Source organism: Chryseobacterium paridis (assembly GCF_016595215.1).
Classification (GTDB): Bacteria; Bacteroidota; Bacteroidia; order Flavobacteriales; family Weeksellaceae; genus Chryseobacterium; species Chryseobacterium paridis.
Genome location: NZ_JAENHK010000010.1, coordinates 1,159,061 through 1,274,403, shown reverse-complemented (window position 1 = coordinate 1,274,403; position 115,343 = coordinate 1,159,061). Strand labels below are relative to the sequence as shown.

Annotated in this window: 111 protein-coding genes and 1 tRNA gene (2 of these 112 running past the window's edge); 72 read left to right on the top strand and 40 right to left on the bottom strand. The window is 34.0% G+C overall.

All coding sequences use genetic code 11. The features are described from left to right. Positions 1-1,888: the 3' portion of a phenylalanine--tRNA ligase subunit beta gene (gene pheT, locus JHL15_RS15290; RefSeq protein WP_200247102.1), read on the top strand. It extends 515 nt beyond the left edge of the window; the window shows 1,888 of its 2,403 coding nt (coding positions 516-2,403); its start codon lies off the left edge, out of view; it ends in the stop codon at positions 1,886-1,888. A 175-nt stretch (positions 1,889-2,063) separates the two neighbouring features. Next, positions 2,064-2,474, top strand: a complete 411-nt coding sequence (locus JHL15_RS15285; protein ID WP_200247100.1) for an META domain-containing protein — start codon at positions 2,064-2,066, stop codon at positions 2,472-2,474. A 50-nt stretch (positions 2,475-2,524) separates the two neighbouring features. On the opposite strand, the gene JHL15_RS15280 is transcribed toward JHL15_RS15285, so the two are convergent. The 7 genes from JHL15_RS15280 to JHL15_RS15250 all read right to left on the bottom strand — a co-directional run bounded on the left by JHL15_RS15280 (position 2,525) and on the right by JHL15_RS15250 (position 9,335). Then, a complete protein-coding gene (locus tag JHL15_RS15280; RefSeq protein WP_007845674.1) occupies positions 2,525-2,764 on the bottom strand; it encodes a hypothetical protein in 240 nt (79 codons plus the stop codon). Between the two features lie 36 nt (positions 2,765-2,800). Continuing rightward, positions 2,801-4,117 carry a hypothetical protein gene (locus tag JHL15_RS15275; protein ID WP_200247098.1) on the bottom strand — a complete coding sequence of 439 codons (1,317 nt, stop codon included), beginning with the start codon at positions 4,115-4,117 and terminating at the stop codon, positions 2,801-2,803. A gap of 27 nt (positions 4,118-4,144) precedes the next feature. Further along, on the bottom strand, positions 4,145-5,035 hold the full coding sequence (locus JHL15_RS15270; protein ID WP_200249184.1) for a 3-hydroxybutyryl-CoA dehydrogenase: 891 nt from the start codon (positions 5,033-5,035) through the stop codon (positions 4,145-4,147). Positions 5,036-5,055: 20 nt separating this feature from the next. Continuing rightward, positions 5,056-5,463: a hypothetical protein gene (locus tag JHL15_RS15265; protein WP_200247097.1), complete on the bottom strand. Its 408-nt coding sequence runs from the start codon at positions 5,461-5,463 to the stop codon at positions 5,056-5,058. 86 nt (positions 5,464-5,549) lie between these two features. Next, positions 5,550-6,428: a CGA/CIA family class A beta-lactamase gene (gene bla-A / locus JHL15_RS15260; protein ID WP_200247095.1), complete on the bottom strand. Its 879-nt coding sequence runs from the start codon at positions 6,426-6,428 to the stop codon at positions 5,550-5,552. A 63-nt stretch (positions 6,429-6,491) separates the two neighbouring features. Next, a complete protein-coding gene (locus tag JHL15_RS15255; RefSeq protein ID WP_200247094.1) occupies positions 6,492-8,222 on the bottom strand; it encodes a cellulase family glycosylhydrolase in 1,731 nt (576 codons plus the stop codon). Between the two features lie 150 nt (positions 8,223-8,372). Then, positions 8,373-9,335, bottom strand: a complete 963-nt coding sequence (locus tag JHL15_RS15250) for a Gfo/Idh/MocA family protein (RefSeq protein WP_200247092.1) — start codon at positions 9,333-9,335, stop codon at positions 8,373-8,375. A gap of 165 nt (positions 9,336-9,500) precedes the next feature. On the opposite strand from JHL15_RS15250, the gene JHL15_RS15245 reads away from it, so the two are divergent. The 9 genes from JHL15_RS15245 (at position 9,501) to JHL15_RS15210 (ending at position 15,423) form a co-directional block, all read left to right on the top strand. Next, on the top strand, positions 9,501-10,154 hold the full coding sequence (locus tag JHL15_RS15245) for a protein-L-isoaspartate(D-aspartate) O-methyltransferase (RefSeq protein ID WP_200247091.1): 654 nt from the start codon (positions 9,501-9,503) through the stop codon (positions 10,152-10,154). Between the two features lie 41 nt (positions 10,155-10,195). After that, entirely contained in the window at positions 10,196-10,549 is a 354-nt protein-coding gene (locus JHL15_RS15240; RefSeq protein WP_234047788.1) for a DUF1801 domain-containing protein, read from the top strand. A gap of 156 nt (positions 10,550-10,705) precedes the next feature. Further along, positions 10,706-11,683, top strand: coding sequence for a 2-hydroxyacid dehydrogenase (locus JHL15_RS15235; protein WP_200247088.1), 978 nt, complete (start codon positions 10,706-10,708; stop codon positions 11,681-11,683). A gap of 54 nt (positions 11,684-11,737) precedes the next feature. After that, entirely contained in the window at positions 11,738-12,031 is a 294-nt protein-coding gene (locus JHL15_RS15230) for a hypothetical protein (protein ID WP_200247086.1), read from the top strand. A 159-nt stretch (positions 12,032-12,190) separates the two neighbouring features. Further along, positions 12,191-12,382, top strand: coding sequence for a hypothetical protein (locus tag JHL15_RS21255; protein ID WP_234047787.1), 192 nt, complete (start codon positions 12,191-12,193; stop codon positions 12,380-12,382). Further along, entirely contained in the window at positions 12,358-12,621 is a 264-nt protein-coding gene (locus tag JHL15_RS21250; RefSeq protein ID WP_317193067.1) for a DUF559 domain-containing protein, read from the top strand. Before JHL15_RS21255 ends, JHL15_RS21250 begins: the two co-directional genes overlap by 25 nt. A gap of 123 nt (positions 12,622-12,744) precedes the next feature. Further along, on the top strand, positions 12,745-14,730 hold the full coding sequence (locus JHL15_RS15220; protein ID WP_200247084.1) for a urocanate hydratase: 1,986 nt from the start codon (positions 12,745-12,747) through the stop codon (positions 14,728-14,730). 74 nt (positions 14,731-14,804) lie between these two features. Beyond that, positions 14,805-14,969 carry a hypothetical protein gene (locus JHL15_RS15215; RefSeq protein ID WP_200247082.1) on the top strand — a complete coding sequence of 55 codons (165 nt, stop codon included), beginning with the start codon at positions 14,805-14,807 and terminating at the stop codon, positions 14,967-14,969. Between the two features lie 16 nt (positions 14,970-14,985). Further along, positions 14,986-15,423 (top strand): hypothetical protein, encoded by a 438-nt coding sequence (locus JHL15_RS15210; RefSeq protein ID WP_200247080.1) that lies wholly within the window; start codon positions 14,986-14,988, stop codon positions 15,421-15,423. Positions 15,424-15,536: 113 nt separating this feature from the next. Here the strand turns inward: JHL15_RS15210 and tpx (JHL15_RS15205) are convergent, their stop codons facing one another. Next, the gene (tpx, locus tag JHL15_RS15205) at positions 15,537-16,109 is read right to left on the bottom strand and encodes a thiol peroxidase (protein ID WP_200247078.1); all 573 of its coding nucleotides are present in this window, start codon (positions 16,107-16,109) and stop codon (positions 15,537-15,539) included. A gap of 169 nt (positions 16,110-16,278) precedes the next feature. On the opposite strand from tpx (JHL15_RS15205), the gene JHL15_RS15200 reads away from it, so the two are divergent. From JHL15_RS15200 to JHL15_RS15190, 3 genes are all read left to right on the top strand, one after another. Then, positions 16,279-17,907 carry an NADP-dependent glyceraldehyde-3-phosphate dehydrogenase gene (locus JHL15_RS15200; protein WP_200247076.1) on the top strand — a complete coding sequence of 543 codons (1,629 nt, stop codon included), beginning with the start codon at positions 16,279-16,281 and terminating at the stop codon, positions 17,905-17,907. 205 nt (positions 17,908-18,112) lie between these two features. After that, complete coding sequence (locus tag JHL15_RS15195; RefSeq protein WP_200247074.1) at positions 18,113-18,613, top strand: RNA polymerase sigma factor; 501 nt, start codon at positions 18,113-18,115, stop codon at positions 18,611-18,613. A 17-nt stretch (positions 18,614-18,630) separates the two neighbouring features. Beyond that, positions 18,631-19,224 carry a hypothetical protein gene (locus tag JHL15_RS15190; RefSeq protein WP_200247072.1) on the top strand — a complete coding sequence of 198 codons (594 nt, stop codon included), beginning with the start codon at positions 18,631-18,633 and terminating at the stop codon, positions 19,222-19,224. A 39-nt stretch (positions 19,225-19,263) separates the two neighbouring features. Here the strand turns inward: JHL15_RS15190 and JHL15_RS15185 are convergent, their stop codons facing one another. The 3 genes from JHL15_RS15185 to JHL15_RS15175 form a co-directional block, all read right to left on the bottom strand. Beyond that, a complete protein-coding gene (locus tag JHL15_RS15185) occupies positions 19,264-19,827 on the bottom strand; it encodes a DUF417 family protein (protein ID WP_200247070.1) in 564 nt (187 codons plus the stop codon). Between the two features lie 61 nt (positions 19,828-19,888). Continuing rightward, entirely contained in the window at positions 19,889-20,722 is an 834-nt protein-coding gene (locus JHL15_RS15180) for a helix-turn-helix domain-containing protein (protein WP_200247068.1), read from the bottom strand. Positions 20,723-20,728: 6 nt separating this feature from the next. Beyond that, positions 20,729-22,240: a S41 family peptidase gene (locus tag JHL15_RS15175; RefSeq protein ID WP_234047786.1), complete on the bottom strand. Its 1,512-nt coding sequence runs from the start codon at positions 22,238-22,240 to the stop codon at positions 20,729-20,731. Positions 22,241-22,407: 167 nt separating this feature from the next. On the opposite strand from JHL15_RS15175, the gene JHL15_RS15170 reads away from it, so the two are divergent. Next, a complete protein-coding gene (locus tag JHL15_RS15170) occupies positions 22,408-23,505 on the top strand; it encodes an MBL fold metallo-hydrolase (RefSeq protein WP_200247064.1) in 1,098 nt (365 codons plus the stop codon). Positions 23,506-23,507: 2 nt separating this feature from the next. On the opposite strand, the gene JHL15_RS15165 is transcribed toward JHL15_RS15170, so the two are convergent. Next, positions 23,508-23,753, bottom strand: a complete 246-nt coding sequence (locus JHL15_RS15165; RefSeq protein ID WP_234047785.1) for a GNAT family N-acetyltransferase — start codon at positions 23,751-23,753, stop codon at positions 23,508-23,510. Positions 23,754-24,376: 623 nt separating this feature from the next. Between JHL15_RS15165 and JHL15_RS15160 the strand changes: the two genes are divergently transcribed. The 3 genes from JHL15_RS15160 (at position 24,377) to JHL15_RS15150 (ending at position 27,494) form a co-directional block, all read left to right on the top strand. After that, the gene (locus JHL15_RS15160) at positions 24,377-25,282 is read left to right on the top strand and encodes a helix-turn-helix domain-containing protein (protein ID WP_200247060.1); all 906 of its coding nucleotides are present in this window, start codon (positions 24,377-24,379) and stop codon (positions 25,280-25,282) included. An 87-nt stretch (positions 25,283-25,369) separates the two neighbouring features. Next, positions 25,370-26,371, top strand: a complete 1,002-nt coding sequence (locus JHL15_RS15155) for an aldo/keto reductase (RefSeq protein WP_200247058.1) — start codon at positions 25,370-25,372, stop codon at positions 26,369-26,371. 133 nt (positions 26,372-26,504) lie between these two features. After that, positions 26,505-27,494, top strand: coding sequence for an MBL fold metallo-hydrolase (locus JHL15_RS15150; protein ID WP_200247056.1), 990 nt, complete (start codon positions 26,505-26,507; stop codon positions 27,492-27,494). Positions 27,495-27,677: 183 nt separating this feature from the next. On the opposite strand, the gene JHL15_RS15145 is transcribed toward JHL15_RS15150, so the two are convergent. The 7 genes from JHL15_RS15145 to JHL15_RS15115 form a co-directional block, all read right to left on the bottom strand. Continuing rightward, entirely contained in the window at positions 27,678-28,070 is a 393-nt protein-coding gene (locus JHL15_RS15145) for a DoxX family protein (protein ID WP_200247054.1), read from the bottom strand. Positions 28,071-28,129: 59 nt separating this feature from the next. Then, on the bottom strand, positions 28,130-28,909 hold the full coding sequence (locus JHL15_RS15140; RefSeq protein WP_200247052.1) for a DUF1223 domain-containing protein: 780 nt from the start codon (positions 28,907-28,909) through the stop codon (positions 28,130-28,132). 119 nt (positions 28,910-29,028) lie between these two features. Next, positions 29,029-29,796 carry a LytR/AlgR family response regulator transcription factor gene (locus JHL15_RS15135; protein ID WP_200247050.1) on the bottom strand — a complete coding sequence of 256 codons (768 nt, stop codon included), beginning with the start codon at positions 29,794-29,796 and terminating at the stop codon, positions 29,029-29,031. Next, positions 29,777-30,790 (bottom strand): sensor histidine kinase, encoded by a 1,014-nt coding sequence (locus JHL15_RS15130; RefSeq protein WP_200247047.1) that lies wholly within the window; start codon positions 30,788-30,790, stop codon positions 29,777-29,779. Before JHL15_RS15130 ends, JHL15_RS15135 begins: the two co-directional genes overlap by 20 nt. A 116-nt stretch (positions 30,791-30,906) precedes the next feature. Beyond that, positions 30,907-31,350: a hypothetical protein gene (locus tag JHL15_RS15125; protein ID WP_200247045.1), complete on the bottom strand. Its 444-nt coding sequence runs from the start codon at positions 31,348-31,350 to the stop codon at positions 30,907-30,909. Continuing rightward, complete coding sequence (locus JHL15_RS15120; protein WP_200247043.1) at positions 31,347-32,342, bottom strand: heme-binding domain-containing protein; 996 nt, start codon at positions 32,340-32,342, stop codon at positions 31,347-31,349. The genes JHL15_RS15125 and JHL15_RS15120 overlap by 4 nt, the downstream gene beginning before the upstream one ends. 165 nt (positions 32,343-32,507) lie before the next feature. Beyond that, positions 32,508-33,254 (bottom strand): SDR family oxidoreductase, encoded by a 747-nt coding sequence (locus tag JHL15_RS15115; RefSeq protein ID WP_234047784.1) that lies wholly within the window; start codon positions 33,252-33,254, stop codon positions 32,508-32,510. Between the two features lie 86 nt (positions 33,255-33,340). On the opposite strand from JHL15_RS15115, the gene JHL15_RS15110 reads away from it, so the two are divergent. Beyond that, a complete protein-coding gene (locus tag JHL15_RS15110; RefSeq protein ID WP_200247041.1) occupies positions 33,341-33,676 on the top strand; it encodes a winged helix-turn-helix transcriptional regulator in 336 nt (111 codons plus the stop codon). A 354-nt stretch (positions 33,677-34,030) separates the two neighbouring features. Here the strand turns inward: JHL15_RS15110 and JHL15_RS15105 are convergent, their stop codons facing one another. Beyond that, the gene (locus tag JHL15_RS15105; RefSeq protein ID WP_200247039.1) at positions 34,031-36,250 is read right to left on the bottom strand and encodes an NADP-dependent isocitrate dehydrogenase; all 2,220 of its coding nucleotides are present in this window, start codon (positions 36,248-36,250) and stop codon (positions 34,031-34,033) included. Between the two features lie 169 nt (positions 36,251-36,419). Here JHL15_RS15105 and tpx (JHL15_RS15100) point away from each other — a divergent pair, with 169 nt between their 5' ends. From tpx (JHL15_RS15100) to JHL15_RS14985, 24 genes are all read left to right on the top strand, one after another. Continuing rightward, positions 36,420-36,917 carry a thiol peroxidase gene (gene tpx, locus JHL15_RS15100; RefSeq protein ID WP_200247037.1) on the top strand — a complete coding sequence of 166 codons (498 nt, stop codon included), beginning with the start codon at positions 36,420-36,422 and terminating at the stop codon, positions 36,915-36,917. 93 nt (positions 36,918-37,010) lie between these two features. Next, positions 37,011-37,583, top strand: coding sequence for a Crp/Fnr family transcriptional regulator (locus tag JHL15_RS15095; RefSeq protein WP_200247035.1), 573 nt, complete (start codon positions 37,011-37,013; stop codon positions 37,581-37,583). Between the two features lie 66 nt (positions 37,584-37,649). Further along, positions 37,650-38,339, top strand: a complete 690-nt coding sequence (locus JHL15_RS15090; protein WP_200247032.1) for an alpha/beta hydrolase — start codon at positions 37,650-37,652, stop codon at positions 38,337-38,339. An 82-nt stretch (positions 38,340-38,421) separates the two neighbouring features. Beyond that, entirely contained in the window at positions 38,422-38,769 is a 348-nt protein-coding gene (locus tag JHL15_RS15085) for a VOC family protein (protein WP_200247030.1), read from the top strand. A gap of 8 nt (positions 38,770-38,777) precedes the next feature. Then, on the top strand, positions 38,778-39,182 hold the full coding sequence (locus JHL15_RS15080) for a glyoxalase superfamily protein (RefSeq protein WP_200247028.1): 405 nt from the start codon (positions 38,778-38,780) through the stop codon (positions 39,180-39,182). Positions 39,183-39,948: 766 nt separating this feature from the next. Then, positions 39,949-41,160, top strand: coding sequence for a DUF763 domain-containing protein (locus tag JHL15_RS15075; RefSeq protein ID WP_200247026.1), 1,212 nt, complete (start codon positions 39,949-39,951; stop codon positions 41,158-41,160). A gap of 251 nt (positions 41,161-41,411) precedes the next feature. After that, the gene (locus JHL15_RS15070; RefSeq protein WP_200247024.1) at positions 41,412-42,002 is read left to right on the top strand and encodes a Crp/Fnr family transcriptional regulator; all 591 of its coding nucleotides are present in this window, start codon (positions 41,412-41,414) and stop codon (positions 42,000-42,002) included. Between the two features lie 77 nt (positions 42,003-42,079). After that, on the top strand, positions 42,080-42,490 hold the full coding sequence (locus JHL15_RS15065) for a VOC family protein (protein WP_200247022.1): 411 nt from the start codon (positions 42,080-42,082) through the stop codon (positions 42,488-42,490). Positions 42,491-42,513: 23 nt separating this feature from the next. Next, positions 42,514-42,975, top strand: a complete 462-nt coding sequence (locus tag JHL15_RS15060) for a hypothetical protein (RefSeq protein WP_200247021.1) — start codon at positions 42,514-42,516, stop codon at positions 42,973-42,975. A gap of 54 nt (positions 42,976-43,029) precedes the next feature. Beyond that, on the top strand, positions 43,030-43,554 hold the full coding sequence (locus JHL15_RS15055) for a DinB family protein (protein WP_200247020.1): 525 nt from the start codon (positions 43,030-43,032) through the stop codon (positions 43,552-43,554). 3 nt (positions 43,555-43,557) lie between these two features. Next, a complete protein-coding gene (locus tag JHL15_RS15050) occupies positions 43,558-44,334 on the top strand; it encodes an alpha/beta fold hydrolase (protein ID WP_200247018.1) in 777 nt (258 codons plus the stop codon). A gap of 118 nt (positions 44,335-44,452) precedes the next feature. Further along, a complete protein-coding gene (locus JHL15_RS15045; protein ID WP_200247017.1) occupies positions 44,453-44,884 on the top strand; it encodes a VOC family protein in 432 nt (143 codons plus the stop codon). 78 nt (positions 44,885-44,962) lie between these two features. Further along, the gene (locus JHL15_RS15040) at positions 44,963-45,376 is read left to right on the top strand and encodes an SRPBCC family protein (protein WP_200247015.1); all 414 of its coding nucleotides are present in this window, start codon (positions 44,963-44,965) and stop codon (positions 45,374-45,376) included. 32 nt (positions 45,377-45,408) lie between these two features. After that, entirely contained in the window at positions 45,409-45,648 is a 240-nt protein-coding gene (locus tag JHL15_RS15035) for a helix-hairpin-helix domain-containing protein (RefSeq protein ID WP_234047783.1), read from the top strand. Positions 45,649-45,897: 249 nt separating this feature from the next. Further along, positions 45,898-46,755 (top strand): VOC family protein, encoded by an 858-nt coding sequence (locus tag JHL15_RS15030; protein ID WP_200247013.1) that lies wholly within the window; start codon positions 45,898-45,900, stop codon positions 46,753-46,755. A 47-nt stretch (positions 46,756-46,802) separates the two neighbouring features. Then, positions 46,803-47,636 carry an SDR family oxidoreductase gene (locus JHL15_RS15025; protein ID WP_200247011.1) on the top strand — a complete coding sequence of 278 codons (834 nt, stop codon included), beginning with the start codon at positions 46,803-46,805 and terminating at the stop codon, positions 47,634-47,636. Between the two features lie 50 nt (positions 47,637-47,686). After that, positions 47,687-48,115, top strand: a complete 429-nt coding sequence (locus JHL15_RS15020) for an SRPBCC family protein (protein ID WP_200247010.1) — start codon at positions 47,687-47,689, stop codon at positions 48,113-48,115. Between the two features lie 132 nt (positions 48,116-48,247). Next, positions 48,248-48,688 carry an SRPBCC family protein gene (locus tag JHL15_RS15015; RefSeq protein ID WP_200247009.1) on the top strand — a complete coding sequence of 147 codons (441 nt, stop codon included), beginning with the start codon at positions 48,248-48,250 and terminating at the stop codon, positions 48,686-48,688. Further along, positions 48,685-49,143 (top strand): DoxX family protein, encoded by a 459-nt coding sequence (locus JHL15_RS15010; RefSeq protein ID WP_200247008.1) that lies wholly within the window; start codon positions 48,685-48,687, stop codon positions 49,141-49,143. The genes JHL15_RS15015 and JHL15_RS15010 overlap by 4 nt, the downstream gene beginning before the upstream one ends. A 160-nt stretch (positions 49,144-49,303) precedes the next feature. Continuing rightward, positions 49,304-51,307, top strand: a complete 2,004-nt coding sequence (locus JHL15_RS15005; protein ID WP_200247007.1) for a S9 family peptidase — start codon at positions 49,304-49,306, stop codon at positions 51,305-51,307. Between the two features lie 603 nt (positions 51,308-51,910). Then, positions 51,911-52,465, top strand: coding sequence for an RNA polymerase sigma factor (locus JHL15_RS15000; protein WP_234047782.1), 555 nt, complete (start codon positions 51,911-51,913; stop codon positions 52,463-52,465). Positions 52,466-52,483: 18 nt separating this feature from the next. Further along, positions 52,484-52,825, top strand: a complete 342-nt coding sequence (locus JHL15_RS14995; RefSeq protein WP_172278808.1) for a hypothetical protein — start codon at positions 52,484-52,486, stop codon at positions 52,823-52,825. A gap of 91 nt (positions 52,826-52,916) precedes the next feature. Continuing rightward, positions 52,917-53,183, top strand: a complete 267-nt coding sequence (locus JHL15_RS14990; protein WP_200247005.1) for a hypothetical protein — start codon at positions 52,917-52,919, stop codon at positions 53,181-53,183. Between the two features lie 308 nt (positions 53,184-53,491). Next, complete coding sequence (locus tag JHL15_RS14985; RefSeq protein WP_200247004.1) at positions 53,492-54,139, top strand: DnaJ domain-containing protein; 648 nt, start codon at positions 53,492-53,494, stop codon at positions 54,137-54,139. 279 nt (positions 54,140-54,418) lie between these two features. Here JHL15_RS14985 and JHL15_RS14980 read toward each other — a convergent pair whose 3' ends face one another. Beyond that, positions 54,419-55,609: a DcaP family trimeric outer membrane transporter gene (locus JHL15_RS14980; RefSeq protein WP_200247002.1), complete on the bottom strand. Its 1,191-nt coding sequence runs from the start codon at positions 55,607-55,609 to the stop codon at positions 54,419-54,421. Positions 55,610-56,045: 436 nt separating this feature from the next. Here JHL15_RS14980 and gcvP point away from each other — a divergent pair, with 436 nt between their 5' ends. Beyond that, the gene (gcvP, locus tag JHL15_RS14975) at positions 56,046-58,904 is read left to right on the top strand and encodes an aminomethyl-transferring glycine dehydrogenase (protein WP_200247001.1); all 2,859 of its coding nucleotides are present in this window, start codon (positions 56,046-56,048) and stop codon (positions 58,902-58,904) included. 486 nt (positions 58,905-59,390) lie between these two features. Here gcvP and JHL15_RS14970 read toward each other — a convergent pair whose 3' ends face one another. Both JHL15_RS14970 and JHL15_RS14965 read right to left on the bottom strand, forming a co-directional pair. After that, on the bottom strand, positions 59,391-60,113 hold the full coding sequence (locus JHL15_RS14970; RefSeq protein ID WP_200246999.1) for an AAA family ATPase: 723 nt from the start codon (positions 60,111-60,113) through the stop codon (positions 59,391-59,393). A 90-nt stretch (positions 60,114-60,203) separates the two neighbouring features. Next, the gene (locus tag JHL15_RS14965; RefSeq protein WP_200246998.1) at positions 60,204-60,698 is read right to left on the bottom strand and encodes a MepB family protein; all 495 of its coding nucleotides are present in this window, start codon (positions 60,696-60,698) and stop codon (positions 60,204-60,206) included. A gap of 662 nt (positions 60,699-61,360) precedes the next feature. Here JHL15_RS14965 and JHL15_RS14960 point away from each other — a divergent pair. Beyond that, positions 61,361-61,696, top strand: coding sequence for a DMT family transporter (locus JHL15_RS14960; protein WP_200249181.1), 336 nt, complete (start codon positions 61,361-61,363; stop codon positions 61,694-61,696). Positions 61,697-62,188: 492 nt separating this feature from the next. Here JHL15_RS14960 and JHL15_RS14955 read toward each other — a convergent pair whose 3' ends face one another. The 4 genes from JHL15_RS14955 to JHL15_RS14940 all read right to left on the bottom strand — a co-directional run bounded on the left by JHL15_RS14955 (position 62,189) and on the right by JHL15_RS14940 (position 65,247). Next, entirely contained in the window at positions 62,189-62,800 is a 612-nt protein-coding gene (locus tag JHL15_RS14955; RefSeq protein ID WP_200246996.1) for a DapH/DapD/GlmU-related protein, read from the bottom strand. A 221-nt stretch (positions 62,801-63,021) separates the two neighbouring features. Continuing rightward, positions 63,022-63,681 carry a glycosyltransferase family 32 protein gene (locus tag JHL15_RS14950; RefSeq protein WP_200246995.1) on the bottom strand — a complete coding sequence of 220 codons (660 nt, stop codon included), beginning with the start codon at positions 63,679-63,681 and terminating at the stop codon, positions 63,022-63,024. Positions 63,682-63,837: 156 nt separating this feature from the next. Further along, complete coding sequence (locus JHL15_RS14945) at positions 63,838-64,815, bottom strand: DUF6268 family outer membrane beta-barrel protein (RefSeq protein ID WP_200246994.1); 978 nt, start codon at positions 64,813-64,815, stop codon at positions 63,838-63,840. Between the two features lie 3 nt (positions 64,816-64,818). Beyond that, positions 64,819-65,247, bottom strand: coding sequence for a hypothetical protein (locus tag JHL15_RS14940; RefSeq protein WP_200246993.1), 429 nt, complete (start codon positions 65,245-65,247; stop codon positions 64,819-64,821). 183 nt (positions 65,248-65,430) lie between these two features. Here JHL15_RS14940 and JHL15_RS14935 point away from each other — a divergent pair, with 183 nt between their 5' ends. Further along, positions 65,431-66,504 (top strand): sensor histidine kinase, encoded by a 1,074-nt coding sequence (locus tag JHL15_RS14935; RefSeq protein ID WP_200246992.1) that lies wholly within the window; start codon positions 65,431-65,433, stop codon positions 66,502-66,504. Further along, a complete protein-coding gene (locus tag JHL15_RS14930; protein WP_200246991.1) occupies positions 66,501-67,226 on the top strand; it encodes a LytR/AlgR family response regulator transcription factor in 726 nt (241 codons plus the stop codon). The genes JHL15_RS14935 and JHL15_RS14930 overlap by 4 nt, the downstream gene beginning before the upstream one ends. An 18-nt stretch (positions 67,227-67,244) precedes the next feature. Here the strand turns inward: JHL15_RS14930 and JHL15_RS14925 are convergent, their stop codons facing one another. Then, on the bottom strand, positions 67,245-67,871 hold the full coding sequence (locus JHL15_RS14925) for a class I SAM-dependent methyltransferase (RefSeq protein ID WP_200246990.1): 627 nt from the start codon (positions 67,869-67,871) through the stop codon (positions 67,245-67,247). A gap of 119 nt (positions 67,872-67,990) precedes the next feature. Next, on the bottom strand, positions 67,991-68,725 hold the full coding sequence (locus tag JHL15_RS14920) for a DNA-formamidopyrimidine glycosylase family protein (RefSeq protein WP_200246989.1): 735 nt from the start codon (positions 68,723-68,725) through the stop codon (positions 67,991-67,993). A 70-nt stretch (positions 68,726-68,795) separates the two neighbouring features. Between JHL15_RS14920 and JHL15_RS14915 the strand changes: the two genes are divergently transcribed. Next, on the top strand, positions 68,796-70,151 hold the full coding sequence (locus JHL15_RS14915) for a deoxyguanosinetriphosphate triphosphohydrolase (RefSeq protein ID WP_200249179.1): 1,356 nt from the start codon (positions 68,796-68,798) through the stop codon (positions 70,149-70,151). Positions 70,152-70,215: 64 nt separating this feature from the next. Then, the gene (locus JHL15_RS14910; protein ID WP_089026906.1) at positions 70,216-71,148 is read left to right on the top strand and encodes an SPFH domain-containing protein; all 933 of its coding nucleotides are present in this window, start codon (positions 70,216-70,218) and stop codon (positions 71,146-71,148) included. A 50-nt stretch (positions 71,149-71,198) separates the two neighbouring features. Here the strand turns inward: JHL15_RS14910 and JHL15_RS14905 are convergent, their stop codons facing one another. Continuing rightward, positions 71,199-71,546 (bottom strand): DUF4377 domain-containing protein, encoded by a 348-nt coding sequence (locus JHL15_RS14905; RefSeq protein ID WP_200246988.1) that lies wholly within the window; start codon positions 71,544-71,546, stop codon positions 71,199-71,201. 150 nt (positions 71,547-71,696) lie between these two features. On the opposite strand from JHL15_RS14905, the gene JHL15_RS14900 reads away from it, so the two are divergent. Further along, positions 71,697-73,718 carry a hypothetical protein gene (locus JHL15_RS14900; RefSeq protein ID WP_200246987.1) on the top strand — a complete coding sequence of 674 codons (2,022 nt, stop codon included), beginning with the start codon at positions 71,697-71,699 and terminating at the stop codon, positions 73,716-73,718. A 119-nt stretch (positions 73,719-73,837) separates the two neighbouring features. Here JHL15_RS14900 and JHL15_RS14895 read toward each other — a convergent pair whose 3' ends face one another. From JHL15_RS14895 to JHL15_RS14885, 3 genes are all read right to left on the bottom strand, one after another. Then, a complete protein-coding gene (locus JHL15_RS14895) occupies positions 73,838-74,173 on the bottom strand; it encodes a DUF962 domain-containing protein (protein WP_200246986.1) in 336 nt (111 codons plus the stop codon). A 332-nt stretch (positions 74,174-74,505) separates the two neighbouring features. Further along, positions 74,506-76,188: an APC family permease gene (locus JHL15_RS14890; RefSeq protein ID WP_200246985.1), complete on the bottom strand. Its 1,683-nt coding sequence runs from the start codon at positions 76,186-76,188 to the stop codon at positions 74,506-74,508. A 114-nt stretch (positions 76,189-76,302) separates the two neighbouring features. Next, a complete protein-coding gene (locus JHL15_RS14885) occupies positions 76,303-78,543 on the bottom strand; it encodes a CocE/NonD family hydrolase (protein ID WP_200246984.1) in 2,241 nt (746 codons plus the stop codon). A gap of 1,292 nt (positions 78,544-79,835) precedes the next feature. On the opposite strand from JHL15_RS14885, the gene JHL15_RS14880 reads away from it, so the two are divergent. The 3 genes from JHL15_RS14880 (at position 79,836) to JHL15_RS14870 (ending at position 84,770) form a co-directional block, all read left to right on the top strand. Continuing rightward, on the top strand, positions 79,836-82,799 hold the full coding sequence (locus JHL15_RS14880) for a tetratricopeptide repeat protein (protein ID WP_200246982.1): 2,964 nt from the start codon (positions 79,836-79,838) through the stop codon (positions 82,797-82,799). A 71-nt stretch (positions 82,800-82,870) separates the two neighbouring features. Beyond that, positions 82,871-84,637, top strand: a complete 1,767-nt coding sequence (locus JHL15_RS14875; protein ID WP_200246980.1) for a TonB-dependent receptor — start codon at positions 82,871-82,873, stop codon at positions 84,635-84,637. A 61-nt stretch (positions 84,638-84,698) separates the two neighbouring features. Beyond that, positions 84,699-84,770: transfer RNA gene (locus JHL15_RS14870), tRNA-Arg, on the top strand. A 68-nt stretch (positions 84,771-84,838) separates the two neighbouring features. Here the strand turns inward: JHL15_RS14870 and JHL15_RS14865 are convergent. Beyond that, entirely contained in the window at positions 84,839-85,069 is a 231-nt protein-coding gene (locus JHL15_RS14865) for a hypothetical protein (protein WP_200246978.1), read from the bottom strand. A 192-nt stretch (positions 85,070-85,261) separates the two neighbouring features. On the opposite strand from JHL15_RS14865, the gene JHL15_RS14860 reads away from it, so the two are divergent. Beyond that, entirely contained in the window at positions 85,262-87,061 is a 1,800-nt protein-coding gene (locus JHL15_RS14860; RefSeq protein WP_200246976.1) for a BamA/TamA family outer membrane protein, read from the top strand. Between the two features lie 79 nt (positions 87,062-87,140). Here the strand turns inward: JHL15_RS14860 and JHL15_RS14855 are convergent, their stop codons facing one another. Beyond that, positions 87,141-88,511, bottom strand: a complete 1,371-nt coding sequence (locus JHL15_RS14855) for a T9SS type A sorting domain-containing protein (RefSeq protein WP_200246973.1) — start codon at positions 88,509-88,511, stop codon at positions 87,141-87,143. Positions 88,512-89,229: 718 nt separating this feature from the next. Next, positions 89,230-90,258, bottom strand: coding sequence for an AraC family transcriptional regulator (locus JHL15_RS14850; RefSeq protein ID WP_200246971.1), 1,029 nt, complete (start codon positions 90,256-90,258; stop codon positions 89,230-89,232). A gap of 149 nt (positions 90,259-90,407) precedes the next feature. Between JHL15_RS14850 and JHL15_RS14845 the strand changes: the two genes are divergently transcribed. The 3 genes from JHL15_RS14845 (at position 90,408) to JHL15_RS14835 (ending at position 92,058) form a co-directional block, all read left to right on the top strand. Beyond that, on the top strand, positions 90,408-90,806 hold the full coding sequence (locus JHL15_RS14845) for a nuclear transport factor 2 family protein (protein ID WP_200246969.1): 399 nt from the start codon (positions 90,408-90,410) through the stop codon (positions 90,804-90,806). 86 nt (positions 90,807-90,892) lie between these two features. Then, positions 90,893-91,297: a nuclear transport factor 2 family protein gene (locus JHL15_RS14840; RefSeq protein ID WP_200246967.1), complete on the top strand. Its 405-nt coding sequence runs from the start codon at positions 90,893-90,895 to the stop codon at positions 91,295-91,297. A gap of 179 nt (positions 91,298-91,476) precedes the next feature. Then, positions 91,477-92,058, top strand: coding sequence for a hypothetical protein (locus JHL15_RS14835; protein ID WP_200246965.1), 582 nt, complete (start codon positions 91,477-91,479; stop codon positions 92,056-92,058). A 95-nt stretch (positions 92,059-92,153) separates the two neighbouring features. Here JHL15_RS14835 and JHL15_RS14830 read toward each other — a convergent pair whose 3' ends face one another. Beyond that, on the bottom strand, positions 92,154-92,513 hold the full coding sequence (locus JHL15_RS14830; RefSeq protein WP_200246963.1) for a prevent-host-death protein: 360 nt from the start codon (positions 92,511-92,513) through the stop codon (positions 92,154-92,156). A gap of 379 nt (positions 92,514-92,892) precedes the next feature. Between JHL15_RS14830 and gndA the strand changes: the two genes are divergently transcribed. From gndA to JHL15_RS14780, 10 genes are all read left to right on the top strand, one after another. Next, positions 92,893-94,311: an NADP-dependent phosphogluconate dehydrogenase gene (gene gndA, locus JHL15_RS14825; protein WP_200246961.1), complete on the top strand. Its 1,419-nt coding sequence runs from the start codon at positions 92,893-92,895 to the stop codon at positions 94,309-94,311. An 11-nt stretch (positions 94,312-94,322) separates the two neighbouring features. Next, the gene (zwf, locus tag JHL15_RS14820) at positions 94,323-95,804 is read left to right on the top strand and encodes a glucose-6-phosphate dehydrogenase (protein WP_200246959.1); all 1,482 of its coding nucleotides are present in this window, start codon (positions 94,323-94,325) and stop codon (positions 95,802-95,804) included. A gap of 20 nt (positions 95,805-95,824) precedes the next feature. After that, positions 95,825-96,535 (top strand): 6-phosphogluconolactonase, encoded by a 711-nt coding sequence (gene pgl, locus JHL15_RS14815; RefSeq protein WP_200246957.1) that lies wholly within the window; start codon positions 95,825-95,827, stop codon positions 96,533-96,535. A 240-nt stretch (positions 96,536-96,775) separates the two neighbouring features. After that, a complete protein-coding gene (gene argH / locus JHL15_RS14810) occupies positions 96,776-98,362 on the top strand; it encodes an argininosuccinate lyase (protein WP_200246955.1) in 1,587 nt (528 codons plus the stop codon). A 507-nt stretch (positions 98,363-98,869) separates the two neighbouring features. Next, entirely contained in the window at positions 98,870-102,184 is a 3,315-nt protein-coding gene (locus JHL15_RS21365) for a type VI secretion system Vgr family protein (RefSeq protein WP_200246954.1), read from the top strand. Between the two features lie 11 nt (positions 102,185-102,195). Further along, complete coding sequence (locus JHL15_RS14800; protein ID WP_200246953.1) at positions 102,196-102,840, top strand: hypothetical protein; 645 nt, start codon at positions 102,196-102,198, stop codon at positions 102,838-102,840. 21 nt (positions 102,841-102,861) lie between these two features. Next, positions 102,862-103,215 carry a DUF4280 domain-containing protein gene (locus JHL15_RS14795; RefSeq protein ID WP_200246952.1) on the top strand — a complete coding sequence of 118 codons (354 nt, stop codon included), beginning with the start codon at positions 102,862-102,864 and terminating at the stop codon, positions 103,213-103,215. Positions 103,216-103,452: 237 nt separating this feature from the next. Next, a complete protein-coding gene (locus JHL15_RS14790) occupies positions 103,453-104,760 on the top strand; it encodes a M20 metallopeptidase family protein (RefSeq protein ID WP_200246950.1) in 1,308 nt (435 codons plus the stop codon). 73 nt (positions 104,761-104,833) lie between these two features. Continuing rightward, positions 104,834-105,715 carry a helix-turn-helix domain-containing protein gene (locus JHL15_RS14785; protein ID WP_200246948.1) on the top strand — a complete coding sequence of 294 codons (882 nt, stop codon included), beginning with the start codon at positions 104,834-104,836 and terminating at the stop codon, positions 105,713-105,715. A gap of 60 nt (positions 105,716-105,775) precedes the next feature. Then, positions 105,776-106,273, top strand: a complete 498-nt coding sequence (locus tag JHL15_RS14780; protein ID WP_200246946.1) for a DinB family protein — start codon at positions 105,776-105,778, stop codon at positions 106,271-106,273. 179 nt (positions 106,274-106,452) lie between these two features. Here the strand turns inward: JHL15_RS14780 and JHL15_RS14775 are convergent, their stop codons facing one another. Next, positions 106,453-107,553, bottom strand: coding sequence for a DNRLRE domain-containing protein (locus JHL15_RS14775; protein ID WP_200246944.1), 1,101 nt, complete (start codon positions 107,551-107,553; stop codon positions 106,453-106,455). Positions 107,554-107,903: 350 nt separating this feature from the next. On the opposite strand from JHL15_RS14775, the gene JHL15_RS14770 reads away from it, so the two are divergent. After that, complete coding sequence (locus JHL15_RS14770; protein ID WP_200246942.1) at positions 107,904-109,025, top strand: lactonase family protein; 1,122 nt, start codon at positions 107,904-107,906, stop codon at positions 109,023-109,025. Positions 109,026-109,085: 60 nt separating this feature from the next. Here the strand turns inward: JHL15_RS14770 and JHL15_RS14765 are convergent, their stop codons facing one another. Both JHL15_RS14765 and JHL15_RS14760 read right to left on the bottom strand, forming a co-directional pair. Beyond that, the gene (locus JHL15_RS14765) at positions 109,086-109,976 is read right to left on the bottom strand and encodes a T9SS-dependent choice-of-anchor J family protein (protein WP_200246940.1); all 891 of its coding nucleotides are present in this window, start codon (positions 109,974-109,976) and stop codon (positions 109,086-109,088) included. A gap of 573 nt (positions 109,977-110,549) precedes the next feature. Next, positions 110,550-111,200, bottom strand: coding sequence for an HD domain-containing protein (locus tag JHL15_RS14760; protein ID WP_200246938.1), 651 nt, complete (start codon positions 111,198-111,200; stop codon positions 110,550-110,552). 392 nt (positions 111,201-111,592) lie between these two features. Here JHL15_RS14760 and JHL15_RS14755 point away from each other — a divergent pair, with 392 nt between their 5' ends. The 4 genes from JHL15_RS14755 to JHL15_RS14740 all read left to right on the top strand — a co-directional run. After that, a complete protein-coding gene (locus JHL15_RS14755; RefSeq protein ID WP_200246936.1) occupies positions 111,593-113,008 on the top strand; it encodes an aldehyde dehydrogenase family protein in 1,416 nt (471 codons plus the stop codon). 61 nt (positions 113,009-113,069) lie between these two features. After that, positions 113,070-113,882 (top strand): helix-turn-helix domain-containing protein, encoded by an 813-nt coding sequence (locus JHL15_RS14750; RefSeq protein WP_200246934.1) that lies wholly within the window; start codon positions 113,070-113,072, stop codon positions 113,880-113,882. A 564-nt stretch (positions 113,883-114,446) separates the two neighbouring features. Next, positions 114,447-114,803 carry a GNAT family N-acetyltransferase gene (locus JHL15_RS14745; RefSeq protein ID WP_317193066.1) on the top strand — a complete coding sequence of 119 codons (357 nt, stop codon included), beginning with the start codon at positions 114,447-114,449 and terminating at the stop codon, positions 114,801-114,803. A 294-nt stretch (positions 114,804-115,097) separates the two neighbouring features. Next, positions 115,098-115,343, top strand: partial view of an FAD-binding dehydrogenase gene (locus JHL15_RS14740; protein WP_200246932.1) — the 5' portion only. The gene runs 1,416 nt beyond the window's last position; only the first 246 of its 1,662 coding nucleotides appear in the window; it begins with the start codon at positions 115,098-115,100; its stop codon lies off the right edge, out of view.

The window sequence follows — 115,343 nt, the reverse complement described above, 5'->3', positions numbered from 1 at the left end:
GCCAAACAGGACAGATGCTATGTCACACTATGGTGTTGCAAGAGATCTATATGCTTTTCTATCAACCAACCAACAGAAAGCACAATTCGAAAAAGTAGCTTCTGAACCATTAAACAATGAAGGCTCTCATTCTTTTACTTTAGAAGTGGAAAATGCTGAGCTATGTCCGAGATATATTGGAGCTGTTATTGAAGATGTAAAAGTAGCTGAATCTCCGGCTTGGTTAAAAAACAGATTAAAAGCAATCGGACTGAGTCCGATCAACAATATTGTAGATATTACAAATTATATCCTTCATGGATTAGGACAGCCACTTCATGCTTTTGATGCAGATAAAATTGCAGATAAAAAAGTAAAAGTAGGAACAGTTAAAAAGGGAACGAAATTTACGACTTTAGATGGTGTTGAAAGAACCTTAAATGGTTCTGAGGTGATGATCAAAGACGGAAAAGATAAGCCAATGTGTATTGCCGGAGTTTTTGGCGGTGCTAATTCCGGAGTTTCTAATGAAACGAAAACTATTTTCCTGGAAAGTGCTTATTTCAATCCGATAGCGGTAAGAAAAGGAGCTAAATTTCACGGATTGAATACGGATGCATCGTTCAGATTCGAAAGAGGAGTAGATCCTAATCTTACTAGAACAGCGATCACTCACGCCATTAAACTGATTCAGGAAATTGCAGAAGGAAAATTAGTAGGCGAGCTATTAGAAGAATATCCAAAGAAAATTGAAGACAGCTATGTGATTATTAGATTCTCTAAAATTGAACAGATTTTAGGAACTAAAATTCACAGAGAGAAAGTAAAAGAGATTTTAAAAGCTCTTGAAATAAAAGTCTTAAATGAGATTCAAAATGGATTAGAAATCTCTGTTCCTGCTTACAGAGCGGATGTAACAAGAGAAATAGACGTTATTGAAGAGATCTTAAGAATCTATGGATATAACAAGATTGATGCTCCTCAGAAAATATCATTTACTCCTGTTAAATTAAGCGCAAACGATCAGGATGAATTAGAAAATAATTGGGCAAGAACATTGCAAGGCTTAGGTTTCAATGAAGTAATGAACAACTCTTTAACTTCTGTAAAAGATGAAACGGATGCTGTAAAGTTATTGAATCCTTTAAGTGGTGACCTGGCATTTATGAGAAAGTCTTTATTGGAAGGCCTTCTTCAAAATGCAATATATAATATCAATAGGAAGAATCAGGATATTAAGTTCTTTGAATTTGGGAAGATCTATCACAAAAGAGCTCAATACGAAGAAAGAAAGCAATTGGCGATTCTGGTTTCTGGAAGAGATGTTGCAGAAAACTGGTTGCAGCCAAAATCAGCAACAGATTTTTATAATCTAAAGGCTTATGTTAAGGTATTGCTGGAAAGATTGGCAATCGACTATAAAGAGGTTGCTTTATCTGACGATAGATTCTCTGATGTATTAACGTATGATGTGGATGGTAAAACATTAGTAAGAATTGGAAAAGTTTCAGCAAACCTATTGAAAGATTTCGATATTGATCAGGATTGTTTCTATGCTGAAATTGAGTTGGAATTGGCTCAGCAACTGCGTTCAACCAATGAATTGAAATTTAAGGATATTCCTAAATTCAATAAGATCAGAAGAGATTTAGCATTGTTGATCGATAAAAATATCACTTATCAGGAATTATATCAAACGGCTAAAAAGAATAAATCGCCATTCATCAAAGGAATTAATTTATTCGATGTATATGAAGGGAAAAACCTTCCTGAAGGGAAAAAATCTTATGCTATGAGTTTTGAATTATTAAACGAAGGAAAAACATTGGAAGAAAAAGAGATTTCAGAAGTAATGGATTCTCTAATCAAATCTTTCCAGAAAGAATTCAATGCTGAACTAAGATCTTAATAAATCATCTATATAATTATAAACGGGCTATCAAGCCCGTTTTTTTGTGTCGGATTACCGATACTTTAAGGCAAATATTTTCACAAAGATAAAGTCCCATAGCATAATAAAATTCTTTGAAAACCGTTTAAATAATATAATTTCCGTAAATTTGGTTAAATCAAAAAAGAAAAAAATGAAAAATCTTTTTTTAAGTATAAGTGCAGCCGTGATTTTGGCGTCGTGCGGAACTATGTCAAGCGCATCTGCTTCAAAAGTAGGAAAATCTCAGCCTTCATTAGTAAACACAAAATGGACCTTAGCAGACAATGTAAAAGGAAAAGTTCCTACATTGAATATCGAAGGAGAAAAGATCAATGGAAACGGAGGGTGTAATAATTATTTTGGAACTGTAAAATTAGATGCTTCAACAGGTAATTTTTCCGCAGGCCAAATGGGTTCTACTAAAATGGCTTGTGATAATATGAATGTAGAGCAGAACTTTATGGATATGGTAGGAAAAGCAAATAAATATGTAATTTCCGGAACTACCTTAGAATTGTATAAAGACAATCTTTTGTTATTGAAATTCAATAAATCAGAATAAAAAATAAAAGGAACTCTATTGAGTTCCTTTTTTATGTTTTTAAGGTTTTCTTATTCTTCCTCTTCTTCGTCGTACTTAGCCAATTCTTCGTCACACCATTTGAAAGCTGCTTCTACCACTTTAGTAGCTTCATCTGCCATGGTCTCTTCATCGTCTCCCTCCAAATCATCTAGCCATTCAACTTCTTCTTCCTCAACGTTTAAGATAAATCTTGGGTATTCAGTATGAACCACGAATAAATCCTCAGGAAATTCCGAATTATCTGCTAATAAAAACTTTGGTAATTTCATTTTTTTAATATTTTAACTTTCTCAAAGATAATAAAATTATTGATATTTGTTCTTGTCGATCCTAATTTTTTGTAAAACTTTGTACTGTGTAAGTGTGGTTTTTTGCAAGGTATCTTTAGGCTTGTAGGTTAGGGTTACATTAGGGTTTACTGTACTTATTAACTCTGCAATTTGTATTTTTTCCAGATCCTCAGTTTCTTCTACATAGAATTTGATAGGTATAAATTGTAGGTTCTCAGATTTTAAAAATTGCTTTATATTTTTTCTATTTTCAAGATAGTCTCCTTTTGAGAGCCAGGTGAAAAGTATTCCTGATATTATACTTAATGCTCCAATCGCATATACTTTAAGATCAAAAAGATCAAACATTCTTTTGAAATAGAAGAGCCATATTGGAAAGCTAAAAGGTGCCAATAATCGGTAATCTAGTGGGTTTACAGAATAGAAATATTGAACAAAATAGGAACAGATTATTCCCGAAATACCTATAATAAGAAAGAAAAATTCAGTATCTGAAAGCTTACTTTTAATAGACAAAAAAACGATCAACAGAATATTTAGTAAACCTATACCATAAATACCATAATTAACCAATCCTCCTCCCGGATCAGACATGTGGATGAATGGATTGAAAGTAGTGGTGAGTCCCTGAAATAATTCAATTAATAGTTGTGGTGTAGAATGAAGACCAATTTCCAATGCCTGATTGATATAGTTTTCATTGAAATAATCTAAAAATAAAAATTTGTACAAAACAATAAAAGCACATGCAATAGCTGCTGAAAATATGAATGATTGAGAATATTTTCTTTTCCATACCAATAAGCCGAAAAGCCCGGTTCCACCTATTATAAAAAGGGAGCTATATCGAATGTTATATAATGTGATTAAAGATAAAGAAAGATAGAAGATAGCCTTACCTTTTTCTAATTTCTCAGTAATGATAAGATGGGCAGTATATAAAAAAAGAAAGACAAAAGGAAGAATCAATGCCTCACTCATTGTATAGGCATATATAGAAACAAAACTAAATAATGCACTAACAATTATGGACTCTCTGACATAAAATTTCTTTTTCCACGCAAAAGTAATGATACAAAGAAATGCCAAAATTCCTACTATCTTGCTACTCCAAAATTCATCAAAGCCAAAATAAGTAAACAATTTAATGCTTAAAGGATATCCTAATGGAGTGGTTGTATTATCAATGGTTGGTAATATATGAGCAAACCTCATATATCGGATTGAATCTGGATTTACTCTGCCTTTTTCATTAAGTAAAAAACGTAAAATGGTCATCATTAAAGTAATGATGACCAATGTTATTTGAATATTCTTTTCTTTAATTTTCATTAAGTTGCAAAAGATTATAATAGGCAGTTATTTAGTGAACATTTTCGAAACTTTTTCAGCTTTTTTGCTCTCAGAATAGTCATAGAAACCTTCACCAGATTTTACACCTAGTTTTCCGGCCATAACCATATTTACCAATAACGGATTCGGAGCATATTTAGGATTTTTGAATCCATCATACATTACATTGAGAATAGCAAGGCAAACATCTAGTCCAATAAAATCTGCTAACTGAAGTGGTCCCATTGGATGAGCCATTCCTAATTTCATTACTGTATCGATCTCTTCAACACCAGCAACACCATTATACAATGTTTCAATAGACTCATTGATCATGGGCATTAAAATTCTGTTGGCAACGAAACCTGGATAATCATTAACTTCTACTGGAACCTTTCCTAACGTTTTACTCATCTCATAAATCGTGTCAAAAGTTTCTTTAGAAGTAGAATAACCTTTAATGATTTCTACCAGTTTCATAATAGGAACAGGGTTCATGAAGTGCATACCAATTACCTTGTCTGCTCTCTTTGTTGCTGCAGCTATTTTAGTAATTGAAATGGAAGAAGTATTGGTTGCCAGGATACAATTTGCTGGAGCAAATTCATCCATCTGTCCAAAAATCTTTAGTTTCAGATCCTGGTTTTCAGTCGCTGCTTCTACAATCAGATCAGCTGATCCTACAGCTCCTTTCAATTCTGTAAAAGTGGTGATATTTCCTAAAGTTTCTGCTTTTTGTTCTTCAGTAAGGTTACCCTTTGCAATTATTCTGTCGAGGTTGGTGGTGATGGTTTTTAATCCTCTGTCTAAAGCATCCTGAGATACGTCAACCAGGCTTACTTTAAATCCGCTTTGCGCAAAAGTATGTGCAATACCATTTCCCATGGTTCCAGCTCCGATAACTACAACGTTTTTGATCATTTTTTCGTTTAATTAAATTATTTTTTATAGATAGTTAGATTTCTTGCATTGGCTAGGTCCGCTTTTGTTACAATTTGTGTTTCGTCAAAATTTACGTTTCCACTATTGCTTTTTCTTTTTGCATTTTGGGAAGAAACAGCAGCCTTTAGTCCAGATATAAACTTATTTTTTTTATTTTCTGTTAAAGCATCAATTCCAATATAAATATTAAATTCACCTTCTCTACCCAAACCACTTTGTCGGTAAATTTCGAATTGTTTGGTTTTGTTCTTTTTTTGAAATTGTGCAATATAATTAATGACAGGATCTTCCGAAGGAGTTCCGCAGCATATACTTGCGTAGCCCACTTGTAAATAGTTTTTATTCTTTTGTGAGAAAAAGAATGTAAAACAAAAAATACTTAGAAGTATTGCTGATTTTTTCATTTTAATTGATAGGATTGGGGTTAATTAAGCTTAGTTTTTTATACCAAAAGACCTTTTTTCTTTGGCCTAAAATTAAGCTTTAAAATTTACTTATTAAAATCATCCCAAACAGCTTTTGAAAGATCTGAAATGATTTTGCAGTTTACCGCTTCAGTTTCAGTAGAATTACTTACAAATACAGCTATTGCATAATGTTTTCCATTCGGTAAAGTGACAATCCCCATATCATTTTCTGCGCCAGTAAGTCCTTCTTTATTTTTGCCTGAAGAACCTGTTTTATGTGCGACTGGTGTATTTTTAGGAAGTTGTTCAACCAGTTTATTGGTTCCGGTTTTTGTTCCAAGCATTACTTTCATCAAATAAGCAGTTGATTTTTTTGAAAGTAATTTTTCCTGATAAAACTTTTTTAATACTTCCACGATAGAATTAGTAGTACTGAAGTTTTCATACTGGACGTTCCATCCTTTATGCATTTCTTCTTCATTAAACTTGATCTGGAAATTCTTTACCCCTTTAGAGTTCATGAATTTCTGAACAGTAGATGTTCCTCCAATTAATCGTAAAAGGATGTCGCATCCATTATTATCACTTTGGGCAACGGTGAAATCGATAATCTCGCTTAAGGGAAGCTCAACATTACCAGCAGGGTACTTTTCCCGCATTGGAGACCATGTGTCATCCAGAAGATCGGATTTTTTGACTAAGATTTTCTGATCCAATGAGAGTTTTCCCTTATCTACAAAATCTAGAACAGCAGAAGCAATGTGGAATTTAAAAACACTTTGCATCGGAAGTTTTTTCTCCCCATTTTTGTTGTAATTGAAATTATTTTCAATGCTCAAGACAGAAACACCTACTGTAGCATTTTTACCATTTAGAATAGAGTTGATCTTTTGTTCCAATGAAGTTGTTTGAGCAAAGCTAAATGCCGAGATCAAAAGAAGAAGAAATCCTGTTTTTTTCATAAGGGTAAATTTAAAAAATAAATCCCTTTAGATTCTAAAGGGATTTGAAATTTATGATCATTATTATTTAAACTCAAAATAATTGAGGTCGACTCCATCACTTTCAAAAATAATCCTGATTTTGTTTTCACCTTTTTTAAGGTTTAAGGCTTTGGTTGAAATTGTTTTCCATTGATTACTACCTCCTGTTGATGGTAATGAAACTGTAGCCAGTTGTTTTCCTGCTGCATCTTCAATTCTCACTTTAGAATCATTGCCAGCCGCATATCTTATGTCAAAAGTATATCCTTTGTCTGCTTTACTGTTAATGGTATACTGTAGCCATTCTCCTTTTTCAGTCTTGCCTACATAATATCGGTTGGTCAATTTATCATTACACAAATAAATATCAACTCCATCATTTCTCATTTGATTACCGGAATTCCATTCTGACCTTTTCGCAGGATCACTTACCCAAAGATTTACGAAATCGTTGTCCTTATAAGCAGAGCCGATTCTTCCTAAATCATAATCTGTTGCGAAAACTCTTCCCGGGGCTTCATGATTTTTAAATGGTTTTGTAGAATCATCTGTTGTCTGTCTGAACATTGCATCAATGACATCGTTTTTAATTTCAACGTTACTGAATTTGTAATTATCAGCAATTTTCATCAAAGCTTTCGTAGCAAACTCTTTTGTTGGCTTTTCACCACCATTTTTCCAGTAGTCCAATAATTTCTGATATTCAGGAGTGATTTTTACGTTAGCTATTCCTGCTATATTATCAATCTTCTTCATTGGCCAGAAAGCATAACCGATATTATGCTTATTCATCAGTTGAATCAATTCTGTAAACCAGACATTAGAATTTTCTCCGGTTTCTCCCAGCCAGATTGGAATATTATGTTTCTCTCTTAAATCAAGTATGCCTTTTATTGTCGCATCATCATTATTGTTCCAATATTTATGGAAACTGAATACTAGATTATTATCCCAAAGAGGAGTCAGTCCATTATAATTGTTTCCCCATCCATTTCCCTCAAGAATAATGATGTGTTTTTTGTCAACTTCGCGAATCGCTTCTGTGATTTCTTTTTGAAATTTCCACAATGGAGCATTTGACATTTCGTCTGTTCCATTGGGGTTTTTTCCTGTGAAATTGATGTTAGGTTCGTTGATAAGGTCATAACCTCCAATCCAAGGTTCATTCTTATATCGGTCAGCTATCTTTTTCCAGAAAGCAATTGTTTTTTTCTGGTTCTCCTCACTATCCCAAAGAGAAGGCTTAGATTTATCATTATCGGAAATATTGACATCATTTCCCTGTCCTCCCGGAAGTGCATGTAGATCCAGAATCAAATACATTTTATTGTCTGCACACCATTTTAGCAAGTCATCAGTCATTTTAAAACCTTCTTCTAACCATGTATTCTGTCCTTTTACAGGCTCCTTTTCAATGGGTAAAGTGTATAAATTATAATGCATTGGCAACCTTACTGAATTAAATCCAGCCTTTGCAAGCAGATCAATGTCTTGTTTGGTAATTCCGTTTTTCCAGTAGGATTTATAAAATTCTTTCATTCCATCCTCACCAATCAGTTCTGAGATTTTCTGTTTGATCTTATATTGCGGACCTGCAAAATCAGCTGTTTTCAACATGTAGCCTTCCTGCAGCATCCATCCTCCTAAGCCAAGGCCCTTAAGCTGGATATTTTCACCTTTGTCATTTACAATTTTTTGACCATTCGTTTTTAGTAATTGTGATGTCCCAAATTGAGACAATAAAAGTACGGACATTAGGATGGTTCTTTTCATAGTTTTGATTGTATAAGATTATGGGACTATTTTTAGAATTATAAGTTTGTTAATGACAAATATATTTAAAAAATATTGAATTAAAATTAAAAATCCTCTTTAAATATGTGAATCATTTAAAGAGGAAATCTATTTTATATTAACTGTTAATTAGCTTATTAACTTCATAATCTCTAAAGCTACTTTCAACGCTTCCGTTCCATCTTCCAATGACACTTCTACATTTTTATTTTCTGTGATGGAATCTGCAAATGAATTGAGTTCATCAAGAATAGCATTGTTAGGTTGGATATTTGGATATTCAAATAAGATCTGGTTCTTTTCACCATCCGCATTTTCAATGATCATATCAAATGGAGTAGGTGTCTCTGGAGCATCTTTCATTCTGATTACTTCTGCTTTTTTCTCAAGGAAATCAACGGAGATATACGCGTCTTTCTGAAAGAAACGGCTTTTTCTCATGGCCTTCATAGAAATTCTTGAAGTAGTAAGATTGGCAACACATCCATTTTCAAATTCAATTCTGGCATTCGCAATATCCGGAGTTTTGCTTACGACACAAACACCGCTGGCATGGATAACTTTTACTTTAGACTTCACCATGCTTAATAAAATATCCAGATCATGTATCATCAAATCCAGCACGACAGAAACATCTGTTCCACGGGGATTGAATTCAGCAAGGCGGTGGATTTCAATGAACATTGGATTGTTAATGTATTCCTTTGTTGCCATAAAAGCTGGATTGTACCTTTCAACATGTCCTACCTGAGCTTTGATGCCATTTTCACGACATTTATAAAGGATTTCTTCTGCTTGTTGAAGTGTTTGGGTAACCGGTTTTTCAATGAAAAAATGCAGTCCTTTTTCAATGGCTTTTAAAGCATAATCATAATGGTAAACGGTTGGGGTTACAATATCCAGCATATCGATCTGATCCAGAAGATCATCAAAATTTTCGAAATATTTATACCCAAATTCAGTTTCTAATTTTTTTCCGTTTTCTACATCTTTGTCATGGAAACCTACAAAATCATACCTTTCTGATTGGTTAAGAAGTTTTAAATGTATTTTTCCCAAATGTCCGGCACCTACCAAACCTGCTTTCAACATAGCTTTTTAAATTTTTGTAAAGATATAAATTAGGTATGATATTTTAGATAAAAGACTTTTGACTTTAATCAGCAAAAGTCCCGAAGGTTTCCTGAAATCTAAAATCTAATTCTTATTTTTGTGAGAAACTAGCACAAGTAACCTAATAACTACTATTACTATCTAATGACGCACGATTCGTTTGTACATAAAGGAAAAAGAAAAATTTTAGTTGAATACCTTCAACAAAGAATAGGGATTACGGATAAGAATGTACTTTCGGCAATGAATGAAGTTCCAAGACATCTTTTTATTGAAAGTATTTTTGAAGATTTTGCCTATGAAGACCGGGCTTTTCCCATTCTGGCTCATCAAACCATTTCGCATCCCTCAACGGTTGCCGAGCAATCAGAGCTTTTACAAGTAACTCCAGGAGAGAAAATCCTTGAAATTGGGACAGGCTGTGGATATCAGACAGCGGTTTTGTTGACAATGAAGGCCCTGGTGTATACAGTAGAGAGACAGAAAGATTTATTTGATTTTTCAAAGAAAAAATTAAGAGAACTTCATCTTTTTCCCAAATTTCAGAGTTTTGGTGATGGTTTTGCCGGGTTACCAACCTTTGCACCATTTGATAAGATCATCGTAACTTGTGGAGCATCTGTATTGCCAACAGAATTATTAAAACAATTAAAAGTGGGTGGGAAAATGGTTATTCCATTGGGGCCAACTGATGAGCAGGTATTATACAGATTTACAAAAATCTCTCCAACGGAGATTGAAAAAGAGGAATTTGGAATGTATAAATTTGTTCCAATGCTTAATAATACCAATACATAAATATGATACATCCTGATATAATAGATTATAATAATCAACAAATGAAATCAGATCAGGATATCTGTACATTATTGTCTTCTATTATAGATGGGGAATTGCATGATGCTGAGAATAAAATATGGCATAGGCATCCGGTTTGGTTCCTGGAAGGAAATCCCGTTGTAGGGTACAGTAAATTGAAAGACTCTGTACGTCTATTATTTTGGAGTGGTCAATCCTTTGATGAAAAGGACTTAAAAACTGAAGGGACATTTAAGGCCGCGGAAAAGAGATATGCTTCAAAAGAGGAGATTAATGAAGTTGATTTGTTGCGGTGGGTGAAAAAATCAAGAGCAATTCAATGGGATTATAAAAATATTGTCAAAAGAAAGGGAGAATTGATCCGTTTAAAATAGATCAAAATTGTAATCCGGTATTTCTATAATACTGTCTATTCATTTCACAGATGCAAATGTTTTCGGATCGTTTTTTTAATAATATTTCACAGAGATTTTTAATAGTATAATTGAAAGCTTCAACAAGTATAAGAAGTGGGATGAAAAAGATAAAAAATGAAAGTATTTATCAATAAAAGAATTCCTGACATTGGAATGAAAATATTAGAAAATTCAGGAATAGAGGTTAGTATTCCCAATAATGAAGATTTATCACATGAAGAGTGGGTCAGCTATTGCAAAAAAGCAGATGTTATTTTAAATGTAGGAAATGTCTCATTTGATAAGACATTTTTTGAAGAGTGCCCTAATGTGAAAGCAATTGCTTTATACTCTGTAGGCTTTGATCATGTAGATATTAAAGAAGCTACTCATAGAAATGTAGTTGTTGGAAATACACCGGATGTCTTAAGTAAAGCTACTTCTGATGTTGCTTTTTTATTGATGCAATCTGTAGCTAGAAGAGCAAGTTATAATTATCAGAAAGTGAAAGAAGGTAATTGGGGAGGCTTTGATCCATTGCATGCTTTAGGTCAGGAATTGTATGGTAAAACTTTAGGTGTTTTTGGGCTTGGAAGAATTGGTTTTGAAATGGCAAAAAAATCATTGCAGGCTTTTGATATGGATATCATTTATCACAATAGAAGCCGTAATGAAGAAGCTGAGAGAATACTGAATGCAAAATATGTTTCTTTTGATGAGCTTATTGAACAATCAGATGTGTTAAGTATTCATGCTAATTTTATCCCCGAGCATAAAAATCTTTTTAACTTTTCCGTATTTGAAAAGATGAAACCGAATTCTATTTTTATAAATACTGCGCGAGGAGGCTTTCATAACCAAACTGATTTATACGAAGCATTAATTGGGAAGAAAATCTGGGGAGCTGGTCTGGATGTTACCAATCCTGAACCAATCCTGAAAGATGATCCAATTTTAGGGCTTTCAAATGTTTGTATATTTCCGCATATAGGTTCAGCTACAATAGAAGCCAGAAACGGAATGGCAAAATTAGCAGCTGAAAACATTATTGCATTTTCAAAAGGAGAAAAAATGCCACATTGTGTAAATCCTGAGGTTTATTCTAATCATTAAATAAAACTTGGAATTATTTTTGTTCTGTAATATCCAACACTAAATACTAATAATATGGTACCAGAAGACAATATCAACGAGCAAAATAGAAGGTTAAAAGAAATGGATTATAATCCAAATGAAGATTTCTTTAATAAGGAAAAGCATATTCCGCTGGATGGAGATGGAAATCCTATTCTTAATGAAAATGAAGGTGATTACGAGATGGAAATGGATCTTGATGTTCCCGGTTCAGACGAGGATAATGATATGGAGGAAATTGGTTCAGAAGATGAAGAGAATAATTATTGGAGTACGAGTGATAACGAGGACGATCATGAAGAAGAGAATGATGATGTTCTTACATAAAGATAATATAACGATATCAATTATACCTTACTTAATTCAGTAAGGTTTTTTTATTTTATAAAACGAAGGAAAAATTCTCCTCCCTTGGAGGGGGCTTCTGCTTTGAGCAGAAGCGGGGGTGGTTTAAAAAGAAATTGCTATTTTTATAAAAACACAAATATGAATCAAATCCTTACCCAAATCCACGGAATTCCCATCCGTAGAAATTTTGTTGAAAACTTGCCTTATAATCCAAACTTGAAGTTTCTACTAAAAGATAAACGCAAAGCCGGAATTTTAGGAGAAGTACTTTCTGGAAACAGGTTCGTGCAAGATCTTTTTATCATATTGATTTTGATAGACAAAGAATAATTGGTGGCTATATCGTAAACTTTTATTTAAAAACGTTAGGGATGGTTGTTGAAATTGATAGATCTAGTCATGATAAGAAAGTGGATTATGATCGTATACGGCAAGAATATCTCGGGTCCTTTGGACTGTTGGTCTTTAGAATTACTGATTTTGATGTTAATAATAATTTAACTGTTGTGATGAAAGAGTTGGAGAATTTTATAATATATCATTATCGTTTTAACCACCTCGATTACTAAAATTTATTTAAATTTTAGTAATCACCCCTCCGAAGGAGGGGAATTTTTCATGTTTTCTTTGCATTATATTTTCTAATTTGAATATCTTTAAAACTTTGAATTTTAAACGCAGAATTTAATATAATGACTTTCCAAGAACAGATACAACAAGGTATACCTAATCAATTACCACAAGCTAAACCATACGAAACGAATATCAATCATGCTCCTAAACGCAAAGAAATTTTAGGAGAAGAAGAGAAAAAACTGGCATTGAAGAATGCTTTACGTTATTTCGATCCAAAGTTTCATGCTGAATTATTACCAGAGTTTAGAGAAGAACTAGAGAAGTATGGTAGAATTTATATGTATCGTTTTCGTCCGGATTATGAAATGAAAGCGAGACCGATCACTGATTATCCTGGAAAATCTGAACAGGCAAAATCTATTATGCTGATGATTCAGAATAATTTGGATTATGCAGTGGCTCAGCATCCTCATGAATTAGTTACTTATGGTGGAAATGGTGCTGTTTTTCAAAACTGGGCACAGTATCTTTTGACGATGAAATACTTATCTGAAATGACGGATGAGCAGACTTTAACTATGTATTCAGGACATCCAATGGGATTATTTCCTTCTCACAAAGATGCACCTAGAGTAGTAGTAACGAATGGAATGGTGATCCCGAATTATTCAAAACCGGATGATTGGGAAAAATTCAATGCACTTGGAGTTTCTCAATATGGTCAAATGACGGCTGGAAGTTATATGTATATCGGCCCTCAAGGGATTGTTCATGGAACAACTATTACCGTATTGAATGCTTTCAGAAAAATTAAAAAAGAAACTCAAGGAGGGCTTTTCGTGACTTCAGGATTGGGAGGGATGAGTGGAGCACAACCTAAAGCAGGAAATATTGCTGGCTGTATTACAGTTTGTGCTGAAGTAAATCCTAAGATTACCAAGATCCGTCATGATCAGAAGTGGGTCAATGAAATTCACGAGAATGTAGATGAATTGGTAACCAGAGTAAGAAAAGCTCAGGAAAATAAAGAAACCGTTTCTTTGGCTTATCTTGGAAATATAGTTGAGGTATGGGAAAAATTTGATCAGGAAAATTTAAGAATTGATATTGGTTCGGATCAGACATCACTTCATAATCCTTGGGCAGGAGGGTATTATCCTGTAGGGCAAAGTTTTGAGGAGTCTAATATAATGATGGCTGAAAACCCTGAATTGTTCAAAGAAAAAGTTCAGGAGACTTTACGAAGACATGCTGCAGCTATTAATAAACATACAGAAAAAGGAACTTATTTCTTTGATTATGGAAATGCCTTTTTATTAGAAGCTTCCCGAGCAGGAGCAGATGTAATGGCAGAGAACCCTACTTTAGGCAGAGAATTTAAATTCCCTAGTTATGTTCAGGATATTATGGGACCAATGTGTTTTGATTATGGATTTGGACCATTCCGTTGGGTTTGTACAAGTGGAAAACCAGAAGATCTGCAAAAAACAGATGATATTGCATGTCAGGTTTTAGAAGAGATTCAGCAAAATTCTCCTGAAGAAATCCAGCAGCAAATGAAAGATAATATCCAATGGATAAAAGGGGCTCAGGAAAATAAATTGGTAGTGGGCTCTCAGGCTCGAATCCTGTATGCCGATGCGGAAGGGAGAATGAAAATTGCAGAGGCATTCAACAAGGCTATAAAAAATGGAGAGATTGGACCTGTAGTATTAGGAAGAGACCATCATGATGTATCAGGAACAGATTCTCCTTACAGAGAGACATCCAATATCTATGATGGTTCAAGATTTACTGCAGACATGGCTATTCACAATGTAATTGGAGACAGCTTCCGTGGAGCAACCTGGGTTTCTATTCACAATGGTGGTGGAGTTGGATGGGGAGAAGTAATCAATGGAGGTTTTGGAATGCTATTAGATGGAAGTGATGAAGCGGACAGAAGATTGAAATCTATGCTTTTCTGGGATGTTAATAATGGAATTTCAAGAAGAAGTTGGGCAAGAAATGAGGGTGCAATTTTCGCTATTAAAAGAGCTATGGAGGTAGAGCCTAATTTAAAGGTTACGCTTCCGAATATAGTTGATGATAATTTATTATAATTTTTGAAAGAATATTCAATAAAAAACTTTGCTTATTGCAAAGTTTTTTTATTTTTATATAAAACAATGATAATATGAAAATTTCGATTTCAAAATCTCATCCTGAAAATTGGGGAGACACAATACCTGATAAAAAAGGTCGGTTTTATAAGGTTTATTTTAAAACATCATTTAGACTTTCTGGCTTTTCCGAAGAAGATCTGCTACATACTTTTGATGGAAAAATAATAAATTGTTAATCTAAAAAGTACGAAGTTGAAAAGATATACAGCTAAATTCGGTAAAAGACAATTGATTTTATTCTCAGAAAATAATTCTGAAATTGGAAAAATCATCGAGACTAAAAAATTGATCTCCTGGAGAAAATATATATTGTGTGATGCCAAGCGCTATGATATTAAAAGTAAAGGATTTCTGTGGAATGATGTAGAGTTATCAGATGGCAGGAAAGTGATATACTACACAGATTTTGGAAGAGACAGAATTATCAAAACAGGTGATGATACAAAAATATGCCACTTTAAAATTGGTAAGGGTATGCAGCTTTATGAACAAAAGAAACTATTGATCGATATTCAGACTCATAGAAAATGGTTTAAAAATCCAATCTTTAGTATTGAGTTGGATGATTCTGTAGATGATGCGTTAGCCCTGTTGTTCTTATATTATTCAACCGCGAGTTTTATGGAATAGGATTCTCATATTCAATCAAAAATACTACTCACTAAAAGATTTTTTTTCTATTAATAAAAAATCCTCCATATCAATGATCGGAGGATTTTAAAATTATAAAAAAAAGTAGAATCTTAATTTTTCACAGCCTTAATCGCTGCTTCGTAATTAGGCTCATGTGAAATATCATCCACTTGTTCTTCATATATGATTTTTCCTGTAGGATCTATGACAACAACAGCTCTGCTTAAAAGACCTTTCATCACAGAATCTGTGATTTCTACCCCATAGGTTTTTCCAAAATCTGAGCGGAAGTCTGAAAGCATTACTACGTTCTTAATACCTTCGGCACCACAAAATCTTTTTTGTGCGAAGGGTAAATCTTTAGAAATACAAAGAACTACAGTATTTGGGATATTAGCTGCATCTTCGTTGAAATGACGTACTGACGCTGAGCAAACACCTGTATCCACGCTTGGGAAAATATTTAGAATCATAAATTTCCCTTTGTAAGAATCTAGTGTTTGATCTTTCATTCCAACATCCGTAAGGGTGAACTTAGGAGCTGCTTTTCCTACTGCGGGTAATTTTGCGTAAGTAGTAACTGGCTTTCCTCCCATCATAACAGTATTGGCTGTTTTTGCATTTTGAGCAAAAAGAAATACAGAGAATGACAATAGCGTACTGAAAATTAATTTTGAAAACATTGATTTTTATTTTTAAACAAAATTATTCTTTTTTTGGATTGGATGTTAATTTTAATTCACCAGTCTTTAAATAGACCGAATCTATTAATCAGCTATTTTTATAATCAATTCTAACATCTACCTTTATTCTAATAAAAGTGATCACTTAATTATTAAAAAGATAAAAAATATGGATTCAGTAGATAACTCATCATTTCACAAGATTTTTAAAAGCGAAAATGATATACCGGAAGAATTTAAAGTTCAGGAAATTCATCAACGAACTTATTTGCTAAATGGAGAACTGGTAGAATGGAAAGGAGAGGTGACGGATGTTTATTCACCTGTTTGTATTCCTACAGAAAATAGATTAGAAAGGAAATTATTAGGAAGTATTCCAAATATCAGCCCGGCTGATGCAATGGAAGTTCTGGAGGCCTCAGTAAAAGCTTACGATAATGGACTAGGGGAGTGGCCTACAATGTCTGTAGAAGGACGTATAAAATGCATGCAGAAATTTGTGTATTTAATGATCCAGCAGCGAGATCTAGTTATCAAACTTTTGATGTGGGAGATTGGGAAGACATTGGCTGATTCTACTAAGGAGTTTGATCGTACGGTAGATTATATCAACCAGACCATTGATGCATTAAAAGATCTTGATCGTGAATCATCCCGTTTTCAACAGGCTGAAGGAACGATTGCTCAGATTCGAAGAGCTCCGCTAGGAGTTGTTTTAAGTATGGGACCTTTCAACTATCCTTTGAATGAAATATTCACAACATTGATTCCTGCATTAATTATGGGTAATACCATTTTGTTTAAGCTTCCTAAGCATGGCGTCTTAGCTCATTATCCTTTATTAAATGCATTTAAAGAAGCTTTTCCAAAAGGAACTGTGAATACACTTTATGGTAAAGGATCTGAGATTATTACACCAATTATGGAAAGTGGAAAGGTGAATGTGCTAGCATTTATCGGATCAAGTAAGGTAGCTAATGGATTAAAAAAAATACATCCTAAAGTAAACCGTTTGAGAGCTATATTGAGCTTAGATGCAAAAAATGCAGCGATCATTACTAAAAACGCTAACCTTGATGTAGCAGTAAGTGAATGTATTTTAGGTGCTCTTTCTTTCAATGGCCAACGATGTACTGCACTTAAATTGTTGTTTGTACAAAAAGAGGTAGCTGCTGAATTCACGGAAAAATTAAACAAAGCTGTTTCTGCTTTAAAACCTGGACTTCCGTGGGAAAAAGATGTTAAAATAACACCTCTTCCCGAGGTAAATAAACCTCCCTATCTGAAAGAATGTATAGACGATGCTATAGCTCATGGAGCTAGAGTTTTGAATGAAAATGGCGGATACACTGAAGGTTCATTTGTATTTCCTGCAATTGTATATCCTGTTAATAGTGAAATGAAACTATATCATGAAGAACAATTTGGTCCTGTAATTCCAGTTGTTCCTTTTGATAGTATTGATGAACCAATCGATTATCAGGTAAATGCTTCCCATGGAATGCAGGTGAGTATTTTCAGTGAGGATCCGCAAGAGGTTTCAAAATTGATCGACCCTTTTGTAAATCTGGTGAGTCGTGTAAATATCAACTGCCAGGCACAAAGAGGTCCAGATGTATTTCCTTTTACTGGAAGGAAAGACAGTGCTGAAGGAACACTTTCTGTATTTGATGCTTTGCGTTCTTTCTCTATAAGATCTCTGGTAGCTGCTAAATTGACAGAATCCAATAAAGAATTATTGAATACCATCGTTAGAGAACATGATTCTAATTTCCTAAGCACCGATTATATTTTTTAGTATTAAAACCACCCAAATAAGTTAAATAAAAGCCGTCATAAATCTTGATTTATGACGGCTTTTATTTAACTTCCCTAAACCCTAAACCCTAAACCCTAAACCCTAAACCCTAAACCCTAAACCCTAAAAATTAATTTTACCCAATTTTCCAAAAGATGTGTAACATTTTATTCGAAGTGTTACTAACTCCATAGAGCTAAGAACCATGAGTACATTAGAACAAGAATTTTTAGAAAAAATTGAAAAGCATAAAGGAATCATATTCAAGATTTCTAAAATGTACATGGATAATAAAGATGACCGTGATGATCTCTTTCAGGAAATTACCTATCAGGTTTGGAGGGCATATCCGGGATTTAAAGGACAAAGCGAATTTTCAACCTGGTTGTACAGGATTGCTTTGAATACGGCTATCATCTTTTTAAAATCCGAGAAAAAAAGAAGCTTTATTGACAATGCAGATTTCTCCAATTATAGGATCGTACAGGAAGAATATGATAATGAAAAAGAAGAAAAATTATCCGCAATGTACCTTGCGATTCATCAGTTAAATCCGATTGATAAGGCTTTTATATTTTATTACCTCGAAGACTTTCCGGGTCGGGAAATTGCAGAGCAAATGGGGATTTCAGAGGGAAATGTAAGAGTGAAAATGAATCGTGCTAAAAATAAGTTGAAAGATATCTTAAACTCAAATAAATACTAATTTTTAAATCAATTACAATGAATATAGATGAACTAAAAAATACATGGAATGAAGATGTTTTTGAAAAAACACCGGAAATCAGTATTGAAAATAAAAATAAAATCAATCTCCCCTTAGAGCGGATGCGAAGAAATATGAGACATGAATTCTTATCTACAATTGGAATTTTCATTTTCGGATTCGCAATCGTCTGGTTGTGCGGAGCGCCATTTAAATTTAAATTTTATCTCACGATACTTTTGGCTTCTATGGCAATCGTGACTTTTTTCTTTTTCAGTAAATTCTTTAAACTTTATAAGGATATGAGTGATCCTGTAATGAAAACCTATGATGGGTTAAAAGATCTGCTTCATCAACTTGATCTTAACAAACAATATTACCTGTCATTTTACCTTAGTTTTATTCCTTTTCTGGTGTGTGAGATTATTATCGTTTTAGAATTTATCCCAAGGCCACAACCGCTAAGTGATCTTAAGATTGCCACCATTCTTATAGGTGCTGTTTTATTCGGACTCTTCTCCTTATATCTGTTAGGAAAATACTGGTTTCAGAAATTTTATGGTAAATATATTACGACCATAGAAAAGCTTGTTGTAGAGCTTCAAAAGTAAAATTTCGGCGGACAGAATGTCCGCCGAAATTTTATCTTGTTATTGAGGTTTGTTTAAAATATTTTTTGCTGAATCAGAAGCGATCACCAAGCCTGCGCCAAACATGATAATATCTTTTATAACCAATCTCCCTGCTCCTGAAAGGTAAGGGAAACCATGATCTGGTCCTCCTAAATCAGGAACCCATACTTCCGGTGTCGTAATAAGAAAGGAGAGGGTGACTACTGACATTCCAGCTGTTAAAATCCCTGATAACATTCCTATCTTTGGATAAAAAATACCGAGAACTACTAAAATCCCCAGACCAACAATGACGCTTCCTAAAGCATAAGAAAAAACGTAAGTTCCATTTGCTTCATGCCATTTTATATTTTCGGGAACGACTTCACCTTCTTTGTTTTTGTGAAGTTTGTAATTGTCAGTGTCCGTAGTTTTCTTATTAAGAAAGAAACTCATAAAAGGAGAATTGGCAACAAATGGTATTATTCCTTCTGCTTCATAATTAAAAGCTTTTAATCCACCAATCCATGCCATAACGATAAAAATGCTTATTCGTAAAATATGAATAAAGTTTTTCTGTGAGTGAGCTAAGAATTCAATCATATTATTTTTTTTGACAAAATTAGATTGAATGAGGGTCCGATAGAATGGAATATTGTGGACTTTATTTGTACAAATCTGCAACTATGGAAACACCAGCTTCTTTTCTGAATTGAGTAGGGGAAACTCCTGTATGTTTTTTAAAATATTTGCTGAAATAGAACTCATCATTGAAATTGAGTTCTAGTGCTATTTCCTTAAAAGACTTTCTGGTGAGGTGAATCAGCTTTTTGGATTCCAGAATTACTCTCTCCTGGATAATTTGAGAAGGTGTTTTATTAAATCTGGATTTGATCTTTTTACTCAAAGTGTTAGGTGCTACATGGAGTAGATCAGCATAAAAAGACAAGTTTTTTTCAGATAGAAAATGGAGTTCTACTAAATTCTGGAAGGATTTTAGTTCTTTAAAGTCATCTTTGATCAGGTCCTTATCCGGAATCATTTTATTTTTCTCTTTGCTGCTTATGGCCAATATAAGTTGAAGGTATGATTGTAAAATAGCTTCTGAAAAATCTTCTTTATGATCTATTTTTTTAATTTTTGAAAAGTATTCTGATATTTCATCGAAGACTTCTTTGTCAAGATTAAAATAGGGAAAGAGATAAATATTATTAAATAATAATCCGTTACATGCGACTTCTTTTTTATGGAATTCGATACAATAGAAGTCACCATGAAAGTTAAGGGTTTCGATATTAATCACCTGTTCGCTAATGATCTGGACATTTTGAAATGGCGAAGAGAAAAGAACAATTTTTCCGTTAAAATCATATTCTGCAAAATCGATCACAATTTTTCCATTCCCTTCAAACAAAAAGATGTGATACAATGAATCACTGAGAATATCTTTGTAATATTCCGAAGTCTTTTTTTGTATTGAAAAAGAAGCACTTTTCATCGCGATTTATTTTTTCAGATTTTTCTTCTCCTTTGCGATTTCATTTTTAACCCAATTTAATTGAACATCATTTTTACTGATGATATCTTGCAAAGTTTCACTGATGGGAACATCTGGTATTACTCCTTTTTGAGAGTTCGTTAATGTAATATTAGGATTTACCAATAATAAGCCAATAGGTAAAGTAAGTTTTGAATAGGGAAGTATCTGATAAGAATAAAATCCGGCCACTGTTCCATCATTTGCTCCTCCTGTTTCTTCTCCTACCAGTGTGGCAGTCTTGTCAAACTTTAATTTTGAACTGATAATTGAAGAAGCCGAATAGCTCCCGCCATTGATCAACACAAATATCTTCCCCTGAAAGGCATTTTTATTTGGTTGAGTTACTTTATCTGCCTTTATTTTATAATAAAATTTTCCATCATCACCTTTGTAGGTATGAAGTGTTTTAAGAAAGAAATAGGTAGGATATGTGATTCCTTTCAATGCATATTCCAGAGCATTACTTTTCTTAAAATAGTTTGTTTTTAGAGGAGTAAAACCCGAATTAAGCCTGGATGGTTTTATCAAGGTAAAAGGTTGAGAGGTAAGATAGGAATAAAGTTTATTGATCTCCTGTAAAGAGCCTCCATAATTATTTCTGATATCTAATATGAGATAGGAAGATTTGGCTTCTTTAATTCTCGCAAAAGTCTCTTTATAGAATTTATTGGAATTGCTGTTTGAAAATTTCTTTATGTTGATATAAGCGATAGAATTATCATCACCTAAAAAATGGAAACTTCGATTAGCCGAACAATAAAAAGATTTTAAACTACTTGCTGGCTTGTTTTGAGATTTTTCGTTTTGTGGCTCGATTTGTTTTTCTCTTTCAAGAATATAGGTTTGTTTGTTATTGTTATATAATGTTTCAATTTTCACCCGATCTAAAAAGCCATTTTCCATACTAAAAAAACAGAAAAATGTATCCTTAAGATAATAAGGTTTGAAAGTCGTATTCTGACCATCACTGCTGATCAGTTTTCTATATCTGCTGATGTAAGAGGCGGCCGGTACATCATTGATGCTTAGTATTTCGGTGCCTGGCTTGATGTTGTAAATGGAATCTTTGTTTTCTATGATATACAAATGATTTCCTTTGATGTAATATCTGAAATAATTGAATAATCTTCTTCCGTCATAGCTCTTTTTTATTTTCTCAAAAGGGAGTGTCAAAGAAAGATGTCCTTCTCTTATAGTAGTGATTACAGGTTGTAATTTGAGATAAAATTGGACGGGTGTAAGAGGTTTGTTTATTGTTTGCTTGAGGCTGTCAATTCTATAGTCCAAATCTTTTCTTGTGGTATATCTATAGAGCTGAGGATGCATTTCTTTTAATTTGCTGTAGGCATAATCAACATCTTTTTTCAGCAGATCAGGTTCAATAAGAGCTTTTTCCTGTTGCTCACTATTCGCGACCGAAGAGCAAGACGAAAGAAAAATAAGTCCAAATAGAATTAATGAAATTTTCAAAGCCATTGTGTTTAAAACCAACAAATTTAAGTGTTTAAAATTATCCTGATATTAAAATAATGATAATTTTTTAATTGAAGTTACAGTATTTCACTAAATAAACATGTTGTTTAAAGAGGAGATGTTTTTATTTAATAGTAAAAGTTAATACATTTGATGCTTATTTTGATCAAATGATGTATTTACTTATTGCAATAGCCATCTTACTAATTCTGGCTTATTATTTAATAACTAATCAAGATGTTTTTGGTGCTGAACCTAAAGGGAAAAGGTTAGAAAGAATGAAAAGATCACAGCATTATAAAAATGAGCAGTTCCAAAATATTAGCCATACCCCATCTCTTGCAGAAGGATATAGTATGCCTAAGGTTCTCTATGATTTTTTTGTAGCCAAAAAAGATCCACTTTTAAAACCGTTGAAAAATATCCCGTCTATACATACTGATTTAAAAAATATTCAGAAAGATCAGAATGTTTTTATCTGGTTAGGACATTCTTCATATTTTATACAAACTGATGGAGTTTCTTTTTTAATTGATCCTGTTTTAAGCTCATATGGATCACCTTTTAAATTCTTTAACAAGGCATTTGCAGGATCAGATATTTTTAAACCTGAAGATGTTCCTTTTATTGATTACCTGGTTATAACCCACGATCATTTCGACCATTTGGATTATCCTACAGTGAAAAAAATAAAAGATAGAGTAGGGAAAGTTATTGTACCATTGGGAGTTGGAGCGCATTTTGAAAAATGGGGTTATCAGGAAAATCAACTGATAGAAGAAGAATGGGGAAGTGTTGCTGATTTGAAAAATGACATTACCATCACCTTTACACCAGCAAGGCATTTCTCCGGAAGAAAAATAAAAAGAAATGGAACATTATGGACCTCTTATGTCTTGGAAACTCCAACAAGGAAAATCTTTTTAGGTGGAGATAGTGGCTATGATACACATTTTAAAATGATCGGTGAAAAGTATGGGCCATTTGATTATGCTATCATGGAAAATGGACAATATAATAAAGCCTGGAAATATATTCATGCACTGCCTGAAGATGTTATACAGGCGAGTATAGAAGTCAATGCAAAAAACATAATTCCTGTTCATTCTTCAAAATTTGCCTTGGCTCTTCATCCTTGGAACGAGCCGCTTAAAAAGATAGCAAGTTTTGGCAGAGAGAGAAATTTGAACATTCTTACCCCTATGATTGGTGAAATAGTGGACCTGAACCGATCAGATAATCAGTTCAAAAGTTGGTGGGAAGATTAGTTTCAGGCGTGCCAGATGTCTTTGTATCTTTTCGGGTGATTTTCAAATTGCTGTCTTACAAAATCACATTCAGGGTCTATGAGAAGGTCTTTCTCTTCTGCATATCTTACCAATTCATCTAAAAGCATTTTGGCATAACCATGGCCTTCGAGTTCTTCATTAAGTTTAGTGTAATATACAATTAATTGTCTGCCATCAATCGCCATGGACATATAGCCAGCCTTCTTATCGTCAATTAATATCTGCAATTCATCTTGATATGGAGATATTTCAAATTTTATATTTTCCATAAGTATTGAGATTAGGTTGAATAATGAATGAGCGGTAGGGTCTTACAATAAGATCCCTTCTTTAAAATTACAAATTAAAACAATACAACAGGTTAATTTTTAAGAGCTTGATCGTAATTTATATTCTTTTCAGTTAAGCAATTCAGATGGAAAAATGGGAGTTGTAGGGTGATAGAGTTGTAGAGTTTGAGGGGTAGAGAGTTTGTTGATGGTCGTTATTATAATTATTCTTTTACGAGCTACAATCCATGTTTACTGTGCTAAGCTCGAAACCCCGCATCCCAAACCCCGCAACGCATCACATACCTCGCATCCCGAATCCCGAACCTCATACCCCGGACCTCGACCCCCGCATCTCACCCAGTAAATTTATTCCCTACATTGTCAGTTGTTTATAGCCCTATGATGAATATTGATCAGAGATTTTGATGCTTTGGCATTTTAATTGAAATGACATGAGCGCAATAAAGAATCACATTTCACTATATAATCAAATTTTTTTTGGTGGCTGTTCGTAAGATCAGTCATTTTTTGTTTTATTACAGGTTAAAATTGTTGTTTGAATTTTATAACTTTGTGTTATGGAATCATCAGAATCATTACAGGAATTTTACAATCGTACCCAGGCAAAAGTTTTTCCTGCGCGTCTTTCGAATTCAGGATTGGGGCATTTCAATGTCTTCTCCAGGGATAATTGTTCATTGCATACTCCCTATAGCAGAAGAGATTTTTATAAAGTTTCATTGATCATTGGAAAAGGAAAACTTCATTATGCTAATAAATGGTTTAAGGTCGACAGTCCTGCATTATTGTTTTCCAATCCGCTGATTCCCTATTCCTGGGAAGCGGAAAGTGATGATCAGGCAGGTTGGTTCTGCTTATTTACGGATCAATTCCTTCAAAATGGTACCCGCCTAGGGAACCTTCAGGAATCACAGCTTTTTAAAATTGGAGGAACTCCTGTTTTCTTTATTAATGAAGAACAGCAGAAAACGGTTTCAGATATCTTTCAAAAAATGATGACAGAAATAGATTCTGATTATATTCACAAATATGATATGCTTCGGAATTATCTGCACCTTTTGATCCATGAGACCATGAAAATGCAACCCGCGGAAAATTTTGAACATTATCAAAATGCTTCCCAAAGAGTTGCGTCATTATTCATGGAATTGCTAGAAAGACAGTTTCCTATAGATAGTCCGGAAGTATATCTTAAGCTTAAATCTCCTAACGATTATGCTGAAAGTCTATCCATTCATGTTAATTCGCTTAACCGTTCTGTGAAAGAGATCACAGGAAAAACAACGACACAGCAAATTACATCCAGGATTATTCAGGAAGCTAATGCTCTTCTAAAGCATACGGATTGGAACATTTCAGAAATCGCCTATGGTCTAGGGTTTGAAGAACCCGCGTATTTTACCAATTATTTTAAGAAACAAACGGGAAGCACTCCTAATGCGTTAAGAAGTGACCTTGTTTGAATTTTATAATTTATCGTTTGAATTCTATATGAAAAGCTGATGAATGTTGTTATAATTTTGTTCCTATAATTTAAATCACAATCAATCATGAAATTTAGAAAATTAGGAAACACAGGGGAGCAGCTATCTACAATCGGTTTAGGCTGTATGGGAATGAGCTTTGCGTACGGTCCTGCAGATGAACAGGAAAACATCAATACATTACACAAGGCTTTGGACCTGGGTGTTAATTTCTGGGATACTGCGGATATGTATGCGAATGGAGAGAATGAAAAATTAATTTCCAAAGTTTTAGTTCCTAACCGGGATAAGATCTTTATAGCTACAAAGTTTGGGTTTCGATTTAAAGATGGTAAAGCAAGCCATAGTGGTGCTCCGGGGACTTATTTTGATGGTTCTCCCGAATGGATCAGACAAGCAGTAGACTTAAGCCTTCAACGATTGAAAATCGATACGATAGATCTGTATTATGCTCATAGAGTAGATCCCAATGTTCCTGTTGAAGAAACAGTGGGAGCAATGGCAGAGCTTGTAAAAGCAGGGAAAGTAAAATATATTGGTCTATCTGAAGCTTCAGCAGAATCTATTAGAAAAGCAAATAAAATTCATCCTATTACTGCTTTACAGTCAGAATACTCTATTTTAACGAAAGATGTCGAAAAAGAAATTTTACCAACCATAAGAGAGTTAGGTATCTCTTTGGTTTCTTATTCTCCACTGGCAAGAGGACTTTTTGCAAACATTAATGAAGTTCAGAATTTTGGAGATGATGATTTCAGAAAATCATTGCCACGTTATCAGGAAGAAAGCCTTGAGAATAACAGAAAGTTGGTCAAAGAATTTAATGAGTTTGCTGCTTCAAAAGGTGTTAAAGGAACACAGCTTGCATTAGCATGGGTATTAAGTCAGGGAGATGATATTATTCCTATTCCTGGAACGAAACGAATTAAATATCTCGAAGAAAATGTAGCTGCTATTAATGTAGAGCTTTCCAAATCTGATTTAGATACTATCGATGCCATTTTAAAGAAATATCCTAATATCGGAGAAAGGTATAGTGAAGGTTCAATGAAATTGGTAAATAATTAAAAGAGTTTAAAGTTTGGATTTCTGAGTATTCAGAAATCCAATTTTTTTGAACTCACAATAAACCTCGATACAGATAGAAATCCATTTTTGTATCGGGTTTTTGTATTAAAATTACAAAATCACATTATTAATTATGAATAGAAGAGAACTTTTAAAAAATGGACTTTTAGCAGGAGCTTTTAGTGTCATTCCTTTTTCAAGCACTTTAGCAGTGGATAAGAAATTGCCTGTCGCAGAGGATGATCTTTCAGGTGTTAAACAAATAAAACTAGGAGATTTAGAATTGTTTATTCTAACCGATGGATTTATTCATGAGGAAAATCTGAATTCTTTTGCACCTCGTGGGAGTGTATCAGAATTAAAAGCAATCCTGAAGGATAATTTTCGGTCAGAACATTCTATAGACATGGCAATGAATGTCCTATTGGTAAAAACAAAAAGCAAGCTTATATTAATGGATAGTGGGATGGGAATTTTTGCAGATCCCAGAACTGGATTTTTATTAAAAAGCCTTAAAAAGGCTGGCTTTTCACCTGCAGATATTACAGATGTATTTATTTCTCATGCCCATCCGGATCACATCGGTGGAGTTGTAGATAAACAAAACAAATTGGTTTTCCCGAATGCTCAATTGTTTATTTCAAAAATTGAATACGATTTCTGGATGAAGGCGACGATTAAAGGTTTCAGCAATAGTGCATTAAAGGATCAACCGGAATTTCTTAATCAGATTATTCCAGGAATTCAGAATATTTTAAAAGTGATACAACCAAGGTTGAAATTTTATGAATTGGAGAAATCATTGTATGATCATTTCAGCTTTCAATTGGCTCCCGGGCATACACCTGGCCTTACTTTGGTTACAATAGCTTCCGGCAATGAGAAACTATTATACATCGCAGATCTGATGCATTCTGATGTTGTTTTATTTCCACATCCGGACTGGGGATATTTTGGAGATACCGATCTGGATATAGCAATAGCTTCAAGAAAGAAAATACTGACACAATTAGCTGAAACGAGATCCAGAGCTTTTGCCTATCATTTGCCGTGGCCAGGCTTAGGTTTTACTAAGAAGAAAGCATATGCATTTGAATGGATTCCGGAATCTTTTATGAATTAAAACAGAAAGAGGGAGTTTAAATCCCCAAAAGTTAATTGGGCAAATGAATTTTTAAAACTTCTCGATACAATTTTTTCAAAATCTACTCGAAGTGACGCACTATTAGAAGTCAACTAATATATTTTAAAGAATAAATCCTCTCAGAATCGAGAGGATTTATCATTATTAAAGATGTAAGTAACCCTATATTTCATTAAAGATCAATTCAGGGCTATACATTTTTCTGAACATCAGATAAGTAATTGAAAGTACAGTAAATGCTACAACCGCATCTATTGTTGATGGAAGCCCAAGAACTGCGATTTTGGAGAAGAAGGCAAAAGTAATGTCGAAAAACATTCCGGCGAATACCCATTCCTTTAATCTCAATAATCTGTTCGGAAGTAGAAGTACTATAACTCCTGCCAGTTTAAAGACGCCGAGTATATAGATAAAGTGTGGTGGATATCCCAATTGTTGTGTAATATCCCATACTACAGGGTTTTTGGTTAGTTCAAAGAAACCGCTTGCTCCAAACCATAGTGACATAAAAATAGCGCCTGACCAAAAGATGATTTTTGTTGTTTTTGTTTTCATTTTTTTATTATTTTAAATTGTTGTTATAATTGTCTTAAGTTGTTTTTACACCTGTATGTTTAGTTGAATATCGCTTTTGAAGCCCCGGTAATCTGTCCAGTTTTTGCATTTTGAATAAATCCTATGATTTCCCAGTCAGTAGTATTAAATTTTTCAGGAATTGAAAAGTTTGTACTGCCCTCCAAACTGTTTTTTAAAGAGACTTGCTGCTGTTTATGAACGATCTGCCAATGTTCTAAATGTCGGCCCTCGTTTTCTCCTTTTGCTACATTGGTTGATGCCTTTTTCTGAACCAGTGTGATCAAAAGCTTATTTTGAGAGTCATTTCCTGAAACTTTGTAATTGACTGAAATGTTATTAGAATTGGATTGTGCTTTCAAATCCACCGTACTGTTGGCTCCATGGCTTAAAGCGTTAAGAATAGAATTTTCTATTGCTTCTTTATCGGAACCTACAAACTGTTGTTTCCCATTTACCACAAGCTGTGGAGTATAAACCTGAGAATCCAGTGTTCTGCTGTACTGTTGTTGTCGAGCCGAATTTTCGGAGGTACTGAAACGGTCTTTCCAACCCAGGCGGTTCCAATAATCAACGTGATATGCCAGGATGTATATGGGCTGATCTTTATTACTTTCCTTAATTTGACCCATTAAGGCATCTGCGGGTGGACAACTTGAACATCCTTCTGAAGTAAAAAGTTCCAGCACGGCAAAACCATTGCTTTTATCAGTTGATCTGTTTCTAAGACTTTCGTCAGTCTTATCTTTTTGCACAAAGGCGGAGATTGTAAATAATAAAGCTACAAATGCTCCTACTATGAAAAGTTTTTTAGATATCATTTCTTTTAATTTTTATTCAAAAGTAGATACCTGTGGGATGCTAAAAAATGAAAAAAGGGCTCAACCAGACAAATCGAATAGTGAACCCTGAAAAATATATGTTTAAGACATAAGCTTTATTAACGGTCTTCTAACCAGGAAAAAAAGCTATGGGTCTTTTCTTTGTTGATCAGAAGCTTTTCCGGAGTGTCAATTACCAATTTTACATAAATTTTGCGCTGGAAATAATGTTCCATCTCTTTAATAGCAGTGAAATTGACAATGTACTGCCTGTTCACTCTGAAAAACTGTTTGGGAGAAACTTGTTCAGCAACTTGCCCCAATGATTGAGTAAGTGAAAATTGCTGTTTGTCAAAAGTAACCAGATGGGTCATTTCATTATGAATGTAGAAATAAGCAATGTTTTCCGTAAGAATGGTCGTATATTTTTGATTTTTAAAAACCAGGAAACTGCTTTTTGTAGTAGCTTGTGGTTGTGTTATCTTTTGTAATAACGCTTCCAGCTCAGGAATTTCTGTTTTTTGAAAGAACTTTTTGAGTTCATCTACTTTTCTTAAGGCTTCAGCAATGTCATCCCGTGAAAAAGGTTTTAAAACATAATCCACACCCTTACTCTTAAAAGCATCTAACATATACTGATCAAATGCTGTACAGAATACAACCGGGCAAGTAATATCCACCTGCTTGAAGATCTCAAAAGAAAGCCCATCAGAAAGGTGAATATCCATAAAGATAAGATCTGGCTTGCTATCATTAGACAAAGCTTCAACGCTGGACTCTATGCTGTCATAAACTCCGGTAATTGTAGATTCAGGTTTAAGTTCTTTAATTAAGGTTTGCAGAGATTTTGCTGCTCTGAATTCGTCTTCAATGATGATGATATTCATGGATAAGGGGTAGTTTTATTTGAAAAATTTGATTGTCGTCTAAAATGTTGATTTCTTGATTTAATAAATGTTTGTAGCGCATATTAACATTATTTAAGCCAACACCTAATGAGTCTTCGGGAACTATTTTACGCTGAATAGGATTTTCAATAATAATTTTATGGTCAGCATCAGAGATTTTAATGTGTAAAGGCTTACTTTGAGAAACAATATTATGTTTGATGCAGTTTTCTACCAATAGCTGTAAGGTGAAAGGAGGAATAAGGGTTTTCAGAGTTTCCTTATCAAGTGTGTCCGTAAACGTAAAGCCATCACCAAAACGGGCTTTCTGAAGGAACAAATAAGAATTGAGGATTTTCATTTCTTCTTCTACGGTGATGAGGTCAAGTTTTCTGCTTTCCAGAGTGAAGCGGTAAAAATCAGAAAGCTTGATAATGAAATCAACCGTTTCTTCATCGTGTGTTTCCACCATAGACTTCAATGTATTTAAACTGTTAAAAAGAAAATGAGGATTCACCTGTTGTTTCAAGAGTTCATATTGAGCGCCCAGATTATCGCTTTTCACTTTTTCCAGCTCGAGATGGACTTGCTGGCCGGTATAATTATGTTGTACTAGGTTTAAAAACATATAGAAAATAAGGTTAATAAGAATTCCTCTTACTTCTACCATAAGCATAACCGGACCAAAATTGATATGAGATAAAATGAGCTGTTGTATCCATGCCAACCCAAACATAACCACCATACCCATTGCTAATATGATCAAGAGTCTGGAATATGATATTCCCTGACGTCGTTTAGTAGTGCGGTTTAGTAGAAAGATGTTGAGATACCACATCACAATTGCAAAAGCTGAGGTAATGGCCGCATTAACTATCGCTTCCATGAGATTAAAATCATGGGAAGCAAGCTGAGGAACTGATGATAATACTCCCAAAACAATCGAACTTACCCAGATAACAGCCTGCGATATTTTTATTTTTTCTTGTTGCATTAAGAAGGGTTGGATTTTAAAAATGTTAAATTAATATTTTTTAATGATAATCTCTTAATAAATATAATCTGAGACTGATATTCAATCCCAGATTATATCGTGATTTTTACACGAAATTATGGCATATTGACGGGGTGATATCCCAATATATATTGTATTCTCTGTTCTTTATTTTGAAACTGATCATCTTTTTTTTCAATAGCAGTATCTACACGGTAAGATGTTGCTCCATTCTGGTTGGTTTCAACGGTTTCCACACTTAATAGCTCTCCTGTAATGGTCCCCCCGGTGTATTGGGGATTTTCATGATACTTCCAGGTAACGAGTTTCATTTTTGTTCCTGCTTGTGGCTGATCACTTTGGGTAGATAAAGACTGACGAGCCTTATTGTTTCCATAAAGTGCAGACATTGTTTCTTTTTTCTTATTTAAAGATGACGAAATGAACTGAAGTTGTCCGGCATCAAATACCAATCGGATATGATCTCTATTAGGATCCTCATTCTTACATGCTGTTAAAAACAGGACGCTCCCTAAAATTGCTAATATTATTTTGCTCATTTTTTCTGTAATTTTTCGATTAGTCTTTTTGTATTTACTTTCATAGGAACATCAAATAAATATCCGGTTGGCTCTGCCAACTGACGATGGCAGGCAATACACGATTCTTTGGCAAATGATGCTGTTTTTCCTGTTGGATGAAGATCCTGTCCTGAAAATTTGGCAAATCCCCAACCTTCAGTATCTGTATACTTTTTTGAATCCTTTACCATAAACTGAGCATTAACAAATTCACCTGGTCTGATTTCTCCATCAGCAGACTCAACTTGCTTCCATACAGCTTTTACTACAATACTACCATCTGGCCATGGGTGAAAATTATCTGTTTCAACTGCCTTTACAGCAATACTGTTTCCATAAATTACACGGATCGAATTGTCAAATAGCGTACTCATGCTGATGACTTTCCACTTTTTAAATTCCGGTGTATATGTAACTCCATTTGGTGAAACAGGAAATCCTGAATGGCTTTCAGTGGTTGGCTTTATAGCCTGATGAAGAGCTTTTCCCTCTGTCTTATTTGTTGTTGCCGGACTTTTTCCGGAAAGTGATAAAGTATATTTTCTGATAACTTCAATATCCGCGGGTGTAACTTTTGCAGATGCATGCAATAAAGTGTATTCATGAAGAGGCATTTTTCCAGCTTGCATCATATTTAATATCGAATACATTCTGCCTTTATGCTCTCCTGGTGAGACCTGCGACCATTCAGAAAAGTTCATTACTTGTCTTGCTCTTTCCACATCTTTTTTTACACCCCAGGATATGGGAGCTAGCTTATCATACCAGCTTAGTTTTTGTTCGTTAGAATGACAGTTGAAGCATGATCTTTCCAGAATCGCAATTACTTCATGGGGTGCTTCAATAGTGCCGGTAACAGGCTTACCTTTTATTGTAGGACTAAAAAGCTGTAGTCCTGCGAAGATTCCTAAAATTGTAAGAAATGCTATAGCTATAGGTTTCTTGGTTCTCGTTTTCTTTACTGAATCCATAATTGTTTTATTTTTATGATTCAAAAGTAGATCGTGGAGAGAAGGAATGAAATGTAAAGAAAGGTAAACCGGACAATTTAAAGGGTGAAGTGGAATTTTGATCCCTGAACATGAAATGCAAAATACCGGAAACTATTCCGGTATTTAAAATTGAAAAATATTTTGTTACAATACCATCCCTCCATCAACGATGATCTCAGTACCAGTAATAAAAGAAGCCTGGTTGTCATCAGATAAATAAGCGACCAGTTTGGCTACATCTTCTGAAGTTCCCATTTTCTTTAAAGGGATATCATTGATCAGACGCTCCTGAATGTTTTGTAAAGTAATATCATCAAGTCCTGCTTTGTTCATTATTTCAGTCTTGGTAGGACCAGGGCTCACCATGTTCACTCTGATTTTTCGTGATGCTAATTCTGCAGCAGCCGTTTTGGCAATTGAATTTAGAGCAGCTTTGCTTGCCTGATAAGCTGAACTGTTTGGATAATGGGTAGAGGCGACAATGGATGATAAGAATACTACGGATGCTCCGTCATTTAATAAAGGGATAAGCTTGCTAAGAGTAAAATAAGCTCCTCTGAAATTGATGTCCATAACACTATCGAAATTACTGATATCCATATTTTCGATAGATGTGAGTGTTCCAGTGATTCCTGCATTGATAAATAAAATATCAACTTTTCCATACCGATCCTCGACTTCTTTTTTCAATACATCAATATCCTCCAGTTTTCCCTGATCAGCGACGAATGGAATTGCTCCCAATTCTTCTGCAGCTTTATCAACGGCATCCTTTCGTCTTCCAGTGATGATAACTTTTGCTCCTTCTGCAATTAATTCCTTTGCTGTGGCATATCCGATACCACTATTTCCACCGGTTACGATCGCCAGCTTGTTGTTAAATTTATTCATTTTTTATAATTTTTGACAAAGTTATAGTGAAAATGGTATACTTTTGTAATCAGTATCACAGAGTATATCAACTTAATTTTTACACAATGGAAAGAGATCAGACAGAAGAACTCAGAGCATTACAGGATACTTTGTATTTCATCGGAGGGAAGTGGCGTATTCCGGTTATTAATGCGATTTGTAATGGCAATAAACGTTTTCGTGAAATAGAACGCAGTATTCCTGGTATTACAACCAGAATGCTTTCAAAGGAATTAAAAGATATGGAGATGAATAAGCTGGTGACACGAAACGTGTATCCAGATACTCCGGTTTTAATAGAATATGTAGCAACCGACTATTGCAGAACTTTTGGGAAAATCATTATGGAAATGATTAGTTGGGGTAGAGAGCATCGGAAGGTGATTGTGGAGGGTGAGTAAAGGGAAGGTTATTAATTTTTTATTTAAAGATTGAAGAATTTAAAGATTAAAAGATTGGGGGCGATTGAGCGTAATATTTTTGTCATTGACTCCGTCTAATCTTCGATTTCAGAACGAAGTGAAGAATCTCAACGGTTTTATGTAAGATTAAAGAATTTAAAGATTTAAAAATTGATAGAACATATTTCTCTTTGTCTATTAATTCCTATCAATAGAAACGGGCTAAAGCCCGTTTTCAATTTAAATAAATCCTTCCTATGGCTTTAGCCAAAAACTAAAATGTATTCCACAATTGAATTATTTAAATAAAAAAAGCTCCTTAAAAAGGAGCTTTTATTTATAATCAACTGGAAATTAAATTCCATCAATAATTTCATTTAAAACAGTACTTGGTCTCATTGCTGCGTAAGTTTTATAGGTGTCAGTTTTGTAGTAACCGTCAATGTTTTGAGGTTTACCCTGAGCTGCTATTAATTCCTGATTGATTACAGCTTCATTTTCCTGCATACTAGCTGCAACTGGCTTAAACTTCTGAGCGATCTCAGCATCAGCAGTCTGGTTTGCTAAAGCTTCTGCCCAATACATTGCCAAATAGAAGTGAGATCCTCTGTTATCAATTTGTCCAACTTTTCTGGCCGGAGACTTATCAGTTGCTAAGAATTTAGCATTAGCCTCATCTAAAGCATCTGCTAAAACCTGAGATTTTGTATTTCCTTGAGTTTGTGCTAAATGTTCCAAAGAAGCCTGAAGAGCAAGGAACTCACCTAGAGAATCCCATCTTAAATAACCTTCTTCAAGGAACTGTTCAACATGCTTAGGAGCAGAACCTCCAGCACCTGTTTCAAATAGACCTCCACCATTCATTAAAGGAACTATAGAAAGCATTTTTGCAGAAGTACCTAATTCAAGAATCGGGAAAAGATCTGTCAAGTAATCTCTTAATACATTTCCTGAAACAGAGATTGTATCTTTACCTTCTCTTGCTCTTTTAAGCGTTTCAGTCATTGCATCTTTCACATCAAGGATTCTGATATCTAATCCTGTAGTATCATAATCTTTTAAATATTTTTCTACTTTTTTGATGATTTCTCTATCATGAGCTCTTCCTTTGTCTAACCAGAAGATTGCTGGTGTATCAGAAAGTCTTGATCTGTTTACAGCCAGTTTTACCCAATCCTGGATAGGAGCGTCTTTAGTCTGACACATTCTGAAGATATCACTCTTTTCTACTTTTTGAGAAAGAAGAATATTTCCAGCTTCATCCTGAACTTCAATTGTCCCGTCAGCAGTAGCCTGGAAAGTTTTATCGTGAGAACCATATTCTTCAGCTTTTTGAGCCATAAGACCTACGTTTGGAACAGAACCCATTGTAGTAGGATCTAGTTTACCATGAGCTCTCATATCATCGATTACAGCCTGATAGAAACCAGCATAAGAACGGTCCGGAATGATCGCCACAGTATCTTCTTCTTTACCTTCCTTATTCCACATCTTACCTCCACCTCTTACTAATGCAGCCATTGATGCATCAACAATAATATCAGAAGGAACGTGGAAGTTGGTAATCCCTTTGTCAGAATTAACCATCGCTACTCTTGGTCCGTTAGCTAAAGCAGTGTCAATAGCTGCCTTAATTTCAGCTTCCTGAGCATTTCCTTTGATCTTTTCATAAAGGTCAGCAAGACCGTTATTTGGGTTGATATCTAAAGACTTGAAAGTATCAGCGTATTTTGTAAATACATCTTTAAAGAAAGTCTCTACGATTGCCCCGAAAATGATTGGGTCAGAGATTTTCATCATTGTAGCTTTCAGGTGAGCAGAAAGAAGAACATTTCTGTTTTTAGCTTCTTCGATAGCTTCCTGTACAAAAGATTTTAAAGCATTAAGATTCATTACTGAAGAATCAATAACTTCTCCAGCCTGTAAGCTGGCGAAATCCTTCAATAATTTTTCAGAACCGTCGTTTCCTTTGAATACGATTTTATATTTTGTAGCATTTTCAAGAGTGGTAGAAGTTTCAGTACCATAGAAATCTCCGTTATTCATGTGAGCTACATCAGTTTTGCTATCTGAAGCCCAGTCACCCATTCTGTGTGGGTTTGCTTTTGCGTAGTTTTTAACAGCTTTTGGAGCACGTCTGTCAGAATTTCCTTCTCTTAGTACAGGGTTTACAGCACTTCCTAAAACTTTTGCATATTTAGCTTTAATTGCTTTTTCCTCATCATTTTTAGGTTCAGCAGGATAATTTGGAACGGCAAAACCTTTTGATTGTAATTCTGCAATAGCTCCATCCAATTGGGGGGCAGAAGCAGAAATATTAGGTAACTTGATGATATTGGCATCAGGTGTTGTAGCTAATTGACCTAATTCAGCCAAAGCATCACCGATTCTCTGATCTTCATTTAAGAATTCCGGGAAGTTAGCTAGAATTCTTCCTGCTAAAGATATATCCGGAACTGCAATTTCAATATTTGCTGATTTTGTAAATGCCTTTACGATAGGTAAAAATGAATGTGTAGCCAACATTGGAGCCTCATCCGTCAATGTGTAATAGATTTTTGATTTTTCTGACATTATACTGTTATTTATTATTTGATTTTTTAACTCCCACAAATTTAGTTAAAATTTAATTTTTTTAGATTAAACCTAAATAAGTTTTTGCACTTTAAGAATTATTTAACCTTTGTTTGAACGAAAAAATAGCGATTTTAAGTAAATTTGAAAAACCGTAAAAAAATAGATTATGTCTAATATAACATTAAAAGGAAACGAAGTTCATACATTAGGTAATTTACCTTCAGTTGGAAACACCATCAAAGATTTTGCTTTGGTTGATTCAGGATTAGGTATTAAAACTTTATCAGATTTTGAAGGTAAGAAAAAAGTGTTCAATATTTTCCCTAGTATAGATACAGGAACTTGTGCAGCATCAGCAAGAAAATTCAACGAAGAAGCTTCGAGCTTAGATAATACTGTTGTAATTAATGTTTCTAAAGATTTGCCATTTGCATTAGGAAGATTTTGTGCTGCTGAAGGGTTGAATAACGTAGAAACACTTTCTGATTTCAGAAGCAGTTTTGGTGATGATTATGAAGTGACAATTACCGATTCTCCATTGAAAGGCCTACTAAGTCGTGCTGTAATCGTTACTGACGAAAATAATAAGGTTGTATATACAGAGCAGGTTCCTGAAATTGTAAACGAACCCAATTATACTGCTGCTTTAGAAGCATTGAAATAATTAAAAATATTTTTTTTATTAGCCTTGTAGATTCATTTTTGCAAGGCTTTTTTTGAATTCAAAATACACAAATAACAAAATGAAAAATAAATTATGTCAGACAATTACAAAAACTATGGAGAGCAATTTCAAGTAGATCAGGAACATTTCGATGAATTTTTTTCATTACTTAAAAATACCAGGCTCTTAAAATCTGATTTTTTTCTTAAGCAAGGAGACAAATGCAAATATCTGGGATTTATTAAAAGTGGGACTATCAGAAGCTTTTATATTAATGATCAGGGGCGTGAAATCAACTTTGGTTTTTACTTTGAAAATGAATTTTTTACAGATTACGAGAGTATTCTTTGTGATACTGTTTCCAATATGAATATTCAGGCAATAGAAAATTGTGAAATTCTGCTTTTGAGTAAAGACGACCTCCAGCAGTTGTATAAAAAAGATGCTTATTGGCAGAAGTTTGGAAGAATTATGACTGAGAAAATTTATCTGGATGCTAAAAAGAGGATCGATGATCTATTATGCTATTCTCCTGAAAACAGATACCTCAATCTTTTAAAAAGAGAACCTGTTCTTGTTCAGAAAATAGCGCAGAAACACATAGCAAGTTATCTTGGAGTAACAGAGCAATCTTTGAGTAGGATAAGAAGCCGGATTATTAATTAACTTAAGTTAACGTCTTTTGAATTTTAAGAACGTAGTTTTACTAATGTCAAACTTAAAATTACAATTATGGATCAAAAAGATTTAACCATTATTTTGGTACACGGAGCATGGGGAGATGGCTCACATTGGCAGTATGTTATCCCTTCACTTACAAAAGCAGGGTATAAAGTAAGAAGTGTTCAAAACCCCTTAACTACGCTTCAAGATGATATTAATAAAACAAAGGATTTGATTGATGCCCAGGAAGGGAAAGTATTATTAGTTGGACATTCTTATGGTGGAGCGGTAATTTCAGGAGCCGGAAATCACGACAAAGTTGCAGGTCTGGTCTATATTGCGGCTTTTGCACCGGATGCCGGAGACAGCTTAGGAGCTCTTTTAGGAAGAAGAGAATCTCCGGGTGGAGCGAGTATATATCCGGACAGTAAAGGCTTTTTGTGGATTAAATACGATGAATTCCAGTCTGCTTTTTGCCAGGATTTAGATGATGAAAAAGCTTTAGTAATGTCACTATCGCAAAAACCAATTCATAGCCAGTGTTTTGGTGATGAAGCGGGTGAACCTGCATGGAAAACAAAACCAAGCTGGTATCAGATTTCATTGAAAGATCGCATGATTCCTGCTGAAACTGAAAAAGAAATGGCAGAACGTATGAATCCAAAAAAAATAATTTCTTTGGATGCTGGACATGCGTCATTAGCATCCCATCCAAATGATGTCACCCAGTTGATTTTAGAAGCTGCTGCAGCACTATAAAATAATTTGTAAAAATTGCTATAAGCCTTGTGATGATTCTACGTATCTTCACAAGGCTTTTTAATTATAGAGATTTAATCATATGGTCAAAAGAATTGTAGCTAACATCAAAACTGAAGATTTGTCTCAGGCAGATCATTTTTATCATGATATTTTAGGACTTGAAATAATAATGGATCATGGCTGGATCAAAACATTCGGTACTGATGAAGAATCGAAAGTTCAGATAAGTTTTGCAAATCAAGGTGGAAATAATACTCCTGTTCCTGATTTATCTATTGATGTAGATGATGTAGATGTTATTTATAAAAAAATGAAAAATTCGGGATTTGAAATAGCTTATGATCTTACAAATGAAGATTGGGGAGTTCGTAGATTTTTTGTTAAAGATCCATTTGGAAAATTAATTAATATTCTTTCACATCAATAAATATAACTATGAAAGCAGAACAAGTTATTCCTATTCTAAGAATTTTTGATTACCAGAAAACCATTGAGTTTTATATGGATTGGTTGGGTTTCGAAATTATATGGGAGCACCATTTTGAAGAGAATACTCCTGTATATATGGAGGTGAAAAAAGGAAACATCACTTTTCATTTAAGTGAACATCATGGAGATGCAAGCCCCGGAAGTAGTGTTTTTATCTGGGGAGAAGGAGTCGCGGATTATCACAAAGAACTGATTGATAAGAAATATAAATATAACAGACCTGGATTGGAAAAAACATTTTATGATGCAGTTTCTTTCACGGTTAATGATCCTTTTGGGAATAAAATTGTTTTCAATGAAAAATTTGATGAAGAGAAGCATGGAGGATTGGAGTTTTATTCAGTAGATTAAACACTAATTACACAAATGTTTTTCACAAATGGCACAATGCTTTTGGTTGAAACATTAAAAGATTTAAAGATTAAAAGATTAAACGATTAAAAGATTTGGATTGATTAAGCGTATTAATTTTTGTCATTGACTCCGTCTAATCTCCGATTTCAGAACGCAGTGTAAGCGGAGTGAAGAATCTCAACGTTTATTTAAATGAAAAAATAGTATCGATTGAGCTATTATCATTTATCCAATATTGTTTACTATCAATAGAAACGGGCTTTAGTCCGTTTTCAATTAAATGTCCTCAATATTTGGCTTTAGCCCCAATTCATTTGTGAAGATTTGTGTAAGACATTAGTGTCATTTGTGGTAAAAAAATGATTCAACTCATCAAAAATTTCGTTTTATAACCATTAGAGTAAAGTGTTTAAAGATTTAAAAATTTAAAAATTTGGATTAGCTAAGCCTATTAATTTTTGTCATTGACTCCGTCTAATCTTCGATGTCAGAACGAAGCATAAGCGGAGTGAAGAATCTCATCAATTTGATTAAAAATGAAAAAATAGTATCGATTGAGCTGTTATCATTTATCCAATATTGTTTACTATCAATAGAAACGGGCTTTAGCCTGTTTTCAATTAAATGTCCTCCATCTCTGGCTTTAGCCAAAACTACTTGTGAAGATTTGCGTAAGACATTCGTGCCATTTGTGGTAAAAAATAATGATTCTAATCATCAAAATCTTATTTTATAACCATTAACTTTACATTTTAATTTCAACATGAAACGTTCCGGAACTGCAGATTTACCTTTACACTATGGCAAAGTGCCGCCATGGCTGTATGAACGTATGTCCGTATTAGGGCTTTCAATTATTGAAGTGATCTTAATGGATTATGGCAAAGATGAGGTGCTTCGTCGGTTGGCAGACCCGTTTTGGTTTCAAAGCTTCGGAGCTGTTATGGGAATGGATTGGCACTCCTCTGGAATTACTACATCGGTAATGGGTGCTTTAAAGAGATCTATTAATCCCAATTCTCAATCTCTTGGTATATATATCTGTGGTGGAAAAGGAAAACTGTCAAAGAATACACCACAAGAACTCATCCAGATTGCTGATAAGACAGGCTTGAATGGAACTGAACTTGTTAAAGCCAGTAAGCTCTCTGCAAAAGTGGATAATACCGCTATTCACGATGGTTATCAGCTATATCTGCATAATTTTATTCTGGCTGATAATGGAAGCTGGAGTGTGGTTCAACAAGGAATGCATGAATCAGATGGAACAGCAAGACGCTATCATTGGCATTCTGGAAACATAAAATCTTTTATTGAAGAGCCACATACTGGAATTAATGGCGTTCACAGAGGAAAAATTTTAAATCTTACAGATTCAAATGCTTCCCAGAACAGAAAAGGAATCCTGGAAATTTCTCATACAGATTCCGCAGAGATTATGAATGATTTTTCGAGGTTGATTCTTCCTGCCCATCATGATGTTCGGGCTTCTGATGTTGATTTAAAACGACTTGGAGCTCTGTTGTATGTAACACGCGAACAGCAACCTCAGAATTTTGAAGATCTACTGATGTTGGAGGGTGTAGGACCACGAACCATGCAGTCGCTCGCCTTGGTGAGTGAGGTGATTCATGGAGCACCATCACGATTTTCTGATCCCGCCAGGTTTTCCTTTGCGCATGGGGGAAAAGATGGTCATCCGTTTCCGGTTCCTACCAGAGTGTATGATGAAAGTATAGATATTCTTAAAAAGGGAATTGAAAAATCGAAATTGGGAAATTCTGATAAATTGAAAACCTTAAATAAGCTACATCAAATCATAACCACAACTGAAAAAGATTTTACACCGGATTTTGATATCCAACAGGTTATCGAAGAGGAAAGAAATAATTCCTGGAAGTTTGGCGGAAAAACTGTTTTTGGAGATGCCAAAAAACCAACAAAGCCTAACGATATTCAGCTTTCACTATTCTAGGATACCAATCGTCAGTTTGAGTGAAACCATTTGTAACGTAAGTGGAAAAATGATTTTGTATTGAGAACCTTTGTTGCATACTTCTCGATACGTTTTTCTTCGAAAACCTACTCGAAGTGACGATGGAATAATTTTCTATTACTTTAGAATTCATTTCAAAATTATTAATCTTATTTTGTATTTTTAATAACTTTTTTGAGTCAATTCCAATAAAAATTCTAATTTTAGGAATCTAAAAAAATATTCATCTAATGAGCAGTAAGTCTTTAGAAATTTCATACGATTTCCCTTTTTTTATGAATGAAGAGCTCGATGAGATTTTCAAAGCTCATGAAAAAGTAAGTTTTCAAAAAGGTGATTTTATTCTTGAAGAAGGAAAAATGGCCAATGAATATTATATTTTAGACAAAGGTTTAGCAAGATCATTTGTGAATGACTTTAATGGAAATGAGGTTACCACTCATTTTTTTGCAGAAAACGAAATCATTATAGAAGTTCTCTCTCTTTTCCAGAGAATTCCATCGCAGGAAAATATTGTATGTATTACTGATTGTGAATGCTGGAGGTTAGATTACGATACCTTTCAGGATCTCTTTCACAAAATACCTAATCTCAGAGAATGGGGAAGGTCATGGATGTCCCAACAGCTTTTTGCGTACAAACAACGTTCCGTAGAAATGTTTACCCTTTCAGCTACAAGACGATATCTTAATCTGTTGGAACAAAAATGTCAGGTCATACAATTTGCTCCTCTGAAACAAATCGCTTCCTATCTTGGCGTAACAGATACTTCTTTGAGCAGAATTCGTAAAGAATTAGTCTCTCATACAAAGAAAAATTAAATCTTGTCATAAGGCAAGACGATTCTGAAACTGACTTGGTAATTTTGGTTTAAAGTTTAACACTAAAATTACAAAAAATGAAAGTCAATCAAATTTACGTAAATCTTCCGATAAAAAACGTTGAAGAAACCAGAGCATTCTGGACCAAACTCGGTTTTGAAATCAACGAACAGTTTTCAGATGACAAAGCTGTTTGTGTAGTGATGAAAGAAGATCATATTTATGTTATGTTCCTGATGGAAGAATTTTTAAAAACCTTTACCGATAGACCTGTTGCTAAAGGTGATACGACACAGGTACTTCTTGCCATCGGTGTAAATAGCCGTGAAGAAGTGGATCAAATGGTGCAAACTGCACTTGCAAACGGAGGATCAAAATACAGTGAGCCACAAGATCATGGATGGATGTATCAATGTGCCTTTGCTGATCTGAATGGACATCAGTGGGAAGTTATGTTTGCGGACATGTCTCAGTTTCCAGCAGAATAGTTTAATCTTAAAACTTATTCATCATGGAATCGAAATCCAATGATATTGAAATCATAAAGCTACAGGTTCAAAGTAACTATCAAGTTATTTTATTGAATATTGATGGAATTACCCATGAAGAATCTATGATTTTTCCAAATGGTGATGCTAACTGTATGAACTGGATTTTAGGACATTTAATTTACATAAGAAATGCTTTTTTAAATATTTTAGGAGAAGAATCGGTTTGGGATGGAGAGAAATTTTCATGCTATAACAGAGGCGAAATTCCTTTAAATAGAAAAGAAGAATTTGTTAGTTTCGAAACATTAAAATCCTATTTGAATGAAAATCAGGAGAAGCTTGAAAAGAAAATCAATAATCTTGAAAAAATAGATCCTGAACAAGTTAATGATATTGCAACACTATGTCTTCATGAGATCTATCATGGAGGTCAACTTGGTTACCTCAGACGAATTCTTGGAAAACCAGGTGCAATAAAGTGAAAATTATGATCTGTATTATGGATCAACTGGAATCTAAAAATAAAATCATTAGAAATGGACACACCAAAATCAAAAAAATTAGACATCGTCATTCCGGCATATAGAATGCATTCCCAAAGCTTTTTAAACGTTTTGGATGGTATTTCGGAAGAAGATGCAATGAAAAGAATTGACGGTAAAACGAATCATATTGTTTGGATGGCAGGTAATTTCCTTAATATGCGTTACGGCCTGGGATGGGTTTTAGGCCTTCAGGAAGAAGATCCTTATACAGACCTTTTCTTTCAGGGAAAAGCTCTTGATGAGAGTTTCAAATATCCGACAATAGAAGAATTGAAGAAAAGCTTTCATGCTATATCTCCCAAAGTATATCAAAAACTATTGGAAGCAACCGATGAGCAACTCGACGAGATTTTTGAAATCGGAATGAACATTTCTTATTATGCTGAAACAAAACTCAATTTTACAGGGATGTCCATCGGTCGTGAAGACTATTTATGCGGACAAATGGGACTGATGCGAAGAATTCTTGGATATCCGGGAATGAAATATGATAGTGACGACAACCTAAAATATTAGCCAATGAACCTCACTGAAAAAGGGTATAAAACAGTCAATGGAATTGAGATGTACTATGAAATCTATGGTGCTGGAAAACCTTTGGTTTTAGTTCATGGTGGTGGATCTTCAATTTTATTTGACTTTAAAGAAGTGATTTCAAGATTGGAATCCCAATTTCAACTCATAGGAATTGATCTACAAAACCATGGATTGACTGAACACAGGGATATTCCTGAAACTTTCGAACAGGATGCTCATGATGTAGCGGCTCTTTTAAAGGAATTAAAAATTGGAAAAGCTTCCTTTTTGGGGTTCAGTAATGGAGGGAATACGGTAATGCAGATTGGGCATCTTTATCCGGGAATGGTAGAAAAATTAATTATAGCATCAGCTTTTTTCAAGAGAAGTGGTATGATGGACGGCTTTTTTGAAGCTATGGATGAAGCGACCTTAGATTCCATGCCAGAACCTCTTAAAATTAATTTTTTAGAATTAAATCCTGATTTTTCAAAGCTGGAAAATATGTTTGATAAAGACAGTAAAAGGATGCAGACTTTTAAAGATTGGGACGATGATATTGTAAGGTCACTGGATTTTCCCTCACTATTTATTTCGGGAGATAAAGATGTGATGAAACCAGAACATGTCATTGAAATGTGGCGCCTGGCTCCGAAATCTCAATTAATGATCCTTCCCGCAACTCATGGCTCCTATATGATGGCCGATTTTGGAGGAAATATAGACAAAAATTTAATAGATCTGACTACTAATGAAATAGCAAAATTTTTGAATAGCTAATAACCTACAAAAATGTAAAATAAGCATTCATGTAAATAACTATAGTGTTATTTGTGAAATCATTAGTGCTATTGTGTTTAAAAATAAAAATCAATAATAACTTTAAAAACCAAACATCATGGCAAAATTAAATCCGTACCTGAATTTTAATGGTACAGCAGAAGAAGCTTTCAATTTTTATAAATCAGTTTTTGGAGGCGAATTCCGAGGAGAAGTTCATAAAATGGGAAATGCTCCCGGAACTGAAAATCTATCCGAGGAAGAGAAGAACAGAGTAATGCACATCGCGCTACCTATTGGTGACGACTTATTAATGGCCTCTGATATTGTTCCGGGATTCGGACAGACGTTAACTGTTGGGAACAATAATTATGTTTCCATATTTCCGGAATCCAGAGAAGAAGCAGACCGTCTTTTCAAGGGACTTTCTCAGGGAGGAAATATAGAAATGCCTATTGAAGACCAGTTTTGGGGCGACTATTTTGGAAGCTTTCAGGATAAATATGGTGTTCATTGGATGGTAAACTATAATGACGAATCTGCAAAATAGTCTTATATTTAACTTAATTATCAAGGGCAACTGATTGAGGTTGCCCTTGTATAAACCAATCACTAAAAAATTAATACGATGGATCCAATTAAAATAGATATTACCATTTTAGCTCCTGTTGAAAAAGTTTGGGATTATTTTAATACCCCTAGTCATATTACAAAATGGAACTTTGCCCATGAAAGCTGGCAATGTCCAAGTTCTGAAAACGATCTTAGAGTTGGCGGAAAATTCAAAAACAGAATGGAGGCTAAAGATAAAAGCTTTGGATTCGATTTTGAGGGTATTTATGATGCTGTTATTCCTAATCAAATGATAAAGTATCATATGGAAGATGGCCGAAATGTTGAAGTTATTTTTGATAGTATTGATCAAAATACCACAAGAGTTACTGAAATATTTGATCCCGAAAAACAAAATTCAGTGGAAATGCAGAGAGATGGTTGGTATGCTATTTTGGACAATTTCCATAAATATGTTGAAAAACATTAAATCATTTTACAATCATGATCAATTTATTAATAATGGCAAAATGTTTAAGTTCCATTTGTGCTGTTAATCATGTTGTTGTTCAGGGAACTTTTTTGCAGGGTGTAGTTGCCATGCCTGCAAGACGTGCTTTACAAAAAGAGAAGATTGATTCTCTTGAAAAGCTGTCAGATTATTCTGAAGATGAAATCAGACAGCTTCATGGCATAGGAAAAAATGCCATGGAAAGACTTAAAATTCATATGAGAGAACATCAGATTTCCTTTAGAAATTAAAATAAATAACCCCTAGGAGGTTTATTATTTCTCAATAAGGTTTAGCTCTTAGGAAGAAGGTTTCAAATTAATTCCTGGAAAATGGCTGGAATATTTCAGTCTGAAAAAAGAATTTAGTATTCATGGAATGCTAAATTCAATCGTGATATATCAGAAAAATAGAAATACAAGATTACCCTGATCTGATAAGCTTACTAATGCTTGTCATTACAATATAAAACTATATCAATCACCTTAAAAAATCAAGTTATGAATAATGATATTTTTCCATGCCTTTGGTGCGATGGAAATGCAAAAGAATCGGCAGCGTTTTATTGCAAAGTATTCAATGGAGAAATTACAGCAGATACACCTGTTGTAATGAATATAGATCTGTTTGGTCAAAAGCTGATGCTTTTAGATGGTGGCCCTCAATTTGAAAAAAATCCATCAATTTCTTTTATGGTCATCTGTGAAACAGAAGATGAAGTACAGAAATATTGGGATCAGCTGATAGAAGGTGGGTCTGCATTGATGGCTCTGGACTCTTACCCATGGAGTAAAAAATTTGGATGGGTAAGTGATCGCTATGGAGTGAACTGGCAGTTGTTTTTCGGAGAGAAAGATGGTGAACAGAAAATAGTTCCGACCTTGATGTTTATGCACGGAAATAATGGAAAAGCAATGGAAGCCATGAAGTTCTATACTCAGACTTTTCCTAATTCAAAAATCAGAAATGTCTTACAATATAAAGACGGTGGTGAACCCAATGAAACACCGGAAAATGTTCAGCATGCCAGCTTTAGTATAGACGGATATAACCTATACTGTATGGATTCTTCTTATGATCATAAGTTCGACTTCAATGAAGGGGTTTCTATCGTGATCATGACGGATGATCAGGCACAGACAGATCAGCTTTGGAATACGCTTATTTCTGATGGCGGAAGAGAAAGTATGTGTGGCTGGTTGAAAGATAAATATGGCGTCAGTTGGCAGATTGTTCCCAAAAGATTAATTCAGCTGATAAATGATTCAGATCAGGGTAAAGCTCAAAAAGTAATGCAGGCAATGATGCAAATGCAGAAAATTATTATTGAAGATTTGGAAACTGCTTATAAATCTTAAAGTTTTTTCGGCTTGCTGTTTGATGTTAATTAGAAAAGGATTTGCTTATGAAAACACAGAACAAGTCACAATCTAAATCTAAAGTGCCTAAAGAAGGGCTTTTTCCTGAAATCATTCGTGAAAATTATCTCGGAAGCAGAAAGCTTCTCAATAAGAAAGCAATAATCTCTGGTGGAGATAGTGGTATCGGACAAGCAGTAGCAGTACATTTTGCCAGAGAAGGTGCTGATGTCGCTATTGTGTACAAAGAAAGCGACAAAGATGCTGAGGAGACCCGGAAACTGGTAGAGAAGGAAGGCCAGAAATGTATTTTGACTAAAGGAGATGTTTCTAAAAAAGCTTTTAGAAAAAAGTGTTTGGACAGCATAAAAAAAGAATGGAAAACAATCGATATTCTTGTCAATAATGCAGGAATACAGTTTCCCAAAAATGATATCGAGAAAATTCCTGATGCACAGATACTGGAAACTTTTAATGTCAATATTATTTCCATGATTGCATTTACCAGAGATTTTTTAACATTAATGCAAAAAGGATCCAGAATTATTTGCACCACTTCTGTTACAGCCTATCGTGGAAGCGACCATCTCATAGATTATTCATCAACTAAAGGAGCTATAGCTACATTTATCCGATCATTGGCAGTTAATCTCGCAGACAAAAATATTTTGGTAAATGGAGTAGCTCCCGGACCTATCTGGACTCCATTAGTGAAGGAAACATTTGATGATCTTTCGACATTTGGAAAAGATAATCCTTTAAAAAGAGCTGGGCAGCCTTCTGAAGTAGCGCCTGCATTTGTTTTTTTAGCATCGGAAGATGCTAGTTTTATTACAGGAGAAATCATTCATATTAATGGAGGTGACTTTGTTGGAGGATAGACCTACATAATGGAATGATGAAATTTTACATCAATTGAATTAAATATAATATGGAAAAATTATCGTACGAAGTAAAAATCAATGCTGCACCAGAAAAAGTTTGGACAGTACTTTGGGGTGAAATGACTTACAGACAATGGACAGCAGCTTTTATGGAAGGTTCTTTTTATCAGGGGAACCTGGAAGAGGGAAGTATTGTAAAGTTTCTTGACCCTAACAACAATGGTATGTACAGCCGTGTTGAAAAAAATATACCCAATAAAGAAATTAAATTTCTACACCTGGGTGAGATTATAGGTGGGGTTGAAACCCCTCAGGATTGGGGAGAGGCAACAGAATCTTATTTTTTAGAAGAAACAGAGACAGGAACAATTCTGAAAAGTGAAATTCAGACTCCTTCTGAGTTTGCGAGCTTTTTTGAGGAAAAGTTTCCTAAGGCACTGGAGATTATAAAGAATCTGTCTCAAAATCAGCTGTAGCTGATCCGTTATTAAATAACTTAGATTTTAAGCTTAAAAGAAATGCTTAGCTTATCATTTCTGTTGAGTTGAAAGGATCGTAATGATTTATTTTAATTACTTTTAATACACAATAATCACAATATTACAAATATGGAAACATTATCATACGAAACAATAATAGATGCTCCTTTACAGAAAGTATGGGATGTACTCTGGAAACCCGAATCCTATAGTGAATGGACTCAATTTTTTGGTTCGGGCTCGGTGATGAAAACGGATTGGAAAGTAGGAGGGAAAACTTATTTTTTAGGCAACAGTGATGAGGGGATGGTTTCAACCATTGATAGTTTAGATGAGCCTAATCAAGTTGTGTTTAAACATTTAGGGATGATAAAAGATGGCGTTGAGGATACCGAAAGTAAAGAAGTATCTGAGTGGAGCGGATCATTTGAAAAATATTTTCTGATTGATTTTGATGGAAAGACAAAGCTTCATGTAGAAGTCCAGGTAGAAAAAGATTGGAAAGAACATATGGATACGGGCTTTATAAAAGGCCTTGAATTGGTAAAGAAACGAGCAGAAGGCATATGAAATTACTGATCATTCTTTTTGCTACTTTTATTCTGGCTTTGCTGGGGACAAAACTGTTTCAGGGAGGCTGGAATTTATTATTTTCAGGAAATCTGGGCATGGCTGTATTTATTGTATTTACAGGTTTTGCTCACTTTAAATTTCAAAAGGGGATGGCTATGATGATCCCTGATTTTATACCTGCTAAAATGTTTTGGGTATATGCAACGGGCATAATCGAAATTGCGGCTGGAATTGGTTTGATGATCCCATCTCTGAGGGAAACTACTGCAATATTGCTGATTATTTTTTATGTTTTGGTTTTTATTGCCAACATCAATTCATCAAGAAAAAATATTAACCTTTTCAAAGGTGATTATACCGGACCAGGGATGACTTATCTATACAAGGAAAGACTTCCAATGCAAATTATATTAATTGCATGGACCTGGTACTTCGGAATTTATTTACATTAAAAGAATAATTTTTATACCAAATAATGGAAAGCATATGCTTTCCATTATTTTTTTTTTTTCACATTTGTGAGAGAAATGATGTAACATTTTTGATGTTTAAACGTCTAATTGAGTGATGCATCTTTTTGCTGTCATTTTAATTCACACCAAACCACAAGTCATGAATATAAAAACTAAAATTATAGTAACCATTCAGGTTGCAGTGTCTACTATTATGATGAATGCACAAAACACGACTAAAAAGTTACCAGGTGATGTTTCCCTACCATCTACCAAAGCCAGTTTGGAAAAACTAATTTCTTATGACAAGGGTCATTTTAAATACAAAGTGGAAGACTATTTTGCAAGACCAAAAGCTTCACAATTTAAAATTTCTCCGGATGGAAGTTTTCTTTCCTATAAAGAAAAGGACAAAGACAAGAAGAATCATGTCTATGTAAAGGATTTAAAAACAGGAAAAGTTACCAGGGCAATCGAAGAGAAAGAAGATCTTATCAAAAGTTACGGATGGCTGAACAAAAAGCGTCTGTTTTTCACTCAAGATAAAGGTGGAAATGAAAATCTTCATTTGTATGCTGCGGATGTGGATGGAAGCAACCTTAAAGATCTTAGTCCATTTGATGGTGTAACGCTGAGTTCTGTAAAATTGATAAAGGATACAGATTTTGTTGTGGTTACAATGAATAAGAATAACAAGCAGATCTTTGAACCCTACAAGATCAACTTTGTTACAGGTGAAATGGTTCAGTTGTATGAAAACAAAGACGTTAACAGTCCTATTGATGATTATATCTTTGATAAAGACGGAGATTTGCGAGGATACATTGTTCTTGAAAATGGATTGACTACAAAGACTTATTATAAAGACCTTAAGACAGGAAAATTTAATCTTCTTAAATCCACAGATTGGTCTGACACATTTAGTATTATCGGGTTCAATAATAATTCCAAGAATAAAGATGAGGCTTATGTTGTTACCAATCTTGACAGTGATAAAGCAAAAATCGTGTTGTATGACTTAAAGAAGAATGAAGCGATTAAGGATGTATATTCTCATCCTATTTATGATGTAAGCTCCATACATGTTGCCGAAAAAAACAGAAACTATGAACTGGATTACATCAGTTACAATGGTGTAAAAAATGAAACTGTTCCGGTAAGTAAATTCTATAAAGAGATTGATGCTCAACTAAAATCTCAGTTTGGAAATAAGGAATTTGGTGTCGTTTCATCAGATGACAATAATGACAAGCTTTTGGTAGTGGTTGGAAGTGATAAGCTATATGGAACCTATTACGAATATGACACTAAAACCAAACAGACAAAACTTCTCTATGATCTGATGCCTCAACTAAAAGAAGAAGATATGGCTGAGATGAGACCTATTGAATTCAAAAGCAGAGATGGCTTAACTATACATGGTTATATCACTTTGCCAAAAGCTGCTTTGGAAGGTAAAAAAGTTCCCTTGGTAGTAAATCCTCATGGAGGGCCACAAGGAATTAGAGATGATTGGGGCTTTAATCCTGAAACGCAATTATTTGCCAGTAGAGGATATGCTACATTACAGGTGAATTTTAGAATTTCAGGCGGTTATGGAAAAGAATTCCAAAAGGCAGGATACAAGCAAATCGGAAGAAAAGCAATGGATGATGTTGAAGATGGAGTAAAATATGCGATTGCTCAGGGATGGATTGATAAAGATAAGATTGCCATCTATGGAGGAAGCCACGGAGGATATGCGACATTAATGGGATTGATCAAAACTCCGGAATTATATACTTGTGGAGTAGATTATGTCGGAGTTTCCAACATCTTTACATTTTTTGATTCATTCCCTGAATACTGGAAGCCATATAAAGAAATGGCGAAGCAAATATGGTATGACCTTGATAATCCTAAAGAAGCTGAAATTGCTAAAGAAGTATCTCCGGTATTTCAGATTGATAAGATCAAAAAACCTCTTTTTGTAGTACAAGGTGCCAATGATCCAAGAGTCAACATTAATGAGTCTGATCAGATTGTAAAAGCAATGCGCGCCAAAGGATTTGAAACTCCTTATCTGGTAAAATACGATGAAGGCCACGGATTTGGAAAGGAATCCAATCGATTGGAATTATACAAATATATGTTAGGCTTTTTTGCTGAGAATTTCAATAAATAAGTTAACAAATTTTAGGTGATGAAACGGAAGGCAGAGTGCTTTCCGTTTCTTTTTGTTTTATTTATTAATAACTGCATATTTTACTATTAAGAGTTCATGATTAAATCCTTAGTATATAGTTCAGAAGTGTGACATGAGATCTGATTTTTTAAATTTAAGTGTAAAGATGTGCAATTATGTAATTTCAATCTCATCGAGTAAATGCCAACATGGCCTTTGTCATTCCGTAGGAATCTATATTTAGTTTTTAAATAACCTTATTTAGATTCCTACGGAATGACAATTCGTATGTGAAGTACAGTAGGTAAAAAAAGCAAGATAATCGGGTAGACTTTTGAAAGTGATTGCTTCGCTTTGCTAACAATGACGGATCACTAGCCCCGATAGTAGCGGTTACCCCACAGCAAGGATTGAAATCAGCTTTGGAGCGAGGAGTATGAGCGGATAGCGGGAATAAGCTTCAAATCAATACGATATTTTTGAGTGTCAAAATATGATTAATAAAAGAAAAATGAATATTTGATAAAAAATATTTTAAATTTATTAAAGTAAAACAAAAAGTACGATCGTCATGTTAGTATGGAGATTGTCGAAAAAATAACAATGCCACAGAAAGAGAAAGAAAACATCATCTCGCAAACCGTTTCAAGTTACGGAGGAAAACTGATGTCTTTCATTCGTCCGAAAGTGAAAAACACGGAAGATGCTGAAGATATTCTGCAGGAGGTATGGTATCAGTTCAGTAACATCACCAATATATCTGAGATTGTAAATGTAGGTGGATGGCTGTACAGGGTGACTGCCAATAAAATCACTGACCGTTATCGTAAAAAGAAAACAGAAAATCTTGAAGATTTTGTGTACGAAGATGAGGATGGAGATTTTTCTATCAAAGACATTTTATTGATGGACGACAGCGCAGGACCTGAAGTGAAAATGTTTCAGGATGAAATCTGGAAGAAATTGTTTGAAGCCTTAGAAGAGCTTCCGGAAAAACAAAGACTGGTCTATACGGAAAACGAATTGAACGACAAGACCCTCCAGGAAATAGCTGATGAACAAGGTGAGAATATAAAGACCATCATCAGTAGAAAAAATTATGCAGTGAAACATCTGAGAAACAGATTAAGAGCATTATACGAAGATTTAAATAGTTAGAAATAGAAAAAAGATAGTATGAATCATAAACATAAAAAAGGTTGGATTTTTTTAATTCTATGTCCACCATTAATTCTCCTGGCCGTTACATGGATTGTAATGTCGCTTTGGAACTGCCTTTTACCAGAGATTTTGGGTGTAAAATCGATTAGCTACTGGCAGGCGATGGGAATATTGATATTAAGTAAAATTCTTTTCGGAGGTTTTCACTTTGGAAAAGGAATGAGAGACTTTAAGGAGAGAAAGATGAGAGAAAGAATGCAGCATTTATCTCCTGAGGAAAGAGAAAAATTTAAAGAAGTTTGGAGAAGCAAATGTGAAAATGGATTCTTCAACAGACACAATAGAAATAACGAATAGTTTGAAATTTTTAAAGAAGTAGTAAAGTAAAATTAAAATTCATTCGTCTATATAAAAAACAAAAAGTAGTAAAATTTAAAATTTTGAAAAAATGAAAAATTCAGTATTAAAAGGTGCTTTGGGAGCACTAGCCGTTGTAGGCGTAGCATTAGCCGCTAAAAAAATGGCAGAAAGAAAAAGATTTATCAGAGGTATATTTGATGAATACGGAATTAAAGAAAAATCCCCTTTTGGTCTTGCAGATAAAATCAGAGAAATGAATAATGAGCAATATGAAGAATTGAAAGGGAAATTCAAAAAAGAATTCAAATCAAGATGTCATAGAAGAAGAGAGGAAGCTACAGCTGCAGAAGCTTAATCATCATAACTAAATTGAAATTGTTTAATTACGGCGCGGGAAGCTAGCTTCCCGCGCCGTAATTTTTTTATATGGAGTTGGACTGAAAACGTTTGATGATAGTAAATACCTTAATTATGCAAATTTTATCCATCCAAGATTTTTATTCTCCATCATCTGCTCTATCTGCATGATCTGCGCGCCGTATTATTGTTTAATCAAGATTTAGGGTTCTTTACGAGAAACAATCCCTCAATTTATAATGACAAAAATCGTATATTCTTTACGTGCAATTAGAAAAATAAATTCTTACTTTTGTAAGGTTCTACATGAAAGATTACTACTATTTTCTCGGTATTTCTCAGGATGCTTCAGAAGAAGACATCAAAAAAGCCTATAGAAAATTATCCCTGAAATACCACCCGGACAAAAATGAGAATGACGATTTTTTTGCAGATCGTTTCCGTGAAATTCAGGAAGCTTATGAAACATTAAGTGATTCCGGTAGGAGAGTGGCTTATGATCAAAATTTAGAGAGTCATCAGAAAAGCTTCAGGTATAATATTCCGCCAGCTATCAAAACGTTTACTTCGAATAAAATTCATGCTAAAAAAGGCGAGGAGATTATCATTAACTGGCAAACAGCAAATGCTGATGTGGTAAAAGTCCTTCCTTTTGGGTTAGAGAAAGCCTATGGTGAAAGAGTTTTTAAGATTACCGAATTTAAAGATGGTAAATTTCAGCTCTTACTTCATGCAACGAATTCACTTTTACATAAAACGGTAGTTCAGGGAATCACGATTACAGAAGTATTTGAAAACAATACAGAAAAATTTAGGAGTGGTGCGGAAGATTTATTCAAGTCTCAGCCTAAAACACCAGCAAATCCAAAAGGTCAACCGAAGATCATGCGGATTATTGCTGCAATAATCCTTTTGGCAGTTGCTCTTTATTTTTTAATAAAAAGTTTTAGCTAGATTAAGCCATTTTTTTCCTTCCAGGACACTTTTTACATCTTTTTCCTTTCTTAAATTTCTTGCAGCAAGATTTCTTTTCGCAATACATATCTTCATTATTGAAAGAATATACAGGGGTCAATGGAGGTACTTTAAAAGGGGTAATCATATTCATGTTGCAAATATATTAATTTAGAATAAATATAATTAATAAAATTTCATAAATAATCTTTATTCTGATAATCAGGATATTGATGCGAGACTTTTGCCCTTTATTTAAGACCTTTTTTGATATCTATACTAAAATGAAAGTGACGTGGAGAATTGTAATCTGAAAGCTTCTGCTCTCTGATTTTCAAAATTTTTAAGTTTTCCGTAGCTGCCTTCTATACCAATCCTTAATTTTTTATAAGGTTGGTAAATGAGATTGACTCCAGAGTTTTGAAAATTCTGAACCATGTTTTGAGGAATGAAATCTTTTTTTCCTAACCGGGAGTAACTGTAATAAATAACTGAACTCCATTTAGGATTCCACCAATGTTCATATATTCCAAGAATATTAAAGAGCTCAAGGGCTTCTAATCTATTATTTTCTACATCCGGAACCGCATCATATTTTTCTCCGATCAGAATAGCATTATAACTGGAATATCCTTTCCCGTATGAAGATTGAAAGCGGAAGTTATTAAGATTGTTACTATATATCCTTCCTGAAACCATTCCTCCATATCCTAAAATCGTGCGGGTATTAGGCTTTTGTTCTATATCACTTTTTATCTGATAACCTATCGGGGACAGTATAGCACCCAATTTTATGTAGTTCTTTGTGTCACCATACCTGTATAAGGCTGTTGCAATAGGAAGTGTCGATTTTTTTGTCCAATTTGTTTCTGTATTGCGAACTGAGATATTTGTAATATTAGGGTCTTCCAAGGATAGTGATAAAACCCCTTTTTCGGAAAGAGGTGTTGTATATCTAACCTGCACTGTTCTAATAAACATAGTACCATTTGGCCCTACAAAGTCAACAATATTTGGGAATATGTCAAAATCACTAAAATTACTCCAGGCTTGCCCGATCAATAATTTTTTCCATTGCAGATATCCTTGTCTGAGTCTTGGTGCAGTGGTCCCATTAGGACCTAGAAAGTCGATCTCAACATAAGCGGATAGATCAGAATTTCCTTTTGAACCAGATTGTTTTATTACCAATCCTATTTGGGATTGTTTAATACTAAAATTAGTGTTAAGAGAATTGTTTTGAGGAATTGATATAGACGAAGTGGCAAACCCGTCTTTAAATGCCATATCCTGAAAATCGAGCATAACATCGGTCTGAATAAAACCTTTCACATAAGCAGACCAGATATCACCCGAGTTTTCAGAAGATGATTCTGATTGTCTTGTTGCTATCTTTATCTGACCTTTTATGTTGAATAAAGAGGCAAGAATGAATGAGACCATAAGTCCTTTGCTTTTTCTTTTCGTCATTTTTGGGTGTTTTGCAATCTTAAACTTTACAATGTTATATGGATCTTAACTATCTTGATTCCCCAAAAATCTGAGTCAGGTTATTAATTATTTGATGTTTATATTTTAATTTTCGGCTGAAACTACAAAATTATTTTCCGGGCTTATTTGTTGAAAATTTTATAGATAAATCAGAATTGATATAATGTGTCAGGTGTTTAAAGAATGATAATGAGTAAATTTTTCAACACATGGTGAAAAATATAAAATAAAAATCTAAAAAAATAATGGAGAATTTTCTTTGTATTTTTTTCTTTTACAAGCTATTTTTTTTAAACAATTGTTTATCGATTGATAGTAATTATCAATATATATCAATGATTTTTGACTGTTGTGAAATCCCTTAAAAAAATGTAATTTTACCCATCTTTTTTACAAACAAAATCTAATAAAAAAAATGAATACAGAACAGTTTGTGAGCCGTCACATTTCTATTAATGAAGCCGATAAACAGGCGATGTTGGAAAGAGTCGGCGTTTCAAGTATCGAAGAGTTAATTTCTCAAACCATTCCTTCTTCTATCCGTTTAGAAAAAGACCTTGATATCTCAGAACCGCTTTCAGAATATCAAATGCTCATTCATTCAAAAGAATTAGCATCAAAGAATACTGATTATACCAGCTATATTGGTTTTGGATACCATAACACGCTTTTGCCATCGGCTATTCAAAGAAATATTTTTGAAAACCCAAGTTGGTATACAGCGTACACTCCTTACCAGGCAGAAATTGCTCAGGGAAGACTGGAAGCACTATTGAATTATCAGACTGTTGTATGTGATCTTACAGGATTTGCATTAGCTAATGCTTCGTTGTTGGATGAGTCTACAGCTGCTGCTGAAGCAATGCATATGTTCTTTAACAACAGAACAAAGGATCAGAAAAAAGCAAATGCAAATAAATTCTTCATCTCTGACCTTGTATTGCCTCAGACTATTTCAGTATTAAAGACAAAAGCAGAAGGTTTAGAAATCGAGATTGTAGTAGGTGATCATAAAACTCATGAATTAGATGCATCTTACTATGGAGTTCTATTACAATATCCAGGTAAAAATGGTGTTGTATTGGATTATACTGAGGACATCGTTGAATATAAAAAATTAGATCTTCAGGTTGCCGTAGCTTGTGATCCTATGGCTCTGGTTAAATTAAAATCACCAGCTTCAATGGGAGCTGATTGTGCAGTAGGAACTTCACAGAGATTTGGTATTCCATTAGGTTATGGAGGACCTCACGCAGCTTTCTTCTCTTGTAAAGAAGATTATAAAAGAGATATTCCGGGAAGAATCATTGGAGTTTCTCAGGATATGTATGGCAGACGTGCTTTAAGAATGGCTCTACAAACAAGAGAGCAGCATATTAAGAGAGAAAAAGCTACATCTAATATCTGTACAGCTCAGGTTCTTTTAGCTGTAATGGCAGGAATGTATGCTGTTTACCATGGCCCGAAAGGATTGAATTATATTGCTGATCAGATTCACTTTAAAGCAAATGCTTTAAAAGGAGGTCTTAAGGCATTAGGTTATCAGACTGTGGAAGAGCCTATCTTCGATACCGTAAAAATTACAATGAGTGAAGAGGAAAAAGGAAGATTATCAAGAATGATGCTTGATCATAAACTTAATCTGAACTATTTCACTGAAGGAGTTGTAAGTATTGCAATCAACGAAAGTACAACATTGGAAAAATTGAATATTCTAATGGCTTCTTTCGCTCAGTTTAAAGACAAGCAAACTTTCAAATTAGAAATAAAAGAAGGATACAGTATTCCTGAAGAGAATTTGAGAAAAGATGAAATTCTTACAGAAGAAGTATTCAACAAATACCATACGGAAACAGAATTGATGCGTTATATCAAGCGTTTGGAGAGAAAAGATTTATCACTGACACATTCAATGATATCTCTTGGTTCTTGTACGATGAAATTGAACGCGGCAACTCAAATGTTACCACTTTCTTGGGATAATTGGGGAAGTGTTCATCCATTTGTACCAGTTGATCAGGCTGGAGGGTATCAGGAAATGATCCGTGAATTAGAAAAAGACTTAGCTAAAATTACTGGTTTTGCAGGAACATCTCTTCAGCCAAACTCTGGTGCTCAGGGAGAATATGCAGGATTAATGGTAATCAGAGAATATCATATCTCAAGAGGAGAAGGACACAGAAATGTAGTGTTGATTCCTCAATCTGCACACGGAACAAACCCAGCTTCTGCTGCTATGGCTGGAATGAAGATCGTTGTTGTTAAAAATCTTGAAAACGGAGAAATCGATTTCGAAGATTTAAAAGCTAAAACAGAACAACATTCTGAAAACCTATCTTGTGTGATGATCACATATCCGTCAACTTACGGATTCTTTGATGCTAATATTATTGAAATTACGAATTTGATTCACCAGCATGGTGGACAAGTGTATATGGATGGTGCTAACATGAATGCTCAGGTAGGATATACAAGTCCTGGAAACATCGGAGCGGACGTTTGTCACTTGAACCTTCACAAGACTTTTGCTATTCCTCACGGAGGTGGAGGCCCTGGAGTTGGTCCGATCTGTGTTGCTAAGCACTTAGTACCATTCTTGCCAACCAATGCCAATATTAAAATTGGTTCTAAAGAAGCTATCGAAGGTATTTCAGCAGCTCCTTACGGTTCAGGACTGATCTTAAATATTTCTTATGCATATATTAAAATGCTGGGAACATCAGGTTTGAAAAAAGCAACTGAGCATGCTATTTTAAATGCAAATTATTTAAAAGAAATCTTAGCTGAGCATTTCCCTATTTTGTATTCAAATGAAAATGGAAAAGTAGCTCACGAATGTATCGTAGATTTCCGTCAGTTTAAATCATTAGGAATTGAAGTGGCTGATGTAGCGAAGAGATTAATGGATTATGGTTTCCATGCACCTACGGTATCTTTCCCTGTTGCAGGAACATTAATGATTGAGCCTACTGAATCTGAAAGCAAGTCAGAAATTGACCGTTTTGCAGAAGCATTGATTGCTATTAAAAAAGAAATTGATGAGATTGCTAACGGAGAGGTAGATGCAACAAATAACGTACTTAAAAATGCTCCGCACACAGAGCAGGTTGTGATTTCTGATTCATGGGATAAACCATACAGCAGAGAAAAGGCTGCTTATCCACTTGATTGGGTGAGAGAGCATAAATTCTTCGCTTCTGTTTCCAGAGTGGATGAAGCTTATGGAGATAGAAACTTAGTATGTACTTGTGAGCCGATTGAAGCTTATATGTAATAGAAAGTTTTAAACTATAAATATAAAACCCACTCAGTAGTTGAGTGGGTTTTTGTTTACATTTTCTAATGTTTCCTTCTTGTTGAGGTATACGCTATAAGAAGCGCTATTGCCATAATACTGAATGTAATAATAGAGGTTATTTCAATTGCATTTTGGCTTTCATTACCTGAGTAGTTGTTATTGCTTTTTTCACAAGAAAATAGAAATAACATTGTCACTAATAGACAAATAGAGGGTAGTTTTTTAATCATGTGTATAGATGTTTGGTTATTAGTGATTTATCATCAATAAATATGCCGAATGAGAGTGAATTATTTTAGAGTTATATGCCTTGAATAGTACATCGCTCTAAACTATAGCTGTGCAGCTATTTTTTTATTTTAAAAAAAATAATCCCTCCCAAATTTTCGACAGAGATTATGTGTTTTTATTTGCTGGAATTATCTGGTTAGAGGAACTATTACTTCATTTATGTTCTGGCCTTTATATTTTAGCAGACTGTGTTTCTGCTTCTAGTTTTTTGATCAGATTTCCTTTAACTACTGTAAGTGCATGATCTTTAGCTTCGGCAAAAGAAATATTATACTGTCTGTCAATATGTTTTAAATCCTCAGGAAACTTTGATAGCAGATTGTCGTAGAAGGTATCCAGAAACTCCTTTGAAGGCATTTCGTAATTAATTTTTAATTGAAATCGTCTTAAGAGGGCAGTGTCAATAATTTCCGGATGATTGGTTGCGCAAAGTAATAATGCATTTTCAGGATAATAATCAATCAGCTGGATCAAAGTGTTAACGAGCCTTCTCATTTCTCCAACATCTTTATCGTCACTGCCTCGTGCTTTTCCGATCTGATCCAGCTCATCAAGAAAAAGAACAGATCTTTCCCTGCTCGCTTTATCAAAGATCATTTTAATATTCTGTGATGTTTCTCCGATACGCGAAGAGACAATGTTACTAAGGTTCAAAATAATAATACTTTTACCAAGTGCATTGGCAATAGCTTTTGCAGTCATTGTTTTTCCACATCCTGAACTTCCCTGAAGGAAGACCTTATTATTTACCGGAAGACCATATTCCTGAAGTTCTTTAAGGTAAGTGTGCTCCTTGATGAGTTGGACAAATTGTTTTCTATTGGCTTCTTCAAGAAATACATCGTTGAGGGTAACTTCTTCTTTGTCCTGGATAATAAGGTTGTACAAATTCATGATTTTGAATAATTTTAAGATGTTTCCTTTCGAGCACTGAACGGAATAACAAAGATAAAGATTTCGAAACCTATTAAAAAGTCTCTATTGTTACAGAGTTAACATTTTTTCAAATTTCTTAAGGTGATCAATATCTGAAAAATCAATGAAGAATTCCTGTTGCCAGGTTTTCGTTTTTTCGGCTTGCTTGTTTTGTGGAGTATCCCAGTTCGGATATAGTCTAAATCCTCTCTTGCCTTCTTTTGTAGCATTGGTTAAAATACATTGTTGATCCAATACTATTTTTGGAAAAAAGAAAAAACCAGACCTATTATTAAGTTCGGTATAGATGATATAAAAGTCGAAATGATCTGAAGTCGTGAATGGCTCTGTTTGTTTTGTATTTGGATTTCTTTTCCATAACGTGACAAACTGACCTGTTTTCTTAGGTGTAATCTTAGCCTTTCTGAATTTGATATTGTATTGATTAAGCTGGAAGTTATATCCAAGATATTCTTCGCATTCTAAATCGGTATGTAGGTGGAAAATAATGTAATTCAGCTGTTTGAATACTGAATTTTGAAGAGATATGAGTTCTTTGATCATTTGATTTATGTTTGGGGCTCTTTTACTCCTTGGGAGCAAAAGAGCGGCGATCTGATTTCAGATGGCAAACATAAACAATACAAATTAATATAAATAGTCTAAGCTGAATGTAGCTTGAAGTTTTTATTAATTTCTTTCTCTTCTAACCGTTGTAAAATAAGAAGCGAATACTACTATACATGTTGCGATAAAAGCGTAAGTTACCATTTTTGTTTTTTTTAAATTTTAATTGTACTTTCTTTACTAATTTTCTAATTGCAATATTACAACTCTCAAATGACATGCCAAATAGAATAATTGTGATGTTTATCAGGTATTTAGGTGTGTTTGTTGTGTTGTTTTGATGATTAATTGTTTACATTAATTTAATATATTTTTGAAAAAATATATGTATTATTATTATCTTATTCGTAAAAATTATTAATTTAATAATGAATTTCCATTCTGTATTTAAAGATTGATAAAAGGAATGCTATGCATATGATCGTAAAGTGCGAAATTAGATAAGCCACTTAAAAGTGATAAATTGAAAATTAAATATTAATAAAATTTATTTTTCAAACTACTTAAAAAAGAATTCATTACGAAGATTTAATAATTGGAAAAATCTGATCTAAATAATGACTGTCACTTTTACTACTTTTGTGGCTAAAGATATTTTTATGGGACGAAGTTATATTTATCTCTTTTTAGCAATTGTTTTTGAAATCATCGCTACAACATTTCTAAAGAAATCTCAGGAGTTTTCGAAACTGCTTCCTTCAATAATAACTATTGTGGGATATGCTGCAGCCTTTTATTTTCTGAGTCTTACACTTCGCCATGTTCCAATAGGAATAGCATATGCTATTTGGTCTGGTGTAGGTATTATATGCATTACTATCATTGGCGTTGTTGCTTTTAAGCAGGTTCCTGATGTGCCAGCGATCATAGGAGTTATGTTGATCGTGATTGGAGTGATTATAATTAATCTTTTTTCAAAGATGGGAACTCATTAGGTGCTGTTTGGTGTCTAAATCCCAGACTAGATAGGAATCAATGACAAGTTTGGTGAAATGAAATAGGAAGTAAAAGGTAAAAATCTTTGATTTTTGAAGCTTATGTTTTCTTCTTATGTAGTAAGAATTAAGCTTAAAGCAAGTTAAGTTTTAAAATTTTATAATTGTTGTTCTAAGTTGAGATTGCTTCACATTCGTTCGCAATGACAGAGTGTTTAAAAGGCTTTTGTAGCTTTTGACTATGTCGAACTTTCGGTTTGTCGTTGAAATTAACAAGGTAGTTCTTTTTATACCAATGTTCTTGATACATTTTTTACTTTGCTTCTAAAACTTACAGTAAATCGATATGAGTTGACTAAAAGCCTATAGTGCTACGTCACTTCGAGTAGATTTTGAAAAAATCGTATCGAGAAGTTTGACAATTGATTAATACATTCTGAATTTTAAGCCTCGTTCATAATATTCGTGGTCTCAAACCCTACACTGTATAATTTAACTTTCTATTTTCATTTGTTCAATAAGCTCCAGTCTCTTTACAATACTTTCTTTTTGTAATATAGTTCCAGGAGATAATACAGCATTAGCACCTATTCTGGAATCGTCGCCTATGAGTGAACCAAATTTGGTGGTTTGGGTTTTGATGAGTTGATTGTTGAAAAGAACAGAAATCTCTTTGTCTTTTCTTTCATTATAATGATTAGCACAAATAGAGCCAGCTTCAAAATTGATCCTGCTACCAATAATACTGTTACCAATATAATTAAAATGGGCAACAGCAGTTTCATCGGAGATAATACTTTGTTTAATTTCACTTCCGGGTCCAATCTTAACATGCTTTCCTATAACAATGGGGCCTCGAAGATAAGCGTTGGCTCCTATGAAAGAATTTTCGCCGATAATTATTCGTCCCTTCATAATAACATTCTGTTCTATGATAGCAGTTTTATGCACAGCAATATCACCATCAATTGTATATTCATCACTCAGATAATCAAACTTCTCTTTTATAAGGTCATCCAAATTAGTGATGATTTCCCAGGGAAGAAGATAAGTGTTTGAATTAAAAGACGAAAAGTTATTGATGAAGTCGTTGATATTAATCATTACCAGAAATGTTGTTTAAGAGCAGACAAATTTAAACATTAATCTAATCTTACCTCAAAATAAATTAAGACAGATTCGCTGATGGGTGAAAATAAATAATTAAACCTACATCTATTAGGATTCATAATAAAAAGCTGAATAGATGTAGGTATTATGGTATGATAGTGATTAAAATTGTATTTAAATAAGAAAATTTTAAAACAAGAAAAATCAATAATAAATTACGCTGTTATGATATCCTGGGTAATTTGTTTTTGTTTCCAGTGTTCGGCTCTCTTTTCGTACAAAAAGAATTTTCCTAATTTATATTTGAATTGTAAATAACCACGGAATTCAACTCCTTTGAATATTCTGTGTGAAATATTTGAATTTTCTTCTAAACTCTGATGAATAGCATTGCTGAATACAGTAGGACCTGTAGTAGCGTGGATATCGTGAGGATATCGGTGGGTTTCAATATTGTCGAGTATCAGATCAAGTGTTTTTTTAAGGAAAGGATGGTTCTTATTAAATATAAGTGCCCACTGTACATATAAACCTTCATGTCTTTCTCTGCTGATTACTGCTTCATCATCTTCATTGATTAACTCTTTAAGAGGTCTTGTAATAGCGCTGTCGATGTCCAGATAGATTCCTCCTTTTTTATATAGGATGGCATATCTGAAAAAGTCTGCTTTGGCAGCTCCAATAGTTAATTTATTATAGTTTTCAATATATTGTGGTGGAAATTCTTCTGTTATGAATTTTTCAATATCCTGATCATCATAAAAATGATATTCATATTCTGGATTTTTTCTCTTCATCCGCCAGATGTACCATTGGGTTAGTAACGGAAGTTTTTTAGACTTAAAAGTCTGAAATATTTGTTTAGGAATGGACATAATTAAATAATTAACAGGTTTAGATAATACATAATAATTCAACCAGCCACTATATTTTTAGTGGCGATATAAGTATTTATGCGAAAAATTAAGCTGTGTTGGAGGTTTGATAATAATTTAGCCGGTAGGTTAAATTTTGAATGGATAAAAATTTAATTATTTAGTTTTTGGCTTCCCAAAAGGATTGTATGAGATCCCTATATTGAAGTAAAAAGCCGGTTTGGCAGTGGTTTCAAAAATATAATCCCTGAAAGATTCTTCTTTATCAAATATCCTGGCTCTGGGCATTATTCTAACTCCCGTTTTTAATGTTCCAATAAAATTAGATCCTAAATTATGTTCATAAATAGCTCCTGAATTAATTTCCAGTTGTCTGAACTCATATCTTCTGTCAGAACGGTATAGATAAAAAGAGTTATTATCCATCTCTGTCCCAAGGGAAATTCTTCCATTAGAAAACACATCTTTTCTCATCATGATCTTTTTGGGAAGAATGACATCGGCTACCCAGCCATTATCGAATTTATATTCATAAGTGAAAATCGGAAGCGCAGGAACTTGTGTGCTTGGATCAATCATTATGGCGATACCCAATGTCATTTTAGTTTTAGCATTTGCTTTTAATATCAAAGCACCAGTAAGCATTCCACGGACTCTTTCAAAATGATCTTCACTTCCATCTACGGATGCTGTCGCGGAATAGATAGCAATCTTATTGAACAATTTTGAGATATGGGTAAGGCTTAAAGCCTCAGAATGATAGTGAAAATCCCCTTGGGTATTTTCCTCCGGGAAAAAAAAGGTGTTGTTTTCCGCATTCATTGAAGTGTAACGGTAATTGAGGGCTGCATTCAGGATCCATTTTTTATGTTTAATGAAATAGATATTTGCATTAGCTTTTAACTGTTGAAAGCTTTTGACTTTATTTTCAGGTTGATTAACTCCTTGTAATGAAGAGGTGTATTTATAAGGAGTTGTAACTGTGTATTCCAGATTGAAATCCCGGGTTTGTGGAAATTTATCGGTAACAAAAGCGATGACTTTCTGAGGTATACTGTCTCTTTTCTGTGCGGAAACAATAGTCTTAAAAGGAAGTATTGCAAAAGGTACAAGAGCTTTTCGAAGGTTTTTCATAAGTTATTTTAGTGAATTGATTGTTGATTGGAAAAAATTGAAAATGAATATCCGATCATAAAATATTTCAAGACTGTTTTCAATGATAAAATCAATATGATGATTCATCGTATTTCTTGTGTCTTCTTCTACAAAAACAAACCACATTTCCTGTAGCTGATGTTGTTGTTTAAATTCTTCACACTGATATAGGTCTACTGGCGAAGAATGATTGAGGTCATAAAAAAGAATTCCTTTTTTTATCCCATTTTCTTCTATGATGTTTATGGAGTGATGGATACTGTTGAAAATTTTTATATCCGGATTATAACACTCAATAAAATGATGCAGATCAATCAACTGAATTACTTTCTCTTCCTGTTGTGAATCGGTCATAAAAAAGCATTCCAGTGTGATCTGTTCTGTTAGCTTTTGAAAAACGGTTAAGTCCATAAATGATAAAATATACAGGACAAAGAAATATAGAATAGGAAGGGACTTCGTTTTTTTTATACCAAATCCAGTAGATATTATACCAAATCCCGTTTTGGAAATTCGTATAATAAACCCCGGATTTCGTATAATTTTCTACATCTTGTCTTGAATAGTACTACTTTTGTTGTTCGTTGTAATGATATGAAATACAGTTCGCAGGGATTGAAAGATGTTTTCGTTATCGATTTTCTTGTAGAAGACCGGTATAAGCTCTTGAGGCATTTAGTCTTTCTCATTTTCTTTTTCGGATTGCTATATAATGCCAGTTTTTGGCATGTGTTTGCCGAGGACTATCAGTATTATGTTTTAGGCTACATCTATGTATGTTTGCTTATTATGGTGTATATTAATATTTATATTCTGGTTCCATTGTTTTTCTTCAAAACCCATTATATAGCCTATGTGATTTTGTTAATATTACTGGGAGTGATAGGACTAAAGGTTATTGGATATGGATTTAATCATTACTTTTTAGCACACAGAATTATTGAAATACCAAAGAATAACAAAGGGGGGCTCTATGAAGGGGTGATGATGTGTATTCCTATCATACTTACCACAACCACAGTAAAGCTTCTTCAGAAATGGACGAAAGACAATAAGAGAATTGTAGAATTAAGTAATCTTACCTTAAATATGGAACTCAATGAGCTCCGGAATCAGATGAATCCACATTTTCTATTCAATATGCTGAATAATGTGAAAGCATTGATCAGGACTGATCCGGAAAAAGCATCTACAGTCATTGTTAAACTATCTGAATTCCTTAGGTATCAGTTGTATGAAAATGGAGAAGAAAAAACATTGCTGGTTTCTGAAATTGAATTTTTGTCAAACTTTCTCAATCTGGAAAATATAAGAAGAGAAAATTTTTCATTTGAGATTCATAGTGAAACAGATAAAAGACTTTTGAATAGTACTTTTATACCACCTAATTTATTTACTTCTTTTGTAGAAAACGCTGTAAAGCACAGTGTAGATATTAGTGGAGAAAAGTCCTGGGTTAAGATACATATTGAAATCCAAAACCAGAAACTTCATTTCTTGTGTAGCAATTCTCAAAATCCAGATTTTCCTATTTCCAGTGTGAATTATAGTGGTCTCGGTTTGGCGAATATTAAAAGAAGACTTGAACTTTTATATAATGATACCCATCACTTAAATATAACTTCCACAGAAAAAGAATATACTATCAAATTAACTATACCTGTATGAATTGTATTATCATAGATGATGAACCTTTAGCAAGAGCAGAAATGCATTCTCTGATCCATGAAGTTTCCAAAATGGAAATTCTTGGTGAATTTTCTAATGCGCCTTCAGCATTGGATTTTCTTAAAGACAATTCAGTTGATTTGATATTTCTGGATATTGAGATGCCATTGATGAACGGATTGGAATTTGTAGAAATGCTTCCGAAACATACCCTGATAATCTTTACAACTGCCTACTCTCAATACGCTTTAAAAAGTTATGAATTGGAAGCAGTAGATTATTTACTGAAGCCTATTGATAAGCAACGATTAAAGAAGGCTGTAGAAAAGGCGATTCTTTATGCCGAACTTTTATCAACGGATACGATAAAAAATACGGTAGAATCTAATACAGTCGACTTTTTATTTATCAAAGCCGAACGAAGATTCTACAAAATCAGTTTTGCAGATATTAAATATATAGAAGGCTTAAAAGATTATGTTGTTATTCATACTCAAAATCAAAAATTGATTACGGCGATGAATCTCAAAACGATCCATCAAAAAATCTCATCCAATTCTTTTATACGAGTCAGTAAATCGTATGTTGTTAATATCGATTATATTGATTCATTTGATAATCACAATATTTATATCGGGGATTCCGAAATTCCTATTGGTGAAGTTTACAAATCAGATTTTTTTACAAAGTTTGCAGGAGGTTTGCTGAACCCGGATAATTAAGCTCTTCTTTTATCGGATTTATTTCTTTTTCCCAATAAACCGTATAACAGAGCCTGTACCATTATGGTATAGACCTTCCTGAAGTTCTATCTCTGTTTCAGCTAATTCTATGATTTCATAATCAGGGAAATCTGCCTTAATTTCTTCAATAGAAAAAAGAGAATCTATATCTTTTGGTCCACCTACTTTTTCATTTCGGATAATATATTCCAAATGATTTTTACTGAAGGCTTCAAATATAATGTATCCTCCTTTACGCAGGTACTGATTGAGAAGCTGATGTATAGATGATTTGATATTTGCCGGAAAGTGGGCATAGATAAGAGCAATCGCATCAAATTGTTCCTTGTGAAAATGCAATGTACTTAATTCTCCAACCTGGTAATCAATATGTACATTGTTTTTTTGTGCTAATTGTAATGCCTTATTTTTTCCTTCCGAACTAATATCAAAGGCAGAAACATTCCATCCCAGTTTTGCTGCAAAAACTGCATTTCTTCCTTCACCTTCTGCTGGAAAAAGAATAGAGCCTATAGGAAGCTTTGTTAATTGCTCTTTTAAGTATTCATTGGGTTCCGTACCATAGGCAAATTCATCATTGCTATATCGGTCATTCCATCGGTTTAGCCAGCTATTATCAGTCATTATATTGTTATTTAGTTTTGTTGGATGAGCTATTTTGTACAATGCAGTTCCAGATCAAAGATAACAACATTTCCTGATTGATAAATTGTTGATTAAATGATATTTATTATGTTTTAGTTTTAATAAAGTTTTTGGTCTTTTTCACAATAGAAGCTGCGTCTTTTTCCACGACCGGTTTGCTTTTTTATTAATTTAAGTCCGCATTTTGGACAAATACTTTTGGTATGGACCTGCCAATGCTTTTTCAGAACAAATTCTTTTTTCCATTTTAAAAACTGGAAACTGTAATTCCGTGCTTCAGTAATGAGTTCTTTAAGTTTCTTGAGAGGAAGGTTTTCTATGGGGCTTTCCGGTTGTACTCCGATTCTGAAGAGCACTTCATTTTTAATAATATTTCCAACTCCCGAAAAAATATCCTGATTCATCAAAGCATCACAAACCATCATGTCTGGATTGTTTTTTAGCTTCTTTTCGGCTTTTTTAGGATCCCATTGATCACTCATTACATCAGCTTCCCAATCGATGGTTTCCAAAAAATCTGAGTCTACGATTTTTACAGAACAGGTATAGAAGTACATGCTTCCTTTTTTGAACTGCAATGCTAAGCGCAAACTTGTATCCGGTTTTGTCTGTTCATTGATACTATAGGAGCCGAACATAAGCAAATGAATACGGATACTTGCTGTATCAAAAATAAGATAAGTTTGCTTTCCGAAAGTTCTTATTTCAAGTAAGGTTTTTCCTACAAATGGTTCCTTTTCAAATTTAGCATTTCCCCAGGCTATAGTAACTTTCATACCCACAAATTCCTGCAGGCTTTCTTTCATAATAAGTATAGATGGACCTTCTGGCATAGCTTTAATTTTCTATAAAAATTCAAATAGTATTCCGTAAAAGTAAAATTTGAAGTAATTTTGAAAAATGATGAATTTAAATCAGATTTTCACAAATCAACGTACAGGAAATAATCCACATACTATAGCTTCCAGAACAGATTTTCAGAGGGATTTTGACAGAATTATTTTCTCTGCTGCTTTTAGAAGATTGCAAAATAAAACGCAGGTTTTTCCACTTCCCGGAAGTGTTTTTGTACATAACCGTTTGACTCATTCTTTAGAAGTTTCATCAGTTGGAAGAAGTTTAGGAAGTATAATCGGGGAATTTATTTCTGAAAGTTTTAAGAGTGATCTTACCGAAGATTCTAAAAATTTTTATCTGCATAATTTAGGTAATGTAATAGCGGCAGCATGTCTATGTCATGATGTAGGAAATCCGGCATTCGGACATTCAGGCGAAGATGCCATTGCAAGTTATTTTGAAAGAAATGAAAGAGATTTAAAACCTAAATTTTCTGAAAAAGAATGGGCAGATCTTGTAAATTTTGAAGGAAATGCAAATGCCATAAGAGTATTGGCACACCAGCAGCAGGGAAAGGACGAAGGAGGAATTCAGCTTACATTGACAACATTAGCAAGTATTGCAAAATATCCTTGTGAAGCCATTGCCCGACAAAAAGGAATTATCCACAGAAAAAAGTTTGGGTTCTTTCAAAACGAAAAAGAAACTTTTTTAGAGATTGCAGAGAGAACCAATTTGATCTGTGAGAGCCACGAACCTCACATATTTAAAAGACACCCGTTTGTTTGGCTGGTAGAGGCTGCAGATGATATCTGTTATAATATCATCGATATGGAAGATGCGCATCGATTGGGAATCGTTTCAACAGCAGATTGTGAGAACCTGTTCTTCGAACTGATAAAATCTGAAAACCCTGATACAAAAAGGGTAAAAGAGAAGCTAACATCTATATCCAATGATAATGAAAGGATCTCTTATCTAAGAGCAAAAGTTATTAATGCCTTGATCAATAAATCAATCGAAACCTATAAAGATAATTTTGAAACGATCCTTCAGGGGAATTTAGATAAAGCATTGCTTGATATTTTTAAATCCAATAATAAGACGCTTCAGGATATTGAAAGTTTCTCCATTGAAAAGATCTACAACCATAAAGCGGTTGTGGAGATAGAAAATGCCGGCTATAATGTAATGTATGAATTACTAGATCATTTTATTCCTTCTGTTCTTAAATCTAAAGACGAAAGAAAGTCTTATGATAAAATGGCATTGAAGCTTCTTCCGAATCAGTTTTTATATGAAAACGGGACTGAGTATCAGAAAGTACTTGGAGTCATTGATTTTGTTTCAGGAATGACCGATAATTATGCTACTGATCTTTATCGAAAAATAAAGGGAATCGATATAGGAATGACAATGTAATTTTAATTGGATTGGGAGATAACAAATCAGTATCTTTTACGACTAATCGATTAAAAATTAAACTATGGCATATTTAGGCATTATTATTTTCATTGGGCTTGTTACATTATTCGCATCCTTTTTCACTGTAAAACAGGAGACAGCAGCCATTGTAGAGCGTTTGGGGAAATTTCATTCAGTTCGTCATGCAGGCTTGCAGCTGAAAATACCTTATTTAGATAAGATCTCTAAAAGAATGAATCTTAGAATCCAGCAGTTAGATGTAATGATTGATACGAAGACACTTGATAATGTTTTTGTAAAAATGAAGATCTCAGTACAGTTCCAGGTAATCAGAACACAGGTAGCAGATGCTTTTTATCGTTTGGAAAGTCCACATGATCAAATTACTTCTTATGTTTTTGATGTGGTAAGAGCTGAGGTTCCAAAATTAAAACTAGATGATGTTTTCCTGAAAAAGGATGATATTGCTGTTGCTGTGAAAGCAGAACTTCAGGAAGCTATGCAAAGCTACGGATATGATATCATCAAAGCATTGGTAACGGATATTGATCCTGATGAACAAGTAAAACATGCAATGAACCGAATCAACGCTGCTGAAAGAGAGAAAACTGCTGCAGAATATGAATCTGAAGCTCAAAGAATAAGAATTGTTGCTGTTGCTAAAGCGGAAGCAGAATCTAAAAAGCTACAAGGGCAGGGGATTGCAGATCAGAGAAGAGAAATTGCCAAAGGTCTTGAAGAGTCTGTAAGAATGCTGAATAATGTGGATATCAATTCTCATGAAGCATCTGCTCTTATTGTCGTTACCCAGCATTATGATACATTGCATTCTGTGGGAGCAAGCAGCAGAAGTAATCTTGTTTTGCTTCCTAACTCACCTACAGCAGCAAGTGGAATGCTTAATGATCTGGTTGTTGCTATGACAACGGCTAATACTGTTGGAGAAGCAACTAAAGGAAAATATCCTGAGCCTCCTAAAGATCACGAACATTAAGATCGATTGATATAAAATAAATAAAAAGCCTCCAAATTTGGAGGCTTTTCTTATTTTTTAGTTTTAGAAACTTGTTTTAGTAATGTATACTTTATAGAAGATCCATCAGCTGGTGGATTAGCTATCTTTTCAGTTTTTACCTTTAAAACATATTCATAACCCGGCTCGTAAGTAAATCCTTCAATGTTGCTATAAAAATTACCCCAGTTTTCTGACGCATTTTCTTTTACCTGAAGACATTTCATCGGTGCTACTCCTGTACAATCTGCTGTCTGAGGTCCTACAATAAGAGTTTTTTCATTTCCGTCAGAAACTTTTGCGGCGGTTGTACATTGTGTAACTACGGCAATAGCCAATACTAGAAAAGCTGCCTTTAGAATCGTCATCATATTTTTCATAAATCTAAATTTTAAACTTACCTTTCAATTACTATGCCGAAACTATGCCGATGATTGTAGTTGTTCTACGCTTGTTTTTTATATATTTATTATTTAATTTCAACCTCCCTAATTATTTCAACCAAAACACATTAAATAGTAAATATTAATATGGATAATCAAATTCAAATTGAAAATTATAAAATTCAAAAACCTGAGCCCTGGGCAGGAAGTGTAGATGATCAACAGCTTATTGAAAAAATAAAAGAGTCAGATTTTTCCAATAGCCAGATCAATGAAGGTCGTGATTACTGCTATTTTCTTGACAAGATATACTATACGAGCAATGCCGAAAGTAATGAATATGTGTGTATGGCATATACGCTTAATGAACCCTCCAATCTGGAGAGAGCTTCTGTAATGGATGTGGTGGTTGAAGAAAATGAGGTTTACAATATTCATAGGATCAGTGTTCTGCGGGAGGGCGTTTTAATTGATAAAATCCCTGATATGAAGATCAAGGTTTTAGATAGTGAAAACCAAAGCAGTGGCGGAATTTTAAGCAGTAATAAGAAAATTAATATTACGATAAAAGATCTCAGATTGTATGATGTTTTGATTCTTGAAGATTCTAGGGTAAAGGCTTTTACAGACCGGGATTTCCTGAGAAAGGAGTTTTCAAAATATGTTTGGGTGAGTCCGGATAATTATTGGGCATATGGGAATTTTCAATTCACTTTTGTTAATGAACGGGAAGAACCGGTGGCTTATAAAAAGGTATTTTTCAGAGATGAGCAGGGAAATGTTTTAGAACCAGAAATTCATCATCTTAAAAAAGGGGAGAGGTTTGTCATTAACGAAGAAAATTATATCAATCCCGTAGATGCCAGCCGTGAAATTTTTCCCTTTATTGATTTTGCAACAGAAAGTAACTGGAAGGATTTATCCAATTATATAGCTCCTATTTATGAAGAAATCTACAATAAGTCTTCTTTAAAAGAATTTGCTCCGAAACTGGTAGAAAAGCTCGATGCTATAAACAATCAGGATGAAAAGCTACAGTTTGCGATTGAATATGTTCAGAATAATATCTATTATATCTTCAATGCAGATGAGATGAATGGGCACAAACCACAAGAGCCTAACGTAACCTATGAAAACAAACAAGGAGACTGTAAGGCTAAATGTGTTTTGCTAAAAGTTATTTTAGATTATATAGGAGTAGATTCTTCTGTTGTACTGGTCAACTATCATACAGATTATTATATCAAATACTACCTGCCATCTTTACTTTCATTCAACCATGTAGTAGTGAAGGTTAATTATAAAAATGAAGAGTACTTTATTGATGCCACCATTCGTGATGAGTTTGGATTAATAGAAAACAGAGGCTTTATTTATTTTATGCATTATCTGGAAGTGAAACCTGATCAGGAATTACAGCAAAGAAAGGCGTATCGATATCCTTACTATTGTATTGATGAAAAAGTAGAGTTCAATGCACAAAATACCACCGGAAAATTAAAGTTAACAACCACTTATAAAGGAAATCGTGCGAATGCCATGAGGAGGTATTTTAAAAATACCAATAAAAGAGAAATAGTAGATAGCTGGAATAATTTCCTTTTCTATAGTTTAAATTATTCCAATGACAGAAATGGAACGGATGTAAGAAATATCTTTAAAGATGCTTCAATAGATATTGTAAGTGATGACAAAAAGCTGAATGAGGTTAAAATCGAGTATCATGCAACCGTTGAAAATCCATATTATGTAGATCCGCAGAATAACCGGTTTTTAATGTATTTCGACCGCAATGTGATCAAGGCAAGTGCAAGGGATTTTTTACATAAAGACTTACCTTTCTGGCATAATTTCGATAACGAGAAATATGAAATCAATCTGTATACAGATCAGAAAATAGATACTGAAGAAAAATATACAATTCAGGAAAGTACCATCAATAATCCATATTTTGATTACACCAGTCGAAAAAAGATTACAAAAAATGGAGCTACCGTTTTTATTGAATATAAACCTTTAGTCAATCTGGAGATCCCTCAGGATGATTTTGAAACCTTCAGAACAGCACACCATACAGTTGCAGACAGTAACTTTGGGTTGGGAATTGATATTATTGAGGCGGGTTTCATGAATCGATTGAAGTTTAATTTTAAGAAACGGTTTAAATAAGTTGAAAGGGTAAAATTGAAAATTGAAAATTATAATAAGTTCGGGTTTTGCGAAGCAAAACCCGAACTTATCGTTTGTAGTATTACTATGTATTGTGAATGATAACTTTCTTTCTTATACTAGCTATTCGGATTGCTGATTTTGTTTCCTGTGAATTTTTGTTTTCCTATCAGAAGTTCAAAAAATAATCTGAAATCAGATATCAGTGACCATAGAGGATATTTAAATGTTGCAGGTTTATTTCTTTCTATTACAGCATGACTAAACCAGGCGAAACCATATCCAAAAATAGGGATATACCATAAAAACCTTTCCTTGCCGGAATTAATGACATAAGCAATGACGGCAAATACAAGGAGTGTTCCTAAAAAATGAAAAATTCTGGTTCCTGTTTTACTGTGTTCAGTGAGATAGAACTGATAAAATTCGCTGTAGGTTTTTATTCTTTCAGACATGGTTTTTAGTTTTTTTTAAGTTCCTAAGGGTTAGAGCAATAAGTTGGCCAATTTGATGAAAAGGCGAAAAGGCAAAATTGCAGAATCGCAGAATCGCAAAATCGCAGGGTGTAGCTAGTAAACAAGAATAGTTGTCGGTTATTGGATTTCTTAAACAGGTTTAAAATTAAAGATTTCAATCTGCAAGAGCTAAAAGTGAAGGAGGAATAAGAGCCAATAAAAAAGGCAAATTTGCGATTATACAAATTTGCCTTTTTACGATTCAGCTTTTCAGCTTTTCAGCTTTTCAGCTTTTCAGCTCTTCAGCGATTTAGCCTTTCAGCCTTTCTATACTATTTTCCTAAAGATTCCTTCCCAAGCTTACTATTTCTATATCCATAACAAAAATAGATGACTAAGCCTAGAGCAAACCATAATCCGAACCAGAACCAATTTTCATGGCTCATCCCGGTTAGAAGGTACAAGCAAGAGCTTAAACCAATTAAAGGGATCAATGAGAAGTTCTTGATAAAGGTAAAAATGCAAAGGATAAGGTTTACGATGATATACACAAAGATTGAGGCTCTGAACTCCCCTTCTTTAGGATCATTCCAATCCATTAAAGTATGGAAAAACTCTGGCTGCCAATAATAGAAAGCAACCAATCCACCAATAAAAATAACAGGAAATATAATTTTTCCATTGATATAAGGCAGGTGAAATCTCCCTTTGATTTTTTCTTTTGCAGGAAGCATTAAAACCCCCGCACATACAAGAACGAAAGCGAAAATGGTTCCGATACTTGTGAAATCAAGAATGAATGTTTTATCTGTAAACAGGATGGGAACTCCTACAGCAATACCTGTAACAATCGTTGCAAAAGAAGGCGTTTTATATTTTGGATGTACAGTTTTAAATTTTTCAGGCATTAGACCATCACGGCTCATCGCGTACCAGATTCTTGGCTGCCCCATTTGGAATACCAATAATACTGTTGTGATAGCAACAATAGCGACAAATGAAACAACGAGTTCCATCCAGGCAACATTGGCATTTGATCTTTCAAAAATGAATGATAGAGGATCTCCGATACCATCAAATTTTCTGTAATCTACCATTCCGGTAAGAACTAAAGTTAAAGCAATATAAATCACTGTACAAAGTACAAGAGAGATAATCATCCCTTTTGGCAAAGTCTTTTGAGGATCTTTGGTTTCTTCAGAAAGAACACTTAGTGCATCGAACCCGATATAAGCAAAGAAAACTCCGGAAACAGCACTCATTACACCTGCAAAACCATTAGGCATAAATGAAGGGACTTGCGTTTCTGGGTTTATTGGCGTCCAGTTTTCAGTATTAATATAAGAAAAACCTACCAGGATTACTAACACGATTACTGCTAATTTTAATATAACCAGTGAGTTGTTGAAGTTCTTACTTTCTTTTACTCCAACATAACAAAGCCACGTAATCAATCCATTGATCACCAATGCTGGAACGTCAACAATGAATTTCAAGCTTCCGATTAAAGGAGCAGATTTCCAGGCATTGAGTAGTTCTTTATTTTCGGAACCATTCATGAATGCCTTTTTGGCTTCCGTATAACTGCAGGTAAGATAATCCGGAATATGCATTCCTAGTCTTCCTAAGAAACTGGTAAAATAATCTGACCATGAAAAGGCCACATAGATATTTCCAAAAGAATATTCCATAATCAACGCCCATCCGATGATCCACGCGATCAACTCGCCAAAACTTGCATAAGCATAAGTATAGGCAGAGCCTGCTGTGGGTATTCTACTGGCAAACTCTGCATAACAAAGTGCTGTAAAGCCACAAGCAAAGCCACAAATCAAATATAATAGAATCACTCCGGGACCTCCTCTGAAAACAGCTTCGCCTAAACTGCTAAAACTCCCTGCTCCGATAATGGCGGCAATACCAAAAAAAACGATGTCCCAAACACCCAAAACCCTTAAAAGGCTAGTCGATGTATCTGTCTCTGAATAGTTTTTCCTTCTGAAAAGTTGATTCATTCAATGTTTATATTTGAGTTTGAAAAAAAGCAAATGTAATGATTTTTTGTTTGGCTGTCAGTGAACACTACAATATTTAGGTAAAATGATGAGGTTTAAATAAATAAAATACCCTTATTCATTATAAATAGGTATTTCTACATAGCTGTCGTTATACCATTTTATTTCCAATGGCTCATTAGCGTCCTTTATTGTTTCATCACTTACATCTTTTCCAGTTCCATAATTGATCTGCCAACTAGGGTTTTTATTCACACCGACAAGCAACACCAATTTGCTTCCTTTTTCTATTTTCTTACTCATAAACATTGAATTTTTAATAGGAATCTGTTCAACTTTACCCGGCTCGAGAAGCTGGCGAACTGCATTGTCTTTTGCATAGCTGGCTCTTACAATATGTGTTGATAATAAAAAAGGTTTACCATCCGGCTGTATTTGGTATAAATAAGTATCTGTGTCAAAATCTTTCTTGTTAATGGAGACATTAAAAAAACCCGATAAATTTCCGCTTATAATAAGATCTTTGTCTAAGACTTCACTTTCAAAATAAACAGAATTGGTTACTTTTACGCTATCTTTTTTACTTACAAGACGATAAGATTCCTTTTGATCCCTGTTTTTAAAATCAACGATTTGCTTAGTGAAAGTTTTATTTGGAGATTGAGTAAAAACTGATGGAATATCTTTATGATCCTGCAGATAAAACTTGATGGTTGAGGTGTGCATTTTTTCCAAAGTAGGAACGTGCTTCCAGGAATTGGTATTCATAACCTGGAAATTGATTTTATCTTTTAAAAGATCTGGTTTTTTACCGTTTTTAAGAATGTAATCAAACCATGAAAATGCAAGGTCATCTATACTTATTCTCGCTACAGGATCTATACGATTTCCACTGACAGTGGTATATCCAAAACTTTGTGCGCCACCGTGGTCGTAGGGACCAATTACTAAGTAATGATTGGCGTTTTTATTATAAAGGTGATGAGATTTAAAATAAGATAATGCTCCTATCTGGTCATCATCATAATAGCCTGTTGTAGTCAGTATAGGAATATTGATGTTAGCAAAATCTTCTTTATAAGGAACCATTTTCTGCCAGTATTCATCATAGCCCGGATGATCCAGCCATCTTTGAAAAATCTTATTGGGCTGACCACTTATAGTGTCTAAAGCTCTGAATGATTTTCCACTTTTGTACCATGCAGTATTAATAGAATCCCATTTTGGGAAATTATTAAAATCAGCTTCATCGGTCAATTTATTATTAGTAACATATTTGATCCATTGTAGCATGTAGCTCATGAATATATTATTTTGGGCTGGATAATCTATTCCAATTCCTACGGCTACCTGAGGAACAATCGTTTTTAATGCAGGATGTAATTTTTTCACAGCTGCCCACTGACTAAAACCAAGGTAACTTCCTCCAATCATCCCAACCTTACCATTACTCCAGGGTTGTTTGCTTACCCAATCTATGACTTCGTAAAGATCTTGTGATTCATTTTCAAAAGGATTATTTTCATCGTTGCTGTTTCTTTTACCGCGGGTATTGACAACCGCGCCTACATAATTATAAATGGCAGCTCTTTTTCCAAAAAGTACATCAATTGGTCCTGCATAGATGTTATTGGTAAGAACAACAGGGAGTGGGGCTTTGTTTTCTTTTTTTCTGACAATGGTAATCGTAAGGGTATTTCCGTTTTTAGTTTTAAGATCTTTAGTTTCAATAATGAATTTTTCCTGATCTTTTTTTGCCAGCAATTGCATGATCTGAGGCTTAATGCTAGCATATACTTTATAGTTTAAATAACTTTTACATAAAGCCAAAGCTGATGGATAATCTATACTGTCTTTATCTTTTTGTTTATCAATCGACTTTTTAAAAGTTTTTCTAAGACTGTTGACATCTCCATCAAAAATGAGACCTAGCCTAACGAGCATTTTATCGGAGAGGGTTTTGTATTTCTCATCAAATGCTTTTTGAAGGGCAATTTGGAAGGTTACATTGTCCCGCTTCTCAATTAATTTGGCTAAACTATAGACTTCGTGAGCGATGAATCTATTTCCAACCATATTATGATCAGCAAATTCATTACGGTGCTCTGATAAAGTAGTTATGGATTTTTTATAATCTTTTGAAACCATCTCCAAACGGAAGAGGTTATCCAAAAAGTTAGCTTTATTTTGTTCTTTAAGCTTTAGCAGCGGTTTTTGGGTCATTAGTTCCGATGCAAGAACAGGGAGTTGTTTTTCGAGTATCGAAGAGTCTGTTACAGCGGCTTTTGGAAAATAAAACTTTTGGGCGTGCAACAGATTTACAAATATTAATGCTAAAAGTATTTTAAATTTCATGTATTGATATGTTTTTAAATGCTGTAAAAAAGGGATAAAATCAAAATATTTTGTTGAGGAGTTAGTTTTGATATTGTTTCGATTATTTTGTTACGAATTTAAACAATTTTATCATGAAATAGTGAAATGTACTCTAATGATATTTTAAATTATTAAACTTTTTAAAACTTGTCTAAACAATAAGGTTTTTACTGTTTTCATTAATTTATAGAGATTATTTAGACTCTTTTTTTTTAATAATTCAGATATTTTAATTCTTTGTAGTTCTACTTAAGAATTTTGACGTGTAAAATAATAATTACTAGGGATATTTTATGCTATTACTATTTTTTTAGTAAAGTAAAAGTATAGTAATGTAAGAATGTATTGAAAAATTCCAAATAATAATCCTATTAATAGGCTTTTGAGGATGTCCATATGTAGAATATTCAATGAAATGTATGCGGGAATGGCTGTGCTTAAAAAGCCTAATATAAATGTACTGTTGTTGAATTTTTCGAATTTTAGATTAGTATTACAGTTATGACAATTCCAGGAGGAATTATTGTTTGCAAGAAGTAATATTTTTATTTTCTGTTTAGAACTGCAGTTCGGACAATGAAAATTTTTCATGTTAAACTAGAATAGATTAGATTTATTAGATTTTTCAAATTCTATTATTTTAATAATTAATAAAGTTATTTTTGTTAATTGATTGCTTTTTTAAATTGTTTTTGTTTAATTTATTTAACTTTAAATTAATAATAATTTATCATTATTTTAATTTTAATAACTATTGTTCAATTAAATATAATTAATTTTAATTTTATAGCAAAATAAATATTGCATTGTTTTTTTATTTTTCCTCTTTTTTATTATTTAGGTTGAGGTATAAAATATTTTCTTTCCATAAAAGCGGTTAGAACATTTTAATGAAGAAATTGAAAATCCAAAATCAAATTCAATTTTTTGTAGAGGGTTGCCTATTTTTTAAGTATTTAAGAATTTGTTTTACCTGTTTTAGAAAGTCAGAAATTTGAGTTTGCAGAAAGTTTAGAAATATTAATGCTAAAAGTATCTTAATTTTAAGGTATTGGTATGTTTTTAGATGCTCAAGAATCAGGGTGAAATCAAAATGTTTTTGATGAACTGATTTTGATATTTTGCGATAAATTAAATAAATTTTATAATAAAATATTAGAGGTTCGGTCAAATGATATTTTAGATTATTAAACCTTTTAAAACTTGCTTAAACAATAAGTTTTTAATATTTTCGTTGATATAATAGACTAATTTTTTTATTCAAATAAAGAATGAAATCAAAAAAAATACTTTTAGCGGCTGCCGTGATCTATTTCGGAATCTCCGATGCTCAACAGTCCCAATACTTTACCCAAAAAGAAAATTACAGATTCAATCTAGCCGAAAATCTTTATCAAACCAAAATATACAACGCTTCTCAATACGAATATGCCAGACAGTATTTTTACAATCAAAATCTGTCAAGGTCTAAGAAGGAAGCTGCGCAGTTTTTTGATAACGTGATCGGAGTGATCCTTCAAAAGAATCATGCTGAAGAAGGATTAACTGCTTTTATTAAGGAGTATCCGAATTCTGCCTATTTTGCTCAGGCTAATCTTCCATTAGCGGATTATTATTTAGCTAAAAAAGATTTTGATAAGGCGCTAGAGACATTGAAAAATGTAAATCAGTATCAGCTTTCAAAAGAGGAAAATACCCAGTATATCCTGAAATTAGGATATGCAAAATTCATGACCGGAGATTCTAAAGGAGCCACTGATGCACTGGAAGAAGCCTACAAAACGGCCGATGAATCCCAAAAAGGAGATATTGCCTACATGTTGGGACATTTGTATTATTCGAACAAACAGAATGATAAAGCTTTTCAATATTTTGATTCAGTAAAAGATCAACCTAAATATGCCAAGCTGGTTCGTCCTTACTACGTTCAGATGTATTATAATGACAAGGATTATGATAAAGCAATCTCTGAAGGAAATCTGTTACTGAACGAAAATATTTCAGACTCTTATAAAGCCGAAGTGCACAAGATCATTGGAGAAAGTTACTTTATGAAAAAGGACTATGCTTCAGCTTATCAACACTTAAAAGATTATCTGAGTGTTCAGCAAAGCCCCTCTGAAAATGATTTGTATGAAATGGGATTTGTGGCTGCTCAGCTGAAAAAATATGATGAAGCTGTATCTTACTATAACCAGCTTTTAAACAGCAATTCTGCATTAGCTCAAAATGCCTATTATCAGTTAGGGAATGCTTATCTGGCGGTTGACAAAAAGCAAGAGGCTCTTTCTGCATTCCGTTCTTCCTATCAGATGGATTATGACGCGAAAGTGAAAAGGCTGGCTCATGAGCAATATGCAAAATTAAGCTACGACATTGGAAACCCTTTTGAAAGTCCTTCCGGTGTTATTCAAAGCTATATCAATGACAACCAGAATGCAGACAATGCTACAGAGATGAGATCTCTATTAGTGAAATCTTACTTGTATTCGGGAAACTATAAAGAAACATTAAATGCCATCGACAGGCTGCAAAGTTCTTCTCCTGAAATTGACAAAGTAGATCAGGAAGTTTCTTATTTGTTGGGAACAGAAGAGTTCAACAAAGGAAATTATGATGAAGCAGAGAAATATTTCTTAAGAAGCTTAGCATTTAATATCAATAAAGAATTCAATAGCAGGGCTTTGTACTGGCTGGCTCAGACTTATTATCAGAAAGGGAATTACCCTTCTGCAATTGTACGTTATGAGAAATTATTGACGGCGACTTTCCCTGAAAAACAGCAGCTGCCTTATGACCTCGGATATGCTTATTTCAAATCTAAAAAGTTTGACCAGGCACAAACCTATTTTAAACAGTATCTGACCAATCCTAAACCGGAATTTAAAAATGATGCAGAACTTCGTTTGGCAGATATTCATTATGCGAATAACGAGCTGAATGATGCGATTGCGATTTACGATAAAAACGAAGATTCCACGGATTATACTTTATATCAAAAAGGAATGGCTTTAGGTTTTAAAGGAGATACACAGGCAAAAATTACCAGCTTAAAATCTCTTTTATCTAAATATCCACAATCTGAATATTACGATGATTCTCAATATGAGATCGGAACAGCGTACGCAGCACAGGATGACTTTGCTAATTCCAATGATTACTTTGCTAAAGTGATTAAAACATCATCTGATAAAGATTTGATCGCCAATGCTTCTATCTACAGAGCTCAGAATTATATCGATCAGAATCAGAATGATAAGGCGATTGCCGAATTGAAATCTTTGGGTGAGCAGTATAAAAATACAGCATATGCTCAGAAGATTGTTCAGGCTGCTAAACCAGTTTTTACTAAAAATGGCGACGTGGCAGGATACGAAAGTTTTGCCAAAAGTATAGGAGTAAATGTAGATGCTTCAGAAATTGATGAGATCAACCTTTCTACAGGAAAACAATACTTCACCAAGAAAGACTATAAAAATGCTATTTCTTATTACGAGAAATATCTGACGCAGAATCCAACAGGTGAAGGTCTTTATCAGGCTAAATATGAGTTAGGAGAAAGCTATTATCAAACGAATAATACGACAAAAGCATTATTGGTACTACAGGAAGTGGCGAATGTTCAGAATGATTATCAGGATGATGCTCAGACCCGTTTAGCTCAAATCTATGTGGCGCAGGGGAATAGTGCAGAGGCTAAAAAATATTTAGAGAATATTAAAAACTCTTCAGATATCAATATTAAAAATTACGCCAATGTAGAATTAATGAAGATGTATGCTGAAGAAAAGAACTTCTCACAAGCTGAAAAGCTGGCTAATGATGTCATTGCGAATACCAAAAATTCTGCGGCAGTCATTGAAACTGCAAAAGTGATCAAGGCAAGAAGTTTAATGAACTCTTCGAAAGATAAAGATGCTCAGGCAGCTTATGCTTCTCTTGAAAAATCATCCAATACGGAGGTAGCTGCAGAAGCATTATATGCAAAAGCATTCTATCAGAATAAAGGAAAAGCTTTCAAATCTTCCAATGAGACTATATTCAAATTGGCAAACAATTACTCTTCTGAAGAGTATTGGGGTGCTAAAGCATTGGTATTGATGGCGAAAAACTATATTGGTTTGAAAGATAATTATCAGGCAAGTTATACTTGTGATCAGATCATTGCCAATTACAAGGATTTCCCGGAAATCGTTGCAGAAGCTAAAGAAGTTAAAAAGCAGATCAAAAAATAAAAAATGTACTTCGTATTCAAACGTATTAAATCATTAATACATTTTACATGAATACATAAATACACTACATAATGAACAGAAGAATTCAAATATTATCCATATTATTTTTAGGGGTTTCGCAAATTGCGTTTTCCCAGATCAAAGAAGAGAAGCTGATTCTTAATAAAAAAAGAGAACCGGAAGTTAAAAAGATCGAAAAGAAAAAAACTTCTATCGAAACGATTAAGAATTATCCACCAGAAGAAAAATCTCAGAATCCTGTACAGTATAAGATCACGGATGTTCCTGCGGTTTCAGACTTCAAAACTTCTACTATTCAGGGGCAAGATGTTACTCCGAAGTTTGAGGGAACAGCTCAAAACAATTATGTGCAGTTTGGAATGGGGAACTTTGGGAAGATTTTGGGAGATGCTAACATTTCTAAAACCCTTGCGAATAAACTTGAAGTAGGAGCGGATGTTCATTTTCTTTCCACTTTAGGATTAAAAAGAGAATATGCGTGGGATTCTAAACAGAGTTCGGCCTCTATTGGAGCTTTCTTAAATTCTTATGGTGAAAAAGGAAAATTCAACCTGAACGCTCAATATGGATTGGATAATAATAAGTATTACGGTATCTATGCTTTGGAACCTGCGGCAGATGTTGATTTAGCACAAAGAGTGAATCAGTTTAAAGTGAACGGATACTATGATTTTTATTCTAATGAAATCTTAAATGATGTAAGAGTAAAATCATCGTTTTTAAAGGATCATTTTGATGCTCAGGAAAATCAGGCGTCCGTTTTGGTTAATTTATCGAAACACGGTGTTGAAGTTGCTAAAAATGGTATTCTGATGAATGCTGATTTAGGCGTAGGATTAGAAACTGTAAAAACTGATTTTGAAATCAGAGATAAAAATTCATCCAACTTTTTCAATGCTACTTTAGATCCTAAAGTTACCTTTGCTAAAGGAGATTCTTATTTGATGCTAGGTTCTTCATTTGCTTTTTTAAATGGTAAAAATTCAAATACCAATATGGAGCAGGTGAAAAATAATAAAAGCTATTGGTTCCCAAAAGCTGAATTCCAGATAGCTGCTTCTAAAGAATTTAAATTCTATGGTGGGGTAGATGGTGGTCTGAAACTAAATACCTATAGCGATCTCTTACAGCAGAATCCTTTTATTCTTTCTGACCAGATGCTAAAACCAACTGAAACAAAATATCATTTCTATGCAGGTTTAAGAGGAGATATCGATGAAACGATAAAGTATGACTTCTCTGCAGGTTTTGGAAAAATGAGAGATATTATGTTCTTTAAGGCGAATGATCTGTTCAACAATGACTTTACGTTGAACCGTTCTGCTTATAATTTTGCCAATACATTCTCTGCCATTTATGATGATGGAAATGTAAGTGATATCAAAGGAAGTATTCAATATTTTCCTTTAGCTAATCTTATTTTAGATGGAGAACTTCGATTCACAAAATATAATTTGAAGAATTACGACAACATTTATAACGTTCCTTTGTTCAATGCAAGTATTGGAGCTAAATATACCATGTTGGATAAAAAGTTATTATTAGGATTTAAAGGAATCTTCTCAAGTGACAGAACGACAAACTCTTACTTAATAGAAGGAGTAGCTAATCCAGCTATGATGTATCAGTCTACAGAGAATACCAATGATAAAGTTGGTGGCTATGCTGATTTAAATCTTTCCGCAGAGTATAAATTTCACAAAAATTTCAGTATTTTCGCAACCGGAAATAATCTTCTGAACTCAAACTACCAAACCTATAAAGGTTACAAAGTATTGGGAGCCCAGATTCTGGGTGGTGTGAAGATTAGTTTTTAGGTATGAGGAATTAGGATTTAGGGCTTTGTTTGCACCTTACTTAATGTCCCAGAACCTATTCGGCTGCATAGTTTAATGGATAGAACTTCGGATTTCGGCTCCGACAGTGAGGGTTCGAATCCTTCTGCGGTCACAAAAAGCCCCTATTTTAGGGGCTTTTTTTATTTTTATCCAATTTTACTCACAAATCCTTTTTATTTTTTACCTAAACTTGATAATTAGTTCAGAGAATTGAATAGTGTCCGGATTGGCAATATCTAAAAAAAGATCCTCAGGATCCTCGTTAAGGTTCCAACGCCAAGTCCAAAATTCTTGCCCATCTAAAGTAAAATAATCAATCCATACAAATTCAGGTTCATCACCTGGTTCCCAAATAATGTAATAATATCCATTAATTTTGGGACGTATGTTTGTAAAGTTTAAAAATTCCATGTCTTCATTAATTTATTATTCCCATCATTTACCATCAAATTATATGTATTATTTTCTCTTATGAAAAAGACATAATTAATACTTTTATTTCTATACCTGTATTATTTTGTAACTTATTTTTTTCGCATTATAGCATATTTTTAATATTTATTGGCTTGTAAATTGATACCATAAATTTTATTAAATTCTATAATGACTAAATTAACCGTAATTTTCATCTTTTTGGTATGTGGTTTTTCCTTTTTAAATGCTCAGGAAAAAAAAGATTCACTCTATTATAAAATAGAAGAGTTCTCAGACCAAAGAAAAATTACCAAATTTATTCATCGCTTGATATTTCGTAGAGAGGCAGATTCGACATCTGTTAAGTCCAGGACTGAAAAATTGTTACAGGAAACCTATCACAAAAAATATATTAGAAATATTCACGTAGAAACAATTGACCCATTTGGATATGGTTCGAAGGATAATAAAGAAAAATTTAAATGGTACGATTGGATTACCGATCACCTTCATTCTACAACAAAAATTTCTACAGTAAATAACTATTTGCTTTTTAAGGAAGGTGAAGAGTATAATGCTCAGAAGCTCTACGAATCTGAACGTTTGCTAAGAACTATGCCTTTTATAAACAGAGTTCATATCAGTGTTTCTGATAGTACTTCTAATAAGGATTCCATTGATGTTATTGTAAAAGTTCTTGATTCCTGGAGTTTAAAACCAAGATTAAGTTATTCAGGAAGTAAAATAGGATTGGGAGTGACTGAAGAAAATGTATTGGGATTGGGGCATACATTTGATTTTCTTTATAGAAATGATTCCAAAGAAAAACAAAATTATCTTTTAGGAAGCTATACAGCATATAATCTTTTTGGTTCTTATATCAATGCTCAGATCCTGGGGGAACGTGATTTTTTTAGAAATGAAAGGATTAATTTTAATGTCCGTAGAGATTTTTTCTCTCCTCTGACGAAATGGGCAGGTGGCTTTACCTTCGAATATTTCATGCGAAAGGTTTTACTTCCAATAGAAACTGATACGAGCTATCCGGAAGTTCAGATTAAAGTATACAGTCAGGATTTATGGGGTGGTTATCAAATTCCCATTTCATCTGATCCTACTGAGAAAGTCTCCAGTAATATCGCAGTAATAGGGCGGTTTCAGAATTATCAGTACAAAGACAGCCCAGGAGCAGACCGATATCAATATTTTAATTCTTATAGCAGCTTTTTAATGTCTATCGGGTTTATTAACAGGAATTTTTCTGTTCAGAAGAATATTTTTCAATACGATTTGCCGGAAGATATTGCTTATGGTAACTCGTTGAATTTTACTGCTGGAGGTTTATCCAGAAGCAATGAGGTAAAGCCTTATGTAGGGGTTTCTGCATCATATGGTAATTTTATACGGGTGGGTTATTTCACTTTAAAAGCGCAGTTTGGAAGATTTTTTAACGAAGAAAATCAAAATCGTGAATCCTTTCGGTTAGATGGAACTTATTTTACAAACCTGACAGATTGGAAATTTGCTAAGGCAAGACATTTCTTTTCACCGACTTTAGCATTGGGAAATCCTCAACACAATTATTCTTATAAAGACAGAATTAATCTTTCTTCTCCAGATGAATTTCCTGTCTACAATTCAGATTATATAGGAACTAAAAAGTTGGTTTTAAGGTATCAGCTTCAATTGTTTATTAACAAGACCTGGAAGAATTTCCATTTTAGTCCCTACTTAACTGCGGCAGTAGGTTGGTTAGGCATGCCCGATGATAAGCTATTGAAAACAAAAGCAAACACAAAAATAGGAATTGGTGTTTTAATTAATAATCCTTTTTTGGTTTTCAACAGGATACAGATTTCATTCACCTATTATCCCCGTGTTCCTTTTGATAATAATTCAGTTTTTGATTTTAATAGCAATCGAAATAATCTTTTACCCATCAATAATTTTGCGACGGATATTCCTCATTTTGTGAATTTTGGAAACTAATAAAAAAAGTATGGTTTATTCATTAACCATACTTTTTTCTTTACTAACAAATCTCCTTACAAAACATCTCTTGCAAAGTTTATTCTTTTATTACTTTCCCGGAAAAAGAAGTACCATCTTCAAATTGTACATTGAGTATATAAGTTCCATTGGTCAATTCAGAAATGTCCATTTTTGGGGATGATGTTGTTAGAATTATCCTTCCCGCCATATCAAACAGAGTAGATAATTTTATCTTTTTGTCCGTTTTTATATTGAGTTCTCCTTTTGTAGGATTGGGATATATTCCTGAATGTTGAATCTCAGTTTCTTTGGTGTTCAACTCACCAGCATCATAGTATTTGGCAAAAACACCATTTGATCCGGATAAGCTGTATCCTACAACTATTTTTTTATTGTCCGGGCTGAAAGCAAGATCAACATAATAGTTGACCCCTCCTGCAGAAAAGCCTGGAGTGCCCACTGTAGTCCAACTGTTGTTACTGAATTTTTTTACAGTAGTTTTCATACTGTTTGTTCCGTCAGCATAGGCCAGATAAGGAGTGCCGTCTGCTGCTATTGCAAGATTAGTAAAAACTGCTGTACCTGCCGAAAACTGAGCCGGACCTACTGTTTCCCAATTGGTGCCGGTAAATTTCATAACAGTTGTTTTTTCACTACCATTGAAATCTGAATATCCAATATATGGAGTACCATTGGGTGATATAACAAGACTGAGATACATAGCACTAAGATCAACTGAGAACCCTTCTGTACCTACCGTTTCCCAGTTGGTGCCACTCAATTTTTTCACAGTGGCTTTACCACCGGCAGCGATGTCACGATAACCAGCGTAAAGTATACCATTTTGTGTTATTGCAAGACTTACATACTGAGCATCTCCTGTGGAAATCCATGGTGTACCTACTATTTCCCAATTGATTCCATTAAACTTCATTACTGTAGCTTTATTGCTATTCGTAGTATCCGAATATCCTATGTATGGTGTACCATCCGGAGCTATAGCTAAACTTATAAAAATAGCACCCCCTACTGAAAAACCAACTGTACCTACTGTTTCCCAATTTGTCCCATTGAACTTTTTTACGGTCGCTTTACCTCCATTAGTGTAATCCTGATAGGCAATATAAGGAGTTCCATTCGGAGCTATACTAAGATCTATTTGGGACATAATACCATCTGAAAATCCTGCTGTACCAATTGTTTCCCAGGTTGTCCCACTAAATTTCTTTACAGTGGCCTTACTACCATTAACATAATCCCGATAACCAAAGTAGATCGTGCCATTTGGAGCTATGGCTAGGCTTGTAATATCAGAAGTTCCGAAGGAAGGCTGATTAGAGTCATCCGGACCAAGAGGCTGCCAGCTATTATTTTGTGCGAATAAGATGAATGAAAAAGAAAGAGAAAGCAAAAAAGCTATCTGCTTAAAGAATAATTGTTGTTTCATTGTAGCTAAAAGTTTGCTTTAAATATACATAAAAAGCAGTATTGAAATAATAAATGCAATGGAATATACTTTTGGATTAAGGAGTTTGCAAAATAGATCTCTTTAAATAGATGCTTTACGCCAAGACTTGGAAGTGCATGAAAGAATAGTATCGCAAAAAGTAAAGATTCCGCTTACTCAAAATTAATTCGATGCATTGGTGTCTTACACTTATAATACACGTGGTTCTGATACACTTTGGAATCTTATAAATAAGAGAGCAGATCCGGCAAAAATTAAAAATTGGTTTCTAATTAAATATATTACAGCCGGCGGGAAAGTTTTAAACGGACTTATCTACAAAATACTTGTAGTTGTCTATTGTTCTATATTTATAATATATTTCAGATTGATCATTTTCGTCGATAATCATAGTAATTTTAGTTTTTCCGAATATACAAATTATCCCAAATAAAAAAAGAGCCCTTCAATTGAAAGACTCCCATCCAGTATGATAATTTTAAAAAGTGTTTTTGTAAAAAGCTTCCCGTTGGAGAGAAGCTCGCGTAAAAATGATGAAATTATTATTATTATTAGTTGGAATACTAATAACCAAATATATAAAGTGTACTTAAGTTTTTTTATGATCTTGATCATAGTATTGAGCTAACACGAATTATTAACACAATTAAGTATAATTTTTCCTCTATGTTTTCCAGGATGTAAAAATTAGGTTTTCTTACACAGCCTCTATTTCAGGGTTATTAAGCTTCTTTTGATAAGTAGCAGGAGAATGTCCGGTCCATCGCTTGAATGCACGTATAAATGCACTTACTTCATTATAGCCAAGCATACCTGATATTTCTGTTATCTGGAAAGAATTATTTCTGAGATACATTAAAGCCAGATTCTTACGTGCTTCATCAGCAAGCTGTTGGAAATTAATTTCTTCATTTTTTAATTTACGCTGAAGTGTACGTGTACTGATGTTGAAATTGCCCGCGAGATCTTCCAAAGTGACCATCTTCAGATAAGAATTGGCTCGGATGTAATTATATACACGGTCTTTAAAAAGTTGCCCTGCAGTTTCTTTACTTTTCCAGGTGCCAGACTCATTAAGCAGAAGTTTCTGATGTTCATGATTGGCAGTTATAATCCTTTCATCCCAGTAAGCAATATCAAACGAAATCTGGTTGATCTTTGCATTGTCTTCTGGTTTACAACGAAGGACACGTTCGTATTCTTGAGGATATTCCAATGGCCTGGCAAAACTTACGGAACGGGGATAAAGTTTTTTAAACAACATACCGTTAAGTTCATGAACAACCATAACCATTAAAAAGTCAAGTATTTGGGTATCCACAATGTTCTTGTGCCAGGAAGCATTGAGAGGAATGAAGGCTATAGAGAAATGGTCATCATCCTTAAAAATGCTAAGTTCAAATAATGTTGTGATCATGTGGGTGAGTGAGGCAGCATTTGTCAGCGCTTCACCTACAGTTTTACTGGTCTTGATCATTTCCCCGACTACCCCAAGGGCTTGTAATTGTAAAGATTCTCCAAGATGAAGACCAAACATAGTATCAGTAGTAATGGATACTGCATTACGCCAAACATCATCAATTTGTTGTTGACTAAGTGAAGTTTTTAAATTGGTCAGCTCCTTTATGGTAATGTTTGATGCAGACATCAGTTCATCAGCAGAAAAGTCTCTCTGAACTGCATATCCAATTAGTTGTAAAACAAAATTTTTAGATGGGTTTTCCATGATAGATCACTATATGTTGCTAAAATATTAATATTCGAGCAGGTGGATGTAAAATTTGGCGGGAAATGATCATTTAATGTCGTTTTGAGGTACTTCATGTTTCATGCAAAGCGACGAACTTTGGCTTATATAAAAAATGAAAAAATAATATGGAAAATCAAGCAAAACAAATCGTTACAGAATTTTTAACAGCAGTTAAAATGATAGATCTTGAAAAGATAGGATCATTATTAGATCCTGAAGTACAATGGTCTCAACCAGGAGACAATGTGATCTCTGGTTTAAAAAACTCACAACAAGAAGTGTTTGAAATGGTGGGGAAGATGTTTACAATGACAGGAAATACCCTGAAATTAAATTCTTTTGACTCTATAAGTGTAAACAACAACAGGATAGCATGCCAGCTGCACTGGACCGGAGAGAAAACTTCCGGAGAAAAACTGGATGTGTATAATACCGATATTTATACGGTTGTACAGGATAAAATCTCCAAAGTTGAAATCTTTTCTGCTGATCAGATACAAGAAGACAACTTCTGGAAAGATTAAAATCAATTTAAATACCTGTCAGATTAACTAAAATGGATCTGGTAGGTTTAAAAAATAATAATATTAATAAAGATAAAATAGAATTAATGGAAAACAAGAATCCTATTGATATAGTTTCACAATATTACGCTGCATTAGGAGAACGTAATATTGAAATGATCATGAAGTTATTCCCCGAACACCTGGATTGGCAGGTTCCAGGGAATGAAACCATTGCTCCCTGGTTAGGACAAAGAAACACGTATAATCAGATACGGGAATTTTTTGAATTACTCTGGCAAAATACAAAACCTGTTTCTGCTGCGATTAATCATATAGCAACCGATGGAAATGTAATACTTAGTTCAGGAAATTTTGAAACCCTTATGCTCAAAACGGGAAAAAATTTCAAATCAGTATTTTTTACAGAGATTACCGTCGTTGATGGATTGATTGTAAAATACATCCTATTGGAAGATACTTTGGGATTGATGAGCGCTTTACATCAGTAAAATAAAGTTGATTATGGATTGGAAGTCCACTTCATGTTGTCACAGTATGGATAAAGTATTTCAATTTTAAATAGTTATTTAAGTATATTTAGCAGTGACAAAAATAAATATGATCATTTAGATAATGAACAAAATGAATTCGATAGATAGAGTAGGGAGATTAAGTAATACAGTTAGGTATGCTATTTAAAGAAGTACATCTGGAAGGGATAAAGTCAGGGGAAATTACCTTGGCTTTTCGTCATTGGCAAAAGGTTTCTGTCAATAGTGGAAGTCTTTTGCACACTTCTATTGGTTTGGTTAAAATACATAATGTGGAATCCATTGATGAGAATGATATAACTGATGAGGATGCTTTGAATGCAGGTTTTACAGACAGGAAGAGATTAATTGAATCTCTTAAAAACAACAAAGCCGGAACACTTTTTAAAATAACAGTTGGTTATCATTCAGAGGATCCCCGGATTAAATTGCGGGAACAATCCGAACTATCAAAGCAACAGTTTGAGGATCTGACAAAGAAGCTGGAACGACTTGATCAATTCAGCAGGCAAGGAGCCTGGACAAACTCTGTTTTACGTGCAATAAAAGAAAATCCTCATTTTCACGCAATCGGGATTGCGGATTTAACAGGATTTGAAAAAGATTGGTTAAAACTGAATATCCGTAAACTAAAAAACCTGGGTTTGACAATCAGTCATCAGGTGGGTTACGAGCTTTCGCCATTGGGACATGAATACCTTAAAAAGTCATCGACCTGAAATTGATAACTTGCGAGCTTTTTATTTTGGAAGTCTTTACTTCAGATTACCAATACATATTTGCAATTAAATAAATCAAAATCCGTTTATGCGGATTAATTAAGATTATAATTAGCAATGACCAAACTCAGCGTAAAATGAACATAATCTTGTTCTGCATCTTTTCTATTGATCAGCTTGTTTTTGTATTCGTATGAGTTCAGTTTCTGGGATAATCTCTGATAGGCTTCGAATTCTTCACCTCTAATTTTTACCCTGATATTACCATCTCTTTTTTTTATAAGATCATCATCTAAAGTTCTCACTTTAAATAAAACCTCACATAATTTTGGACGAGAACTCATCGATCCAGCGTATCTCTCAACTATATTGATTTTGAATGAATCAAATACAATTGTATTAAAAACAATATTAGAGTTAGGCTCCTGCGTATTGAGCGCAAGTTTGTAGTTCATGAATTTAAATTTTGGCAAATATATACTTAATTGTTATAAATAACAGCTATTTTTTGATAGATTATTCCCATAATTATAACGTTTTATTCAGTTATTAGAAACATAATGCTATATAATTTGGTTTTTATTCACCACCTAATGAAGTAATAATATGGCAATTAGCCAGAATAAGTAGTACTTACATAAAACCTAAAAAGAAATCTGATTTTTTATTTTAAAAAAAAGGAAAGAATAAGTATAAAAGAGTGCATAAAACTATCAGCTTATAAATGAGCGATATGTAAAAAGTCAGGGAATTTTTCTATTCTTTTATTTTTTTCCTCATGGGCTTTGCGTAAATTTATTCTTTGTATAATAAATTCATATTAATATCAATACAATGGAAGGATACAGTTATGGAATGGTTGGTCTTGGTGTAATGGGGAGAAATCTTCTTTATAATATTGCTGATCACGGTTTTTCGATTGCGGGATTTGATCTTGACGAAGAGAAAATAAAAGAATTGCAGAATGGGGCTACCTCAGGTATGAAAGTAAAAGGGACAGGATCTTTGGAAGATTTTGTATCTGTATTAGAAACGCCAAGAAAGATTATTCTTATGGTTCCTGCAGGGAAACCTGTAGATGCGGTATTGGAAAGTATTACACCCCTTTTAAGCAAAGGAGATATCGTTATTGATGCCGGTAATTCTTATTTCGAAGATACCAACAGGCGAATTGCTGATTTGGCATCGAAAAATCTACATTTTATGGGAATGGGAGTTTCAGGAGGTGAAAAAGGTGCCAGAACAGGACCTAGTATCATGCCTGGAGGAGATCTGGAAGCTTTCACGCAACTTAAGCCAATGCTCGAAGCGATTTCTGCTAAAGTCAATGATGAAGCTTGTACTGCTTATATGGGCAAAGGTTCTGCCGGAAATTATGTGAAAATGGTACATAATGGAATTGAATATGCTATTATGCAGCTTATTAGTGAAGCTTATGATTTACTGAAGAGAGGTGCTAACTTAAATAATGATCAGCTATACGAAGTTTTTAAAGAATGGAATAATGGTGAAATGAATTCATTTCTGATCGAGATCACAAGAGATATTTTTCAACAGAAAGATTCATTGACTGATAACTATCTTGTGGATCAGATCTTAGATATGGCAGGCGCAAAAGGAACCGGAAAATGGACCTCTGAACAGGCTATGGAAATAGGTGTTTCAATTCCAACTATTGATATTGCGGTTACTTCAAGGATTTTATCAGCATATAAAGATGAGCGTATTCAGGCTTCTCAGCTATACTCTGAAAAGGAAATAGTAAGCCCTGAAGACATTGACTTATTCATTAAGGAAGTGGGGGATGCTCTTTTTCTGGCTACATTGATCAGTTATGCACAAGGTTTAGCTTTATTGGTAAAAGCATCTGAAGAGTATAATTTTGAGATTCCACTAAAAGATGTTGTGAAGATCTGGAGAGGCGGATGTATCATTCGTTCTGTTCTATTAGAGAAATTTTATTCGGCGTATACCCAAGACCCGAATTTGTCTAATATCTTACTTGATCAGGATATCGCTTTACTTGTTAAATCAAAAATTAAAGGATTAAGAAAAATAGCTGGATATGCTACCACAAATGGTATTTCAAGTTTAGGACTTCAAACAGCATTAGGGTATTTCGATGCTTATACAACAGAATCTTTACCCGTTAATCTTATCCAGGCTCAACGTGATTATTTTGGAGCTCACACCTATCAGAGAATTGATAGAGAAGGTGTTTTCCATACTTCATGGCAAAGTGCAAATAACTAAAATTCGGAAAAATGAATGAAAATAAAATCTTGCAGCCAACTACAATAGTTATTTTTGGTGCTACAGGAGATCTGGCAAAAAGAAAACTTTTTCCGGCTTTTTATAATTTATATATTGATGGCAGAATGCCTAAAGGATTTAACATTGTTGCGCTGGGGAGAGCAGACAATACAGATGAACACTTTAGGGGCTATATCAAAGAAAACCTGGAGCATTTTTCCAGAAAGAAAGTAAGTTCCGAAGATTGGGCAGGTTTTCAGGCTCATATCACCTATTTTCAACATCAACTGGATGAAGAAAGTTCTTATGAGGCTTTGCAAAAGAAGCTGCAGAGTTTTGATGCCGTGTATGGAGTAAGAGCCAACAGGTTATTTTATTTATCTATTGGTCCTGACTTTATTACAACCATTTCTAATCATATCAAAAATACATCATTAGCAGCTGATGCTAAAAAGGACCGTATTATTATTGAGAAACCTTTTGGCCATAATAAACAATCCGCGATTGAGCTGAACAGCCTTCTGGCACAAACGTTTGAAGAAGAACAGATCTATCGTATAGATCATTATTTAGGAAAGGAAACGGTACAGAATATATTAGCGTTTAGATTTGGAAATTCTATTTTTGAGCCTTTATGGGATCATAAATATATAGAATCGGTGCAGATTACAGTAGCTGAAGAAGTGGGTGTTGAAACAAGAGGAGCTTTTTATGAACAGACAGGAGCTCTGAAGGATATGGTTCAGAATCACTTGCTACAAATTCTATGTATGGTCGCTATGGAACCACCTGCTTCGTTAGAGTCTGGTGAGATAAGAGATCGTAAAGTAGATGTTTTAAAGTCTATCCGTAGAATCCCATCCGATCAGGTTGATCATTATGCCGTAAGAGGGCAATATGGAAAGGGGACCGTAAATGGAGTACAGGTAAAAGGTTATCGTCAAGAAGACGGGATTGCTCCGGATTCTAATACAGAAACCTTTGCAGCAGTAAAATTCTACCTGGATAATGAGAGATGGCAAGGTGTTCCTTTCTATGTTCGTACCGGAAAAAAAATGAAAGAAAAGCATTCTTATATTACCATTCAATTTAAACCTCTTCCTCATTCTACTTTTTCAGACAGCCCACATCTTTTATCTGCCAATAGATTGGTTATTAATATTCAGCCGATGATGGATATCAGGTTGCAGTTTATGACTAAAAAACCGGGGCTTTCATTGGTGTTACAACCTGTTGAAATGATCTTTGATTATTTTGCCTGTCAGGAAGATACTCCTGAAGCCTACGAAACTTTATTGTTGGATGCTCTATTGGGTGATCTGACTTTATTTATGCGTTCTGATCAGGTAGAAGAAGCCTGGGATGTGGTAACAACCATACAGGAAGCCTGGGAAAATAATAAGGATTCTTCCTTTCCAAACTATAAAGCAGGAAGCTGGGGACCTGAAGACAGCAATGCTTTGGTTGAAAGACAGGGACATAGCTGGGTATAACAATTTTAATAAACAAAAAAATGAATATTACCATATTTGAAGATTTAGATCAACTGTATAAAAAAGCTGCTGATACTTTTGTGGATCTTTCAAAACAATCGATCAAAAAGAATGACCGTTTTGTCGTAGCGCTAAGTGGAGGTTCATCTCCTAAGGCTATTTTTAATTTGCTGGCAACAGAAGCGTATGCAGATAAAATTGAATGGAGCAAGCTTTACTTTTTTTGGGTGGATGAGCGCTGGGTTCCTTTACATGATGATAAAAGCAATGCGCGTATGACATTCGAGGCACTCCTGGATAAAGTTCCAGTGAATAAAGATCATATTTTCCCTATGTATAAGGATGGAATTTCTCCAGAAGATTATGCTAAAGAATATGAGCAGCAAATCAGAAGTGTGCTTGGCAATGAGGGTGTTTTTGATTTTATACTCTTAGGAATGGGAGATGATGGCCACACCGCGTCTTTATTTCCAGGTGAAAAGGTTTTAGATGAAAATGAAAAATGGGTTTCGGCCTATTATCTGAAACCTCAGGAAATGTTCAGGATCACTTTGACAGCTCCATTGATTAACAAGGCTGAAAATATACTGGTGGTGGCATTTGGCGAATCCAAGAAACATGCATTAAATGAGGTGTTAAATGGGGAATACAATCCGAAATTATATCCACTACAACTTATTGAAAAGAAAGAAGGCTTTCAGTTTTTTACAGATAAAAAAGCGACAAGCTAGATTTTGATTAAGTAAACTTAAATCAGTTAAAAAAGAATAATGACCTTCAAATTATATTTGAAGGTCATTTTGTTTCATGAAATTATCAATATAACAATTAACTTTTATTTTATTGCAACAAAGTTGCTTTTAATAAATTATTGTTCTTATTTTGTAATAAAGGTTTTGGTCGCTTAATATAACCACATCTTTTCCTGAAAAGGCTCAAAACAAGATACTAACGAAATTTGTAAATATCCTATGAATAATACCTATCTGAAAATAATAACAATCGGAGCTGTTTTTTTATGGTCAGAAAATTTAAATGCTCAATTGATCAAGAAGCCTGAACAGAATATGAATCAAAATAAGTCATTACAAGATGCTAGCCGTATTGGAAGAACTTCCGGTGCGAAAGCCCCCGAATTTCAGGAGTTATATGACTATGAAGCAAAAAATGAAACTTTAGCGGATGCTATGTTCCCTTATCAGAGCTATCTTCATAAAGCTTACGTAATCATGTTGGAAGAGCAAAATATTATTTCCAGAGAGGAGGCTAAGAAAATATTAATAGGGTTACAAAACGTAGATCGATTAGCTGAAAAAGATCCGGCATTGCGACTGTATATGCCCTATGAATCAGCTTTAATAAAAGAAATAGGAAATTTAGGAGGCAAAATGCATATTGGGAGAAGCAGAAATGATATGGATAATACGACCAACAGAATGTTTTTACGGGATCGGTTGTTAGATATCATTGGTTCAATAATACAATTCCGCAGTGAGATTTTAACCAAAGCTTCAGGCAATCTGGAAACTGTGATGGTCGCTTACACGCATCGTAAGGAGGCTCAGCCTATTACTTTTGCCCATTATCTTACAGCTATTGATGAAAGCCTTTCAAAATCATTGAATCGTTATATTGAACTATACGCAAGAATTGATGAATCTCCTTTAGGATCAGGTGCGACAGGAGGAACAAGCTGGCCTATAAACAGGACTCAGGTAGGAGAGTTATTGGGTTTTAAAGGACTTGTTTCTAATACCATAGAAGGAGTAGCTGGATGGGATCATATTACGGAGTTTGCTTCTGATAATGCGATCTACATGAGTTCTTTAAGTCGTTTTGCATCAGAAATACAGCTTTGGAGTACTGATGAATACCAGTCTGCAGAGCTTGATAATGCTTTTGCCGGAATCAGCAGCATGATGCCGCAGAAAAAAAATCCTGATGCTTTGGAACGTAGCCGAAAGGCTGCTGCAAATTCTGTAGGGCAATTGATGGCAATTCTTACTTCTTTAAATGCGATAGAATATCAGCATAGTGGTACAAGATCTCCACTAGAACCAAAATCATTAGATGCCGTTTTGGCTTCTACTCATGCAATGACCGGGTTGACTAAAACGCTTCAGGTTAATAAGGAGCAAATGTTGAAATATGCGAGAGAAAATTTTTCGACCATGACTGATCTTGCGGATCTTCTTGTCAGAAAAAGTAATATGGATTTCCGGGACGCGCATGAAATTGTAGCTGATGTTGTTAATCAGGCTATTGCAGGAAAGAAAACGGCGGACCAAATTACAGTAGATATGATCAAAAATGTGGCATCCAAAAGAAATCAGAAACTGAATATTACGGATAGCGAACTTCAGGAAGCTTTGGATCCCGTAAAAAGTGTAGTCCGTAAGGTAGGACCCGGAATGCCTGCCCCATCAGCGGTTCAGGATATGATCAATAAAGGATTAAAAGATAACAGTAGAAAAAAAGAATGGCTTGAAGGTAAACAGTCAGATTTAGAAAAGAGTAGCAAGGCTCTTCAAAAACTGATTTCTGAATATAGCAATTAAAGCAAATGAAAACAGTTAACAGTAAGTTATTGATATCCCAGTAATCAAAAAGCTCCTTTGAAAGGAGCTTTTGCTTTTAGATTATCAACGCTGTAGAAAAGCTTTCAAAAGTATTGTATATCTCTTTTGCCAATAATTCGGATATTTATTAATCAAAAATTCATTAATGGTTAACTAAAAAGAATATTTCCAGTGGATTTCCCTAAATAAAATAGGGTAAAACCGGGTACCACATGATTATTAATTTTATACTTTTATCAACAAGAAATTGATGTAAAATTTGATCGTCATGAGACATAGAATACTTGTAGTTACTTCACACCAACGAATTCCCTGAATTATTTAGATACGGAAAATGTTGGTGCATTTAACAGCAATGATGGAGCAAATGCATTTTTTAGGAGATCGTAGTTTTACTACAATTATTCAGTTTTACTTTAAAAAAAATATGTGTGACTGGATTTTGTCTAACTTTATTAATTATACACCAAAAAACTCGCAAAAAATATGAACAATCAGGCTTCCAATTCTGAAAAGATTTTGGAAAACCATATCTCGGGTATTAACCGTGTGGTAAAACTGGACATTGTAATTGAAGGTAAAGCAATTGACCATTTTAAGCACTTTAGTTTGCAACAGAGTGCAAGAAGACATCATGATTTTGAATTGATATTAGCTCATGATTCGTTAGGAGAGATAGAGAATCATAATCTGGAAGAGGCACAAAAATTTTTAGGAAAGCGAATTACAGTTGTTTTTAAATACAAAGATGCCGAAAACGAAAGTCCTGAAAGAACATTTGTAGGATTGATTACTAATGTGGCATTCAGTCAGGAAAAAATGAGTTTAGGAAACATAGTCCTGAAGGGAAAAAGTCCGACTATTCTTATGGATTCAGCTCCGCATACCCAAAGCTTTGGAGGAAATCAACCGGTTAATACTTCTATCATTGGAGAAAGAATTATTAAAGAAACATTAGGGACTGGAAAATTTGATTATAGAATTGATGCTCAAAACAAAAGCTATATCAATTATAGTTCTCAATACAATGAAACCCATTATAATTATTTGACACGGATTGCAGAAGCTTATGGAGAGCAATTTTATTATGACGGAGAAATCCTTCATTTTGGAAAGTTACCATCCTCTGAACGATCAATTGAATTGGTATATGGGAGTAATGTAAATGATGTACAAATAGAGCTTAAAGCAATCCATACAAAACCTGAATTTTTTGGATATAACAGCAGTAATCATGCAAAAATGATAGGCTCTGATAAGGTGATTAAACATTTGGGAGATTTACCTTCAAAAGCCTATGAACTTAATGAGGATATTTTTACAGTTCGTTCACTAACTCCGACTCCTGTAAATGCGAATATGTTTATGGATGTGGAGGATTCGCAGAACAGTGCAAGAGGAAGCAAAGCCGTAGAGGTCTTTGCAGTTTCAGGAAATACAACTGTTCCTTTTCTTTATATTGGCTGTGTTGCAGATATTAATATGAGAAAACCGGATTCCAATGAAACCTCCTATTTTACCAAGCTGATGATTACAGAGGTGAGCCATAATGTAGATGCAAGAGGATATTATACAGGTAGTTTCGAAGCTATTGCTGAAGGTACAGGTTTTATGCCTAGGCCTGATTTTGTACAACCTAAAGCTGAACCACAAATTGCAACTGTTATTTCCAATATAGATCCTTTAAATCAAGGAAGAATACAGGTTAGATTTGATTGGCAGATTGATGATACTACTCATTTTATTCGGATGATGAGCCCTGATGCTGGAGGAACAGATGCAGTTGGTAAAAATAGAGGATTTGTGGCTATTCCGGAAATTGGGGACCAGGTTATGGTAGGCTTTGAGTATCATAATCCCGACTTTCCATTTGCTATGGGAGGAATGTTTCATGGTGGTATTGCCTTAGGTGGTGGATTAGAGAATCATTTGAAATCTATTCAGACCCGGAGTGGTATTAAGATATTGATGAATGACACTGAAAAAAGTGTAACGATCGAGGACCCAAGCGGAAATACTTATTTTATGGATGGACAGGGTAATATCAATGTTACAGCTCCGAATAAAATAATAATGAATGCTACAGATATTCAATTGAATGCTTACAATAATTTGGAGTTGAATGTTTCCAATAATGTAATCATTAATGCAATGTCTAAGTTTTTTGTTTTCACACCCTATATGAAGCAGGTTGTTACTGGTTTTATGGGATTGTTTAGTGGGAAAGCTTTGTTTAGCAGTAAAAATACCCTAAATATTGAAGCTTCAGAAGCGAAGTTACACGGAACGGAGAGGACGCTGGTGCATTCTGATAAACAAGCGATTATCAATAGTAAAGGAACTGCTGAAATGTATGGAGAAAGTGGCAATCAACTTGGGAATACAGCAAAAAAAGCAGTCGCTTCAGCTACCGAGACAATTGCAATTGCAATGGTTTACTTTCGTCCGCATTCTGCCTGGAACGGAGAGTTTGGTTTTGACTGGATAAGAGAGAAAGATAATGGCCTTACAACTGAACCCGCTTATGCAGATATTATTGAAGGCGGTTACAAAGATGGTGCTACTGATCTGACGGGTGGGCCAACTGGTACTGCATATCCCCAATTAAAAACGAAATATTCTATTATCCCTATTTCCAGAAAACCATTGCCTGCTGGAGCTCCGACTCCTGCTGTACCGCCATCTGTAGAGTATCTTGTACCTTATCTTACTATATTTTCTAAAGATTTTGTTAATAGTCTGCCTGCATCAATTGTTAACAAACCGAAATATGAAGCTAAGCTAAAAGTATTGGTGGAAATTGAAGAAGACGTTGACAAACTGGAATTTGATTTAAGCACCATAAATAAACCTACAGAAACATTCATTACCATTGATAAAACTAAACTTCAGGATAAAGCAAAAACTTCAGGATTGGTTAATTCTGCGAGTGCTACAATAAAAGTGACTTGCCTGAAAGATTTAAATAGTGATAAGGAAATTAAGATCTATGCTTATCCCAAAGGAAGTATGGCAAAAACACCTGCTGAGCAATTGGTGGAAAGAAAGTTAGTAGGGAAAATTAATGTTTTAAGAAATGATGCAACTGCCAGAAAAAATCAAAATTTCGTATTAGTTCCGGTCAGAACTAAGATAGATGCAGTAAGAGGTATTAAGACAGGAGCGTTTTCTCCAGGTGAGAAGAAAAGATTACAGGAAGGATTGTATCAATGTCTTATCACCAGTGAACTCAAAACAGGTCCGATCTTGGATTTAACGGGAGATGCGAAATTTCGGATTATTACTGATGCCCATGGTAATAAGACGTATGGAGATTTTATTTATCAAAATACTTCAGGTAATGTATATAATACAGATGGTAACATTTTTGAAGATAAAGCGGGGATTTTTGATTATGTGAAAAACAAATTTATTGCAACGAATCCAACATTTGCAGGATATTATACCATGTTTAGTTTTAATGAAAATACATATGATAGCTTCTATGATCCTACTTCCGGTTCAGCAGCTGCGGTTCCTGGCCAGGTACAGGATATTAAAATTAAAAACGTAATATTGTTTAATGGGATACAGGGAGCTGCAAGAGGAAATGATACTATTTCCCATGAAGGTTTACATGGATTAGGCTTACATCATACCCATAAAGATGGTACGCCAATAGCAGATGCAGACAGACAGTTTGTATATGCAAACGGAAATAATAATCCCACAAATTCTACAGATAATATTATGAGTTATGGACAGAAAGTGAAAAAATCTACCTGGAAGTGGCAGTGGGATATCGCTAAAGGCAATGTATAAAAAAAACGTATATGAGAAATATATTTTTAATAATAGCTTTAATGAGTGCATTAGGTTGTAATGGACAAAAGAATAACGTATTTAATTCAAAAGCAATGAAAACATTTAGTATAAAAAAATTTGAAGACAATAAAGGGAAACAAGGATTTCCAGATGAATATCGGTATCGATTATCGGATAATTCTGAAGCCAGAGAGCTAGATGTTACAAGTGATGCCACACAAAACATAAAAACATATCAAAGAGAGATTACAAAGGAGTTTAGCCCATTTCAATATATTTATACATATTACGATAATGGAATGTTGCAAGGTGAAATCACAAGATTTAATGATTCAGGAATTGAAATTAAAGATTATGATAAGAGTGGTAAAATAATCAAAGAAATCAATTTTGATAAAAGCTTTACACATTCATTCGGACAGATCCGTGATATTGTATTAAAGGAGAAAAAGATAGACATAAATGATACCAGGCAGGCAGTTGCTTTAAGGTATGACACACCGAATGCTTCGATTAAAAAATACTATCAGATCAATGTTCTTAACAGTAAATTGATAGATGGAGAGTGGCTTTCAAAACCTGAATATAGTTTTATTATTGATGATGCTACAGGAAAAGAATGGAAGCAAAAGGAAATAGCAACCCCGAAATGATGATTTCAAATTTTATTTGTAATGCCTCAAAAAATCACAGATACCGCCCAATTATCCTGTAACCAGGGAACTATTCCTAGTAATTTGACCGTTACGAGTCAGGATTTTTCTACTGCTGAAGGTAAAGTAATTGCAACTGAACAGGACAAGCAGGCGATGGTCAATATAAAACCTTTTGGACAATGTAAACTTAAACCAACGCCAGGCGGATTTTTACCTTGTATTCCTGCACCGATAGCTTGGGATAAAGTAGCAGAAAAAGATACAATTAACACATACAAAATTCTCACGGAAGATTCTTTTTGTATGTGCGGGACAGGTGGAAAGATAAGTATAGACAATAAAGGACATAACGAGAAGCATGAGATACAATGATTGGCTCTTTATTAATAATAAAAACTCTAAAACAACCAATAAATTATAACCCGGGAATTTGATTTTCTGGGTTTTATTTTTATATCAGATAAAAAAGTCCTCTTTGAATCTTCTAATATTGCGCGAATGACAAAGCATTTATAGAATAAAAAATAATCAAGATGTAATAAAATTAACAGTATAATTGTTCTTAATACATATCAGTAGATTATATACTTAAATTATATCAACCTTACCATGAAAGAACTTTTATTAAGCGTAATTTGTCTTATTACTTCTATTGCATCTGCACAAGAATTGAAAAATAAAGTAATGCCAGAGCCAAGTACTCCATTAAGATCAGCTCACCAATCTATTCAGTCCGAAACAGATCAGATCTTTAAAAAACTGTTAGGGATCAGGAGAGATCTTCATGAAAATCCCGAATTGGCTGGTCAGGAAGTACAAACTCAAAAGTTCATACAACAATACTTGACAGACTTGGGACTTGAAGTGAAAACAGATGTTTATGGTCATGCTGTGATCGGAATCTTAAAGGGAGATAAGACGGGAAAGAAAATAGTTTGGAGATCTGATATGGATGCACTTCCCAACGATTACCCGGACCCTGTGGCTTTTAAATCAAAAATAAAAGGTATTCAGCATGGTTGTGGTCATGATGTTCATATGGCCATTGGATTAGGAATCGCTGAAGTTCTTGCCCAAAATCGAAAATCTCTGAAAGGAACGGTTTATTTTATTTTTCAACCAGAAGAAGAAACCTTTAAAGGAGCTAAGGGGATAGTAGATAGTGAGTTGTTTTCTAAAATAGGTCCTGATGAGGTATACGGCCTGCATGTAACTGCTTTACCAGTCGGACAAATAATGGTTAAACCTAATGAGGTCTTTGCTTATCAGAAAAAAATAAGGATAGAATTAAAAAATGAATTGTCAACGGAAGAAGTAAAAGGATTGACAAAAAAGATCTACAATTCTTTATCGCGTGCAACTAATAATAGCAAACCGTGGGAGATTCAGCAGATAGTTGATCCTACCATAGGATTAACAAGCCCCAATACCATTTTCAAAGATTACCTTATCATAGATGATAAATTCAATACGTATTCTAAAAACGATCATCTGTTTCTTGATGCATATTTGTATGAAACCAATGCATCTAATCTGGATGGGATAATTCCTAAAGTTAAAAAGATCATTGAAGATGGGGGATATAAGAATCAGCTTGTTTCTGTTTTCTTTACTCAAGGAAATCCAACGGTTATGAATGATGAAAAATTGACGAATATTGCCATTAAGACGATTCAAAAGATTTATGGGAAGGATGCAGTTGCACCAGATTATGGACAGGTTCCTTTTTTTAATGATGATTTTGCTTATTTTCAGCAAAAAGTACCTGGTGTATACTTTCTGCTTGGGGGTTCTAATTTTGAAAAAGGAATAATTGCAATGAATCATTCGCCTAATTTTCAGGTTGATGAAGAAAGTATCAGAACGGGAGTGAAATGCTTTTCGTCATTAATTATAGAGCGTCTCAGTAAAAACTAAAATTCCCTGAGAATAAATTCTGTTTCTTACATTTGTATATAACTGAATCCTCATCTAAGATATCAGATGAATTATGGAAGCGATCAAACAACATGTGAACAAAGAACCAGAAAAAGATGCTCTTAGGACGTATAGCTACATTTCGAATGAACAGGCTCAAAGAAATAAAATACTTCTTCAGGAAAATTTTATTAATTTTTTAGAAAAGGGTGAAAAAGTAGTGCATTATGCAAATAAAGCAACAACGATTACAGATGATCAATTTGCGATTCTTTCTTCGAATAATTGTTTAATGACAGAGAAACTTTCTGTTGATGACGAATACAGGAGTATTTTATTCTTTTTTAACGATGATGCATTAGCCAATTTTTTTATTAAATATTATAATATCATTAAACATATCTTCATATCTGCTGAAAAAGTTGAAGAACCTTTCCTTGTATTTGAAAAGGATGAATTCATTAATAATTACATTGAATCACTTAAATTAATTCAACAAAAATCATCTTCTATTTCAGCAAAAATGCTGCAACTAAAATTTGAAGAATTAATGCTATATCTCCTTGAAAAATATCCCAGAACTATCTTATCATTCCAGACAAGAAAACTCGAAGAATATTCAGATATTGAAATTAAGAAAGCAGTTGAAAAAAATCTCACTAACAATCTTACATTAGATGAATTGGCCTTTCTGTGTCATACAAGCGTTTCTACTTTTAAAAGAAAGTTTCTAAGACTTTACAATATGGTGCCAAGTAAATATTTCTTACAAAAGAAAATGGAAATAGCAACATCCTTATTATTACAAAACAAAAATCCGAGTGAAGTATTTTACGAAGTAGGTTATGAAAATCATTCAAGTTTTTCTCAATCATTTAAGCGGATATATGGAATAAGCCCAAGACAATTTCAACAACAAAAAATGAACGTTTACAAACAGCTTTTGAACGATTAACTACAGCTTTATAGCCTTCCCTAAACTTATTTTTGTATTGAACTTAAAATGAAAAGTAAAATGACAAAAAAGTTTTTTTTAGAATTGGTTAATTACAACAATTGGGCAGATAATCTTACGATGGAGTGGCTTGATCAATTGAATGATAAGCAATGGGAGCGCCCTGTTGCCAGTAGTTTTCCCAGTATTAAACAAACTGTTGTCCATATGGTTAGTGCCAAAAAAATTTGGATTGACTTTTGGACAAATGCCCCTGATCCGATTTATTTATCCGCTGAATTTAAGGGGACGAAAAATGAACTGATAGAAATCTGGAAAAAAGCATCCGTTGACATAAAAAGCTTTATAGAAAGCTATCCGGAAGATGATTATAAACGATCAATCAACATTAAATATCAAAGAGGCGGAGAAGCGCAAATGTCGTTTTGGCAAACACTACCTCATTATGTTAACCACGCTACATATCACAGGGGACAACTAGTAACATTGCTACGTCAAGCGAATTTTACTGGATTTTCCAATACAGATTTGGCAACTTATTTTATACATCAAAAATAATAAAGAGTAAGACGTTGGTAATAAATCGCTAAAAATTGATAATTCCCTAGTATATGATTTCAATCATAAATAAAGTGAAGATCTCTTTATACATTTGAATCAACAATTTATCTAATAATAATTTTCATCATTTACTATCGTAGACTTCCCCTTAATGGGGAAGTTTTTATTTAATGAGGTTAACGTTTAATTGCTTTTTCATTTATATTGATCCCAGAACCTTTGACTTCGATAAAATAGATGCCGGAAACTAATTTTTCAGCGGAGAGATAAAGAGTGTTAACTCCACTATTCAGATGATGTATATCTGTATTTATTTTTTTGCTTGAAGAGTCATAAACATTTACTGTAACTGTTGTTTCTTTTGGTGAAGGGATGTTAATATTCCAGCCCGAAACTGTAGGATTAGGAACAATGCTAACCTTAGTGTCCCCAGACTTTACCTCTTGTCTGCTTGAATTCATACCTTTAGTAGGATCATCCTGAGCCGGCATTTGCATTATAGGCTGATCTTCTGTTGGTGCTGATTTTCTCAATATTAAATTATAAGTAACTACCAATTCAGGCCACAAATTAGAGTTTGCATTATCACTGGATGCATAGATTTGTGATCTATAATAGATCTCATCTTGTAATGAAAGTCTAAAACCATTATTAGCATAAGGATCATAAGTCAATTCATTAACTATTTGCTGTGTAATATTGGTCACATCTACCTCTTGTATAAATCCATATCTTGCATTTGTGCTTGGTATTACATAAAGAATGAGACTATTCAGATCTACTGGTGGCTGTGTATTCCAGGTTACTGTATTCTCATTCCAGTTATTTGGGCTTGTAGCGACATTATTTCCTGGAAGAACCCTTTGGATCCAGCCTGGGTTAGGGTTGGGAAGTGGTGTGCCAGGATAATAGTTGTTACCATATCCCTCCGTAGTTGGATTTGGTGTAAATAGCCTTAGCTTCGCTGAGACAATTTGAGTGATATAATTGGGAACCATTAAAGTATTTAGATCTTTGAATCGGATGAGGGATCTTTGTGCTCCCTGAGCGCAACCTGCATCCCTCCAGGTCCATGCAGTGACAGCCATTTCTTTATTGCTTCCCCAGTTCATTAAAGCTGGTGTTTGTGGTAGCCCAGTAGGTTTGCATTTGCCTTCCAGTTGCCAGATTGTTGCATCTTCGCCTACAGTAGGTCCGGGTTTAAAGGTGACTGAAGTCTGCGAGTAGGAGATGGTACTAATCATAAGAGTACTCATGGTTATGATTATTTTTTTCATAATTAAAATAGTTTTGGTTAATATTTTTTGAGTTTGCGGTTTAATATTTTATTATTTAAATGTAGGATTGTCTAGCCGGATGTTAAAGACAAAATTCACAGGTGTGTAGAATTATCAAGTAAGTGTAATCTTTTATACAAGTCTTGTAGAATAGAGAAGCTTATGATAGTTGCAATAATAGTTTAGGATAATAATCCAATGATTGGCTTCTGTCTTTATGTATGATATTGGTTTCTGAAATCACTGTGCGGTTCAATTTTATTAAACATTTTTACCCATTGAATGAAGACATTGTTTAAATTTGCCAACTCCCGGCATTATTGCACCACAACTCCCTTTTAATTAAAAAATTGAAAAATATCTTAGCGCTGATACTTGTAATTTTGAAAAGTGGGCAAGTATACTCACAGAGTACTTATGTATTCTTTGGTTCTTTTAATCGTGATAAAACTACAGAAGGATTGTACGTCTATCGAATGGATACAATTCGTGGAAAGCTTACCAAAATAAGCTCGGTTAAAGGTATCCTGAATCCATCATTTTTAACGCTATCTCCAGATGGTAAATATCTTTTTGCCTGTACGGAAAGTAAAACAAAAAATGCAGGAAGTGTCAGCAGTTTTGCATTCAATCCTGAAAATGGAAAACTGACTTTTATCAACAGTCAAAAGAGTGGTGGGGAAAATCCGGTTTATGTAAGCGTTCATAAAAGTGGAAAATGGTTGGTTAATGGAAATTATACGGAAGGAAGTATTTCTGTGTATCCTGTTTTAGAAAATGGACAAATACAACCAGAGGTTCAAAATTTTCAATTTACAGAAGGGAGCATTAATTCTGATAGACAAGACCGTTCTCATATTCATTCCACTGTTTTTTCACCCGATTTTAATTACTTGTTTGCTCCTGATCTGGGGGCCGATAAAATCAGGTCTTATCGATTTGAAAGTAATAAAACAGAACCTTTACAAACGACTGAACCTTCTTTTATACCTACCGTCGTAGGAACTGGCCCCAGGCATTTTACTTTTCATCCCAATGGCAAGTTTGCTTACTGTATCGAAGAACTAGGCGGGGCTCTGGATGCTTATTCATATGATAATGGAAAGCTGGAGAGTATACAAAGGATCAATACTCATTCAGATGAGGTTAAAGATAATTATGAAAGTTCTGATGTTCGTATTTCCCCTGATGGAAAGTTTCTGTATGCTTCAAATCGTGGTGGAGAAAATAACATTGCCATTTTTTCAATCCGTGGAGATGGGACATTAAAAATTGCAGGATACCAGCGGACTTTTGGTAAGCAGTTAAGAGTATTTGATATAGATGAAACTGGAAAATTTTTAATTGTAACCAATGCAGGAAGTGGAAATGTTTTTGTATTTAAACGTGATATAAAAACTGGATTGTTGAGAAAAGTAGGAAGGAAGATTAAAATAAATGGCGTTTCTAGTGTAAAGATTAGAAAATACTAAATATTTAAAACAAAAAAACACTCCATGAGAGTGTTTTCTAATAATAAAAAGGATTAATATTTATTTTTTAATGAACTTCTCTGTTGTTTTACCATTTTTAGTTTCAATATTGATGATATAATTTCCAGAACTTAAATGTCTGACATCAACTTTATCATTATTCAAAGTAGCTGTTACTTTTCTTCCTCCAATATCGAAAATTTCAATAGCATTTACTTTTTCTTTGGATTTAATAGTAAGGATATCCGATGTAGGATTTGGATATACAGAAATACCAGCTGAAGTTTTAGTCGCTTCAGAAGTACCTAAAGTACCCGTAGTGGTAACTTTAAAATCGTCAACAAACAAGGCAAACTGATCATCCGAGACACATTGTATAGCAATATAAACGCCTTGTCCTGCATAAGCATCTAAATTAAAAGTATGCTCATTATACTCTACAACAGCTGGAGTTACTATGACACTTGAATTAAGTTTAGTAAAACTTGTAGTATTGGTGTTTGTGGTAGAAACCCAAACATTAAACTTTTCTTCACCATAATCTTCATGTATAGATTTTACCCAAAAACTAAGATTGTTTCCGGTAGAACCTAAATTAATCTTAGGGCTAATCAGCCAGTCATTATTGACACGTGGAGCGGGAGCACTCGCATTAAAACATGCCATAGCCTTATTTCCTGTTCTTGCAGCTGTCTGAGTAGAGGTAGTTGTAGGCACTAGTCCTGCCTTATTAAATACAATATAAGCTTTTGGGATTCCTTGATTAGGAAAAGTAGAGCCGTTTAAAGTATACGAATTTTTACCATCAAGGTCAGTTAAAGTCCAGCTACCTACGGTACCAGTTGTATAAGCGAAATCTGCGTAGCTTTCAAAGCTATCTTCAAAAATGGTTGTCTGTGCACTTACAGAAGATAATGCCAACAGAACTCCCAGAAAAGAAAGTTTTTTCATAATTAGTTTTTATAGTTAATAATATATTAGATATCTATCAAATATAAATATATAATTCCTATTTTTGATATTTTTTTTATTATGTTAAGTTATTGATATACAGCATGTAATTTTTAATTTGTAGATTTATTTAATACACTTAATAGTGAAATAAAGTTTTAATTTTGCTGGATTAATGTAAATTAGATTGCAAAGTACCATGATAGTACCATGGATCTGCTTCTGATTTCTGATAATTGATAAAAAATTATTTAGTAATTATATAATTCATTTTTATGTGAATTATACTATAGTTTTAAATCCTTTATTTAAAGTATTTTTAATTAGATAATTTGTCACTAATTAAGGAATTTTTGTATTTTAGCAAAAACTTTTATAGTAGCATTTCTGAAATGTTGGTATTGACATTGACGGAATTTAACTTTTACAAGTTCTCAAATAGAATTATTAATCCATTATATATGGAAGAGGGTATTAACTAATAACATCTGTCAGTTTTTTGAAATGAAGAGGTTGTCCGTAATGGGCGGCCTCTTCTTTTTCGATATAATATCTCTGATTAATTGAAAATTTTTATTCTTCCCACGGAGACTGTAAAATGGCATCACAAAAATTAGGACTTTTGAAACCTGGGATCATGCATGTGCAAATATCAGCATTCATATTACCATAAGTAGTATGCGGTTTATGTTTGAATCCCTCAAAAAAAGTAGGAATAATTATTTTCTTAAAATCAGTACGTGGAAAATAAGCTGTGATTTCTTTGCGAATACTGTCTGATAAATGTTCATATCCTCTTCCTATGACATCCAGTGCTACTCCCGAATTCAGTAGTACTGCTTCAGCTTCTTTATATTCAACAATGCCTGGCGTAGTGTGTAAGGCAATTGCATCCCATACAAGTTGCAGTGTCTGGTCAGATAAACCGTGTCCTTTCAAAAAATTACGTGCAGCATCAGCTCCATCTACTTCGAAACGCTTATCAGGACTGCTATAATGTGGTGTAAGCCCAAGGTCATGAAAAACTGAACAGATGTATAAAAGTTCTTTATCATATATCAGCTTTCTTCGCTCACCATGTAATGAAGCAAAAATAAATGTCCTTAATGAATGATTGTAAAGAAAGTCGGAGCCATGTTCTATTAATAACTCGGTGGCCTGTTGTGCCAAATTGCTATCAGGAATTGAGATACCAGCGACAAGTTTTGGGATTTGTAGTGACATATTATTGATTTATTGATACAAATTTATGTTCTTTGATTTCATCTGTTCTTAAACAGGTTTAAGAAAATAGATATAATTCACCCTGTTATGACTGCGATCATAAAATTGACAGGAATCTATTGATATATTTGTTTAACAATCCTTTAATTATCATTACTTAGTGTTCAATTAAACTAAAGGGATAATTATTGCTTCCCTTCATTGGGAAGTTTTGCTTTAAACACTTTTTAATATTATATGCCCCGGGAGCCCTTTGTTATTAAAGGGTTTCCTTTTTGGTATGTACTTCTTATCCAGTTTTAAGAATGAGCTATTTTGCAAACTAAATTGAGCTTTTTTACAAAGCTTTTGATTCCTACATCGTCTAATTTTGTTCTTATAAATTTAAAGAAATGAAAACAGTAAATAAAATTTACATTAACGGCGAATTTGTAACGCCTCACGGAACAGAAACCTTTGATCTGATCAATCCTACCAATAATATAAAGATCGGTGAAGTACTGCTTGCAGATGAAACAGATACCCAAAATGCTATTGCAGCTGCAAAGGCAGCTTTTAAGACATTCTCTCAAAGCAGTATTTCAGAACGTATTACTTATTTGGAAAAATTAAAAAGTGCAGTTCAGAAAAGAGAACAGGATCTGATAGATGTGATGATTGAAGAATATGGTGGAACGTATCAGTTTGCTACCATGAGCAATAAAAATACAGGAGGATGGTTTGATAGCATAATAGAAACTCTTAAGAACTTTGAATTTGAAAAAAACATTAATTCTTCTATTGTAAGATTACAACCAGTAGGAGTAGTGGGAATTATTACACCATGGAATGCAAGCAACAGCTCAGTTTGCAGTAAAGTGGCCACAGCTATTTCAGCAGGATGCACAGTTGTGATCAAACCAAGTGAAATGAGCAGTTTACAGACTCAGGTTCTTATGGAAGCTTTTCATGATGCAGGATTACCTAAAGGAATTATCAATTTTGTGACAGGTTTAGGAAATGTAGTAGGAACAGAACTTACCAATAATAAGGATGTTGCCAAGATTTCTTTTACGGGTTCTACGGCAGTTGGTAAAATGATTACTAGAAATGGAGCCGAAACAATGAAGCGGGTTACATTGGAATTAGGAGGAAAATCTCCCAATATTATTCTTGATGATGCGGATCTGCAACAGGCAATACCAATGGCTGTATATGGGGCTTATATGAATAGTGGACAGGCGTGTATTGCACCGACAAGGCTTTTAGTTCCAATCAATAAGTTGGATGAAGTAAACGTTTTAGCTAAAGCAACTGCTGAAAAAGTAATCGTAGGTCTACCCGAAAATGAAGAAACCAATGTAGGACCTATGGTCAGTGTTAAGCAATTTGAAAGAGTTCAGAATTATATCAAAATAGGCGTACAAGAAGGGGCAACGTTATTAGTAGGAGGAGAAGGAAAACCGGAAGGTCTCGAAGACGGTAATTTCGTAAAGGCTACTATTTTCACCAATGTCCGAAATGATATGCGTATTGCCCAGGAAGAAATATTTGGTCCGGTATTATCTATTATTCCATATGAAACGGAAGAAGAAGCCATTGAAATTGCTAATGATAGTCCTTATGGCCTTGCTGCTTACGTAAGTTCAGCCGATACAGACAGGGCATTAAATGTTGCTTCAAAAATTGATGCCGGAAGAGTTTGTATCAATGGGTTCAGTCATGATCCTATGTTACCTTTTGGTGGTTTCAAGCAATCAGGAATAGGTCGCGAATTCGGCGTGTATGGATTAGGAGCATACCTGGAGCCCAAGGCGGTTTTGAAATAATAATATGTACATTTGATAAAGCATTATTGTAACAGATAATGCTTTATATTTTTTTATTGATATGACACAAACAGAAAGTTCAGATATTGTATATTCCTGCTATCATGAGTTAAGCAGAAAGGGAGAGAATTTTGTTCCCCAGCATACACTTTCATTTCAGCTGTCCGGAACCTTTGTCCTGGCAGATGGTAAAGAAAAATATAGAGCAGAAGAAGGTCATTTTAATCTTATACAAAAAAATCAGCTGGTGAAATTTGTAAAATATCCGCCAGAAAATGGAGTTTTTGAAAGCATGAATATCTATTTGAGAGAAGAGATATTGAAGAATACGGCTAAAGAATATGAGCTGCTTTCTGATTATTTTGTGCCAGTGAAGCCTCTTGTTCCCATCAAAATGAATGCCCTGCTCGAAAACTACATGATTTCTCTGCGGACTATGATTGAAAGTAATAGTCTCGGCAATAAACCGCTTGTTGATTTAAAAATTAAAGAGCTTTTATTGATCTTATTAGAGATACAACCTGATTTGAAAAATATTCTTTTTGACTTTTCAGAGCCTCATAAAATAGATCTTGAGGCTTTTATGAACCAGAATTACAGATACAATGTAAATCTTGATCGCTTTGCTTATCTTACAGGAAGAAGTCTTGCCACCTTTAAGCGTGACTTTGAAAAAGTGTTTCATACTTCTCCCCATAAATGGATATTACAAATGCGTTTGAATGAAGCTTACTTTCTTATTAAAGAGATGGGACGGTCGGTTTCTGATATCTATATTGATCTGGGTTTTGAAGATCTTTCCCATTTTTCATATACTTTTAAAAAACAGTTTGGGTACAGCCCGACAAAAATTGAACAGGAAGATAAAATTTAGAAGATTATCTTTAGTTGAATCATCAGAATTTCTTTCTATTTTCCTTCATTTATCAGTCAAATCGTTGTAGCATTGCTTTTTTTTATAAGAAAGTGTAAAAAATAATCTCTAAGATTTTATAGGATTTTACCTGATAATAGTGTGGTTTATTTTGCCCTGGATTTCTTGCTGTAAAGGATTTGTCGTTGGTTTTAGATCATAAAAAAGCCTTCCGGAGAAGGCCTAAAAAAAACACAAATGTGATTAAATCACAAGAAGTTCAAATATAATAAAAAATCCTCAACCTAGGTTGAGGATTAAAAACTAATAACCATGAAACTCAAACTTGAGTTACGTGTATAGTAAACGGAGTAATGACTACAATATTTTGTTAAAATTTTGGATAAAATAGAAAACCCCGTTTTGATGAGGGTTTGATCATGTTTATTGATGATAATTATTCAGAGGGTATTTATATTTTAAGGTACATGAACAATTTCAATTAGTTAGTATATTTAGCTTATAAAAATTAACATTATGGAAATAGTATACAGTACTGATAAAAAACCAACTGCAGAGTAGGTCATTGAACTTTATGATAATGCGGGTTTACCTCGCCCAACCCATGATAAGGAGAGAATTCAGAAGATGTTTGACAATTCAAATCTTATTGTAACAGCATGGCATAATGACTTATTGGTAGGAGTTTCCCGATCCATAATAGATTGGGTGTGGTGCTGTTATTTGTCAGATCTGGCGATTAGAGATGAATATAAAAAAGAAGGAATCGGCAGAAAGCTGATCAACCTGACGAAAGAAAAGGTAGGAGAACAGTCTATGATCCTGCTTTTGTCTGTGCCTACAGCGATGGAGTATTATCCAAAAGTGGGATTTGAAAAACAGGAAAATAGTTTTTTGATGCATAGAGCAGAATGGAAATAAAATAAATCTCCAGAATTTTTACAAATTCCAGCTATCTTCTTGAATGTTAGCTTCTAATATATCTTATTGTTATATTAGTGTCACTTTCAGTGGAGGGTTAGTCATTTGATATTCAATGTTCATGATGTTTCTGATTGGTATAGGAGAATCAAATGTACTTGATTTTAAAATATTATCATATTTACTGCATATTAAAATCCTAAGAAAATAAATGAAAGAATGGTTATTCGGTTTATTATAATCTTAAAATCCTTTATCTTAGTTTATAGAATTTCATAATGATATAGAAGACCTATGGACAAAGAATTTCAAGCCGATGCTATTATCATTGGTTCCGGATTAGCAGGGCTGACTGCTGCTATGGAAATTACCAATACTGGAAAAAAGGTATTATTGATCGACCAGGAGACTGAGCAGAATATCGGAGGCCAGGCATTTTGGTCCTTTGGTGGTCTCTTCCTCATCAATTCCCCTCAACAGCGCAGAGTGGGAATCAAAGATTCTTATGAGCTCGCAAGACAGGATTGGATGGGGACGGCA

What these genes read in the sequence shown, in the direction of transcription:
- JHL15_RS14880 (WP_200246982.1), top strand. Translation starts at nt 79,836, where the DNA reads ATGAAATCAAAAAAAATACTTTTAGCGGCTGCCGTGATCTATTTCGGA.
- JHL15_RS15180 (WP_200247068.1), bottom strand. Translation starts at nt 20,722, where the DNA reads ATGAAAAGTGCTTCTTTTTCAATACAAAAAAAGACTTCGGAATATTAC.
- JHL15_RS15185 (WP_200247070.1), bottom strand. Translation starts at nt 19,827, where the DNA reads ATGATTGAATTCTTAGCTCACTCACAGAAAAACTTTATTCATATTTTA.
- JHL15_RS14895 (WP_200246986.1), bottom strand. Translation starts at nt 74,173, where the DNA reads ATGTCTGAAAGAATAAAAACCTACAGCGAATTTTATCAGTTCTATCTC.
- JHL15_RS15120 (WP_200247043.1), bottom strand. Translation starts at nt 32,342, where the DNA reads ATGGATTCAGTAAAGAAAACGAGAACCAAGAAACCTATAGCTATAGCA.
- JHL15_RS15285 (WP_200247100.1), top strand. Translation starts at nt 2,064, where the DNA reads ATGAAAAATCTTTTTTTAAGTATAAGTGCAGCCGTGATTTTGGCGTCG.
- JHL15_RS14985 (WP_200247004.1), top strand. Translation starts at nt 53,492, where the DNA reads ATGAAAGATTACTACTATTTTCTCGGTATTTCTCAGGATGCTTCAGAA.
- JHL15_RS15190 (WP_200247072.1), top strand. Translation starts at nt 18,631, where the DNA reads ATGAATATAGATGAACTAAAAAATACATGGAATGAAGATGTTTTTGAA.
- JHL15_RS21365 (WP_200246954.1), top strand. Translation starts at nt 98,870, where the DNA reads ATGAACAATCAGGCTTCCAATTCTGAAAAGATTTTGGAAAACCATATC.
- JHL15_RS15220 (WP_200247084.1), top strand. Translation starts at nt 12,745, where the DNA reads ATGACTTTCCAAGAACAGATACAACAAGGTATACCTAATCAATTACCA.
- JHL15_RS15115 (WP_234047784.1), bottom strand. Translation starts at nt 33,254, where the DNA reads ATGAATAAATTTAACAACAAGCTGGCGATCGTAACCGGTGGAAATAGT.
- JHL15_RS15075 (WP_200247026.1), top strand. Translation starts at nt 39,949, where the DNA reads ATGAAACGTTCCGGAACTGCAGATTTACCTTTACACTATGGCAAAGTG.
- JHL15_RS14940 (WP_200246993.1), bottom strand. Translation starts at nt 65,247, where the DNA reads ATGGACTTAACCGTTTTTCAAAAGCTAACAGAACAGATCACACTGGAA.
- JHL15_RS15095 (WP_200247035.1), top strand. Translation starts at nt 37,011, where the DNA reads ATGTCAGACAATTACAAAAACTATGGAGAGCAATTTCAAGTAGATCAG.
- JHL15_RS14885 (WP_200246984.1), bottom strand. Translation starts at nt 78,543, where the DNA reads ATGAAATTTAAAATACTTTTAGCATTAATATTTGTAAATCTGTTGCAC.
- JHL15_RS14890 (WP_200246985.1), bottom strand. Translation starts at nt 76,188, where the DNA reads ATGAATCAACTTTTCAGAAGGAAAAACTATTCAGAGACAGATACATCG.
- JHL15_RS15175 (WP_234047786.1), bottom strand. Translation starts at nt 22,240, where the DNA reads ATGGCTTTGAAAATTTCATTAATTCTATTTGGACTTATTTTTCTTTCG.
- JHL15_RS14875 (WP_200246980.1), top strand. Translation starts at nt 82,871, where the DNA reads ATGAACAGAAGAATTCAAATATTATCCATATTATTTTTAGGGGTTTCG.
- JHL15_RS15200 (WP_200247076.1), top strand. Translation starts at nt 16,279, where the DNA reads ATGGATTCAGTAGATAACTCATCATTTCACAAGATTTTTAAAAGCGAA.
- JHL15_RS15065 (WP_200247022.1), top strand. Translation starts at nt 42,080, where the DNA reads ATGAAAGTCAATCAAATTTACGTAAATCTTCCGATAAAAAACGTTGAA.
- JHL15_RS14910 (WP_089026906.1), top strand. Translation starts at nt 70,216, where the DNA reads ATGGCATATTTAGGCATTATTATTTTCATTGGGCTTGTTACATTATTC.
- JHL15_RS14865 (WP_200246978.1), bottom strand. Translation starts at nt 85,069, where the DNA reads ATGGAATTTTTAAACTTTACAAACATACGTCCCAAAATTAATGGATAT.
- JHL15_RS15235 (WP_200247088.1), top strand. Translation starts at nt 10,706, where the DNA reads ATGAAAGTATTTATCAATAAAAGAATTCCTGACATTGGAATGAAAATA.
- JHL15_RS15005 (WP_200247007.1), top strand. Translation starts at nt 49,304, where the DNA reads ATGAATATAAAAACTAAAATTATAGTAACCATTCAGGTTGCAGTGTCT.
- JHL15_RS15280 (WP_007845674.1), bottom strand. Translation starts at nt 2,764, where the DNA reads ATGAAATTACCAAAGTTTTTATTAGCAGATAATTCGGAATTTCCTGAG.
- JHL15_RS15155 (WP_200247058.1), top strand. Translation starts at nt 25,370, where the DNA reads ATGAAATTTAGAAAATTAGGAAACACAGGGGAGCAGCTATCTACAATC.
- JHL15_RS15020 (WP_200247010.1), top strand. Translation starts at nt 47,687, where the DNA reads ATGGAAAAATTATCGTACGAAGTAAAAATCAATGCTGCACCAGAAAAA.
- JHL15_RS14845 (WP_200246969.1), top strand. Translation starts at nt 90,408, where the DNA reads ATGGAAAATCAAGCAAAACAAATCGTTACAGAATTTTTAACAGCAGTT.
- JHL15_RS14980 (WP_200247002.1), bottom strand. Translation starts at nt 55,609, where the DNA reads ATGACGAAAAGAAAAAGCAAAGGACTTATGGTCTCATTCATTCTTGCC.
- JHL15_RS15055 (WP_200247020.1), top strand. Translation starts at nt 43,030, where the DNA reads ATGGACACACCAAAATCAAAAAAATTAGACATCGTCATTCCGGCATAT.
- JHL15_RS15245 (WP_200247091.1), top strand. Translation starts at nt 9,501, where the DNA reads ATGACGCACGATTCGTTTGTACATAAAGGAAAAAGAAAAATTTTAGTT.
- JHL15_RS14775 (WP_200246944.1), bottom strand. Translation starts at nt 107,553, where the DNA reads ATGAAAAAAATAATCATAACCATGAGTACTCTTATGATTAGTACCATC.
- JHL15_RS15070 (WP_200247024.1), top strand. Translation starts at nt 41,412, where the DNA reads ATGAGCAGTAAGTCTTTAGAAATTTCATACGATTTCCCTTTTTTTATG.
- JHL15_RS14990 (WP_200247005.1), top strand. Translation starts at nt 52,917, where the DNA reads ATGAAAAATTCAGTATTAAAAGGTGCTTTGGGAGCACTAGCCGTTGTA.
- JHL15_RS15010 (WP_200247008.1), top strand. Translation starts at nt 48,685, where the DNA reads ATGAAATTACTGATCATTCTTTTTGCTACTTTTATTCTGGCTTTGCTG.
- zwf (WP_200246959.1), top strand. Translation starts at nt 94,323, where the DNA reads ATGAATGAAAATAAAATCTTGCAGCCAACTACAATAGTTATTTTTGGT.
- JHL15_RS14925 (WP_200246990.1), bottom strand. Translation starts at nt 67,871, where the DNA reads ATGACTGATAATAGCTGGCTAAACCGATGGAATGACCGATATAGCAAT.
- JHL15_RS15035 (WP_234047783.1), top strand. Translation starts at nt 45,409, where the DNA reads ATGGCAAAATGTTTAAGTTCCATTTGTGCTGTTAATCATGTTGTTGTT.
- JHL15_RS15130 (WP_200247047.1), bottom strand. Translation starts at nt 30,790, where the DNA reads ATGCAACAAGAAAAAATAAAAATATCGCAGGCTGTTATCTGGGTAAGT.
- JHL15_RS15040 (WP_200247015.1), top strand. Translation starts at nt 44,963, where the DNA reads ATGGATCCAATTAAAATAGATATTACCATTTTAGCTCCTGTTGAAAAA.
- JHL15_RS15195 (WP_200247074.1), top strand. Translation starts at nt 18,113, where the DNA reads ATGAGTACATTAGAACAAGAATTTTTAGAAAAAATTGAAAAGCATAAA.
- bla-A (WP_200247095.1), bottom strand. Translation starts at nt 6,428, where the DNA reads ATGAAAAAAACAGGATTTCTTCTTCTTTTGATCTCGGCATTTAGCTTT.
- JHL15_RS15045 (WP_200247017.1), top strand. Translation starts at nt 44,453, where the DNA reads ATGGCAAAATTAAATCCGTACCTGAATTTTAATGGTACAGCAGAAGAA.
- JHL15_RS15105 (WP_200247039.1), bottom strand. Translation starts at nt 36,250, where the DNA reads ATGTCAGAAAAATCAAAAATCTATTACACATTGACGGATGAGGCTCCA.
- JHL15_RS14785 (WP_200246948.1), top strand. Translation starts at nt 104,834, where the DNA reads ATGGAAGCGATCAAACAACATGTGAACAAAGAACCAGAAAAAGATGCT.
- JHL15_RS14965 (WP_200246998.1), bottom strand. Translation starts at nt 60,698, where the DNA reads ATGATCAAAGAACTCATATCTCTTCAAAATTCAGTATTCAAACAGCTG.
- JHL15_RS14755 (WP_200246936.1), top strand. Translation starts at nt 111,593, where the DNA reads ATGAAAACAGTAAATAAAATTTACATTAACGGCGAATTTGTAACGCCT.
- JHL15_RS14860 (WP_200246976.1), top strand. Translation starts at nt 85,262, where the DNA reads ATGACTAAATTAACCGTAATTTTCATCTTTTTGGTATGTGGTTTTTCC.
- JHL15_RS15085 (WP_200247030.1), top strand. Translation starts at nt 38,422, where the DNA reads ATGGTCAAAAGAATTGTAGCTAACATCAAAACTGAAGATTTGTCTCAG.
- JHL15_RS14760 (WP_200246938.1), bottom strand. Translation starts at nt 111,200, where the DNA reads ATGTCACTACAAATCCCAAAACTTGTCGCTGGTATCTCAATTCCTGAT.
- JHL15_RS15125 (WP_200247045.1), bottom strand. Translation starts at nt 31,350, where the DNA reads ATGAGCAAAATAATATTAGCAATTTTAGGGAGCGTCCTGTTTTTAACA.
- JHL15_RS14995 (WP_172278808.1), top strand. Translation starts at nt 52,484, where the DNA reads ATGAATCATAAACATAAAAAAGGTTGGATTTTTTTAATTCTATGTCCA.
- JHL15_RS15025 (WP_200247011.1), top strand. Translation starts at nt 46,803, where the DNA reads ATGAAAACACAGAACAAGTCACAATCTAAATCTAAAGTGCCTAAAGAA.
- JHL15_RS14950 (WP_200246995.1), bottom strand. Translation starts at nt 63,681, where the DNA reads ATGTCCATTCCTAAACAAATATTTCAGACTTTTAAGTCTAAAAAACTT.
- JHL15_RS14780 (WP_200246946.1), top strand. Translation starts at nt 105,776, where the DNA reads ATGACAAAAAAGTTTTTTTTAGAATTGGTTAATTACAACAATTGGGCA.
- JHL15_RS14850 (WP_200246971.1), bottom strand. Translation starts at nt 90,258, where the DNA reads ATGGAAAACCCATCTAAAAATTTTGTTTTACAACTAATTGGATATGCA.
- JHL15_RS15060 (WP_200247021.1), top strand. Translation starts at nt 42,514, where the DNA reads ATGGAATCGAAATCCAATGATATTGAAATCATAAAGCTACAGGTTCAA.
- JHL15_RS15170 (WP_200247064.1), top strand. Translation starts at nt 22,408, where the DNA reads ATGATGTATTTACTTATTGCAATAGCCATCTTACTAATTCTGGCTTAT.
- JHL15_RS14790 (WP_200246950.1), top strand. Translation starts at nt 103,453, where the DNA reads ATGAAAGAACTTTTATTAAGCGTAATTTGTCTTATTACTTCTATTGCA.
- JHL15_RS14835 (WP_200246965.1), top strand. Translation starts at nt 91,477, where the DNA reads ATGCTATTTAAAGAAGTACATCTGGAAGGGATAAAGTCAGGGGAAATT.
- pgl (WP_200246957.1), top strand. Translation starts at nt 95,825, where the DNA reads ATGAATATTACCATATTTGAAGATTTAGATCAACTGTATAAAAAAGCT.
- JHL15_RS15240 (WP_234047788.1), top strand. Translation starts at nt 10,196, where the DNA reads ATGAAATCAGATCAGGATATCTGTACATTATTGTCTTCTATTATAGAT.
- JHL15_RS14905 (WP_200246988.1), bottom strand. Translation starts at nt 71,546, where the DNA reads ATGAAAAATATGATGACGATTCTAAAGGCAGCTTTTCTAGTATTGGCT.
- JHL15_RS15135 (WP_200247050.1), bottom strand. Translation starts at nt 29,796, where the DNA reads ATGAATATCATCATCATTGAAGACGAATTCAGAGCAGCAAAATCTCTG.
- JHL15_RS15090 (WP_200247032.1), top strand. Translation starts at nt 37,650, where the DNA reads ATGGATCAAAAAGATTTAACCATTATTTTGGTACACGGAGCATGGGGA.
- JHL15_RS14960 (WP_200249181.1), top strand. Translation starts at nt 61,361, where the DNA reads ATGGGACGAAGTTATATTTATCTCTTTTTAGCAATTGTTTTTGAAATC.
- JHL15_RS15265 (WP_200247097.1), bottom strand. Translation starts at nt 5,463, where the DNA reads ATGAAAAAATCAGCAATACTTCTAAGTATTTTTTGTTTTACATTCTTT.
- tpx (WP_200247078.1), bottom strand. Translation starts at nt 16,109, where the DNA reads ATGTTTTCAAAATTAATTTTCAGTACGCTATTGTCATTCTCTGTATTT.
- JHL15_RS14855 (WP_200246973.1), bottom strand. Translation starts at nt 88,511, where the DNA reads ATGAAACAACAATTATTCTTTAAGCAGATAGCTTTTTTGCTTTCTCTT.
- JHL15_RS14750 (WP_200246934.1), top strand. Translation starts at nt 113,070, where the DNA reads ATGACACAAACAGAAAGTTCAGATATTGTATATTCCTGCTATCATGAG.
- argH (WP_200246955.1), top strand. Translation starts at nt 96,776, where the DNA reads ATGAATAATACCTATCTGAAAATAATAACAATCGGAGCTGTTTTTTTA.
- JHL15_RS21255 (WP_234047787.1), top strand. Translation starts at nt 12,191, where the DNA reads ATGAATCAAATCCTTACCCAAATCCACGGAATTCCCATCCGTAGAAAT.
- JHL15_RS15255 (WP_200247094.1), bottom strand. Translation starts at nt 8,222, where the DNA reads ATGAAAAGAACCATCCTAATGTCCGTACTTTTATTGTCTCAATTTGGG.
- JHL15_RS15160 (WP_200247060.1), top strand. Translation starts at nt 24,377, where the DNA reads ATGGAATCATCAGAATCATTACAGGAATTTTACAATCGTACCCAGGCA.
- JHL15_RS14915 (WP_200249179.1), top strand. Translation starts at nt 68,796, where the DNA reads ATGAATTTAAATCAGATTTTCACAAATCAACGTACAGGAAATAATCCA.
- JHL15_RS15080 (WP_200247028.1), top strand. Translation starts at nt 38,778, where the DNA reads ATGAAAGCAGAACAAGTTATTCCTATTCTAAGAATTTTTGATTACCAG.
- JHL15_RS14920 (WP_200246989.1), bottom strand. Translation starts at nt 68,725, where the DNA reads ATGCCAGAAGGTCCATCTATACTTATTATGAAAGAAAGCCTGCAGGAA.
- JHL15_RS15230 (WP_200247086.1), top strand. Translation starts at nt 11,738, where the DNA reads ATGGTACCAGAAGACAATATCAACGAGCAAAATAGAAGGTTAAAAGAA.
- JHL15_RS15250 (WP_200247092.1), bottom strand. Translation starts at nt 9,335, where the DNA reads ATGTTGAAAGCAGGTTTGGTAGGTGCCGGACATTTGGGAAAAATACAT.
- JHL15_RS15215 (WP_200247082.1), top strand. Translation starts at nt 14,805, where the DNA reads ATGAAAATTTCGATTTCAAAATCTCATCCTGAAAATTGGGGAGACACA.
- tpx (WP_200247037.1), top strand. Translation starts at nt 36,420, where the DNA reads ATGTCTAATATAACATTAAAAGGAAACGAAGTTCATACATTAGGTAAT.
- JHL15_RS14955 (WP_200246996.1), bottom strand. Translation starts at nt 62,800, where the DNA reads ATGATTAATATCAACGACTTCATCAATAACTTTTCGTCTTTTAATTCA.
- gndA (WP_200246961.1), top strand. Translation starts at nt 92,893, where the DNA reads ATGGAAGGATACAGTTATGGAATGGTTGGTCTTGGTGTAATGGGGAGA.
- JHL15_RS14795 (WP_200246952.1), top strand. Translation starts at nt 102,862, where the DNA reads ATGCCTCAAAAAATCACAGATACCGCCCAATTATCCTGTAACCAGGGA.
- JHL15_RS14900 (WP_200246987.1), top strand. Translation starts at nt 71,697, where the DNA reads ATGGATAATCAAATTCAAATTGAAAATTATAAAATTCAAAAACCTGAG.
- JHL15_RS15015 (WP_200247009.1), top strand. Translation starts at nt 48,248, where the DNA reads ATGGAAACATTATCATACGAAACAATAATAGATGCTCCTTTACAGAAA.
- JHL15_RS14765 (WP_200246940.1), bottom strand. Translation starts at nt 109,976, where the DNA reads ATGAAAAAACTTTCTTTTCTGGGAGTTCTGTTGGCATTATCTTCTGTA.
- JHL15_RS14935 (WP_200246992.1), top strand. Translation starts at nt 65,431, where the DNA reads ATGAAATACAGTTCGCAGGGATTGAAAGATGTTTTCGTTATCGATTTT.
- JHL15_RS14800 (WP_200246953.1), top strand. Translation starts at nt 102,196, where the DNA reads ATGAGAAATATATTTTTAATAATAGCTTTAATGAGTGCATTAGGTTGT.
- JHL15_RS14930 (WP_200246991.1), top strand. Translation starts at nt 66,501, where the DNA reads ATGAATTGTATTATCATAGATGATGAACCTTTAGCAAGAGCAGAAATG.
- JHL15_RS15140 (WP_200247052.1), bottom strand. Translation starts at nt 28,909, where the DNA reads ATGATATCTAAAAAACTTTTCATAGTAGGAGCATTTGTAGCTTTATTA.
- JHL15_RS15030 (WP_200247013.1), top strand. Translation starts at nt 45,898, where the DNA reads ATGAATAATGATATTTTTCCATGCCTTTGGTGCGATGGAAATGCAAAA.
- JHL15_RS15145 (WP_200247054.1), bottom strand. Translation starts at nt 28,070, where the DNA reads ATGAAAACAAAAACAACAAAAATCATCTTTTGGTCAGGCGCTATTTTT.
- JHL15_RS14840 (WP_200246967.1), top strand. Translation starts at nt 90,893, where the DNA reads ATGGAAAACAAGAATCCTATTGATATAGTTTCACAATATTACGCTGCA.
- JHL15_RS15110 (WP_200247041.1), top strand. Translation starts at nt 33,341, where the DNA reads ATGGAAAGAGATCAGACAGAAGAACTCAGAGCATTACAGGATACTTTG.
- JHL15_RS15150 (WP_200247056.1), top strand. Translation starts at nt 26,505, where the DNA reads ATGAATAGAAGAGAACTTTTAAAAAATGGACTTTTAGCAGGAGCTTTT.
- JHL15_RS14830 (WP_200246963.1), bottom strand. Translation starts at nt 92,513, where the DNA reads ATGAACTACAAACTTGCGCTCAATACGCAGGAGCCTAACTCTAATATT.
- JHL15_RS14945 (WP_200246994.1), bottom strand. Translation starts at nt 64,815, where the DNA reads ATGAAAAACCTTCGAAAAGCTCTTGTACCTTTTGCAATACTTCCTTTT.
- JHL15_RS15000 (WP_234047782.1), top strand. Translation starts at nt 51,911, where the DNA reads ATGCCACAGAAAGAGAAAGAAAACATCATCTCGCAAACCGTTTCAAGT.
- JHL15_RS14970 (WP_200246999.1), bottom strand. Translation starts at nt 60,113, where the DNA reads ATGAATTTGTACAACCTTATTATCCAGGACAAAGAAGAAGTTACCCTC.
- JHL15_RS15050 (WP_200247018.1), top strand. Translation starts at nt 43,558, where the DNA reads ATGAACCTCACTGAAAAAGGGTATAAAACAGTCAATGGAATTGAGATG.
- JHL15_RS15275 (WP_200247098.1), bottom strand. Translation starts at nt 4,117, where the DNA reads ATGAAAATTAAAGAAAAGAATATTCAAATAACATTGGTCATCATTACT.
- gcvP (WP_200247001.1), top strand. Translation starts at nt 56,046, where the DNA reads ATGAATACAGAACAGTTTGTGAGCCGTCACATTTCTATTAATGAAGCC.